This is a genomic window from Dyadobacter sp. CECT 9275 (genome assembly GCF_907164905.1).
GTDB lineage: Bacteria > Bacteroidota > Bacteroidia > Cytophagales > Spirosomataceae > Dyadobacter > Dyadobacter helix.
The window spans coordinates 3,850,687-3,966,029 of the sequence record NZ_CAJRAF010000002.1; the positions used below are offsets into that span (position 1 = coordinate 3,850,687).

Sequence of the window (115,343 nt, forward strand, 5' to 3'; positions counted from 1 at the left end):
ATCAGCTTTGTGACCAGGTTAGTGGTATTGCTACCCTGAACGAGCGGATACTCGCTGAGGGGCCATCTGCAATTTTTAAGAGTGAAAGTGAGGAGGAAAAAGAAGCAGACAATACGATTGTTTCGGGCTTGGTAGACCTGGTTAAAAGAACCATTTATGTCATGGTCGGTTTACCAGTTGTTGGCAGGCCATAAGGATAAACTTGTTTAGATAAAAAACCCAGGATGGCTGCCACCCTGGGTTTTTTATGTTTATGCTACCACATTGGTTAATGTCCCGATGGGCTCAATCGTGATATGGACAATATCTCCGGTCTGAAGAGTAAAATCCGATGGAGGAATAATTCCTGTTCCTGTCATCAGGTAACATCCGGTAGGGAAAGCCATTTCTCTGAATAAGAACTTCAGCAGCTCATCCGGGGTACGTTTCATCTGAGACAAGGTAATTTCCCCGTTGAAAACCTCTTCCCCATCCCTGATGATCGACAGGTCGATGATGGTTTCAGGAGATAGCGGAACCTCCGGTACATACAGGCACGGGCCAAGAGCCGCACTGCCAGTGTAAGATTTGGCCTGAGGAAGATATAAAGGATTTTCTCCTTCAATACTCCTGGAACTCATATCATTGCCAATGGTATACCCCACCAGCGTGCCGGATTCTGTAGCAAAGAGGGTCAGCTCCGGTTCAGGAACATCCCAGGTAGAATCCTTGCGGATCCGTACCGTACCCTGATGTCCCACGACCCTCCAGGCAGTTGACTTAAAGAAAAGTTCGGGTCTTTCAGCCTCGTACACCCGGTCGTAAAAACTTCCGCCGCCAGCTTTTTCAGACTCTTCCATACGGGCCGTACGGCTGCGGAAATAGGTAACACCCGAAGCCCACACCTCCTGTGTACCAATAGGAGCAAGAATCTCCGGCATTGGTAAATCATCAGAAAAGGTAACAGGTATAAGACTTTCAATCTGCAGGCCAAGCCACTCATACAGATCATTACGATTGACCACTACGTCCCATTCCGTTTCATGCAAGCGATAAAACTGATCGTCATTTTCAAGTAGAATGCCGTGTTCGGTTCTGTATAATTTCATGGATTGTTTGAATTAAGTTTCATGATTATAAGCATACAGTAAAATTTCTATACTGTTATATCAATTACTATTCCCAGGCGCCTTCGGGCTATTGTACGTTTATCCGTTGTGCCAAAGCCGGCTGTCGATAGGAATTCTCCGTTGTTGAACGAGTTTGACTTCCGAAAATCTTTTATGATCGGGATGAATTAAAATATTCTGCGAAAAAGGTACAATCACAGAGGGGACGCCTATGGCCAGAACATCCGGCTTTTTAAGCCAGTCCATTAGCCAAAGCTGGGTTAAATCATAAGTTTTATGATTCCAGTAACCGGGCATCTGAGATTCGCTATAATGCCTGATATCGTCAGGGATCAGAATAGAAGAAAGCCAGTAGGTGGGAAGATCTTCGTAACGCACACCGGGAGCGTGTACCAGCGTTTCCACGAGCCCAAGTTCAGGAGAAGAGGTGGTATATAAAATACCGATTCCCTTTGGATTCCATCTGGCTCCGTACAAACGGCTACCTTCGGCCGAAAGGCTCTGGTCCCTGAATTTTTCTCTGACAATCTGGTAAACTACAGGCATAAACTCAGGCGGGAAGGCCATAGTCAAGACGGCCCAGCACATCGTCTGCCAGGCCAAAGCCCGTTACAGTATCCATCATCTGAATGGGAGACTGCCCGTTAAGCTCACTTAAAGGAGTGCGCAGCCATTGCTTCACAATATTCTCTTTGCCGTCAAAGGTATCCATTGCATGAAGCATAATATTTTTGAGCAACAAAAGCCTTTCGGAAGCATCGATGCTCAGCCGAGTTTCGGGCTGGATACGGTGAAGGTTCCTGGGAGTCATTCCCAGAATTCCCGCCATCTCGTTGTCAGTCAGCCCCACCATTTTTGAAACAGCGTCAGCCTGGGAACGTAACATTCCTAATCTTGATCTTCTGATTACTTCAAGATCACTTGCAGGCTCCTGCCCATAGGGTACATGCCTTTCGGAAACAATTGGTAAAGCCATAATGAAAACAATGACATATGTCCCAAATGTAGGTGACTTTTTTCGCTATAAAAAGTCTTTTACAACTTTTCTTTTAAAAATTCGGCTGTATGATTTCCTTTTAGCTTGGCCATTTCTTCAGGTGTTCCCGCAAAGGTCAGATATCCTCCGCCTTCTCCGCCATCCGGGCCCAGGTCCAGAATCCAGTCGGCACATTTGATAACCTCCATATTATGCTCAATAATCAGAACACTGTCTCCCTGTTCGACTAACGCATTGATCGCTTTCAGCAGTTTTTTAATATCGTGAAAATGAAGGCCTGTGGTTGGTTCGTCAAAGATAAACATCGTTTTACCCTTGTTTGACGACCCCTTCCCCAGGAAGGAAGCAAGTTTCACACGCTGAGCCTCACCCCCTGATAACGTATTGGAAGATTGTCCCAAACCTACGTATCCCAAACCTACCTCCTGCAAGGGCATTAATTTGTCCGCCAGTTTTGGCTCCGGTGCACTGAAAAAATCAATAGCCTCATCAACCGTCATATCCAGGATTTCCGCAACATCCTTTCCTTCATATTTCACTTCCTGAATCTCCTGTTTAAAACGCTTGCCGTTACAGCCCTCACACGTCAGATAAATATCGGCCATAAACTGCATTTCTATTTTTACCTGTCCTTCTCCCTGGCAAATTTCACATCGGCCGCCATCCACATTAAAAGAAAAATGGGAAGGTTTGTAACCACGCGCTTTGGAAAGCGGTAAATCCGACATCATCTGCCGTATGTAATCATAGGCCTTGATATAAGTAACAGGATTAGACCTGGATGATTTTCCAATCGGGTTCTGGTCAATCATTTCAATAGCCTCAATCCTGTCCAGGCTACCGGTAATCTCGTCAAAACGGCCCACCTCCTCACTGAATTCCCCTTTCAGGCGCATCAGAGCAGGATATAATACTTTCCTGATCAGCGTTGATTTACCAGAACCGCTTACGCCTGTCACTACGGTCAGGTTGTTCAAAGGAATTTTTACGTTCAGATCTTTAAGGTTATTTTCTCGGGCTCCCTTTACTTCCACGAAGTGTAAGGCCTTTCTGCGGATCTTTGGGACAGGAATGGAATCCATTTCCAAAAGAAAATCGAGGGTATGACTTTTACGATTTTGGTTTAAAAACGATGCTTTTTTATCATCATCCAGCAGCTCGCGCCAGTTTCCCTGGAAAACCACGTGGCCCCCGCCTGTGCCCGCCTCCGGCCCGATGTCAATAATCTGATCGGCCGCATGCATAACCTCCTCCTCATGTTCCACCACAATTACCGTATTACCCAAATCCCTCAGGGATTCCAGTACGCCCACAAGCCTTTTGGTATCCCTCGGGTGAAGCCCGATACTGGGTTCATCCAGAATATACATAGATCCCACCAAAGCGCTGCCCAGGGAGGTAGCAAGTTTAATCCGTTGAAACTCCCCTCCGGACAGGGTATTTGTGAGCCGGTTTAAAGTAAGGTATCCCAGCCCGACCCGGCACATATATTCCAGCCTGGATTCTATTTCAGTGAGCACGCGTCGGGCAACCTGTCGGTCGTGCTCGCTGATATCTAGCTGTTTAAAAAATGAAAGAACATCCTGAATCGGCATTAAAACGATATCGGTGATTGATTTCCCCGACACTTTAACGTACGATGCGTCTTTGCGAAGCCTGGAGCCTCGGCAATCCGGGCAGGTAGTACGGCCGCGGAAGCGCGACAGCATCACGCGATACTGGATCTTGTAAGTCTGAGATTCAAGCTCTGCAATGAAATCATTGATACCCTGAAAATACTGGTTACCTGTCCAGAGCAGATTTTGCTGTGCGGGGGTAAGATCCCGGTATGGCCGATGGATCGGAAAGTCAAACTTCACGCCGTTACGAATCAACGGCGTGAGCCAGTCATTCATTTTTTCGGTGCGCCATGGAGCAATTGCACCCTCATAAACCGACAGATTTTTATCCGGAATAATAAGGTCCGGATCGATACCTAATATTTTACCAAAGCCTTCACAGCGCTTGCACGCACCAAATGGATTATTGAAACTGAAAAGATTAACAGAAGGTTCTTCAAAAATGATACCGTCGAGTTCAAATTTATCCGAAAATGCTTTTCGCTCTCCACCCATTACCTCAACAATACAAACGCCCTCTCCTTCGAAAAACGCCGTTTGTACTGAGTCGGACAGCCGGTACTGTGTATCCTCGTCATCTTTTCTGATACCCGCGCGATCAATAAGTATAAAAATGGGTTGGCCGGCCTGTGTATAATTTTCCGGATTTTCGAGTACATCTTCAATCTGAACAACCTGCCCACCCAGTATAATCCTGTTGTAACCTTTTGACAGCAATATTCCCAGCTCCTCCTCTTGCGTTCGCCCTTCCCGGATCAGCAGCGGCGCCAGAATAAGTACCCTGGTTCCGTCCTCATGGCTGAGCATGAAATTGACCACGTCCGTCACGGAATCCTTCCTGACCAGTTCACCCGAAACAGGTGAATAGGTATGGCCAGCCCTGGCAAAAAGTAATTTCAGATAATCATAAATTTCAGTAGAGGTCCCTACGGTTGATCTTGGATTTCGGGTATTTACCTTTTGCTCAATGGCGATAGCCGGAGAAATACCTTTGATATATTCCACCTCCGGTTTTTCCATTCGTCCTAAAAACTGGCGGGCATAGCTGCTCAGACTCTCCACATACATCCGTTGTCCTTCTGCGAAAAGGGTATCAAAAGCCAGGGAAGACTTCCCGGAGCCGGACAAACCCGTAATCACCACAAGTTTGTTACGAGGAATGGCTACATCAATATTTTTAAGATTATTTACCTTGGCACCCTTTATCAGGATATATTGTCTCGGATCAAGGTTGTCAAACTTGGATGCTTCAATCCGTGGCACGGTCAATTGCGTCATAAGGAATTACAGATGGGTCTATCAGAGGAAATGGGAAATCCCTATCCAGTAGTTAACCCAAAATTCGCCTTTTTAGTTTGAGTTTCCTAGCTGGTTTTCACAATCGGGATGGTTTTAATGACCGGTCTCTTCTTGCTTTTTCTTACGGATCTTTACAAGAACTATGCCATGTTTCTCGAAAATTATTTCCTGAAAATCGTAGTGGGAAAGACCAGCCTTTCTGCCAAAAACAATATCACCTGCTTTCGGCTTACGTTCCTGGGCATAAAGTCCTGAATAAAAGTGAAAGCTCGGGTTGTAGTGATCAAGGACTACCAAATTTTTGTCTCCTCTTTTTTTAACAATTAAGGCGGCTTCCTTCACCGGTAACTGTAACAGAGTTCCCAGCCGCGGCATCCACAAGATATTAACGGTTATCAGTAGAACAATGCCCGTGAGCCCCATCCGGATTTCTGCCTGCCAATCTTTTTTAATCCAAATAATCAGAAGCAAACCCACTAACAGGCACATGATGACGGCATATTGGGCATCAAAAATCTCAGGCACAACCCTGATCACGTCAACAGCGTAGGCGTTTGTGATCTCGGGTATAGCCAAGCCAACCATGAAAGGGATAAGAGCCAGCCAACCAAGCAGTATAAAAGACGGCCATGCAACAGGTAACTTGTGGGTTTTGGTAGCGTACCAGCCCCCGATCATGCACAACGGGCTGTATCCGTAAATGATGTAATGATGAAGTTTTGTGCCTGACAATGAGAAGAGTACAAACACGAGACCGAACCAGATGAACAGGAAGGAGAGCAACTTATCTGACCAGATGAAGCGGATTTTGCCAAAAGACTTTAATATAATGGCCGTAAACGGAAGTAATCCGAGGACCAGGATAGGCACGAAGTACAAGATCCCTCCGTAGTGCCCTTCAAAGGCGGTTTGAAAACGGTTCACATTATGCCTGAAAAAAAAACCGTTGATAAAATCCATCCCTGCGCGCTGGTATTCCAGGATGTACCATGGTACCGCAATCACTAAAAATATCCCAAGCCCAACAGGGTCGAAAATTTTAAGCAGCGGTTTCCAGGTTTTCCATCGGATCAGATATATAAGAAAGACTGCCCCTGGTATCAGTATGGCTATGGGCCCTTTTGCCATAAAGCCAATGGCTGTGAAGGTATAAAAGACCCAGAGAAATTTCCTGTTGTGGTTCCAGAACGCCTCATAAAGGCAAAACATGGCGCCAGTTACAGAGGCGTTCAGCAGAGAATCCGCCAGAGCCGCTTTTCCGACAATGGTGATCTGAAGACTGGAAGCTGCTATCAGTGTAGCGAAGAAAGCAACGCGTTCGCCAAGCCGGTGTTTTGTAAAAAGATAGATAATAAGCATCCATAAAATGGCAGCCAGAGCGGAAGGAAGACGTATGGCAAACTCGTTCCAGCCAAAAACCTGCGCACTGGCATATTGCAGCCAGTTAGTAAGAGGCGGTTTGTCAAACCGTTGTTCCTGATTGACAAACGAGGAAACAAAATCATTCCTGGCCACCATTTCTCTTGTTCCTTCGGCAAAGAATCCCTCATCCTCATCAAACAGGGGTGTATTTTCAAGTCCCCAGAGAAACCCGGCCAATACATATATAATTAAAAATAATCTGCGTGTTTTTTCAGTAAGGATCATTCCGGGTCTTTTGGTAAGCTACGATCTAAATCATGGAGTTTGGAGGTCTAACCGCGACGACCGTTACCTAATACCAGGTATTACTTTTTCTTGAAAATTAAACACCACGTTAAAACAGAGAAAACAACCCCGATCATGGCGCCGGCAAGTACATCTTCCGGAAAATGTGCCAGCAGATACATCCGGGAATAGGCAACAAGGATGGGCGGCAAAAGTAAAAACGGCTTGACAAGGTTGCTTTTTGAACTAAATGCGAGGGTTGCAAACAGTGCAAATGCGGAGGTAGTGTGGCCCGATGGAAAACTTCCGAACTCATGAAGCGCTACACCAGATACCTGGTGCAAGGAGGGTAAAACGGACGCCAGTACTTTAGGGGGTCTGTAAAAATCCGTAAAAATGAATTTTTTTAAAAGTTGTGCAAAGATACCTGAAGAAGCATAACTCAAGATGACGCAAAGACCAGGACGTACCGAGAATAACAACATCAAGAGGCCAATACCCATTGAAAACCAGCCGTCCCCCCAATAGGTAATGAACGGGAATACGGCATCTCCCAGAGGACTCCAGTGCGCATTGATATGTATGAGCATGTCGGTCTGGCTGTGAAAAAGCTGGTAACTGGCATACATCACCCAAATACATAAGAAAGGGATAAGAAAGCTTCGCTGTTCGGTCCAAAAACTCTTCATATTTCAGAAAACGATAGCTCTGGAAGTAGAAAAAGTCACGCCTTTTGACTTCGCCTGGTCGAAAATAGGATCAGCAAGATGTCCCCAGTTGGGAACGTCCGACATGCAGTCTGTCAGAACCTCAATCTTTGAAATGAGTTCCGGGGCATATTTCAAGATCTGGCTGACACTGGTGGCTACACAATGGGAACGAGCCTCTCCTGTAATGAGTATCCGGTCAAAACTTTCCAGTTTTTTAAGAAATAGTTCATTTAAGGCTGTTTCAGGATCATTCCGGACAGGCACCTGCGCCCTGAAAACACCGAAATGCTCCGAAAGCGGGTTAATTCCCTTTTGAACGGAGGTATAATCGCGGCTTGTGCGGTGTGTCCATGCCAGTATGGCATCTGATATCGTATCGTCCAGAGCTGCCCCCCGCGTCCCGATCAGACAATGTTCGGGCCAGATAAAATGCTGAAATTCTCCTTCTCCTTCCAGCTGCACAAGGTACTCAGCTACATATTCTTTATGATAGCGCGGGATCCATCTGCCAGCCTTCACGGCTGCTGCGGTGATCAAAGTGAAAGGCGCAACTGAGTTTCCGTTGGGATCTTCCCAAAAGAGAGGGTGTGCAATATCCATCACATGATGTGTATCCAGTGTGAGAAATATTTCGTCGATTTTGTCCCCATGCAGAGCAATCAGCCCGGCAATGCGATTTACGTCTTCCTGGGCTCCCGGTACAAAAAGAGAACCGGCAGGATTACAAAAATCATATTGTGCGTCAATCAGCAAAAGCGCTGTTTTCATTATTCCAAATGAATAGGATGATTCGGATAAATACCGGATGCGGCAAAGATCATTAAAAGAAAGAAATAAAAGTAAATGCCACCATAAAGAAAATATTAAAATTCCAGCTCGGAAGGTAATTCCAGCTGACGTGCATACATTCTGGAACACAGTGTGTGTACCAGCATCAGCATCCGGTTCGTATCTTTCAGATAGTCAGTGCGGTAGTCTGCATCCAACTTAGCCAGTCCGTTAATAATTGTCTGTGCTTTTTTGGCAATGTACAGCGCACATGTATCGGACCGGGAAGAATAATTGTGGAGAATTTCCTGATGCCGTTCCATAAAACTGAGAAGTAAATGTAAATTCAGTTCAATGGCACCGATTTTATCCTTGGTTACTTTTACGTGATAACTGATATCCCCGCTCAGGCTGCGCATGTCCATCAGTATCCAGCCGGGTGTATCCTGGTTATAGCCGGCAACCCTTTCAATTCGGGTAATAATTTCTTCGCGCCGTTCAGGTATGGTAGCAGAATCCTCGATCAGCTCGAAGTATAATTTATCAACAAGCACTGCGTCCTTGCCGACCAGCCTGATCAAAAGTTTATCCTTTTCCTTCACGGGCATCTGAATAATTGCCTTTTTAAGAGATTCGGGGAGAGCCATGGTACGCAGTTTTTATTAACTTAGTTTTTACTTGGCATTACAACCCAAGTTTAAGAGGAAATTAAAACGTTTGACAAAAATAGGAGCAATGAGTAAATACGCCTCAATTATTGCCGGTATTGCCCTTATTTTAATTTTTATATTCACGTTATTTACACAAACTCTGAATGCCCCTTCCTTCGATGACTTTGAAGCAACCTTAGCCATTATCAAAAGGTTTTATTTTGAAAATCGGACCTGGAAGGACAGGCTGGCAGTGTTGTTCCTGCGGCACAACGAACACCGGATTGTAATATCCCGGTCAGTCGCGGTGCTGTATTATCATTTGTTCGGGAACATCAGCTTTTCGAATCTTGTCTGGTTTCAAAATGTATTCCTCCTTGGCTTTTTTGGGTTAATACTGAAAATTTTTGCGGATGAAAACAAACTTTCAGCCTCTGCTTTTTTGATTATTACGAGCTTTTTATTCAGCTTTTCCTTTTGGCAGGTTTCATTTTATTACTGGGCAGGCATACAGCATTTTACTGTTTTTTTCTTTTCATTTCTGTCTCTTATACTACTTAACGAAGCCGTTAAATTATCCAGCTGGCGGTTCATTTTATCGGTGATTTCGGCTACCCTGGCTGCTTTTTCCTTTGGTAACGGTTTCCTGGTCTTGCTGCTGGGAGGATTTATTTTATTGGTGCAACGGAAATATGCTCTGCTGGCCGTATGGGCAGTTCTGTCCGGGATAATGTTATATATTACCTTCCTTGTAGATCCCAATGAACCAAATGAGAAGGAGACTTTTAGCTTAGTATCCATGGCAAAACTTCTCTTTACTTTTATGGGAAGTTATTTGTTCATAAACCCTCCCTCCGATTTTTTGGTGTACCTCAACATCATATTTTGTATGATTGCAGGACTAGCCATTCTTATCTTCTGGGTCTGGTTATTCATCAGCGGGTATGCATGTAAGAAACCGCTGTTATATAGCCTCTTTTCTTTACCTGTCCTTACAGGAATTCTCATTTCCATTTCAAGATTCAGTACTAAGGCTGCCGGGGGTATTGCTCCGAGATATATGTTTTTTACCAGCCTTATCCCTGTTTTGCTGTTACTTATTTTGCTGGATATCAAGGTAATTAAGCGGGAATGGCTGGGGTGGTTTTCGGTTTTGGTAGTGGTGTTATGGAGTGCCGGTTTCTATTTTCAGAGGAAAGAGCTGATCCTCATGAATACCGAGATTACAACTAATCTAAATGCCTGGAAACAGGATCATTCTCACAAGATGATTTTTTACCGCGATGCGGAGCCTTATTCCAGTATATTGCAATGGTCTATTGAAAACAAAGTTTTTCAGTTACAGGATCAGCCCGGGCCTTCCCCGGTACCGGTTAAAAATTAGTAAGGGCCCTTATTTCGAAAAAAGAATAAATGCCTCTAACTTGCGCTTTTTAACACACTCCTAAATCTAAAGGGAAGTTATGATTTCAGTAGCTATGTGCACCTACAATGGGGCAAAATACTTGCCTCAACAGCTGGAAAGCATTGCTAATCAAATAGTTGGGGTTGACGAATTGGTGGTCTGCGACGACGGATCCAAGGATAATACAATTGAGGTACTCACTGCATTTTCGGAATCATCTCCTTTTAAGATTCGCATATACCGCAATGAGGTTAATCTGGGTTCTACAAAAAATTTCGAAAAATGCCTTAGCCTTTGCGAGGGTGAGATAATTTTCCTGGCCGATCAGGATGATATCTGGCGCAGCGATAAAGTCGAAAAACAATCCGGATTTCTGGAAAAACATCCGGATAAGGATGCCGTTTTCTCAAATGCGACGATGATAAACGGAAATTCGGAGGAAATCGGCAAAACCATCTGGCAGGAAATAGAATTCAGCAAGGACCTTCAGGATAAATGGGAACGAGGGAAAGCACACGAAATATTGTTTAATGGTTTCGTGGTTACGGGCGCTACCCTGGCCATCCGCAGGAGCTGCCTGGATCGGCTCACTCCCTTCCCGACCCATGTGCCCGACCTCATTCATGATGCCTGGATCGCCATGGTTTTAAGTCTTGAAGACAAAATATCTTTAATCCCTGAAAACCTGATAAGTTACCGTATTCACTCCAGCCAGCAGGTTGGCTTCGGGGGAAAAGTAGAGTACGTTAAACTTACCGACCGGATTGTCCGGGGCAGAAAGGAGAAACTTTTACCGCTGGAAGAAAAAGCGCATAAACTGCACGCACTTTATCTGCTGCTCAGGTCCATCACGTTTGTTCCCAGAGAGAAACTGATAAAACTCTATCTGTCGCAGCAGCATTTTACCCGCAGGGCAACACTTCCAGAAAACCGACTGCTACGTGTGGCGCCTATCCTGAGCCATCTGCTGCGCGGTTATTATAAATTTAGCAGCAAGGACTGGTGGCTGCCGGCGATTGGTGACTTGCTGGAATAACAACTAATTTTGAAATTGTGAAACAGGCAAATCCTTCAGTTGCGGTTGTGATCCCGGTGTACCAGGCAACGCTCAACGACAATGAGAAACGATCGTTGCAACAATGTGTCCGTGTTTTGGGCAAGTACCCGATCTGGCTCGTAAAACCTGAAAGCCTGAGCGGAGATTTTATTCTGAACGAATATCCGGCTATCAAAGCAATCTCTTTTGAAGACAGGTTTTTCAAAAGCACCCAGAGTTACAATGAGTTACTGATATCCATTGATTTTTACCGACGCTTTCAGAATTACGATTATATCCTGATTTATCAGCCGGATGCCTACGTTTTCAGAGATGAACTGACCGAATGGTGTAAAAAGGGGTATGATTACATAGGTGCTCCTTCGCTTCATCAGGAAGAATTTGATTCACTCGTTTCCGGCAGCATTTTTTCAGAAGCACTGTCTTCCAGCCGGATTGTGTACAACGGGGGGCTGTCGCTACGTAAAGTTTCGGCGGTGATCCGGTATCTTAAAATTTACAATTTCTTCTATTCCGGATGGAAAGGTAATGAAGACATGCTCTTTTCGCAGGAGGCAACCCGGCTCCTGCCTATGAAATTATTCCTGAAAGTGCCGCCCTGGCAGGAAGCCCTCACATTCTCCTTTGAAAAAAGTCCTGCTGCTTCCTACGAACTGACGGCTGGCCAGCTCCCTTTTGCCTGCCATGCCTGGGAACGTTACGACCCCGCATTCTGGGCCAAGTATATTCCTCAGGCAGGGGAGATACTTTAACAATTTTTAACAAACTATGAGCGGCCTTCCGTCGTTTCTGGTATTATTGATTAAAAATTTAAGAGAAGATCCGCATGAAATTTAAGTTGTTAGTGGTATTGTTCTGTGCCATCGGACTATCCTCCCACAGCAGTTTTGCACAGATAACAGAATCACCACGAGTGGAGGAGCAGTCTGCAAAATATGTAAAAATCAAGCGTGTAGAGCTTACGGATAATTACACGATCATTCACCTTCAGTTTTCGGAACGGAGCGGTTTAGGCCAGCAAGGCCCTCTGCGCCTACCCGACTTCAAAGGTCAGCAGCAGCAGGGAGCCGGTAGTATATGGCTGGATCCGGAGACAAGACTCTACAAACCGGGTGATATTAACACAAAGTTCAGGTTCATTAAAGCTGAAAACATACCCACCGACCAGCAGCGGAAAAGTGTTGCAGCTGGGGAAACTGTAGATTTTGTAGCTTATTTTGAAAGGCTGACGCCAGGTATCGAAATATTTGACTTCTACGAAGGCAGGGCGCAAAGTAAAACTGAGCAGACCTGGAATTTTTACGGTGTGCATATTACCAATCCGTTGAAAAAAACGTCATCAAAAAAGTCGTCTGCACCCCAAAAAAACCCAGCCGTTCAGAAAGAGGAAATAGAAGAAGCGCCATTGATAAAAGAGAAAGAGCCCGTTAGAGCAGTGGAAGAAGAGGCCTACGGCGTTATAAAGGGTACGGTATACGATGGAAAAACAAAACAGCCCATACCCGCTGAAATTTCTTACGTTGAGAAAGGAGATTCCTTGCAGATTAAATCCTCGTCGGGGAAGTTCCGTATTGGGCTGGACCCGAAGGAATCTTATACTTTAAAAGTTCTTTCAAAAGGGTATTACGGAGAATCAAAAGAACTCTCCCTGGCTGATTCGGCTGGTAAAACGTCATTCAACCATGATTTTTATCTGTCGCCATTAAAAGTCGGAGAGACGATCGCGATGCCGAACCTGTATTTTGAAACCTCGAAATTCACACTGTTACGCGAATCGTTTGCCGAGCTGGACAAGCTTGCCAGTATGATGAGGGATAACCCGCAGATACGGATCCGGGTGGAGGGCCACACGGATAATGTGGGAGATTTTGATAAAAATATTGAGTTATCGACCAAAAGGGCGGAGTCGGTAAAACAGTACCTGGTCGAAAAAGGAATTGAAAGCAGCAGAATAGAGGCCCGGGGTTATGGCGCAACCAGGCCTTTGACCAAAAGCGGTTCAGAAGAGCAGCGCCGGAAAAACCGAAGGGTGGAATTTGTAATCACAAACACTTAGTGTTGCTACAATAAAAGAAAGTGGAAGCCCTCGCCGACCGGGATCAGCGAGGGCTTCTACTTTACCGTCAGGACCGGATTACCGGGCCTTGATGATGTTGGTGAATTCTCTTGATTTCAGGGATGCTCCGCCAACAAGGCCACCGTCAATATCTGGCGCAGAAAACAGCTCGGGAGCGCTTGCTGCCGTCACACTACCACCATAGAGTATGGAGATTTCGTTGGCAACCTCTTCGCCGTATTTACCTGCCAGATGACCGCGCAGCGCAGCGTGCATTTCCTGAGCTTGCTCCGACGTGGCAGTAAGCCCTGTCCCGATCGCCCATATCGGTTCATACGCTATGATTACCGAGAGAATCTGCTCTGCTGAAAGGTGGAACAGGCTTTCGGATATCTGGTTTTTTACAAATCCTATGTAATCCTCATTTTGTCTCTGGTCCAGTGACTCTCCGCAGCAGAAGATCGGAGAGATACCATGTGCCAGCGAAACATTTACTTTCTCGGCCAGCAAAGCATTTGTTTCTCCAAAATACTGGCGGCGCTCGCTATGGCCCACCAGTACATACTTCACTCCGATGGACTGCAGCATAGGCGCAGCAATTTCTCCGGTGAAGGCTCCTGATAACTTGTCCGAAACGTTTTGTGCAGCAACTGAGAAATGAGGAGCATTTTCAATATATTTCTGGATCGTGCTGAGGTATATAGCCGGGGGACAAAGAATAATTTCGGCATCATTTGTCACTTCATCATGGGCCATATTGACAAGTTCCGAGGTAAGCGCTATGGCCTCATCCAGAACCTTATTCATTTTCCAGTTTCCGGCAACTATTTTTTTTCGCATGAGTTAATTTTTATTGTGATATGCATCATTTGACGCAACAAAATTATCATATTTTCATCATTAACCGTATTCTATATCAATACTTAAAAAAAACGCAAAAAATTAGCACATATAAAGATTTGTTTGTGTTTAATGAAGGATTAATATATTAAATTTGAAGTAAGAAACTGTTTTGGTCCGATGCGCTACTTTGAGTGAATAGTTGTACTGATGATGGTCAAAACTATTCATTATCAGGATTTTCTGGGAGAGTCTAACAAAATTTAAAAATTTCAGGAAAGGAGGCCACGATGAAAGCGTCTAAGTGGTTATTAATAACACTTCTACTATCCATATGCGGAAATACCTTTGCAGAAAATAACGATGCCGCGCTGGTGTCGGAAGAAAGGTACGGTTACTATTTAGAGAAAAACCGGAAAATGGCCCGCATACCTTTCGAACTACATTCGAATCTTATTCTCATTTTTGTAAAAATCAATGAAACGGACTCGCTCAGGTTCATACTTGATACCGGCGTTAGCTCTATTATCATAACCGATCCGACGGCATTAAAGCCTGATAAGCTCCGGCTAACGCGTACAGTAAACCTTTCGGGAGCAGGAGAGGGTAAGTCGGTGCTGGCACATGTAGCAATAGACAACCGGTTTTCCATGGGCAGGCTCAAGGCCAGTCACCAGAACCTGGTGGTGCTGGAAGAGGATTTTCTGCACCTCTCCGAATACGTGGGCGTACCGGTTCATGGCATTTTCGGGTACGAGATCTTCAACAATTTTGTGGTAACCATTGATTTTGCAAGGAAAGAGTTAATGCTGGAGCGTCCCGATCATTACCGGTACAAAAAGTCGAAGGGAGAAAAATTTCCGCTCGTCATTCAGGATACCAAGCCGTTTACCGATGCCGTAACGCTTTTTGCTGACGGGCGCGAACGTCCGATCCGTGTGCTGATTGATACCGGCGCAGGGCATGCCTTGCTGGTGAACAATTCTCCCAAGGAAACGCTGAGGTTACCCGAAAAGGTGATTCGTGCGCAGCTGGGCAGAGGCCTGAACGGCGTGATCAACGGAAATCTGGGCCGTGTAGAAAGAATCCGGCTCGGCAAATACGAACTGGACAATATCGTTGCTTCCTTTCCCGACAGTATCGCGTTTGCGTCCAAGTTGCGTAATGGCATGGAGCGGCAGGGGAATATCGGCTGTGAACTGCTCAGGAGGTTTAAAGTGACCATGAATTACCATGAGGGGTATATGGCGCTTAAACCGATCAAAAGCAAAATGAAAGAAAAATTTGAACATGATATGAGTGGAATGGAAGTAAGGGCAGGCGGGACAGATCTCCGTACCTTTTATGTCAGTCATGTCAATGCCAATTCTCCGGCCCTTAAGGCAGGCCTTCTGGAAGGAGACCAGTTGCTTTTTATTGACAACCGGGCAGCTAATGATATCAATATCAGTGATATATATAAACTTTTACAGCGAGGTGACGGACGTAACATTGATCTGCTCGTAAAACGCAACGGAGATATTTTCTTTACCAGACTTACGCTGAAAAGAATGATTTAATTACTTTTAGGCAAACCAACCCGGATCGTTTTGGAGCGCCTTATCATAACAGAAGACGGATCTCATTCACTTTTCAGTCCGCTGTTTAATCAGCAGTATCATTCTTTGCAGGGAGCACTGACGGAGTCTTTGCATATATATATTCAGCTGGGCCTGCTGCCACTGATAGAAGACCAAAACGAAATTTCAATTTTTGAAATGGGTTTCGGATCTGGTCTTAATGCATTACTCGCCTGGAAAACAGCGGATGAAAGGGGCTGCCGCATTTCCTACACTTCTGTGGAAGCATACCCGGTATCTGCGGATGAAGCGGCGCTGCTCAACTATGATGCCCTGGTTGGAAAGCCGGGGCTTTTACTTTTGCATCAGTGTCCCTGGAATGTCAGGAATGAATTATCCGCGCAATTTAATTTCAGTAAGGTACTGGCCAGGCTACAGGATCTGGAAATAACAGATTCCTATGATCTGATTTTTTATGATGCGTTTGATCCCAGAGCGCAGCCGGAACTTTGGACAGAAGAAATTTTTGCCAAAATTGCAGCCCATACAAAGCCAGGTGGCGTATTAGTTACATATTCTTCCAAGGGGATCGTTAAAAGAGCACTCGCGGCGGCGGGTTTCAGAGTAGAAAGGCACCGCGGGCCGGGAAGGAAAGTACATGTACTCAAAGCCATCAAACTTTAATCATTTATCAAAAACAAGTATGAGTTTTCAAAATATTATCAGCCAGGAATTACGCGAAGCACAAAAGGTACTGGATGCATTTTTGAATGATCCCGCGCAGCTGGAAAAGATAGAAACAGCGGCCGGGTTAATGGCAGATGCCATCCGGAATAACGGAAAGATCATTTCCGCCGGGAACGGAGGGTCACACTGCGACGCCATGCACTTTGCAGAAGAGCTCACAGGCAGATACCGGAATAACCGCCGTGCGTTGCCTGCTATTGCGATATCGGACGTCAGCCATATCAGCTGTGTGGGAAACGACTATGGTTATGAGTTTATTTTCTCGAGGTATCTGGAGGCGCTGGGACAGCCAGGAGATGTTTTTTTAGGATTGAGCACAAGTGGAAATTCAGGCAATATCCTCAACGCAGTGGAAGCGGCAAGGGCAAAAGGAATGAAGGTGGTGATCATGTCTGGTAAAGACGGCGGAAAACTTGCGGGAAAGGCTGATGTAGAAATCCGGGTACCTCATTTTGGCTATGCCGACCGGGTTCAGGAGATACATATCAAGGTAATCCATATATTTATGCTGTTGATTGAAAAAATGATTATTGGTGAAGAATAAGCGGCTTTAAAAATAAGTCCTGACCGGCATAAAGATAACGAAGCATGAAAGTACGGCCATCTGCAATTATTGTGAAAGATCAGGCGATTCTCACGCTTCGTTACCGTTATCAGTCTACGGATGTTTTTGCGCTTCCCGGCGGCAACCCTGATCCGGGAGAAACCCTTCAAGAAGCCCTATCCCGCGAGCTTACCGAAGAACTAAATATTAAAGCAATCGCTGGTACAATGGTAGTTTGCGGAGAGGTAATCTGGAGGGAGGTTTCCCGGGAAACTTTACATATGGTTTTCGCAACCCATATTACCGAAGGTATCCCCCAGATTAACCCTGAACAAACCACAGCTCTGGAAATTGTCTGGCTGCCTGTTTCAGAACTTCATTCCCGTTTGTTATACCCCAATTTCGGAAAGCACATCCAGCAGTACCTCTCCAATGCGGTGCTGCCAGGTTATGTGGGTGTAGCGGACCAGCCCTATATCTGCTAAATCTTCTTTTTGTCGGTTATAATTCCCTCTCATATTTCTGAAAAACAGAAACATGCCGTACTTTTGCATTTTTTAAAGGGAACTGTGTAAATGGAAAACGAAAAGAAGGAAAAACTATCAAACTTCCTGATACGGCGAACGGAAAAGGATGTGTTGTCAAGAGGTCGTTCTATTTACAGCAGTGGAGGCCTGAAGGTTGCCAAACTGGAGTATCACGGGACCGGAAGTGCAGAGTTCAAAGTCAAAAGCGACTATTCCATTCAGTATTACCAGATACACATCCGGGATTTTCTTACTCCACAGATCACCACTTCCTGTACCTGCCCTTATAATGCCGGAGGCCTCTGCAAGCACCGGGTAGCCGCAATTTTGTATATTCTTGATAAAATGCCTACCATTAAACAGGTGGTTTATGAGATGCACAAAACCATCGTGGAGCTGCCTGAGTTAAAGGAATATCTTCTTAAAAACCTTGTTCTGGACGATACCTGGCGAAACCGGGAAAACATAACAGATATTGAAGTGCGCTCTGCCAAAGAAGGCCAGGCTGAGTGTGTGGTGACGGTGAATCAGGTGAATTATACCGTAAACTTCAACCGCCTGAATGGTACAAGGCAGTTGCAGACGGCCTGTTCCTGCGACCAGCGCCTTTGGGTACCTTTGTGCGAACACAAGCTTGCCGCACTTCTGAAACTCAGGAGTGAGCTGGGGGAGCGCGCTTTTGAGGTTATGCGCGACTTTACTGCAGAAAAAGCAGGCTTACTGGCCGAGTTCGGTTATTCCCCGGAAGATGATATCAAGGAGAAATTTGATTTTCGTATAGACGAGGACGGTGAACTTCAGCTCCTGCGGCTGGACCCTACCATACAAAAAATCGGGCAGTTTCAGGACTGGCAAACCTTGCGCGAAAAAATTCTGCCAGCACAATCAGTTGCTTTTCAGGTTACCGGCACGGAGGCGGTTCAGGATGAGGACGACCGGGTTACTTTATTTTCGTTCTGGCCAAAGGGCGTTGAGAAATTAATGGACTTCGGATTTGGGGCATTTTCAGCAAAGTATAGTAACAAAACAGACAAGCTCACCAACATCCGTACCATCGCTGGTGGCTCAGGGCAATATTATTCATCGGACGACGTGCCGGTACTTTCCGAGGCGGAGGCACGGCTGGTTCGTATTGCCAAGGGTCTGGAAGACGGCTTGCAAAAGTATATCAGGAAAAGGGGCTGGTCGTATAATGCCTACCTTAATTTTAATGATGTCACTCAGGACCAGAAACTGGAAGCCCGTACATACGTAGGAAGACAGGTGAATAAAATATTTCAGGACCTGGGCGATGAAAGAATTTTTATAACCGAAAACGATTTCGTAACCAGCAACAACCAGCTGGAGGCAGTTAAGCTGCATCGGAGTCCTGTTAAACTGTTTTTCTCTTTAACAGAGGACAAGGAGTTTGTAACACTTAATTCCTACGTTGAGCTAAAGCCGGGATCTCCCATGGACCTTCAGTCTGTAGCGGACTTTGATAGTTTTTGGCTTGGGCTTTACAACAAGCAGGTACTTTTCCGGTGGGCAGGTATCAATGACGCCGAGATGGTGCATTTCCTGCGTCAGAATGGATTTAAAATCCGTGTCAAAAAGGAGTTTGCCGATGATTTCCTCGCCGAATGGGTAATACCTGTTACAGAGCAGTTTGACGTGCTTTTTCAGACACGCCATGCCATTCAGACCAAGGCGCTGGAATTTGAAAAAGTAAGAATATATCTCAGGGAAGACGAAGCAAATTTACTGATTGTCCCTACTTATATCTACAAAGGCGACGCAGAAGGAACAGAGATAGAGCTCAGCCATAATCTACGCAAAACGCAGGCAGGTTTTGAAGATGGCAAGATAACGGTACTGGAACGAGATCATCGCCAGGAAAACGACTTTTGGGAATGGCTGAAAGCCTTAAACCCAGATTTTCAAAGTCAGACAAGCAATCCGTTTTTTCATATACCTTTTGACCAGGTGATGAAAGAGGGCTGGCTTTATCGGTTTGTTGAAGCAGTGCAGGAAAAGGGTTATGACCTGCTGGGCTTCAAGGACCTGAAAAAGATGCGGTTCAATCCCAACAGGGGGAAAGTCCAGGTGAGGGCTTCTTCCGGGATCGACTGGTTTGACATGCTGGTGGAAATCAGTTTTGGTGATCAGCGGGTATCCATTGCTGAGGCAAAAAAGGCCCTCCTTAAAAAGCAGAACTATGTTCAGCTGAAAGACGGAACACTGGGGGTATTGCCGGAGGAATGGATCAAAAAGCTGGAACCCATGATGAAGTTCGGGCGGATCAACGGAGACGAAATTCATCTTTCCAAAATTCATTTTTCTTTGATTGATGAGCTTGTTGCTGAAATAGATGATGAAGATATTGCCAGGGAACTCTGGGAGAAAAAGCAAAAGCTGTTAAACTTTAAGGAAATTCCCAACGTGCCCCTGCCGCAAAATATCAGTGCGACACTCCGCAATTATCAGGAAGAGGGATATAAATGGATAAATTTCCTGGATGAGTTCAGGTGGGGCGGCTGCCTTGCCGATGACATGGGTTTGGGGAAAACACTGCAGATGCTCACTTTTCTTCAGTACCAGAAAAATATAAAAGGAACAGTAGCCAATCTTGTTGTGGTACCTACCACGCTGATATTCAACTGGCAGGCCGAAGCAGAAAAGTTTACACCCGATCTGAAACTTTATGTTCACAGGGGAATGACAAGGCGGAAGGATATCGATTTTTTTGCGGAATATGATATCATCCTCACTACCTATGGTACCATGCGCAGTGATGTGGAACTGTTGCGCCGGTTTGAATTCAATTACATTATCCTGGATGAGGCTCAGGCTATTAAGAACCCTGAGTCGCTGACATCAAAAGCTTCCAGGTTGCTGATTGCCGGAAACCGGCTTACCATGACGGGTACACCGGTTGAAAATAATACCTTCGATCTGTATTCACAGTTTGAATTTCTTAACCCGGGAATGCTGGGTAATGCCGATTTTTTCAGGACCGAGTATGCCACACCCATAGATAAATACCAGGATAAGGAAAAAGCAGAGGAGTTGCGCAAGCTGGTGTATCCCTTCATGCTGAAACGAACAAAGGAAGAGGTAGCAACGGACCTCCCCGACAAGACCGAAACGGTGCTGTTCTGCGAAATGGGCAAGAAGCAGCGCAAGGTATATGATGCTTTCAGAGAGAAATACCGGAACGAAATAGCCGAGAAGCTTGCTACCGAAGGACTTAACAAAAGCAGTTTCCTGATTCTGGAAGCATTGCTGAAATTACGTCAGATATGTGATTCACCGGCGATTTTGTCCGGCGATGAGGATTATGGAGATGAGTCGGCTAAGCTGGAAGAAATCGTAAGGGAAATAGAAGAGAATGCGTCCAACCATAAAATATTGATTTTTAGTCAGTTCCTGGGGATGCTGGACCTGATCCGCCAGCATCTTGAAAAAGTGCATATACCGTATGAGTATCTGGACGGTCAGACGGTAGACAGAGCGAGCCGCGTGAATCGTTTTCAGAGCGACCAGACCTGCCGGGTATTTCTGATGAGCCTTAAAGCGGGAGGGGTGGGGTTAAATCTTACGGAAGCGGATTATGTCTATCTGGTAGATCCCTGGTGGAACCCTGCCGTGGAGCGCCAGGCCATTGACCGTACGCACAGGATCGGGCAGGAGAAAAAAGTGTTTGCCTACAAAATGATATGCAAGGATACCATTGAGGAGAAGATACTTTTGCTGCAGCAACGTAAGCAGGATCTGGCAGAGGACCTGGTGGGAGGAGAGTCCGGATTTATCAAAAAACTGAGCTCAGACGATATCATGGCCTTATTCAGTTAGCAGCTGAAATTCCCTTTGCTGATAAAGCAATAAACCTGCCGTGTTGCCGCGGCAGGTTTATTTATGTTCCAAAACAGAATGAAACCAACGGATTACATCCAGCGATTAATTTTCTTTGACAGCAAGGCCGGAAGTAAAATTAAATAATGATTTTTCAGCTTTCACATTGGTGAGAATCGTGGCTGAATCAGCCGTTGAAAAATCCTGCAAGGGGAATCTGCCCGCTATTTCCCGGTCCGACGAAACCTGTAATCCAATTTGTCCTTTCTGTTGCTCAATTGCATTCTTCTTAGACTCTTTTTCTATCAGACACAGTCCAAAAAGGACCAGGGCGATGACGAGTATAGTAAAAGGCTTCATAGCTAATTTTTGATTTACAGACGCAAACTTAGTCAAATCTTTATCAAAGAGTCATAGCTTGTGCAAAAGGTTGGAACAGATGTAGAAAAAAGTTGATATAGTGATAGAAAATCAGCCGGATTGTCAATTATTTGAAAATTGGATTTTAAATCAGCCGGATCTTTGCCCGGTTCCGAATAAAGATCTTGCCGCTACCGGCCGTGATAGTTGGGCGGAATTATTTTTTCACAAAAACCAAACGTATGGTAACGTCGTTGTCGGAAAAGGAAATAGTCATATTACTTCCGCTGATCTCCAGATCAAAAGTTTCTCTGTCAATTGTGATACTGTTTCCGTTCACTTCATAACTGACATCACCAGTGAAAATGCCATCTCCGTCGTCGCAGCCGGAAGAAGGCCTGAAACTAATGTATCCGTCTTCGTCGAAAATATAAGTGGAAGATTTGGTACAGGAGCTGAGTTCTTCTTCCTGTTCCCGTTCACCATCTTCTTTGTAATAAAGACCTTTGAGTTTCCAGTTCCCCACGATCGCTTCTTCGGGGGTGAGATCTTTGTCTTTTTTACAATGAATGAGGCTGAAACTCATCAGCAGGATAAGTAGTAAGGAGATGTTTCTGCGGATAGTAATTTGAGGTTTCATAAATAAAACGGTTGATAATGAATGGTTTAAATAAATTGAATTGTTTGAAAGAAAATATTGAAAAGTAACTTCTGATGCGGTTTGGAAGCAGGGGATTATACTGTTTTAGGTATACGTTACCAACTTGTGATCGCATGCAGCATTTGTTTTTTGGAAATGAATGAAGGTTTTATATTGTATTTGTAAACCTTAGTCGGCGAAGGAATTGCGAAGGGAAACAAAATTTATCCGGAATCGAAAACTTTTTAGAATATCGGCTGGCCAGAGTAGTGGAGGGTATGGCCAGCCGGGTTAGGACCAGCTATGAAAGGCAGGGTTGCTCCCCGTGAGCGGGATGATCAAAAGGGAAAAATAAGCAGAGAGCTGGAAGTACTTTACAAGTAGTACAGCCAAGGCAGCTAAATAAATCTGTGAATACCCAAAGGCGTTATACAATAATCCAGGGGGATATCAAATGGGTCAGTATCTGAAATGTCGTCGGTAGGCTCAAAGAAGGAAAGGCCAAGCTTTAGGGTATCTGTACGGCATAGCGCAAGGAACCGGTCGTAATACCCGCCGCCATACCCCACCCGATAGCCGGACCGGTCGAAGGCGAGTAATGGTACCAGAACAACATCAACAATTTCAGCCGAAACTTCTTGTGAGGTACTGGGAACAGGCTCCGGAATGCCCCATTTGTTTTCTGTAAGCGTAGTATCTGGCAGCAGAATGAAATGATGTAATTGCCGCGTTCCGGGTATAATCCGGGGAACGACAATCGTTAGAGGATCAACGTGAACGCGCAGCGCAGAGATGATCCGGAAGGTATCGATTTCCTTTTTATGCTGCTGAGGCAAAAAGGTATGAAGAGTCAGGGATTTCCATGTTTTTAGAAATTCCACGGTGTTCCGGGTGATGAGCGCATTTTTGTCAGCCACCTCACCTTGCGTCATCGTCATTCTTTTTTCAAGAAATATTGTCCGCAGGGAGGTTTTGTCCATGTTATTTTTTCGTCTGATACCAGTTGGCAATATCAAAAATTAACCCAACGCTACCAACACTTTCGTCCCGGTTAATATTGTTTTTTGACAGCTTAACCGACTGTCCGTATTGCACCTGCACTTTTACAAAACGATATCCACCTCTCAGAATGAGCGTAGGTTCAAGAAAGGAGTATGCTTTTTGATCAACAATATTAAAATAATTCGAAGCCTGCTCATCCGCATTATACCCGGTAATATCCGGCCTGGCATACTTTACAATGGATAACCTGGGGCTGAAAGCAATTTCAAAAAACGGCCCGGCCCAGCCAACCGCCGGCTGCACGAAATATTTGACGGCATCAACGTCAAACACTTTGGTGTTATTGGATTCTTTCATTTTAACATGATAAAGCCCGGCGCCGCCGTAGGCTTCATAAATAATGCGATGATCCGTCTGTCCAAAGTAACCAAGTCCGAGTTCTGCTCCTTTGCCATTGTTTTTGAAATTCTTATCGTCACTGGTAAAAGTATTCAGATACCCATTCACCATCACGCCAAAATGCTGTGTGATCGCCGTGGATACCTGAACGTTGTTGGTAAGTATGGCGGCTTTGAATTCACCCTTTTCCTGCAGAAGCGGAACGTTAACGGCATTAGGGGCATACACAGTGCGGCAGGATGTCAGCAGCGTAAATCCTGAAAGGAAAATGCCAAGATACTGGATAGTGGTTTTCATGTTGATGTCGGATTAGGATAGTATAACGGAATTTTATCATTCTTGTTTTTGGATCATTGTATTATTCGTCGAAAAAACTGTGCGAGTCAAAGATTGTGTGAACGAGATTTTGATTTCCCTACAAAGCGACGGGCATCTGAGTCTGAACATTGTCTGGCCTTTTTTCGCCTTTTAAGCTATTGTTTGTACTTTCACGGTCTGATTTCAAAATCTTTAACTATTGTATAGAAATAAACATGAGCAAGATTAAAGTTGCAAACCCGGTTGTAGAACTTGACGGGGACGAAATGACTCGTATCATCTGGAAGTTTATCAAGGAAAAGCTGATTTTACCTTATCTGGATGTGGATATTAAATACTACGATCTGGGTGTGGAATACCGCGACGAAACCAACGACCAGGTTACCATTGATGCTGCTAATGCAATAAAAGAATATGGTGTAGGTATCAAATGTGCGACCATCACGCCGGATGAGGACCGTGTTAAGGAATTCAACCTGAAACAAATGTGGAAGTCGCCAAATGGTACTATCCGTAACATCCTGGATGGTACTGTTTTCCGTGAGCCAATCGTGATGAGCAATGTGCCACGTCTGGTAACCAACTGGAGCGCGCCTATTATTGTAGGACGTCATGCATTTGGTGATCAGTATAAGGCAACCGATTTTGTTGTTCCCGGAAAAGGAAAACTCACGATCAAATTTGAAGGAGAAGACGGGCAGGTGATTGAGCATGAGGTATATCAATTCAAAGGAGCAGGTGTGGCCATGGGTATGTACAACATCGATGAGTCGATCCGCGGTTTTGCACGTTCATGTTTCAATGTGGCTTTGGGCAAAGGATGGCCGTTGTATCTTTCCACAAAGAATACGATCCTTAAAAAATACGATGGCCGTTTCAAAGATATATTCCAGGAAGTATATGACACTGAATATGCAGGAAAGGTACACTACGAGCACCGTCTGATTGACGACATGGTTGCTTCTGCTCTGAAATGGGAAGGTAACTTTGTGTGGGCTTGTAAAAACTACGACGGAGACGTGCAGTCGGATACTGTTGCACAGGGTTTTGGTTCACTCGGACTGATGACGTCTGTATTGGTTACACCGGATGGCAAAACCATGGAAGCGGAAGCTGCGCACGGAACAGTAACACGTCACTACCGTGAGCACCAGAAGGGAAAACCAACTTCTACCAATCCGATAGCATCGATCTTTGCATGGACGCGTGGTCTGGAATTCCGCGGAAAACTGGATGAAAACCAGCCATTAATCGATTTCTGCCAGACATTGGAAAAAGTTTGTATTGAAACCGTTGAAAGCGGCAAAATGACAAAAGACTTGGCAGTGTGTATCCATGGTAACAAGGTGAACCACGGAGAGCACTATTTGTATACCGAGGAATTCCTCGAAGCCATCAACACCAACTTACAGGCTGCATTGGCTTAAAGTTTTAAGGTTATATCATGATTTCTGCCGGCACTTCTTAATGAGGTGCCGGTTTTTTTATAACTATATAATAATCAGTACTTGTCTTAGAAAATTGTTAGATTTAGCTGAAGGCCGATGATCCTGTTCAATTTGCATTAATTTTGAACCATTTAGAAGACCGATTTTTCAATTTTAAGGAACCACAATTGTCCGGCAAAACATTCTGCATATTATTCCTGTTATTTTATCAGGTAACTGTTTTTCGGGCAAACGCAGTGCCTGAGCTAACCGGTATCCATGAAACGGCTATGAACGGCAAATCGGATACGGTCCGGACTTCGGAACCGGTTCTGCAGAAGGATATTATGGACGTTATCCGTAATGTGCGTAAAAGAAAGAACGCTGACAGTACTAAAGTGAGTGAAGAGCCAATGCCGGGAAAAGTGCTTTATTCGGTTGTTCCGGCGGTGGGGTATACCTTGTCAACAGGCTTTACGGGAATAATCAGCGCCAATGCCGCTTTATACCTGAGCAATCCCGCTTCCACCAATATTTCCAGTATCAGTTCCAGTTTTAACTACACCCAGTATAACCAGATCATGGTGCCAGTACTGGCCAATATCTGGACAAAAAATAACGGTTATAATATCGTAATCGACTGGAGGTTTTTCAAATATCCTCAAAATACCTATGGCCTGGGTGGTCATAGCGTGGAAATCAATGCAGATAATATAGATTACCAGCACCTGAGGCTGCATCAATCCGTATTAAAAAGGGTTGGAAATGCATTCTATGCCGGTCTTGGGTATTTTATGGATTACCGCTGGCGGATCAGTGAATACGACAGCAACAGCGACGTTACGCAATACGGTCTTACCAGAACTTCTATGTCGTCGGGAATGATAGCCACTTTATCCTACGACAGCCGGAAAAATTCTATTAACCCGGAGAAAGGATTATTTGCCAACATCCAGTACCGGCCCAACATGACTTTGCTTGGAAGTAATACCAACTGGCAGTCGCTCACGGTTGACATCCGTAAGTATATACATTTTCCGGCGGGCAGCAGGAATGTACTGGCTCTTTGGAATTACAACTGGCTTACTTTATCGGGCAAACCACCTTACCTGGATTTACCGAGCACAGGCTGGGATCCTTTTAATAATACAGGCAGGGGATATATTCAAGGGCGTTTCCGCAGCCCGAATATGCTGTATCTTGAAAGCGAGTATCGTTTTGAGCTAACCAGAAACGGCCTGCTAGGCGGTGTGGTTTTTGCCAACGCCCAAAGTTTTTCCAACTGGCCTGCTCTGAAATATGACCGGATCGCGCCGGCTACGGGGCTGGGGCTCCGGATTAAGGTTAATAAAACCTCCAGAACCAACATCGCGGTGGACTATGGTTTTGGGCTGAATGGATCCAGGGGGCTGTTTGTGAATCTGGGGGAGGTGTTTTAGGAGGGTAGAAGATGTCTTTTGCTTTGAATAAAATAGGTTTCTTTATCGTATTAGTAACATTCTTGAAAGAAATTTTAACTTTCTGTTAAGATTTACTCCGCTGCTCTTCCAAATTTCCCGTACCTTTGCGGGCAATTTGTTGATATAGATCGCAATATCTTTCTTAAACTTAATTTTTTGTTGCAATGTCCGCAGTAGCAGAGCAAACCCAGGTTGTAACACGGTTGGCCGACCGCATCAACGCCCTCGAAGAATCTTCGACGCTGGCGATGACTAAAATGGCGCGTGAATTGGCCGCCCAAGGCCACAAAGTAATTAGTCTGAGCGTGGGAGAGCCAGACTTCAAGACGCCTGCACATATTTGTGAGGCTGCCAAAAAGGCTATAGATGACGGATTTCATGGTTATTCCCCGGTTGCCGGTTATCCGGACCTGCGTAAGGCCATTGCTGATAAATTAAAGCGTGATAATAATATAGATTGGAAACCAGAGAATATCGTGGTTTCTACCGGAGCTAAACATTCCCTAGCCAATGTGATCCAGGTTTTGATCAACCCTGGTGATGAAGTGGTCATTTTCGCTCCGTACTGGGTGAGTTATTCTGAAATGGTGAAATTGGCGGAAGGTAAGTCGGTGATCGTTGACGGTGCTTTTGACAATGGATTTAAAGTAACTGCTGAGCAGCTGGAAGCAGCAATTACACCTAAAACCAGGATTGTAATGTACGCTTCACCCAACAATCCGACAGGGGCGGTTTACTCAGAAAAGGAACTGCGTGAAATAGCTGCCGTGCTTGAAAAACACGAAGGAGTGTATGTCCTGGCTGATGAAATTTATGAATATATCAATTTCACTGAAGAAGGACATTTCAGTATCGGATCTATTCCGTCGCTTAAAGACCGGGTGATTACGGTGAATGGCGTTGCAAAAGGCTTTGCGATGACGGGCTGGAGAATCGGATTTATTGCCGCGGCCAAATGGATAGCAGATGGTGTTGAAAAATTGCAGGGACAGGTAACTTCTGGTACCAATTCTATTGCTCAGAAAGCGGCAACAGCTGCTTTTAATGGCTCTTTGGAAACTACGCATGAAATGACCAAGGCTTATGCACGCCGCAGAGACCTTGTGATTGGTTTACTGAAAGAGATTCCCGGGTTCAAAGTAAATGTTCCTGACGGGGCATTTTATGCATTCCCGGATGTTAGCTATTACTTCGGAAAATCCGACGGTACTACGCTGATCAAAGATTCAGACGATTTCTCAAACTGGTTGCTGAATAAATCATTTGTTTCAACCGTGGCTGGTTCAGGCTTCGGAGCACCCAATTGCATCCGTATTTCAACCGCTGCTGCGGATGAAGCGCTTGCAGAAGCTGTACAAAGAATCAAGGATGCTGTTGCAACCCTGAAATAGTTTTGGTTTAAAATTGTTGAAAAGCCTCATGGATTAAAGAACCATGAGGCTTTTGTTACTTTCTGCGAATTACCATGACAGGTTTCTTGTTCTTTGGGCAGACATTGTTGATCAGGATTACATAACAGAATAGCTTGAGACTGACGGCCAATTATGAGTAAATATTATTTTCTTAAAGTGAAAGAAATAGAGCGGGAAACGGATGAGGCTACCACGATACATTTCTGGCATCCATTGAACGAAGTGGTTGCATATCGGCCGGGACAGTTTCTGACCATTTTACTTCCACAGGATGATAAAAAGATAAGGCGCTCCTATTCCATGTCCAGCTCTCCTTACACAGATGTATCCCTTGCCATTACGATCAAGCGTGTTCCAGGTGGCTTTGCCTCCAATCATTTGCTTGATTCCCTTAAAGAAGGAGACTTTCTGGAGGTAATGGAACCGGCTGGGAATTTTTTTCCGAAACAGGCGGATAATCAGACGCGGCAAGTCGTTTTTATAGGTGCGGGTAGTGGCATTACTCCTCTCTTTTCTATTTTAAAGTCTATATTAATTGTTGAACCCGAAAGCGAGGTTTTTCTTATTTATGGAAGCAGAAATGAGGAGAGCATCATTTTTAAAGATAAGATCCAGAACCTGAAAAATAAGTACCGGGAGCGCCTCCAGGTCATACACAGCCTGAGCCAGCCTTCAGAAAACTGGGAGGGAGAAGTGGGCAGGCTTAATAAAAGTCACATTCTCAAGATGATGGAAAAACTACCCACCCTGAATAAAACAGAGGCGGAATATTTCATTTGCGGGCCGGAAGATATGATGGAAGAAGCACACCGTGCACTGGCTATCCTGGCCGTTCCTGAAAAAAAGATAAGAAGCGAGAGCTTCCTTACTGCAACTACTGCACAGCCTGGAGAAGTTACAATGACGGAGGAAGAAAATGATGATACATTAAAAACAAGGGAAATTACGCTGATCTACGAAGGTGCCGAGTACAAGCTTCCCGTAAAACCCCATGAAACGGTACTGGAAGCGGCATTTAATATGGATATTGATTTGCCCTATTCCTGTCAGGCGGGTATGTGCACTGCCTGTCTGGGAAGATGTGTTTCGGGCAAAGTGCAGATGGACGAGGAAGACGCGCTTTCCGAAGCAGAATTAAAAGAAGGATTTATATTGACGTGCGTCACGCATCCGATGAGCGATGACGTAATTATTGAGGTGGAATAGAGGGAGTCTCCAGTTTGAAGTAAGCAGTATACACATCGGGCAACGGCATACTGCTTACTTTTTTTAACTATTTTCCTGGCGGAGTTGGTGGCGTTGGTGCTGCTTTTGGGTTCGGAACTGCCTTAGGCGCTGGTGGAGCGGGCTTTGTACTGATTTTGTCAGCCCGCGGTGCTTTCGGTGGACGCGGAACTTTTGCAGGACGAGGCGGAGGGCCCGGGTATAGTTTTTCAATCCCAAGGCTTGCCACTCCCATTTCGGCTCCTATTTTCTCCATTTTTATTCGAATTTCGTCTATTTCGCTTTTGATGCTTTTCACAGCCTCACTTTCCTCATAGACCTCAGCCTGTTTCCGCGCACTAACGATCTTGGAATTGAATTCCGTAATCTGTTGTTCCTGCGCTTTTATTTGCTGCTCGAACGCTTCCACTTGCTTTTCCAGCTCACCCTCCGGAAATTTGGACTTACCGTTTTTCGAGTCTGCATCAAACAACGCAGACCGTTTTTCCATGATTTCCTCACGCGACTCCATTAGCCGTTCCTTCTTCCATTCCAGTTTTTCTATTTCTCGCTGGTAACGCTCCATTTCGAAATTCTCTTTTTCCATTCTTAGATTTAAATCCTCCATGCGCCGCTGAAGAGGTTCCATTTCGTTCTGAAGCGCTTGCATCCGCTGATGGAACTCATTCCTTTTTTGTTGCGTACTGTCATCGCCCCAAGAGCTGGTGCTTGCGAAATCCCATAAATTCAAGTCAGACAGATTGGTGGACAGGCTGATGTTTCCTAGAGCAGGTATTGCCAGGTCGGGATTGGTTACTGCCAGGTCCAGAAGAGGTACTGCCGCATCAGGAGAAGGGGCTGTCAGGTCCATGGCAAGGCTAACCGGGTCTCCGTCCAGCTGGATCTGCTGCAAGGGCACCAGGTCCGCGTTTGCATTTCGGCGCTTGTTTGTTTTTTTCTCAATACGCTTATCTGCTTTTTTTCTTTTTGAAGGAGTTTTATCCTGGCCAATGGCATAAAGAGACAGACCTATCAACATGGCAAGAAACAGAAATGAAGTCGGTTGTATGCCAAAAATTCCGGTGGATTTTGAGGAAACGCCCAAAACTCTGCGAATCCGTTGTAAAAGCAAAGGTTTCCTTGAGGCAAAGGCCATGGCCAGGGTGCCTGAGGTCTGCCATTCCGCAACTTTTACCAGTGCGTTCACCAAAGACATCTTATCGCCACAAACGGATAACGCAATATCATCACAGCAGTTTTCACGTTCGGTTCTTATCTTTTCTGATAACCACCAAATGGCGGGATGGAAGAAGAAAATAACCTCGGCAACGGATTGCAGCAGATTAACGAGATAGTCGTTGCGGCGGATATGTGCCAGCTCGTGGGTGAGTATCGCTTCAATCTGCGAAACAGAAAAGCCGGTGAGTAAGCCCAGCGGAATAAGTACAGCAGGTTGCAAAACACCAATCACGATGGGTGAAGCTATCCTGGCAGACTCACGGAATTCAATTGACTTGGTAATGTTTAGTTTTGCTGTTAATACTCCAAAACGAGCCCGCCATTGCTGATCCATGACAATCCTCGAAGTATATTTCAACCTTTCTGTATAAATCCATCCACCAGCGAACCGAAGCATCAGCAAGGCGGCCCCAATCAGCCAGCATATTACCAGTTCTTGAATGTGGTTGTTGAGCCAGAATAATATCCTGGTGGCCATCGGTATTTGCTGGTTAGTGGGTTGCCAGTAGGCGTTTGCCGTAACATTACTTGCAGCTGGGACGTAATAATGCTGAACGGCCGATTGGGATACCAGATTGAGATAATAACAGAATGTTGCGATTGAAGTGACTATCTGCACAGCTAACAGTGTAATGCCGGTATTATATCGCTGAGCGGCTGAACGGTTTCTTAAAATATGAAATAAGGCAAAAGCAATGACAGAAAGCAGACTGGCCTGCCATAATGAATGAACGAGCATCCAGCCAAAGGCTGTTGCCGCAGGGCTGGAAAGGAATTCGAAAATAAATTTCATGACTAATGATTATTTTCAAGTGATTTGATAAGTTCACGAATTTCATCCAGTTCTTCTTTGGATGTTGTATGGTTGCCAAGCGCCTGCATGACCATTTGTGCGGCAGAACCCTGAAATGCCGTTTCAACCAGACGGCCCAACAAATTTTGCTGTGTCTCTTCTTTTCCAAGCAATGCAACGTATACATGTGATCTGCCCGCCTCGGTCCGGTACAACAGACCTTTGTCATGCATTATCTGCATGAGCTTTAGCGTAGTGGTGTATCCCACCTCCTTGGTAGCAGCAAGGGCGTCATGAACCTGGCGTACGGTCCCCGGACCGTGTTCCCATAAGAAGTTCAGGATTTCTAGTTCAGAATCTGTTGGCTTGATGTACATGTTAATTTAATTTTTTAATTGTACGACAATCTTCGTAGCAAAGAAATACGAAAAGAATCGTAGATGCAAGAGTTTAATACGAAATTTTTCGTAATTAATGTTAAACTGTTAATTACCACATGAGTAATCAAGTATTTGGAATGGTTGAGTAGCAGATCGAGAGATAAAATTCCTGAACCAGCTTGCGGTTAACGGACTTTTAGCCAAGGATGAAATTTTGCAAAGAAAAGTTGCTTGAGTTGGGAAGGAAGAATCACAAATAATGCAAACAGGCAAGCCCATTGCTGAGCCTGCCTGTTGTTTGAATGCTTTGAAATAAGGATTGCCTACACGTAAGTATTCAGCATGACGGGCATGACGAGCATTAATATATCTTCATTTGCTTCCTGGTCAACCGGGATAATTAAGCCAGCGCGATTTGGAGCGGACAGTTCAAAAGTAATGGTCTTGCTGGTAAGATTTCCCAATACCTCTATGAGGAATTTGGCATTGAAGCCGATCTCCATATCATCTCCGTTGTACTCGCACATCAGCCTTTCATTGGCTTCATTGGAGTAGTCGAGATCTTCTGCAGAAACTACCAGATTGTTCAGTGACATTTTCAGACGAACCTGGTGAGTAGTTCGGTTCGAATAGATGGATATCCTTCTGAGAGAGCTCAGGATTTCCATCCTGTTGATCGTTAGTGTGTTAGGGTTGTTGGCCGGGATAGCGTTTTCATAATCAGGAAAGCGCTCGTCAATCAGGCGGCATATCATTTTGATATTTCCAAAACTGAAAAATGCATTGGAGGCCGTGAACTCTGCTTTAACCGGAACGTCATCAGAAGGCAGACATGATTTTAACAAATTCAACGCTTTACGCTGGATAATCATCGAAGTATCCATGTCCGACTTGATATCTACCCGTCGGTAACGAACCAGCCGGTGGCCATCGGTTGCTACAAAAGTGGCATTTTCAGTACCCATCTGCACGAAAACACCTGTCATTGCCGGGCGGAGATCATCCGTACTGGTCGCAAAAAGGGTGTTCGCTATTGCGGCTGATAGTGCAGAAGACGAAAGGTCTACCGACTGGCCACGGTTTACGGATGGTGTTTTGGGGAAATCGATCGGATTTTCTCCTGATAATTTATAGCGTCCGTTGTCCGAAATGATTTCGGTGCCAAAGGTTTCGCTGTTTACCTGAACGGTGATGGGCTGCTCGGGAAGGCCGCGCAGAGTATCTAGTAAAAGCTTGGCGGGAATAGCGATAGCTCCTTTTTCAACAGATTCTACTTCGATTTCCGTAATCATAACCGTCTGCAGATCAGACGCAGTAACGGTCAGCTGATTATTTTCCAGCGACAAAAGAAAATTCTCCAGGATAGGCACGATCGGGTTCGTAGAAACGACACCATTTATAGCGGATAGCTGCTTGAGTAGTACTGATGACGAAACGACAAACTTCATAATTCGTGACGTAAGTGTTTAGATATAAAAATATTAGGTAGTAACAGATACCTTAAAATCTGTTTTGTAGGGAACAAAAGTATAAAAAATATGCGATAAGCACCCAGTTCAGGCGAATTTTCGGAGTCTAAAAAAATATCGTAACGCTCCAAAAATTCCGATCAGGGCAAGAGGTAGTGCAAGGTTCAGAAACTGCCAGAATTTCCGGTTTTCCTGCAGCGCTATTTTATCCAGAGACCTGATAGCGACTTGTTTGTTACGCGCGGTAATCAGCCCGTTGGCATCTGTAAGATAATCCAGTGCATGCAGGATAAAATCTTTATTGCCATAGGTACTGTTACTGATCCGGTCGTAGCCCAGTGGAAGCGGGGTGTTACGTTTGTAGTCGAAATCATTGACCGCAATGTCTCCGTCAGCGCAAATGATAATTTTTCCTTCGGCACCCTGGCTTTTAAAAGTTTTGGACCTTGGATCTGACGGAAGTATCCGGTTTTCAAACAGGGATTTAAATGACCCTTCCAGCAGAACAGCGGCAAGTTTTGTTCCGCCGCGGTATTCACCAGGCCCAGGTTGCTTCCTGGCCTCATTGTAACCGACAAGCGCTGGAGTGTTCAAGATCTGGGTGTACTCCGAGGTCAGGAGCAAAGGGGTTTTTACAATGCCCGGGGTGCCACCTACGGTATCAACAGAACTTAAAAAACGTGTATAAACGGCATTGATGTTGCGGGTGACCGGATGCCGTCCGAAATGGTTCAGCAGAGGAAAAAATCGCCATGGCAGCGGTTCCAGCTGTGGTTTGTCCCCCATATTGCCCACATTCAGCAGAATCTGAGCACAATTGATATCCTTGACAAGATTATTATTTACCCTGACACCCCATTTAAAAAACAGATCGTCGAGGTTGAGGTTCAGAGGCTGGGCAAAGGTACCCTCCAGGCTTACACTGTCTACCCGGGCGCCGTCTGTAAAGAATATGGCCTTTCCCCCGTTAACGATATATTGGTCAAACTTATATTTTTCTATTTCCGAAAAAGCACTGTCGGGTTTTAAAATCAGCAGGGCGTCAAGGCCATCATACGATTCCGGATTATTCATATCCAGAAACACGTCATAACTTTGCTGAATGGTTGCGATGATGTCACTGAGCCGCGCCGGTGGAATTTTGGTATGGCTTACAATCAGGCCCACTTTCTTTCTGTCCGGATTACTCAGTAGCCGGATAGCCGAGGCCAGCTCAAACTCCACGCCCTCATAGGATTGATTAAGCCGTTCATCAGGACCAGCGGCGGCTTTGTTGAATTTCAGAAGCTGAACCGGGACCGACAGGGTATCCGACTGAACAATTGCTCCGGGAAAAATTAATTTTTCTGTTCGTTTTCCGTCTTCATTGTCATACAAATTAGTTGGAGTAAGGCCTCTTTCTATCAGGTTGTTATATTGCTCCTGGCGCTGTTTTTCACTGGGTGCGGCGGAAGGGTCTGAAAACTGAAAGGATACCCTGCCGCCCGAGTAGGTTTTGAATTCCTCCAGGGTTTCTCTGGTTGCACTTTCCAGCCTTTCAAAAGCGGGGGGGAAATCTCCCGACAGATATACGTTCACCTGAACGTCCTGGTCCAGGTTTTCAAGCATTTGTTTTGTAGCGGCCGAAATCGAATAACGCTTATCTGCTGTGAGGTCCCACCGAAAAAAAAACAGGGAAGCCAGCCAGTTCAGGCATACCAGTGCGATTAACAGTATTACGAAGCGAGGTCCGGTTTTTTTCATAAAGCTTAAACGCCTGTTTTCTCACAAAAATATAAAAGAAAAAGGAGTTAAGGGTTCATCAGTCTATTTTCGGTACTTACAGGCTGCTTTGTCGTTTGCGACGTAGTACGATTTGTAGTTAACAGCCTTGGGATCCATGCAGCCTTTGAGGTTAAGTACTTCAATGTTTCTGAAATCTATCGGATGACTTTCGGCCTGCAATGCAATGTAACCGCTGCCGAGCAGGGTATTGTCTTTGGCCAGCCAGCCCGTTTCGTCACCTACTTTGCCATCTTTGAAAGTATGGTTCTTGCCCACATATCCCCCGCCTATTTTAGGGTTTGTGAAAGTAAGTACGGTATCTCCTTCAATTAAATGATGTACAATGGAGTCACCCAGGACAACCGCTTCGGCCATTACCCATTGATCTCTGTTATAGGTTTTAGAAGTGGAATTAATGCAATGCGCTTCCGCCACTTTCCCGTCAATTTCCACAATCGTGCCGGGCGTGCACAGGTTTCCGGTGGTTCTTTCTCCCGCGTTAAGCCCTCCCAAAAACTGCATTTCCAACGAAATAGGGAAGTCCTGATCAATCCCCATACTTGAGGCAGACTGTGAATGGAGCATGATACCACTGTTCCTGACATTCCATGAGGCTCCTCCCGGTACCTGGCTGCCGGTGAAGCGGTATTGCAGCCTGATTTTATAATAGGAATAAGGCTTTTTGTAATACATATGCCCGTACTCTGTGGTGAACCTGTCGTATTCTTTGTAGTTCACCCGAATCATGCCATCTTCAACAATGAAGGTGTTTTTATAATTGTCATTTAATTTTCGCTCCGCGATTTTTATATCCCAGCCTTGAAGGTCTTTACCATTAAAGAGGGGCTGCCATTCCTCTTTTGCCGTGTTTTTTTGGGCCAAAAGAGAATGAGACAAAAGAACTGACAGGATGAAAAATCTGAGGGTACTGCGCATAATGTTTTATTGTTTTTCCTATAAGGAGCCTTAGGACAAAATCCTACTTTACTTTCATGGCAGACGCGGTATTACCGGCTTACCTTCTTCTCCTCCTGCCCTTTGGTTCAGGGCTTGACGATCTTCTGGGTTTAGAGGAGCGGCTTCCTTCCCGGTTTCGGGTACTTTCCTGCAAACCGCTTCCATTTCTGGAACGTGCTGAAAGAGTGGTTCCTGCCAGATACAGATCCATACTTCGGCGTGCCAGGTTTGTTTCTTTGATCTTTACTTTTACCTGATCACCGAAAGCATATATTTTCCTGGTGCGCTGCCCCACAATACGGTAATTATCCTTTTCAAGTTCGTAATAGTCGTCGCCCAGGTCCGTCATCCTGATGAGGCCTTCGGATGCAGTTTCGGTGATTTCCACAAAAATCCCAAATTCTGTAACGCCCGTGATAATCCCGTCCCATTCTTTATCCTTGTCCATCATACTCATGAACTCCACTTGTTTGTATTTGATGGATGCGCGTTCGGCTTCGGATGCCAGTCGTTCCCGGTCCGAGGAATGTTTGGATGCAGCTTCATAAGCTTCCGCATCAACAGAACCGCCACCGTCCAGATAGTGCTGAAGCAGGCGATGTGCCATCACATCCGGATAACGCCTGATCGGCGAAGTAAAGTGAGAGTATCTTTTGAAAGCCAGCCCAAAATGGCCGAGGTCTGCCACGCTGTACCTTGCCTTGGCCATGGTGCGCACGGCAAGTTGTTCAATGAGGTTTTGCTCGGGTTTTCCTTCCACTTCTTTGAGCATGCTGTTCATGGATTTGGCAATTTTATTTTCCTCTTCCACTTCCAGTTTATGGCCAAGTTTGGCAACAAATGTGGCAAAAGTTTTAAGCCTGTCAGGGTCCGGCGCTTCGTGAATACGGTATACCATGGTATTTTTCTTTTCCCCTTTTGATAAACCATATACAAACTCAGCGACTCTTTTATTAGCCAGCAGCATAAATTCTTCTATCAGCTTATGGGAGTCATGCCGCTCTTTCTGATAAATACCCAGCGGTTTTCCCTGCTCATCAAGTTTAAACCTGACTTCGGGCGTTTCGAAATTGATGGCGCCGTTTTTGAACCTTTCCTTTCTGAAAACCTTGGCCAGTTTATTCAGGGCAGCAAGTTCGTTGGGATAATCGCCTTCTCCGGAATCCAGCACCTGCTGTGCTTCTTCGTATGAAAACCGGCGGTCCGAATGGATTACCGTCCTGCCAAACCATTCCTTGAGTATTTTTCCTTTCGGGCTTAATTCGAAAATTGCGGAAAATGCAAGGCGATCTTCATTTGGTCGCAGCGAGCACAGGTTATTGGAGAGTTTTTCGGGAAGCATGGGTACCGTTCTGTCCACCAGATAAACCGAAGTAGCACGGCGGTATGCCTCTTTTTCGAGTTCGGTGTCGGGCAATACATAATGCGAAACATCGGCAATGTGAACACCTACTTCGATATTGCCTTCGTCCAGGTATTGTATGGACAGTGCGTCGTCAAAGTCCTTGGCGTCAACGGGGTCAATGGTGAAAGTAAGTACTTTACGGATATCCTTTCTTTTGGCGATTTCCTTCTTGGCAATCTTGTTGGGGATCTTTTGCGCCTCCGCCTCAACCATCTCGGGGAACTGATAGGGAAGTCCAAACTCGGCGAGGATCGCATGCATTTCGACGTCATTGGTTCCTGCTTTCCCCAGTACCTGTATCAGTTCACCTTCTGCCTGGCTGCGGCGCGTGGGCCAGGCCGTCACTTTTACGATTACCTTGTCGCCGGTTTGCGCGTTCTGAACGGCTTCCGGTTCCAGGTATATGGGGTCAAACAGTTTTTTGTTATCTGGCTGGACAACCGCAAACCTGGGATTGACTTCAATAATGCCTACAATTTCCCCACTTTTCCTTTCCACGATCTCTGTGACACGCCCCTCGGTACGTTTTTTGCCGGAATCACCCTTGACAGACCGGTTTCCGAGGTTTTTGGTAAGCGGCTGGATCTGTACAATATCTCCGTCCCATGCCCCATTTAAAAGATCTGCATCCACATAGATATCATCCTCCCGTCCTTCGATTATTACAAAGGCAAAGGACTTATTAATTCTATCCACACGCCCTGTGGTGGCCGTTTCGACAGTTTTTGCCAAACCCGCCGAGTATGTACCATCCTTGTTAAATATAATACGACCGGTTTCTTCCAGCTCTTGGAGTATTTCATTGAAGAGCTGCTTGATTTTTCTGTCCTCCACACCAAACTGGTCGTGCACCTCGTATGGTCTGAACGAATGCTCGCTGTTAAGGTCAAAAAAGGCGGCTATGTCGGCTTTCAGTTCATCAACGGAAGACAAAATATGATGCGGTTTTCTGGCCACAGTGGTATTTCGATTTTCCTTATTTATTTTTTTCTTTTTCATTTTTATAATCTTTTGCCGAAGAACAGCGTCGTCAGCTAAATATGGCATTTTAATGTGAGCCTGACAGCCAGGCTCCGCAAATTAATTTTTCGCAAGGAGTTTCTGTAACGGTAATTTCCCGGAAGTGTAAGACTTAAGTTGTTTTAAATACTCAAATTCTATTCCACACGGGTAACATTTTCTGGCAGGACGGTCTGCATACAGTTAAGTTTCAGGTATAGCTGCCCCAGCACAACCACATCTTCCCGGCAGTAACGGCATATTTTTTCCAGGTCGTTCTCCTCATAGTATACCTTGGTAACCTGGTCTCCACTCATTTCGTTCTTGCTTCCGGGGATATCAAACACGGCGGCCAGCAGATCCAGCGAAGTATAACTTTTATAATCACCAAATTTCCAGAGATCCATCGTATCCTGATGCAGTATCTCCCAGGGTTTCTTACCGGTTACTTGCAAAGCTTTGGGGATTTCGATCCCGTGGATCAGCATGCGGCGGCACAAAAACGGGAAATCAAATTCTTTGCCGTTATGGGCGCAGAGGGTCAGTTCGCCGGGAGCATATCTTTCCAGAAGCGCTTTGAAATCCTGTAGCAATTTCGGTTCGTCGTTTCCCGAAAACGATCTTACCTTGAAGGATATCTCCTCTTTTTCATTCCAGTAATAGGCTCCGAAGGCAATGCAGACGATCTTCCCGAATTCAGAATAAATGGCGCCTCTCTGATAGAAAAAATCGGCGTTGGAAGTGGTATCGTCGGTTTTTCTTAAAGTGGCGGCTTTTTTGTCCCAGAGTTTCTGCATGCGCTCAGGCAGCTGCTCATAGGAAGCAAAGGACGAAACGGTTTCAATATCGAGTAGTAGGAAATTTTTGGCTTTCCTTCGGAATTCATCGGTCATAGCGTGTTTTAGAGATATTTATTTGGGCTGTTAAATCCTTTTCAGGGATGCAAAACGCCTTCAAGACCTAGGGAGGAAATTTCTATCAGGTTGGCCTCCACAATACTGTCGGGTACAAAAATGAATTTCTTATCATAGATCTGGTTCCCCACAAAATAGCTGATCCAGTATTCATTGGTCAGGTGAAACACTTCAGGCATGATCGGTTCCACAACCACATGTTTTCCCGGATCAATTTCAGGAAAAAAATGCCTTAATGTTGAGGTCTTCTGGTCGGAAGGCGTCCCAGATTCCGAATTGCCATAACCTTTTGAAGTAACAAAAACACTTGTGATTTTTTCTTTTTTCCGGTTAAGCAACATGACCCGCCATTCGGCCACCTGGGATTCATTGATTTTCCTGACGATGGCTACCTGTACGCCTTCAACGGGATGAAATATAATGTCTTTCTTCATTATTCTAATTTTGCCATTCCATCAGGAACAGATCTGTCAGATGATTTTTTAATTTCAGGGATATTTCTTCCATTGGTATTTCCCGCCCCAATTCCGCTGCGAGGGAGGTTACAGCCTTATCCTGAATACCACAAGGTACAATATTCCCGAAATAACTCAAATCTGTATTCACATTCAGGGCAAATCCATGCATGGTAACCCAGCGGCTCGATTTGACACCCATGGCACATATTTTTCTTGGATTTTGCTGTTCTTCATAATCCAGCCAAACGCCCGTCAGCCCGCTGATCCTGCCTGCTTTTACGCCATACTCCGCCAGGGAAAGGATCACTGCTTCCTCCAGCAGACGCATGTACTTATGGATATCGGTAAAAAAATTATCCAGATCCAGGATCGGATAACCCACTAGCTGCCCAGGCCCGTGGTAAGTGATATCTCCTCCCCGGTTGATCTTGTAAAAAGTGGCCTGTTTTGCACTCAGGTCCTCTTCCTGTAAAAGCAGGTGATCGGCCTTTCCGCTTTTTCCCAGGGTGTAAACATGCGGATGTTCACAGAAAATGAGGTGGTTGGGTGTTGGCTGCTGTTCCTCTTCTGACAGACTACGGTTTGTGGTTTTGACCAGAATGGTATCTGCAAAAAGTTTCTCCTGATAATCCCAGGCTTCCTGATAATCGATCAGGCCAAGGTTATGAAAACTTACCTGTTTATTGATGAGGGTATTCATAATAATTGAAAAATAAAACGGGCACCAAAGAAAGATCAAATATAGCAAGTAACATTTTCACAGGCATATAGTCTTAATCCAGGACGTGGTTCAAAGACAGCTTGATCCGAAATTTAAAATCGGCCCTGTACCTCTTTGACTTATGTAACAACATTTCTTATAAAAATTGTTCGTAAAATGGCCGCACACAATGAAACCGGAACCTGGGGCGAAGACAAAGCCTCGGCTTTTTTAACCGATCATGGATTTGAGATCGTCGAGAAAAACTACAGATACAAACATGCGGAGATCGACCTGATCGCGAAGAAAAATAAAACGCTGGTGTTTATTGAGGTAAAGACGCGTAGTGGTACTGGGTTTGGTATGCCGGAAGAATTTGTGAATTATACCAAAGCAAAGCTTATCATGAAGGCCGCTGAAAATTATATTTATAGCGTCGACTGGCATTTTGATGTTCGTTTTGATATTGTTTCCATACTTATTCTTCCCAACGGAAGCCTCAATATCAGGCACATAGAAGATGCATTTAGCTGAATTGCAGGGCAGGCATAAGTAGAATTATTTATAATGGGAATTATACCATGATAAAGGCTCTAAATTCCAAACCTGCTTCCATGAATCTTGAATTACTCAGTCGCCGGGAGGCCATTCAGAGGAGCGCCATATTGATTGGTGCATTTGCTGCGGAAAAACTCACAGGGAAGAAATCTCCCCGGTTCAGGCTTGGGGCATGTGACTGGTCCGTCGGTAACAGCATGAACCCCAAAGCATTTGACATCGCCAGTCAAATAGGGCTGCAGGGAATTCAGGTGAGTTACAATACATCAAAAGATGAAAAGGGCCTTACGGTACCCGAAACACTTTTGGCCATTAAGGAAGCTTCCAAACGTACAGGAGTTAAAATTTCAAGTCTGGCCATAGGAGAATTAAACAGGACGCCTTACAAGTCCGAAGCCAAAACCGAAGAATGGGTCTGGAACAGCGTTGATGCAGCGAAGGAGCTGAAAGCGCCGGTTATTTTGCTCGCTTTTTTTGGGCAGGGCGATCTGCGGAATGATGAACCAGGCAAGAAAGCCGTGATTCAGCGGTTGAAGAGCGTAGCCCCGCACGCGGAAAAACTGGGAATTACGCTGGGTATCGAATCCTATCTTACAGCGCAGGAGCACATGGATATAATTGATGCGGTGGGTTCCAAGGCAGTGAAGGTATATTACGATTTTAGAAATGCCGTGGATGCCGGGAACGATATATTCAAGGAAATTCCAATGCTTGGCAAGGAGCTGATCTGTGAAATCCACATGAAAGAAAACGGCCAGCGCCTGGGCGAGGGAACGCTCGACTGGCCGCGGATAGCCAACGCATTAAAAGAAATTGATTACAGGGGGTGGATGCAGATAGAGTGGGCAAGCCCCAAGGGTGCGGATATTGTAGAATGCTACCGACACAACCGTAAATACCTTGAGGGATTATTTTCTTTCGGGTAACATCCGGCAATTTGGTTTCGGGCTTATATTATTTGTATACAAAATTCTTTCGATCAATACCTTATGTCAGTTGGTGTCAAATTACAGTCGGTCAGTTTTTCGCCGGTCTATCAAATCTCTTCCCGCAAATTTCTCTGGAGCTGTTTGGGTGCAGCTTTATCCTGTTTTCTGATGTCGGGCAACGGACAGCAGGGCGGCAATGCGCGGCAATCGGGTATGCCTGTTATCACTGCTGACGACTCCTCCCGCTTGTATGTTCCGGATGACCTGGAGGTAACCCTGTGGGCAGAAGCACCTATGTTTTACAACCCAACGAACATGGATATTGATAAGAAAGGAAGGGTGTGGGTAACAGAGGCAGTTAATTACAGGGATTTTAACACTAAACCTGCGGAACGGCTTAGCCACAAGCAAAAAGGTGACCGGGTGATGATCCTCGAAGACAAAGACGGCGACGGCAAAGCGGAAAGTTCAAAAGTATTTGTGGAAGACAGCCTGCTCACCGCCCCGCTGGGAATTGCTGTCATTGGCAACAAGGTCATCGTTTCCTGTGCACCAAACCTTATTGTTTATACTGATACGGACGGGGACGATAAACCGGACAAACGCGAGGTACTGCTCACCGGCTTCGGCGGGTTTGATCATGACCATTCGCTTCATTCTCTGGTTGCAGGGCCCGACGGCCGTTATTATTTCAATACCGGGAATGCAGGACCACATCATGTGACGGACAAAGGGGGCTGGAAACTGAACAGCGGCAGCCTGTATACCGGCGGAACACCGTACAATAAATCCAATGAGGGAAATCAGAGATCGGATGACGGCCGGGTTTGGGTTGGTGGAATGGCTTTGAGGATTAATCCTGACGGAACGGGTTTAAAAGTATTGGGGCATAATTTCCGTAACAGTTATGAGGTTTGTCTGGATAGCTATGGCAACATGTGGCAGAATGATAATGACGACCAGGTGATTACCTGCCGGGTTTCATTTTTGCAGGAAAACGGAAATGCGGGATATTTTTCGGCAGATGGTACCAGGTTCTGGCAGGCCGACCGTCGTCCGGGACAGGATATCTTTACCACGCACTGGCACCAGGAGGATCCGGGGGTGATGCCAGCCGGAGATAACTCAGGGGCAGGGTCTCCCACGGGTATTGTGTTTTACGAAGGCGATCAGCTCGGGAAAAAATACAGAGGTACCTTGTTGAGCTGTGAAGCAGGGCGTAATGTTATTTTTGCTTACCAGCCAGAGATACAGGGTGCAGGATTTCTACTCAAACGGAAAGATCTGATCAGTTCGTTTCCACAAACTTCGGAAAGATATGAATGGTACGAAACAGATGGGGATACCCGCAAATGGTTTCGCCCGTCTGACATTTCGGTCGGGCCTGATGGCGCACTTTATATTGCCGATTGGTATGATCCGATCGTGGGCGGACACGGAATGAAAGACAAGGCGGGTTATGGAAGGATTTACAGAATTACACCGAAAGGAAAAAAATTAACAGTCCCGGAAACAGACCTTAGCAGTACTACGGGATTGGTGGAAGCATTGAAAAATCCGGCGGTAAATGTCAGAGCCCTCGCTTTTGAAGGACTGAGAAGCAAAGGAGATGCCGTAGTTAACGATGTTAAAACCTTGTTGTCTGCTGAAAACCCATATCATCAGGCAAGGGCAATATGGCTTTTGGGACAGCTTGGTGAGAAGGGCAAAGCGGAGGTAGTGAAATTACTTCAGTCTGGCAATGCGGCGCAACGTCTTGCTGCTTTCCGTTCGCTCAGGGCGGTGTCGGCAGAAAAGCCCTATTTATTACAAATGTCCAAAGACACGGATGCGGCCGTTCGAAGGGAAGTAGGGATAGCATTACGGGATGTTCCTTATGAAGAAGCCAAAGGCCCTGTACTTGAGTTGATTAAAAGGTACGACGGTAAAGATCCCTGGATGCTGGAAGCTATTGGAACGGCGTCGGACGGCAAGGAGGAAAAGGTATATGGTGATGTGAAGGAAACATTCAAGGCAGACCCTGCAAACTGGAATGCACAACGCGCAGGGTTGGCATGGAGGCTACATCCGGTTGCCGCCATCGGTGATCTGAAGATAAGGGCGGGCTCTGCAAAAGTACTTGATACGGAACGCAGAAAGGCATTAACAGCGATTGCTTTCATCAAAAATAAACAAGCGGCGGAAGCAATGATCGCGCTTTCCAAATCGAACCTGCCTGACGTTGCCTCCACGGCTTCCTGGTGGGTGAATTTCAGGAAAACCAATGATTGGGCAGATCTTATGAATTGGGAAGAAGCCGTTGCCAAGGCCATGACACCTGCTTACAATAAAATGCTCGGTCTCAAAAAAACGGTTGCGGATAAAAACACGGCCATACCGGTAAGAATTGAAGCTGCCAGGAAAATGGCTGCCGATAAAGACGGCGGTAATATCCTGGTTGACATGCGGGTACAGGGCCAGCTGGCGGACACCATTGCCAGGGCAGTAAGTGGAATTATTTTCAAAAATCCTGACCAGAATGTCAGAGTGGTAGCCAGCCAGTTTTTCCCAAGAAACGGTAAGGTTTTAAAAACCGATTTTATTGCCCGCATGCAGGGGAATCCGCAAAAGGGGAAAATGGTATTTTTAAACAATTGCACTTCCTGCCATAAACTGGGCACCCAGGGGGCAGACATAGGGCCCGACCTGACCCTCATCCATACCAAGTTTGACAAGCCTGGATTACTGGACGCCATTGTGAATCCCTCTGCGAGTATGGTATTTGGTTATGAGGCCTACACCATCACTACCAAAAAGGGCCAAACCTATTTCGGCTTCCTGCTGAGTGATGGTGGGACTGTTGTTTTGAAAGACGTATCGGGGCAAAAGTACACGATCAAAAAGGACGACATCCGCAGCAGGGAGAAAATGGGACAGTCGCTTATGCCGGAGCCAACCACCCTGGGGTTAAATGAACAGGACCTGGCCGACCTGACCACCTATTTATTGGGCATAAAATGATAGGGTACCCGTTCACAGCGCCTGTGAGAATATTATAGTAATTCGTATAACTTTGTTGGGATTGAATTCCATGATATGTCCTTAAAATTAAAGATATACTCTCTATAACCATGGCAGAGAACGAGAAGATTTCGGACCAGGAGCTCATAGAGGCTTTGAAAGCGGGCAGTGACGCCGCATTTACGACGATATACAAGAAATATTGGTATAAAATGTTTCTGGTGGCAAACCGTAAGCTGCAGAACCGCGAAATGGCCGAAGAAGTGATTCAGGATATTTTTACCCGCCTTTGGAAGGAAAGGGGAAACCTCCGTATCCTCAATCTGGATTATTACCTTTTTTCGGCGGTAAGGTACGAAGTGGTGGATTTAATCAGAATTCACGGATCAAGAAACGAATACCTTTGTTATTATAAATCTTTCGCCACGTTTGAAGATCATACTACCGAAAATACGGTTGCTTTTAATGATCTTACCAGAACTATTGATGAAGGCTTAAACGAACTTCCGGAAAAGTCCAGAGAAATATTCAGGCTCAACAGACTTGAACACTGGCCTGTTTCCAAAATCGCGGAGCATTTTCATTTATCTGAAAAAGCCGTAGAATACCATCTCACCAAGGTTACAAAATCGATGCGCCACTTTTTGAAGCAAGCCACCATATCCCTGGCGTTGTTTTACGAACAGATTTTTTGATACCCCCTTCACTTTGTCCGTCAATTTGACCACCCGTTCTCTCGGGCACAGGGAGAGCTATGCCCTCTGCGGTTGTACCCGCAATCAATAGAATATAAACATTAGAAGAAAGATAGCTTGCTTTTGATTATTTCATATAAATTTTTTGTGATTATTTAAAATAATTTAGGGCTTTTCCCGCTTTTAACGGCTTATTAGAAACGATCGTACTGAAAATGTCCGGCCATAATGAAAAGAACAATGGATAAAAAAGAAATTCAGGAACTCCTGTACAGGTATCGTTACGGAGAATGCTCCCAGGACGAAGTGGACCGGATAAAATTGTGGTACGACAGTTTAAACGAGGATGTTTCAGCAGAACTTGATGAGCAGGATAAACAACTGCTTGAAAACAGGCTTTTGCTCCGGATCCGTGAAAATATAACCGAAACAGAAAGTATTCATGCGGCTATAGAACGTAGGATTTGGTGGAAATCCCCGCTCTGGTATGCAGGAATTGCGGCCATGTTAATCATCTCTGTCACTTATTTTCTCTTTTTTGATAAAGGGACGAGGTATAGTTTATTAGAAAATGAACAAGTATTTATCAACACGCCTGCGGATAAACTGATCATCAAAGAAAACAAAACGGACCAGGCCATAAGCTTGGTGCTGGACGACAAGAGTGTTGTTACACTTTCACCAGGAAGCCGCATAGTATACCCTGCGAAGTTCAACAGCAGTGTAAGGGATGTCCAGTTGACCGGTGACGCGTTTTTTGAAATTGCCAGAAATCCCCAGGTACCCTTTTATGTTTACAGCGGCAGGCTGATCACCAGAGTGTTAGGAACAAGCTTCAGAATAAAAACCAATACTCAGAACAAGGCGCTCGAAGTGGAAGTGGTTACCGGAAAAGTCTCTGTTTTTGAAAACAAAAGAGCGTTTAATAAAATGGATTCGGCGGCAATTGACCATGGTGTGGTACTGACGCCTAATCAAAGGGCGATTTATTTTTCGGAAAGCCGCCATTTAACCACAGGACTTGTTGCAACACCTGTCAAACTCCAGGTAAAGCAGGCTCAGCCCGTTCAGGTATTTAATAACATTTCACTGCTGGAAATTGCAGCTGCTCTGCAGGCTGAGTATGGTATTGAAATCGTTTTTGCCAATGAAGGAATGGAGAAATGCACGTTTACCGGAGATTTATCGGATATGCCCTTATATGAAAAAATGGATTTGATATGTAAGTCAAATCTTGCGGAATATGAAGTGAAGGGAACAAGAATCTTAATTAACGGACATGGCTGCGACTAAACGTCCCTGCCTTAACATCTAAAACAGCGCCTATGATCAAAACCACGACCTGAACTTAAATTTTTCTTGAAAGCCGATAGTGCGCTAACACCATCGGCTCAAATTGCCTCCCATTCCCCAAATTATCCGGCCAGATAATAGGTGAGAGGTCATGTCCAGTTTTCACAAAAGAACATTCAAAACTATGCAAAAAGTCCGACAGTTAAAATGGTGTGCAACACTCTGCATGATCATGAGAATTACACTTGCACAAATCAGCTTTGCTATTATCTGTACCAGCCTTGCCTCCGCTGCCCATGACGGCAGGGCGCAGGAAATTCTGGAACGGAGGGTAACGATCCATGCGCAGAATGCAGAACTCAGGAATGTCCTGAAGGACCTGGAAAAACAGGCAGATGTAAAGTTTGCGTATAGCCTTAAAACGATCAAAGCTGAAAGGGCTGTTGATATACATCTTTCGAGGCAAAAATTATCAGATGCGCTCAATCTGATCCTGACTCCGATGAGTATTTCCTACCAGCTGGCCTCGGGAAGAATTCTGCTAACGATGAATCCCGAAGTTAAGTACAATCACATTGTGTCGCCCCTTCAGTCTGTTGAAGAGGAAATCAGTAGCTTGGTGGGCGTGAACGGGCGGGTTACCGATGAGGCCGGGGAAGGCTTGCCGGGAGTGAGTGTTGTTTTAAAGGGTACCCAGCAGGGAACCATCACGGATACCAAAGGCAACTATTCCATCGAAGTGCCCAATCCGGAAGCTGTACTCATCTTTTCCTTTGTGGGTTATATGCCTCAGGAAGTGGTGATTGGCAGCAGAACTTCGGTGGACGTCCGCCTCAAAACAGACACGAAAGCGTTGGAGGAGGTAGTGGTTGTGGGTTATGGTACGCAGAAAAAAGCGAATCTTACAGGTTCGGTTTCCACTGTAGTCATTGAGGACATTCAAAACAGGCAGGTAAGCAATAGTCTTTCGGCGCTTCAGGGAAAAGTTACCGGCTTGCGTATATCGCAGGGAACCGGTATGCCTGGAAGAGAAAGTCTTTCGGTGCAGCTGAGGGGAGCGAGTTCATGGGGAACCAACACAACGCCCCTTATACTGGTAGATGGCGTAGTGGGCTCGCTGGACGGGCTCCCGGTGACCGACATAGAGAGTATTTCGGTATTAAAAGATGCCGCTTCGGCTTCTATTTATGGAGCAAGGGCGGCCAATGGCGTCATACTGGTTACAACAAAACAAGGCAAAACCGGAAAGCCGGTGCTGTCCTACAACATGTCACTGCGGTCGCAGTCTCCAACTGGCGTGCCTAACCAGATCTGGAACTCAAGGCAATACATGGAGCTTTTTAATAAGGCCGTGAGCCGCAATGCAGTAAGCGCGGTACCTTTTCCGCAGGCCATTATTGACAAATACAGCGATCCAAACCGCAACAAGGAGCAGTATCCCGACTTCAACTGGGCGGATGCTGTCTGGAGAAGTGCACCGATGAAAGAACATAACGTCGGGATTTCAGGCGGCACGCCCAATATCAAATACAATATGTCGGCAGGAATGATTGATCAGGACGGGGTGCTGATGGGCCATGGTTACAAACGGTTCAACGGGCTCGTCAATTTATCGGCTGTGGTTAACAAGTTTATTTCCGCCGGTACCACCATCTCCTACCTGAAAGGCAAGTCCTCCTCCCCATATTACGAAAACCAGAGCTTTGTTTTGATGACTATGACACAGGCTCCCATGGTGAAACCGTTCCTGCCTGATGGAAGCGGCCGTTACACCGACAAGGTGATTCCAACGGGCGTCGGAGGAGCACAGAACAACCGTAATCCCTACTGGATCGCCAATGAAACCTACCGGAATTATGAAGACTGGCAAGCCAACATCCAGGGCTGGGTGGATATCAATTTTATAAAAAAGGAAAATATGGGACTTAAGTGGAGTTCCAAATATGCCACAAGGTTTGTAGAGCAACTTCAGAGAATTTACCATTATGGGGCGGATGCCTATTATTATCTTCCCGAAAGTGATTACCTGGCGGGAGGAAGCCAGGTATATACCAAAGGAACCCCGTTTGGCCCAGAGGCGGTAGGTGTTTTTGACAGGAATTACAGAACCCTTTTGAACACGTTTTATTCTTCGCTGAACTGGAATTTCACAACCGGGAACCACGATATTACTGCAATGGCGGGGTACAGCCAGGAGGCACAAAATTATCGCTGGCTAAAGGGCAGCCGTAACGTTTTTCCTGTCAAGAATATGTATGAGATTGATGGCCTTGGAACTTTAAATCAGGCGGTGGAAGGAGGGTTGACGGAATGGGCCTTCAGGTCCTGGTTCGGAAGAGCAACTTATGCCTTCAGGAGTAAGTATCTTCTTGAAGCCAATTTCAGGTATGACGGTACATCAAGGATTTATAAAGACAGCCGCTGGGGGATCTTCCCCTCTGCCTCTGCGGCCTGGCGTATTAGTGAGGAAGGATTTATCAGAAACAGTGCGGTATGGCTTGATAATCTTAAATTAAGGGCTTCGTATGGTCTGTTGGGGAATGCAAACATAGGGGATTATCCCTGGCAGGAAACCTACTCTACTACGTCGTACGCATTCAATGAGGCGCTTCAGCAAGGTGTTGTACAGCAGGCTTTTGCCAATAAAAGTATTGAATGGGAAAAAACAGCTATTACGGATATTGGTATAGATTTCAACCTGAAGAACGATATTATTTATGGTACAATCGACTGGTACAATAAGTTTACCACAGGTATCCTGGCCGGAGCGAGTATCCCTGCCAGTTCGGGACTCAACCCGCCTACGGTGAATTATGGGGAATTCAAAAACTATGGCGTTGAAGTGGAGCTGGGACATCGCAAAAAAATAGGCGACCTGACATACACCCTCAGCGCACAGGCTTCCGTAAACCGAAACGAAGTAGTGAAATTTCCCGCACCGGTATACGGGAACCGTATTATCGAAGAGGGAAGACCATATAATGACTATTATCTGTATGAATACACGGGTATTTTTAAATCCCAGGAAGAGCTGGACGCAGTGGTTACTCCGGGGAATCCGCAATTGGGAGACATTAAATTTAAGGACCAGAACAATGATGGCAAAATCGATGGGAAAGACCGTATTCCTGTAAAAGGAGCTTATCCCGGATTTATCTATTCCTTTGGAGGCAGTGTATCCTGGAAAAACTTTGATATCTCTCTTTTTATGCAGGGTGTTGAAGGCCAGAAAGTGCTGACTTATTTCTTTGGGGAAGATCCCTTTTCCCAGGGCTCTTCGCCGCATCCCAAATTCCTGAACGCCTACGACCCGGTCACCAACCCGAACTCGGATGTACCCTCGATATATGGCTGGGGATATGCACCTATGACAGGTGGAACAGCACAAAATTCTACTTATTTTCTTAAAAACGCTTCTTATTTAAGACTCAAAAATCTGAACATCGCCTACAATGTTCCGTCTAAGCTGACAGGGAAAGTGGGTATCAGCCATCTCAGGATTTTTATTGCAGGGGACAACCTGATCACTTTCACAAAATATCCAGACCTGGACCCTGAGCGGGCCGGAGATGGCTGGCACGCACAGTATCCTCAGCTGAAAGTGTATTCCGTTGGTCTGAATGTAAAGTTTTAAGTCTTAAACAAATCTGACATGAAAACGAAAATAATATTAATCATACTATTGACGGTCTCCGTAGCATTCTTTTCTGCCTGCAATGAAGACTTTTTAGAAAAGAACCCTCCTCAGCAAATTGCTGCCGGAACATTCTGGACTTCGGAGGGGGATGTGGAGATGGGACTTGCTGGCTGTTACACCAAGCTTAAGGGGAGTTATCTTCAATGGCAAAGGAGTTATTTTGATGCAGCAGTTGACAACGGTTGGGCGCAGCATTACAGTGATATAAGGAACATTCAGTCCGGAACACTGGATGCCGCTAATGCGGGTGCTCCCAATGGGCTTTATAAAGCTTGTTATGAAGGAATTGCCACAACCAATATTTTTCTTGCTAATTTTAAAAGAGCGAACCTTTCTGATGCTTCTAATAAAGTTTACGAAGCCGAAGCCCGGTTTCTGAGGGCCTATTTTTATTTTGAACTGGTACAGCGCTGGGGAGGGGTTGTCATTTACAAGGAAGTCCCCGCTGATGTAGAGGCACTAAAAATACCCAAATCTACAACCGAGGAGGTGTATAAATTTATACAGGAGGATCTGGATTTCGCGGCATCTAATTTGCCGGATATAGCCTATAAGTCGGGACATGCAGTAAAAACTACAGTACAAGCTTTACAAGCCCGGATCGCTTTGTTCCAGAACAGGTGGGATGACGTTGTTACACTTACCAATTCTATTATTTCGTCAACCCGGTACAGTTTGGCACCAGATCTGGAATCGCAGTTTATCAAAGGGAAAGGGCAGGCAAATTGTCCGGAAATTATTTTCTCGGTTAAGTTCATTGAAACCCGTGACGGTCGCCAATCGGCGGACGGTGGCCAGGAGGTCGAGTTTTTCCGATGGGGAGGCCTTGCTCCGACCAAGGACCTGATCGATGAATATGATCCCAAAGATTTGCGGCTTGAAACCTGGTATTATGCTGCGCCTAATAAAACAAGCTATATTCGGAAGGATGGATTTACTTTTCAAACCGAATTTGTGGCTACGGGATACGGGCTTACCAAATTTGCAGCGGTATGGGACCCAACAAGGTTTATGCCGAGTGAAAGGGATATAATAACCGGTCATGATGTGGTACTGTTCCGCTTGGCAGAGGTTTATCTGATGTATGCAGAAGCGCAGGTGGAAAAATCGGGAGGAAATACGACCGATGCCAACGCACTTAAATTTGTAAATGAGATACGAAAAAGAGCAGGAATCGAAGCCATTACTACCCTTAGCCGGGACATATTAAGAAAGGAACGCAGGAAGGAGCTCGCCTTTGAAGGTTTGCGCTATTTTGACGTAGTCAGATGGAAAATAGGAAAAGATATCAACGGTAAGCTGATTCACAGTAATATTAATCTGAAGTGGGACGACAAGTTTTATCTTTGGCCTTTCTCTCAGAGCGAGTTAGACATTAACAATAAACTATTGCAAAATCAAGGATATCAGTAAACATAGCTCCCAACCTTCAGTGAAATGATAAGAAGATTTTTGATGATTACCATGGTGCTGGCTTCGGTCAGCACCATTCATGCGCAGCCTTCACGTAAGCACGACTTGGAGTTCCCTGCCCTTTCAAGTGTTTGGGATGAGGCCATTCCGCTGGGTAACGGGATGGTGGGAGCACTGGTCTGGCAAAAGGAGAGCAAGCTCCGTTTTTCCCTTGACCGGGCTGATATCTGGGATATGCGCCCAATGGCTGGCCTGCACCGGGAGGAGTTCAGTTACAAATGGGTGCAGGGACAGGTTGAAAAGAAGGACTATAAGCCAGTTCAGCAGTATCTGGATGGCCCCTATGACAAGGAACCGGCCCCATCCAAAATTCCTGCCGGAGCATTGGAATTTGACGTTCCGGCGTCTTTAAAAGTCAGGTCGGTACACCTCTCCCTGGAAAGTGCCCTGTCATCCGTAGTTTGGGATAATGGCATGGTACTCAAAACCTTCGTCCATGCCACAGAACCCGTTGGCTGGTTCAGGTTTGAGAATGTGGCGGACAACTTTGTTCCGGATCTGATCGCTCCCAAATACCAGGGCGTTGTCAAAGAAGGAGAAAGGGCGAGCTCAGTAGTAGGCAATGACCTGGCCCGGCTGGGGTATAAGCAGGGAACCATTAACCGGGGAGATAATACGATCACCTATCTGCAAGAGGGTTGGGGAGGTTTTAAATACGAGATCACCGTGCAGTGGAAAACGGGTAAGAAGGGAACCCTCGAAGGAGTCTGGAGTATCTCATCACAGTATCCGGACAAAGCCGCTTCGGTACCTTCGGCTACGCTGGTAAAAAATGCAGTTTCCAGAGGATATGATAAGGATTTTGCAAGCCATGTGACCTGGTGGAAGAATTTCTGGAGTAAGTCTGCCCTGCATGTTCCGGATGAGCGGCTGGAAAAGCAATGGTATCTTGAGCAGTATAAGTTTGGTGCAGCGGCCCGCAGGGGAGCTCCACCGATATCCCTTCAGGCCGTTTGGACCGCAGATCATGGCAGAATTCCGCCGTGGAAGGGAGATTTTCACCATGATTTGAATACCCAGCTGAGTTACTGGCCTGCTTACAGCGGGAACCATCTGGAAGAGGCCCTCGGATACCTTGATCATCTTGACGAGAATCTGGAGAATTATAAAAGGTATACCAAAATGTATTTTGGAACCGAAGGCCTGGCTGTGCCCGGGGTAACCACTCTGGACGGTACCGAAATGGGTGGCTGGATTCAGTATTCACTTTCTCCAACGGTTTCTTCCTGGCTTGCGCATCATTATTATCTTCAGTGGAGGTATAGCATGGACAGAGACTTGCTGAAAAAACGGTCCTATCCCTGGGTAAAGGAAGTATGTACTTTTCTGGAGAAAATAACAGCAATAGGAGCAGACGGGAAGCGGAAGTTGCCGATTAGTTCGAGCCCCGAAATAAACGATAACAGGCTGGAAGCATGGTTTCCGCAGAATACCAATTATGATCTTTCGCTTATGAAATTTGCTTTTGCAGCAGGAGCAGAATTGGCGATCGAACTAGGTGAAAAGGAGGAGGCAGCACATTGGAATGAGATACTCGGGCAGTTCGGAGATTACGCGGTCAGCGAAAACAATGAACTGATGTTCTCTCCATCGATGCCTTATAATCAATCACACAGGCATTTCTCTCACCTGATGGCCATTCATCCGTTGGGTCTTATCAAATGGGAAGATGGCCCAAAAGCGCAGACCCTCATTACGAATAGCCTGGCCCTGCTGGACAAAATCGGGCCGGATTGGTGGTGCGGATATTCATATTCATGGCTTGGAAATATGAAAGCGCGTGCAAAGGACGGAAAAGGGGCGGCCGAAGCGCTGACAACATTTGCGAGAGCTTTTTGTCTGCCCAACAGTTTTCATGTAAACGGAGACCAGACGAAATCAGGGCTTTCCAAATTCACTTATCGTCCATTCACCCTGGAGGGGAATTTCGCATTTGCTGCCGGATTACAGGAAATGCTCATCCAGAGTTATGCAGGTTTTATAGAAATTATGCCGGCCATTCCGGAGAACTGGCAAAATGTTTCGTTTGACCAGCTGCGCACCGAAGGGGCGTTTCTTGTCAGTGCAAAAAGAACGGGTGGCAAAATTACAGAAGTGAAAATCAAGGCCGATAAGGACGGAGTAACGACCATTAAATTGCCTTTTAAGAAATGGGAGGCGAAGGCTGCAAAAAACATCACTACGCGTGTTTCCGAACAAGGATTTTTAGAATTAAAATGTAAACAGGGAGGTACCATCACACTTTTGGGTATTTAAAGTTGCTAAAGAAGGATGATAACTATAACTTACAGGTACTGAGCTTACAGTATTTTTCATAACTGGTTGGCTTTAGTTATCATCGGGTTCTTTAAAAGCTGAAAAAACAGATTACATTTTAATGGGATGAAAAAGTCCGTTTTCATAGGTATCGGGATAGGCGTTTTAATGTTGTCGGCATGGTCGTGGCGGGGCTGGTTAGGACATAAGGTAGATTACAATACCGAAGTCAAGCCCATCCTGAACAAACATTGTATGGGTTGCCATGGTGGTGTCAAGAAAGCTGGGGATGTCAGTTTCCTTTTTGAACACGAAATGCTGGAGCCTGGGAAATCCGGTAAGATTCCGGTGGTGAGAGGAAATGCGGAAGCCAGTGAAATGATCCGTCGCATAGAAAGCAAGGATCCTGATGAAAGAATGCCAAAAAATGGCGTACCACTGACTGACGAAGAAGTATCCATACTGAAAAAGTGGATCAATGAAGGTGCAGAATGGAAGCAGCACTGGTCATACACGCGTATTGAAAAGCCAGAAGTACCTTCGGCGGGGAATATCTGGAACCTGTATGGTTTGCTGGATGCGGGCAATAGCAAATGGGCAAAAAACGAGATCGATCATTTTGTCCTAGACAGATTAAAAAAGGAAGATCTTTCGCCATCACCCGAAGCGGACCGCGCAACCCTGATCCGAAGGGTTAGCCTTGATATCACAGGCTTGCCCCCAACGCAGAAGGAAGTTACCGATTTTGAAAAGGATAAGTCGGCCAATGCTTATGAAAAGGTAGTGGATCGGCTATTACAATCACCTGCTTATGGTGAAAGGTGGACATCTATGTGGATGGATCTTGCGCGTTATGCCGATACCAAAGGTTATGAGAGTGACGGCGGGCGGACCATGTGGCGATACCGCGACTATGTTGTCAAATCATTTAACGAAGATAAACCGTTTGACAAGTTTACCATTGAACAGCTTGCCGGTGACCTGATACCCGGTGATAAAGACGGATTCCCTACACGCGAAAACATCATTGCTACGGGTTTCCACCGTAATACCATGACCAACAATGAGGGAGGTACCGATGACGAGGAGTTCCGGACTGCCGCCTTGATTGACCGCGTTAATACTACCTGGGAAGTATGGCAGGGGACCACATTTGGCTGTGTGCAGTGCCATAGCCATCCTTATGATCCTATTCGTCACGAGGATTATTATAAATACATGGCCTTTTTCAACAACACCCGGGATGAGGATGTGTGGGACGAATGGCCTAAAATGCGTTTTTACAAAGGAGAGGATTCTGCCAAGGTAGAGAGAGTAAAACAATGGATCAGCGCACATGACAGTAAGCTAACCGGCGAGTTTGCCCAGTTTATGCATGTGATGGAGCCCAAAATCAATGCGCATAATTTCGAAAAAGGAGACCAGTCTACCGTTTTGCTCATATCCTATTATGGTGTGAAAGACAAAGGAAATGCAAGGATTCCAAAAGTGGATCTTTCGGGAGCAGGGCAGTTGGTAATGAATGTGTCTACGGGTGCAGAAAATGCGGTTCTTTCTTTCCATCTGGATAAAATTGATGGGCCGTTGCTGGCCAAAGTGGCCGTTCCTAAAAGAGATACCGTGGTGGTGGCCCCTATACCTGCAGTAAATGGGAGCCATGATGTTTTCCTGAAATTATCCAGCCCCACAAAACCTGAAGATTGGGTGAGGATCACATGGCTGGCTTTCCAGAAATTGTTACCTGGTGCGGGAGAAAAAGATTATGTCAAAATTGTGGAGGATTATGCCAGCGTGCTTTCAAAGTACCCGGAAAGCATGCCGGTATTATGGGAGGGAAAAAAGGATTTTGCGCGGAAAACGCAGGTATTTGTAAGAGGAAATTGGATGGTGAAAGGAGCTGAAGTAAAAGCAGACGTGCCCAAGCTTCTGGCTCCCATACCAAAGGAGTATTCAAGGGACCGGCTTGGTCTTGCCAAGTGGATGGTGAACAGAGATAATGCTCTTACTTCCCGGGTAATTGTCAACCGGTTCTGGGAGCAGTTGTTTGGAAGAGGTATCGTAGAGACGGTAGAGGATTTTGGCTCACAAGGCAGCGAACCTACGCATCGTGAACTGCTGGACTGGCTGGCAGTTTCTTTTATGGAGGACTATCAATGGAGCGTAAAAAAACTCCTGAAGGAAATAGTGATGTCGGCTACTTACCGGCAAAGCTCAAAAACAGATCAGGAACGTATTGAGAAAGATCCTTATAATATCTGGATATCCCGCGGGCCGCGGGTTCGTTTAAGTGCGGAGCAGGTTCGGGATCAGGCACTTGCGTGCAGCGGTCTTTTGTCCAAAAAAATGTATGGCCCCAGTGTCATGCCACCTCAGCCGGATAAGATCTGGCAGTCGCCGTACAGTGGTGAGAAATGGGTTTTAAGTGAAGGAGAAGACAGGTATCGTCGTGGAGTTTATACCTACTGGAAACGTACGGCTCCTTATCCCTCCATGACCACTTTTGACGCACCGAGCAGGGAATTTTGCCAGTCCAGACGTATTCTTACCAATACTCCCTTGCAGGCGCTTGTAACTTTGAATGACCCCGTTTACCTGGAAGCAGCCCAAAATCTGGCCACAAAAATGTTGAAAAGCGGAAAAACACCAGACCAGCAGCTGAAGGAAGGGTATCGTCTGCTGACCTACCAGCCAATAGAGGAGAAAAGCCTGAAAGTACTGGTAAAAGTTTATAACGAAGCCTTACAGGCCTATAAGCGAAAACCTGGAGAAGTGGATAGCATATTGGTTTACAGAAAAGAACGGTCGCCGGAACTTGCTGCATTGACGGTTTCGGCCAACGTCCTGCTGAACCTGGATAATGTCGTGACCAAGGAGTAGGGAATGGAGAAGTAGCTATCCTAAAATAGGTAACAGTTCCAAAGCGTTATGCAGTCGATGGATGTGGATAAAAACATATTAAAATGGAAAAATTATTAAAAGAATTACAACATGCAGAACTGCAGCGTCAGACGAGGCGGCATTTTTTGCAATCCTGTGGATTTGGACTAGGGGCGCTCGGGCTGGGAACGATGTTGAATTCCTGTGGTACCTCCAATGCGGAAGCGGCAGGGGCGGCGGCGCAGGCCAAAATACCACAATTTGCACCAAAGGCTAAAAGAGTAATATACATTCACATGGCCGGAGCGCCGTCCCAGCTGGAGTTGTTCGACTACAAGCCGGAGCTTCTCAAATACCATGGTAAAGACTGTCCTGCGGAATTTTTGGAAGGTAAAAAATTTGCCTTCATACAAGGTGTACCTAAAATGCTTGGTCCGCAGGGGAAATTTAAACAATATGGGCAATCCGGGGCCTGGATGTCCGACTATGTGCCCTACCTGCAGACCGTTGCTGACGAAATTACTTTTTTCAAAGCCATGCATACGGACCAGTTCAACCACGCCCCTGCACAGCTGCTGATGCATACCGGCAGTGCGCGACTGGGGCGGCCAAGTCTGGGTGCATGGACGGTATACGGATTAGGTTCCGAGAATCATAATTTGCCGGGGTTCATTGTACTTGCCTCTGGTGGACAGCAGCCTGATGCTGGAAAAAGTGTATTTGGAAGCGGCTTTTTACCCTCTGTTTATCAGGGCGTTCAATGCCGGACTGGCGGAGATCCGGTACTTTATGTTTCGGACCCCAACGGGATGAACAGGAATATGCGCAAGCAAACGATTGAAGCCATCAATGAAATTAACAGGCAGACTTACGAGGATGTCCGTGATCCCGAAATCCTGACGCGTATAAGCCAGTATGAAATGGCCTTTCGTATGCAGATGTCGGTACCGGAGGTAATGGATGTTTCCAAAGAACCACCTTTCATACTGGATATGTATGGCGTAAAACCCGGAGACGGGACTTTCGCCATGAATTGTCTGCTGGCTCGCAAGCTGGTTGAGAATGATGTAAGGTTCGTGCAGCTTTTCGACTGGGGCTGGGATGGACACGGTACTTCTGCAAACCATAACGTGGAGGGAGGTCTACGGCAAAAATGCCGGGAATCGGATCAGGCAATTACCGCTCTTCTTCAGGATCTTAAAATGAGGGGTTTACTGGAAGAAACACTGGTGATTTGGGGAGCGGAATTTGGCCGTACGCCCATGCAGGAAAACCGTAACGGGCTGGTGATGCCCTATATGGGCCGTGATCACCACCTGGAAGCATTCACGATGTGGATGGCCGGTGGCGGCGTAAAGAAAGGATATTCACACGGTGAAACGGACGAGCTGGGGTATTATGGAGTAAAAGACAGGACACATGTACATGATCTGCAGGCAACCATTCTTCACCTGATGGGCTTCGACCATGAGAAATTTACGTATCCGTTTCAGGGAAGAAATTTCCGGTTGACAGATACGGAGGGAAAAGTAGTAAACCAGGTTTTGGCTTAAATTTAAAATATTGCAATTTTCATGCAGGGAAATCAGGTACTCGCATTCCGGATGCAGCTTAAACCGGGCTTTGAAGCAGAATATAGAAAACGGCATGATGAGATATGGCCAGAACTCGCCAGTCTGCTGAGAGACGCAGGTATTCTGGAATACTATATTTTTTTGGACGAAGTAACCCTTGCACTTTTTGCATTTCAAAAATTAGGAGAAAACCCTCAAACAGGACAGCTTTCTTCCCTCCCGATCATGAAAAAATGGTGGGACCACATGGCTGATATCATGGAAGTAAATGAAGATAATTCTCCAAAAGTAATATCTTGTCCTGAGGTATTCCGGCTATGAGTTCTTCTCTCACAATTTTATACCTGACCCTTTAAAAATAAAAAATGGATTACCCGCTTCTTCAAGCTTCCGGCTGGGCTCTTTTCATCGGAAGATTTCACCCTGTACTGGTACATTTGCCTATAGGTTTTTTGCTGATAGCTGCCCTTCTGGAAATCGGCAGACGCACCGGACGTATCGGTGTAAGCGAATCTGCAATGTCTTTTATTCTGTTTTGGTCGGCCGTTGGTGCCACGCTGGCTTGTGTGGCGGGCTATTTGCTTTCGTTGGGAGGAGGATATGAAGCCGAATTGCTGGACGACCACATGTGGCAGGGAATTGGCGTAGCTGCTTTTGCCTGGATTGCCTGGCTCGTCAAGTCGGATGCTTTCGGGGATAAAATTCCTTTTGGACCGGCGTTTTATTTACCCGCTTTTTGCCTGGCAACAATTCTGACCTTCACTGCGGGCCATGAAGGAGGTTCACTTACCCACGGAGAGGAATATCTGACCCAGTACACCCCTGAACCTTTCAGGAGTATAGCTGGAATGCCGCCGTTGCAGGAGAAAGCCATAGAGGCCAAGCCGATTACAAATGTCCAGGAGGCGGTAGTGTATAAGGATATTGTCCAGCCGATACTCGAAACCCGGTGCACGCAGTGCCACAATGCTTCCAAGAAAAAGGGTGACTTGCGGATGGATGAGCTGGCTTTATTATTAAAAGGAGGCAAAGGCGGGCCCGCTTTTGTGTCTGGCAAAAGTGCGGAAAGTGATATGATCCGCCGTTGCCTGTTACCGGAGGGAGACGACGATCACATGCCGCCAAAAGGCAAACCGCAGCTGAGTACCCAGCAGATTGCGCTGTTGTCGTGGTGGATAGACCAGGGAGCGCCTGCTGACAAAAAGGTCTCCGAGTTAACTGTTTCCGAACAAATGAAACCCGTTCTGGCAAGTCTGGGATCTGGTTTGGCTGGTTCGGTATCGCAAATGCAGGTATCAGCTATTGAAGGGCTGAAAGTTGCAAAGGCAGACCCGAAAGCAATTGAAAACCTGGAAAAAGCCGGGCTCATTGTACATCCCCTGGCAAATGATCAAAACCTTATTGAGGTGAGTGCCGTGAATGCGGCTGATTTCGGGGATGAACAACTTGGATTGCTGATACCTTTGGCAGATCAGATCGCCTGGCTGAAATTGGGCAGAACCAAAATTTCTGACAATGGCCTGAAAGAGCTATCTAAACTGAAAAACCTGAACAAACTTCATTTGGAACATACCGCTGTCACGGACGCGGGCCTCGTACATCTGAAGGATCTGTCAAAGCTGGAATATATCAACCTGGTGGATACGAAAGTGACCGACTCAGGCCTTAAAAGTGTGATGCAGGTCAAAAATCTGAAATCGGTATATGTATGGCGTTCTGCGGTGACAGATAGCGGGGTGGTACAAATTGCAAGATCATACCCCAAAATCCAGATCGTAAATGGGTTTAACGAAGCCACTGTTGCGCAGTTTGTAAAGACGGGAGATACCACCAGGGCAGAAACGAAAGTAAAATAACCATTAAACAACAGATCGGGATTTTATACCCGTAATACATAAATGGATCGTAGAAATTTCATGAGTTCGGCCATAGGCGGTACAGGACTACTTGCCGGATTAGATAGTATAATGTCACAGACAGGTGCGCCGGCTCAATTTGCCGATAAGTTTGCGCTCAAGATACTGGGGACCAACTGGGGGTTTTCGGGTACTACGGATCAGTTTTGCGCCGCAGTAAAAAAAGAGGGTTACGACGGGATTGAAATATGGTGGCAGGGTAATAAGGAAAAGAGGGAAGAACTCTTCGCGGCACTGAAAAAGTATGACCTGGAAGTAGGATTTTTATGCGGAGCGGGTGATACTGAATATAATGCACACCTGGCATCTTTTAAGAATTCGATCAACGCCGCTACTTCTCAGTTTGATCGCAAACCATTGTATATCAATTGTCATAGTGGAAGGGATTTTTTTACCTATGATCAAAACAGGGCCATCATTGATCATACCACCGAAGCAACTGCCAAAACCGGCATTCCTATTTATCATGAAACGCACAGGGGCCGCATGCTTTTTGCGGCGCACATAACGCGAAATTTCATTGAAAAAAATCCGGCACTGCGCCTTACCCTGGATATCTCGCACTGGTGTAATGTTCATGAAAGCCTATTGGAGAACCAGCAGGAAACGGTCAAACTCGCTCTTTCCCGCGTGGGACATATTCACTCCCGCATTGGGCATGCAGAAGGCCCGCAGGTTAGTGACCCGCGTGCTCCGGAATGGGAAGCGGAGGTGAAAGCACATTTCACCTGGTGGGATACTGTGGTAGAACAAAAGGTGAAAAATGGAGAAACGCTGACATTCTTAACGGAATTCGGTCCGCCCAATTATTTACCTACACTGCCTTATACCGCGCAACCAGTAGCTGACCAGTGGGCTATTAATGTGCACATGATGAAATTACTGAGGAAGCGCTATCTAAAATAGGCGATGTTCAGATAAGAACTCATAACTTTTTTTCCACCAGTTTCACAATCCGTTTTAATCCTTCGGTATCGGTTTCGTCAAAGTCATCCAGCTGGTCGCTATCCACATCCAGGACCATCGCTACGGTACCATTACGGTGCAGAACCGGTAAAACAATCTCAGATCTGGAAGCCGAGCTGCATGCTATGTGACCGGGAAATTTGTCAACGTCGGGAACGACAATGGTTTCTTTCCTGGTATAGGAGGCACCACATACGCCCTTATTAAAAGGGATGCGGGTGCAGGCCAGAGGGCCCTGAAATGGACCCAGAACAAGCTGGCCTTCTTTAACCACATAAAATCCTACCCAAAAAAAGCCAAAAGCCTCTTTAAGAACCGCTGTAATATTTGCCAGATTGGCCGTCAGATCACTCTCCGAACCAATAACTGACTCGATCTGGGGGAGAAGAGTGGCATATATTTCGCTCCGGTCCGTTGTTTTTGGAATGATAAGTTCTTCCGCCATAATTTTAAATATTTAATACTATCCCCAACAGGAACAAAGGCTGAAAAGTTACTTTGAAATATAGAATTCTTATTTTTCCTCTTCCCGGTCGCTCCAGGAAGGAATGTAGCAAGACATAGCAGAATTGGGTTGAAAATATGTTTATTTAGTACTCTGGTATTTTACAGGAAATTACAAGGTTAAAATGATGCAACGCCACATATTATTAATGGACGGCCCGGATCACAAAGGGCTGATCTACCAGGTAACACGCATACTTTTTGAACACAATCAGAATATTATCCGGAATGATGAATATGTAAGCCCTTCGGGATATTTTTTCATGCGGACGGAGTTTGATGGCGAGGCCGATGTTTCTGAATTGCTTTATGCGCTGCAAAAGGAGCTACCGATCGGACTTAACCTGAGGATTAATCCCAGGAAGAAAAAGGATGTAGTACTTTTTGTTACCAAAGAACATCATTGTCTGGGTGAGTTGCTGATCCGTTATGCGTTTGACGAGCTGGATGCTACCATACTGGCGGTGATAAGCAATTACAATACACTCCAGCCGCTGGTGGGAAAATTTGGCATTCCGTTCCACTTTATTTCGCACGAAAATAAAAGCCGGGAGGAACATGAAGAAGCTATTTTAAGAACGCTGGATGTATATCGTCCTGAATTCCTGGTACTGGCAAAATATATGCGCATTATCACTCCGGAGTTTGTGAGTCATTTCCCCAATCGGATCATTAACATTCATCACTCGTTTTTGCCTGCATTCATAGGTGCTAATCCTTACAGGCAGGCTTACGAAAGAGGGGTTAAAATCATTGGAGCTACGGCGCATTTCGTCAATAACGATCTGGATGAAGGGCCGATCATTGCACAGGATGTGAAGGCGGTAAATCACAGTCAGACGGCATCAGATATGGCCACTTTGGGAAGAGATACCGAGAAAGCAGTACTGTCGAAAGCGTTAAAACTGGTTTTCAATGACCGCGTTTTTATTCACCATAACAGAACAATTATTTTGTAGTAAAACAAGAAAAAGCCCTTAGTCAGAATCACCGAGGGCTTTTTATAATCTGATGGATGTTATTGAATATGTAATGTTACAAAAAATTCTTTAAAACATCAAATTCATTTTCAGATGGTTAACCAATTCTAATGGGATTCTAATCAGACCGTCGCGAAAGCACGGGTGAGCTCCACCAAATCAGCATCGTTCACTTCTTTTTTCAGGTCGGCAACTTCCAAAAACCGGGTGTACAATTCATCTACGGCCGGTTTATCGTAAGAAAAGCCCAAAAGCTCCAGCCTGTGTTTAAGGGCATGGCGTCCGCTTCTGGCCGTAAGTACGATGTCCGACTTATCGACACCTACATCATGCGGGTTCATGATCTCGTAATTGAGATTATTTTTCAGGAAACCATCCTGATGTATACCCGATGAATGTGCAAAAGCATTACGGCCGACAATGGCCTTGTTGGCTTGTACCTGCATCCGCATCATTTTGGACACCAGCTGGCTGGTTGGATAAATATACTGCGTGTTCACACCGGTTTCCAGGCCAAGTTCCTTGTGCACGTTTAGCGCCATCACAACCTCTTCCAAAGAGGTGTTTCCGGCTCTTTCGCCTATTCCGTTAATGGTTACCTCCACTTGCCGGGCTCCCTGCGTAATCCCCGCGATGGAGTTTGCCGTAGCCAGCCCCAGGTCATTATGGCAATGTATGGAGATCGTAGCTTTGTGAACATTTTTCACATTTTCGAAGATGTACCGGATTTTTCCGCCGTATTCGTCGGGGAGGCAGTAGCCTGTGGTGTCCGGGATATTTACAACCGTGGCACCGGCGCCAATGACTGCCTCTACCAATTGAGCAAGAAAAACCAGGTCTGCACGACCTGCATCTTCGCAGTAAAACTCCACGTCTTCTACTTTGGTGCGGGCGTATTTGGTTGCAGAAACAGCACGCTCGATAATTTTTTCGCGGGTGGTATTGAATTTATGCTGAATATGAATATCCGACGAGCCGATTCCGGTATGAATGCGTCCTCTTTGCGCATATTGCAGGGCTTCGGCAGCCGCATCAATATCTCCCACAACAGCACGGGAAAGGGCACATATTATAGGTTCACGAACGGCTTTGGATATTTCAACAACGGACCGGAAATCGCCGGGGCTAGAAACCGGGAAACCTGCTTCTATCACATCTACCCCCAACTTTTCGAGTTGCCTGGCAACAATAATCTTTTCCTCAGTGGTTAATTGGCTGCCTGGAACTTGCTCGCCATCTCGTAAAGTGGTATCGAAGATCTGAACTCTTTGACTCATCGGTGGGTATGGTGAAATTGTAATTGGGTCACTAATTTACAAATATTCAAGAAATATAAAACCCTTTCTTTGTCAGGAGAAAGGGTTTTTTTGATCGTTTCAAAACTTTACCTTTCCCGTTTCAGGACAACTTCGTGAGCAGGAGAATAAAGGTATGATTGTGGTATTTCATGTCAAAACTTATTTGCGAAATTTCGCTGATTGCGATTTTCTTCTGCAAAGAAAATATAAGTTTTGCTTGAAACAAATATTATTTGGTAAAACTTGCTAAAAATCAGATTCTTTTCAGCAATTCCTCACCCGCGGCTTCCGTATTCAGGATTTTTTCTGAAGGTGTGGAAGCATCTGCAATGTCCCGCGTTCTGAAACCATCTTTAAGCAGTTTGTCCACTGCGGCAATGACGGTATCGGCTTCTTCTTTTAATCCAAAAGATATATCGAGCAGCAGGGCCACTGAAAGTACCGATGCAAGCGGATTAGCAACACCCTTTCCGGTAATGTCGTGAGCAGAGCCGTGGATCGGTTCATAAACTCCTGTGCTGTCTCCCACCGAGGCAGATGCGAGCATACCCATGGATCCTGCTATCTGGCTGGCTTCGTCGGTAAGGATATCTCCAAAAAGGTTAGCAGTTACCACTACATCAAAACGTTTGGGATCTTTGATCAGCATCATCGCAGCCGAATCAACAAACTGGTGTTCCACTTCGATATCCGGATATTCAGGGGCAATAGCCTGTACCACTTCTCTCCATAAACGGCTTGTTTCCAAAACATTGGCTTTGTCTACAGAGCATAATTTTTTACGGCGGGTTCCCGCGGCTTCAAAGGCTTTACGCGCAATGCGTTCCACTTCGTAGCGGCTGTATTCTGCAATATCGTAGGCGGTATCTCCCTCATTTTTCCGGCCTTTTTCTCCGAAGTAAATATCTCCGGTAAGTTCGCGGAAGAAAAGGATATCCGAGCCCTTCAGTATCTCAGGCTTGATAGAGGAAGCACCCAGAAGCTCATCAAATAATTTAATAGGTCTTAAGTTGGCATACAGGCCCAGTTCTTTACGCATTTTCAGCAATCCTTGTTCAGGACGTACCTGTGCGGAAGGGTCATTGTCGTATTTCGGATGACCCACAGCACCAAAAAGGACTGCATCCGATGCCTTCATTTTTTCCAGCGTTTCCTCAGGAAGGGGATTTCCGGTCGCTTCAATAGCCACGTGCCCTATGAGCGCCTCGTCATAAGTGAATTCGTGTCCGAATTTTTCTGCAATTTTTTCCAGGACTTTTTTTCCGACAGCCGTTACTTCCTGTCCGATCCCGTCACCCGGTACTACTAAAATGTGTTTTTTCATTATTGAATCTATTAATTTAAAGCGTTCGTTCAGACAGGAATCCAAGCAATCCGGGAGTACTTAACAGATATCCGGATTCCTATTTATTCTATTCAACCTATCAAATTTAACATCTTCTGAGTTGCTTTGATGGCAGACACAGCCTGGTCGGAATCAAGCCCGCGGGTTTTAATTTCCTTGCTGTTGATATTCCAGGTAATAATTGTTTCGCAAAGCGCATCGGTATTTCCACCCGGCGGAATACGTACGGCGTAATCAGTCAGCATCGGAAGAATAATGCCTTTTTTTACATATATCTTTTTGAGCGCATTCATGAAGGCGTCGTACTGGCCATCTCCCTGAGCGCTTTCTTCAAAAACCTCTTCCCCAAACCGGATCTGTAAAGTCGCCGACGGTTTCAGGTTTTTGGAATGCGTCAGTACATAGTTGACCATCTCAACTTTTTCTTCAATGGCGCTGCTATCCAGTACATCAGAAATAATATATGGCAAATCTTCCGGGGTTACCATCTCTTTGCGGTCACCGAGCTCAATGATCCGCTGGGTAACTTTCTTCAGATCGGTATCCGAAAGCGTAATGCCCAGATCTTTGAGGTTGTTTTCAATATTGGCCTTGCCGGAAGTCTTCCCAAGCGCATACAATCTCTGGCGTCCGAAGCGCTGAGGCATTAACTTGCTGAAATAGAGATTGTTTTTTTTATCTCCATCGGCATGGATTCCTGCGGTTTGGGTAAAAACACTTTCCCCGGTGATCGGCTTATTGGAGGGGATCCTGATACCCGAGAAGGTTTCAATCAGCTTGCTGATCGAATACAGGGATTTTTCAACAACGGAAGTTTCAATTTCCGGCATGAAGTCTTTAATCACCGCAATGGTACTGGCAAGCGGGGCGTTCCCGGCTCTCTCTCCCATACCATTTACGGTAAGGTGCAGGCCATGCGCACCGGCGCGGATGGCCTCCATTACATTAGCAATGCTCAGGTCGTAGTCGTTGTGGGCATGAAACTCAAAATGCTGCCCGGGATAACGGTCTACGATTAACTTGGTAAAAGTATAAGACTCCGCCGGGGTCAGGATTCCCAGGGTATCCGGCAGGAGGATACGCCTGACGGGCAGAGTGGTCAGGAAGTCCAGTGAGGCAAACACATAATCCGGAGAAGAACGCATGCCGTTGCTCCAGTCTTCAAGGTAAACGTTACAGTCAATGTCATGAGACTGTGCGAGCTCAATTACGTTTTTGATATCGGCAAAATGCTCTTCAGGCGTTTTTTTGAGCTGGTGCGTGAGGTGATTCATAGAACCCTTCGTGAGCAGGTTCATCACTCTGGCACCAGACTGGAGCATCCAGTTGATAGACTGATCTCCGTCAACAAAGGTGAGTACCTCAATTTTATCCAGAAAACCGTTGGTCCTGGCCCAGTCGGTTATTTTCTTAACCGCCTGAAACTCACCTTCGGATACCCGTGCGGAGGCAACCTCGATACGGTCGACCTTTACTTCCTGTAACAGAAGCTGAGCGATTGTTAATTTTTCGGAAGAGGAAAACGACACTCCGCTGGTTTGCTCACCATCGCGCAGTGTCGTGTCCATTATTTCAATATAGCGGCTGTTCATAGATAGGGCAGTCGGCCTTGGCTGTGGGCCATCGGCCCGGCAGGAGGCCGGTAACCAAAAGCAGTGGCCAGGCGCCTGTTAGTAAATTCTTTCGGCTTCGAATTTTTTGATATCCTCCTTCATCGCCTGAAGATAGTCGATATCATCAAAGCCATTTGTAAGGTTATGTTTTTTATAACCGTTGATATCAAACGATTCTTTTTCACCTGTTGCAAGAATGGTGATCGTTTGCTCCGGAAGATTAACTTCCAGTTCTGTCTTTGGGTCGGCTTCTATTGCCAGGAAAATCTTATCCAGGAACTCAGGGCTGACCTGTACGGGCAAGATACCAATGTTGAGGGAGTTACCTTTGAAGATATCCGCAAAAAAGCTGGACACCACACAGCGGAAGCCATAGTCGTAAATGGCCCATGCAGCATGCTCACGGCTGGATCCGCTTCCAAAATTATGCCCCCCTACCAGGATTTTTCCTGAATAAATGGGATTGTTAAGGACGAAATCTTCTTTGGGCGTATCGTCGCCGTTGTAACGCCAGTCTCTGAAAAGATTGTCCCCGAATCCTTCGCGTTTGGTCGCTTTCAAAAAGCGCGCTGGGATAATCTGATCTGTATCCACATTCTCAATCGGAAGGGGAACAGCAGTGCTTTTTAATATGGTGAATTTGTCGTAAGCCATTTCTAGGTAGCTGTCGGCTTTTAGCTATTAGCTCTTGGCGTAATAGTAATTGCTTTCAGGGTTAATTGTAAAAATAATATTAGAAAAGAGTGCGTTACAAAAGATCTCTGGGATCCGTCACTACGCCGGTTACCGCAGCCGCAGCCGCCACAAGCGGGCTGGCCAGAAGCGTTCTTGCACCAGGGCCCTGTCTTCCTTCAAAGTTCCGGTTGGAAGTACTTACGGCATATTTGCCAGCGGGTATCTTATCATCGTTCATTGCCAGACAAGCTGAACAACCCGGCTGGCGGAGTTCGAAACCGGCTTCTGTCAGGATATCGAGTATCCCTTCTTCTCTGATCTGCGCTTCAACGATATGTGAGCCAGGAACCACCCATGCTGTAACATTAGGCGCCTTTTTACGGCCTTTGATGATGGAGGCAAAAGCTCGAAAATCTTCAATGCGGCCATTGGTGCAGCTTCCTATGAAAACGTAGTCGATTTTCTTTCCGAGCATTGATTCATTTTCATGAAAACCCATATAGTTCAGCGACTTGTCGTAAGTAGCCTTGCCGCCTTCCACTTCTTCCGCAGTGGGGATGTTCAGAGAAATTCCCTGGCCCATTCCCGGATTGGTACCGTAAGTGATCATCGGTTCAATATCGGTGGCGTCAAAGGTATATTCTTTGTCAAAAACAGCACCTTCGTCCGTTTTTAAGGTTTTCCAATAAGCCAGAGCCTTATCCCATTTTTCTCCTTTTGGAGCTTGCTCGCGGCCATAGATGTAATCAAAAGTAGTTTGGTCCGGCGCGATCATTCCACCGCGGGCTCCCATTTCGATACTCATGTTACAGACCGTCATACGACCTTCCATGGTCATATTTTCAAAAACATCTCCTGCATATTCTACGAAATAACCCGTAGCACCTGCCGTTGTCAGTTTTGAAATGATATACAACGTTACGTCTTTTGGTGTAACTGCTTTGCCTAACGTACCATTTACGTTCACACGCATTTTCTTTGGTTTTGGCTGCATGATACATTGAGAGGACAAAACCATCTCAACCTCGGAAGTTCCGATACCAAATGCAATAGCACCAAATGCACCATGTGTGGATGTATGCGAGTCACCACAAACGATGGTCATACCGGGTAATGTAATTCCGTTTTCGGGACCTACAACGTGCACGATACCGTTCCGGGCATTGCCTAAACCCCAGTGAGAAATGCCATATTTAGCAGAGTTTTCCTCCAGTGCTTTGAGCTGGTTAGCCGAAAGCGGATCCTGTACCGGAAGATGCTGGTTAATAGTGGGAGTGTTGTGGTCGGCGGTGGCAAAGGTACGCTCAGGATAGATAACACCTATATTTCTGGTTTCAAGACCAAGAAAGGCAACCGGGCTGGTTACTTCATGTATGAAATGACGGTCGATGAAAAAGACATCCGGGCCATCTTCAATTTTGCGTACAACGTGTGCATCCCACACTTTGTCGAACAGGGTACTCGCTTGATTACTCATAATTAACAAGATAAATTTTCGCCATTTTTCATTTCCGGTCATCAGGAACAAGCCCCAAACGCGGTACTACCTCTGAGGCGGGAAATGAGGATACAAATTACCATATAATAAAGGGAAGTTGTATAACGTAAAACGTTCAAAAAATAGCGATTTTGGTTTTGAGGGTGGGTTTGGGCGGGAATTGGCATTTGCTGGCATTCTTTGTGAAATTTATTGCCGCTCTTATCCCTGCCTTTTCGGTGTTACTCCAAATCTCTCCTTATAACTTTTAATAAAATGTGAAACACTTTCATAACCAATTTCGGTACTGATTTCAGATACATTCCTGGTGCTGTTCCGGAGCAAAAAATCGGCATAATCCAGCCTTTTGTTTTTGAGCCAGTAGGCAGGTGAAGTCTTGAATTCATCCTGGAAATCACGTTTGAAAACAGATAGGCTCCTGCCCGAAAGCCGGGCCAATTCGTTTAATGTCAATGGTTTAAGATAGTAGCTGTTCATGAGAAAGGGAAGGTCTACCTTTTCTCCTTTATAAAGGCTGTATAAGATAGCCCTGAGTTGTTTGGATCCGTCCAATTCCAGCAGGTGCAAAAGCAGTTCCTGAAACTTGAGCCTTAAAAAGTGATTTTTCAGTTCTGCCCGTGAACGGAAATAGGGAAAAACGGACTGGATGAACTTTTCAAAATTCTCGTCTGATTTTAACAGCAGTATCGGATACTGCGCCTGGATACCATTTTCTTCGCTGTTGAATAGTTCGGGATGCAGACTTACGAACTCTTTCAGAAGCTTTTCGTCAAAAAAGAAAACCAGGCTTTTATAGGATTCATTGATTGATTCGGACATTAAATAAAAACCTCGCTGAATGAAGAGAATATCGCCCTTTTCCACATGGACCTCCTGTGTGGGGCTTGTAAATTTTTTCTCTCCTTCCAGCACTACGATGACGGCGTGTTCTTCAAAAAAAACGTCGTATTTGGAAGGGTATACCTCGTTACGATAAGCAACAAAAGTCATATCCTGAATCTTGAGAGATTCAAATTCCTGAGAGCTGATATCTGATGGAACGCGTAGCATTACTCCTATACTAAAAACTGAAACAGATCGGGCTGATCGTTCAGGTATTCATACGTGATCCGGCCTTCATCCATGCGCTGGATGAGGGGTTCGAAATCTTCGCGGTTTTTCAGCTCAATACCTACCAGTGCGGGGCCTTGCTCACGGCTGGTTTTTTTTACATATTCGAATCTTGCGATATCGTCATTGGGACCCAGTACGTTCAAAAATTCTCTGAAAGCACCAGACCGTTGTGGAAAACGAATGATGAAGTAGTGTTTCAAGCCTTCATAAAGCAGCGAACGCTCTTTGATTTCTTCGGTGCGGGTGATGTCGTTGTTCCCTCCGCTGATGAGCAGTACCACATTTTTGCCTTTTATCTCTTCTCTGATCTCGTCCAGTGCTGCAACGGTGAGGGCACCCGCTGGCTCAGCCACGATGGCTTCTTCATTGTAGAGCTGAAGAATGGATGAACAAACCTTCCCTTCCGGAATGAGTAAAATTTTGTCCAGACTTTTGCTGCAGATTTCGTAGGTAATATCCCCGGCCCGCCTGACGGCCGCTCCATCCACAAATTTGTCGATGTGATCAAGCGTTACTACATGCCCCTGCCGGATGGCCTCATGCATGGTCGGGGAACCCTGAGGCTCAACTCCTATGAGTTTCGTTTTGGGAGAAAGCTGCTGGAAAACGGTAGATATACCCGAAGCCAACCCGCCGCCGCCAATGGCCATTAACAAATAATCGATCTTGAAATGGGCATCTTTGAAAATCTCTAGGCCCACGGTTCCCTGGCCTTCAATAACCTGCAGATCGTCAAACGGGTGAACAAAAATGGCGTTTGTGATATCCCGGTATTGTATTGAGGCGTGATAGGCATCGTCGTAGGTATCTCCAACCAAGTGAATTTCAATCCATTCTTTACCGAATAAGCGGACCTGTTTAACCTTCTGGGCCGGTGTGGTGGTTGGCATAAAGATAGCACCTTTCACCTCCATTTTGCGGCAGGCATAGGCAACACCCTGTGCATGATTGCCTGCACTGGCGCAAACCACACCGCCAGCTAGCTCGGCAGCACTCAGGCTTGCCATTTTATTATAAGCTCCTCTGATTTTGTACGACCGGACGGTTTGCAGATCTTCCCTTTTCAGATAAATATTGGCCTCATACTGTTCCGACAAATGCAGGTTGTGCATCAGAGGGGTATGGTTAATCACGCCGCGGAGCCTTTCAGCTGCCAGGAATATGTTGTCTAATGAGAGCTGCGAATCCAAGAGGTAACTTATTTATGATCATGCTGCAATCTGAATTTTTGCATTGATCGCGTTTGAAAGTAATTCGGCTAATTGTTGAGACAATTCTGTTTTCAAAGCCTGATACTGATTGATAATAATTTCTTCTGTTCCGGCATTGACATGTGCCCGGATCATTTCTTCTGTCCGTCGAATTTTCTCAAGTGTATGGAAAATTTCAATTTCAAGCTCATCGTGTATTTCCATGATATCAGAAGTTTAATTCCAGAAATCCTTTCTTTTTGTTTTTTCTATTACTTGAAAAGAAATGAAGCCAATACAACTGGTCGAACCAGGTAAGCTGATGGCTGGTATGTTCTTCTGGAAACTTTTTTATGTAATACAAATCTACAAATTCCGTCTTGCGTTTTAGCTTAGAAAGCTGATTCTCTTTTAACCTGAAAATTTCGAAAGGAATAAATGCTACTACGTCAATATCTCTGGGATCAATTTTTTTTGTGGCGAAACTTCCATCTATCCAAAGAGTAACTGGGCTACCGACGATATCTCTTAATTCGTTTAAGACAGAATAAAAGTGAACCAGCAAAGATTTTCTGTGGTCGTTATTGCAAAAGACCTCTTCAAATTCACTTAAAGAGATAGGGATAGTGGTGTATGGGAATATATTCCCTTGACTGTCAAATTGCATAGTTAAAAAATTACCCCTGGATATCATTCCAGGGGTAAGCTCATTAAAGGATTCAATTCTGATAATCCAAATTAATTACGTTCCGGACGTAAGCTACGTACGGTAGCGCCTGCGCGCCACATTTCCGACTCACGAAGTTCAGCAAGCTCTTCTTCCAGTTTCACACGGTAGTCGGGCTGTGAATTGCGGGTGATGGAAATGGATGCTTGCTCGCCACTTTTTACAGAGTTGTAAAGTTGTTCGAAAACAGGCTTGGTGGCATCACGGAAAGGTTTCCACCAGTCAAGTGCACCGCGTTGTGCCGTTGTTGAACAGTTGGCATACATCCAGTCCATTCCGTTTTCGGCAACAAGCGGCATCAATGATTGTGTCAGCTCTTCTACTGTTTCATTGAATGCTTCTGAAGGAGAGTGTCCGTTTGAACGCAGTACTTCATACTGAGCAGCGAATATTCCCTGAATAGCACCCATTAAAGTTCCGCGCTCACCGGTAAGGTCAGACGTTACTTCACGGTAGAAATCAGTTTCAAACAAATATCCTGATCCAACACCGATACCCATTGCAATACATTTCTCACGTGCTTTTCCGGTTGCATCCTGGAAAACAGCGAAAGAAGAATTTAACCCTTTTCCTTCAACGAACATACGGCGAAGTGAAGTACCTGATCCTTTAGGAGCTACCAGATATACATCCACATCAGCAGGAGGAACGATTCCGGTCTGATCTTTATATGTTACACCGAAACCATGGGAGAAATACAGGGATTTTCCGGCCGTAAGATTTGCTTTAACCGTAGGCCACAGCTCAATTTGAGCGGCGTCAGAAAGCAGGTAACAGATGATCGTTCCTTTTGCAAGTGCTTCTTCAATTTCGAAAAGCGTTTCGCCAGGTACCCATCCGTCTGCGATTGCCTTATCCCAGGATTTACCACCTTTACGTTGCCCAACAATTACATTAAATCCATTGTCGCGCATATTCAAACTTTGGCCAGGGCCTTGTACGCCGTATCCGATTACAGCAATAGTCTCAGTAGAAAGTACTTCACGCGCTTTTTCAAGTGGAAACTCTTCACGGGTTACTACTTCTTCTTCGAGCCCGCCGAAATTTAATTTTGCCATTGATTATTGATTGGATGATTGATTACTGATAAATAAAAAGCAATACTACTAAAAATTGAATTACTGATAATACTCCCATTCTGCTTCCGGCAGATAATCTACCAGAGTCTGAGGCGATTTGCTCACCGCAACCCGTCCCGAACGAACAAATTCCAGTATGCCATGTGGCTTGATATAGTCAAAGAATTCAAAGATTTCTTCTTCCGTACCCGTCTTCTGGATGATCACATAGGTGAGATGCCAGTAAACTACCCAGGCTTTATGTACCTTGTTAATGGTTTCAATGTCAAGCGGTTTCGCACCAATTGGGGTTGAAATCTTAAACATGGCAATTTCATTGAAAGCAATGTCATCATTCAGATATCCGAATACTGCCAATACTTCTATCACCTTGCGAATCTGGCGCACCAGCTTTTCAACTGCCTCCCGGGAATCATGACGAATGACGATCGTGAAGCGGGATATACCCTTACGTTCCGTTTCCGAAACCGTCAGACTTTCAATATTGATGCGCCGGCGGGTCAGGATCGTAGTTATTTTGTTGAGTATCCCAATCGTATTTTCCGTGAAGACACAAATGGTGTATGTGGTCATGGTTATAATTTTTTAGTTTAATCTGTAAAATGGTACAATCAGCAGGAGAAACTCATTTTACATTATTCCAGTCTGATATCTGCCACACAAGCGCCTGTTGGCACCATCGGGAATACGTTTTCTTCTTTTTCAACCAGCACTTCCAGCAGATAAGGTTTGTCAGAAGCGAGCATTTTGTCCAGCGAGTCGTTCAGATTTTCCCGGGCCGCGCAGGTATGGCCTTGAATGCCGAAACCCTTGGCAATGGTTATAAAATCAGGGTTCTGGAGTTCCACAAACGAATAGCGTTTTTGATGAAACAGCTGTTGCCACTGGCGTACCATACCCAGGAAGTTGTTATTGAGGATAATGATTTTAACAGGCAGACCGCTTTGCGCAATGGTACCTAATTCCTGAATCGTCATTTGAAAACAGCCGTCACCAATAATTGCTACTACTTCCCGGTCAGGCGCGCCAACCTTGGCGCCAAAGGATGCGGGAAGTGCAAACCCCATGGTACCCAGGCCGCCCGAAGTAATGAAGGAGTTGGATTTTTTGAACTGATAGTAACGTGCCGTCATCATCTGGTGCTGGCCTACATCTGCTACCACGACCGCTTCTCCCTTTGTTTTATCGGAAAGCGTGCGGATCACCTCCGCCATTTTTATTTTTTCCGTAGTGGGGGCCAGTTCCGGCTGGGTGATTTTCTGATCTTCTATTTCGTCGTATTTTTTAAATTCGTTCCTCCATGTTTCATGATTATTTTCATTTACAAGAGGCAACAACATCTCCAGAACCTTTTTTGCATCACCTACTACCGGAGCTTCTGCCTTGACGATCTTGTCAATTTCGGCGGGGTCAATCTCAATATGTACTACCTTGGCCTGTTTTGCATATCTGCTCAGGTCGCCGGTTACGCGGTCATCAAACCGCATACCCACTGCAATGATCACATCGCATTGGTTCGTCAGTACGTTGGTGCCATAATTGCCGTGCATCCCCAGCCATCCTACGTAATTGGGGTGGTCAACGGATACGGAAGAAAGGCCCAGCAAGGTAGATGCCGCAGGGATATCCGTTTTTTCAATAAATTTCAATAGCTCCTGCTCGGCACCCGCAATCTGCACGCCGTGCCCAAAAAACAGAAATGGGCGTTTGGCTTCATTGATCAGCTTGGCCGCTGCCGCAACCTGCTCTTCCTTGGGAGACAGGCGTGGATGGTAGCTGATCAGTTTTTCACATTTTTTATACGAAAAGGATTTCGTCATCAATTTTTGCTGCGCATCCTTTGTGATATCGATCAAGACAGGGCCGGGGCGGCCAGACTTCGCGATGTAAAAGGCTTTGGCAATGATCTCCGGAATCTCGTCCGCATTGGTGATCTGGTAATTCCATTTGGTAATGGGGATAGTAACTCCCATCACATCCGTTTCCTGGAAGGCATCGGTACCCAGTAAATGAGAGGCTACCTGCCCTATGATACAAACCATCGGTGTTGAGTCAATTATAGCATCCGCGATACCTGTAACAAGGTTGGTAGCACCGGGGCCGGAAGTAACCAGACAAACACCAACATCCCCTGTTATCCTCGCAAAACCCTCTGCCGCGTGTGCTGCGCCCTGCTCGTGACGGACCAGTATATGATTGACTTTGTCTTGATAGTCATATATGGCATCATAAACGGGCATAATTGCTCCTCCCGGATAACCAAAGATCGTTTCCACACCTTCTTCAATCAATGACTGGATCACGGCATGTGAGCCATTGATTAATTGAGGTTCCGCTGCAACGGCTGCTTGTTGCTCCAATTCGGCGGTTGCTGTTTGTTTTTCGTTAAATTCCATGACTCTTTTTTTATTTATTAGTCGGATGAATTCTCAAGATTTTCAATATCATTAATATCTCTGGGTCTTCCGGCGGCTTTTTTTGCTGCAATCAGGTCGTTATAATTTATTAGTCTAATCCCATTAGAACTTGTGTTTTCCCATTGAAAAAGCACTTCTATCCATTTTTGGGGGATTGTTTAAATCAAATTGGAATGCAACACTATTTAGATAATTAGCCGCTTTCAACCTCTCGTAGGATGATCTAGGCTGATTTTTTGAATAATACTTTTCAGTTTCTTCATGCGTCCCTGCATGGAAAGCTGTTCTGTCCAATTTGAATTCCCCTTTCTCCATATTCTTCTTATATTACGGCTCGTCAGTCACACAACCTTCACTGGCTGACTTTACGGTGCGGATATATCTGCCGAGCATGCCTTTTGTAAAACGCGGTGCTGGTTGTACCCATGCTGCCTTGCGTGCTGCCATTTCTTCGTCGGAGATATGTAAAATGAGCTGACGGGTATTGGCGTCAATCGTTATTCTGTCCCCATCTTTAACAAGGGCAATGGGCCCGCCGTCGAAAGCTTCTGGGGTGATGTGGCCTACTACAAAGCCATGCGTTCCGCCAGAGAAACGACCGTCGGTAATCAAAGCGATTTTGTCGCCCAATCCTGCGCCCATGACCGCAGAAGTTGGTTTTAACATTTCTGACATACCCGGACCGCCTTTTGGTCCCGAATTACGGATCACAACTACATGGCCGGCTTTAATTTCGCCTTTAGCGAGCATCGTGATAATTTCCGTTTCGTGCTCACAGATTTTTGCTTCGCCGTCGAACGTCAGGCCTTCTTTCCCTGTGATTTTGGCAACCGAACCGGTTGGAGCTAAATTCCCATACAATACCTGAATATGCCCGGATGATTTAATAGGGTTTTCCAGAGGGAAGATAATTTTTTGTGTTTCAAAGTTAAGGTCCGCAGCTTCTGCCAGATCTTCTGCCAGCGTTCTTCCGGTTACGGTGGGGCAATCTCCGTGGATCAATCCTTTTGAATACAAATATTTCATTACCGCCGGAACGCCACCAATTTCCAGGATGTCTTCCATGAAGTATTTGCCGCTTGGTTTGAGGTCCGCAATAAAAGGAACTTTGTTAGAAATTTCCTGAATATCATCCAGTGTCAAAGGAACGTTTGCCGAACGGGCTATGGCCAGGAAGTGTAACGCAGCGTTGGTGGAACCTCCCAAGGCCATCACCAGGGTCAAGGCGTTTTCCAGCGATTTTTTGGTAATAATATCTTTTGGTGTGATGTTCAGTTCCAGCAATTTTTTCATTGCCGCACCTATCTTTTTACACTCCTCTTGTTTCCCTTCGTGCGTGGCAGGATAGGAACTGCTGAAAGGCAGGCTCAGCCCCATTGCTTCTATGGATGCAGCCATGGTATTGGCTGTATACATTCCGCCGCAGGCGCCCTGGCCAGGGATGGAGTTCTGAATAACACCCTTATAATCTTCGTCAGAAATATTATTCGCGAATTTTTTACCCAGTGCTTCAAAAGCGGAAACAATATCCAGCTTTTGTCCCTTATAATGTCCGGAACGGATGGTTCCGCCATAAACCATGATAGCCGGACGATCCAGGCGCGCCATGGCCATTACTGCTCCGGGCATATTTTTGTCACAACCCACAACGGCAATCACGCCGTCATACCATTGCGCCGAAACCACGGTTTCAATCGAATCGGCGATAATATCCCGGCTTGGAAGTGAATAACGCATCCCATCGTTACCGTTGGTCATGCCGTCCGACACGCCTATCGTATTGAAAATCAGGCCTACCATGTCATTTGCGGTCACGCCCTGTTTTACATAAACCGATAATCCGTTCAGGTGCATGTTACAGGGGTTTCCCTCGTATCCTGTGCTTGCAATCCCGATTTGCGGCTTAGCCATGTCTTCTTCTTTCAGACCGATGCCATACAACATAGCCTGTGCCGCAGGATTGGTAATTTCCTGGGTAAGGGTTTTGGAAAATTTGTTCAGTTCTGTCGCCATTGGTGAATTATTGTAAAATAAAACACCTCACTCAGTGCGGTGAGTGAGGTGCAAGTATATTGACTATATCATCCCACTCACGCTTCACGCGTGACTACAAGCAGCACAGGAATGACAATTGTCGTTTTCATGATTAAAAGCGGAAACTAATTTGGCAGCGAAATTTCGCTAATTATTAATTGATGTTACAAATTAGAAGGGTATCTTTTTATTTTCCAAATATTACAGCAACTATTTGCAAATAATCTTCGATTAATACCAAATCTTTAGGAATAGAATGAAGGTTAAGGGAAAAGAATTAATTTTGGAATCGAAAAATGACCATATCTATGCTTACAACAGAGTCCGCATCCAATTATAATGATCTTGAGAAAATGAGTGTCGCCGACATTCTGTTTTCTATCAATCAGGAAGATCAGACAGTCCCATTGGCGGTTCGCAAGTCTCTGCCACAGGTTGAGGCCCTGGTAGAACAAATAGTACCGCGTATGCAGAAAGGCGGTCGGCTCTTTTATATAGGAGCGGGTACCAGCGGCCGCCTCGGCGTTGTGGATGCTTCCGAATGCCCGCCGACTTTTGGCGTACCGTTTGATCTGGTGGTGGGTATTATAGCGGGAGGTGATACCGCCATTCGCAAGGCTGTTGAAAATGCGGAGGACGACTGGAACCAGGCTTGGATCGACTTGATGCCTTTTGAACCCAATGCCAATGATATCCTGGTGGGTATAGCTGCTTCCGGCAGGACGCCCTACGTGATCGGGGGGCTGAATGAAGCAAAAAAGGCCGGTCTGCTGACTGGCTGTGTGGTTTGCAATGATGGTTCTGCGGTGGCGGCAGCGGCAGAATTTCCCGTCGAAGTGGTAGTGGGTCCGGAATTCCTGACCGGAAGTACCAGAATGAAATCAGGAACGGCCCAGAAACTGGTGCTCAATATGATCTCAACAGCAGTAATGATCCGGCTGGGGAAAGTAAAGGGAAACAAGATGGTGGATATGCAAATGACCAATGAAAAACTGGTTGGTCGTGCCATTAGGATGATTATTGAAGAACTGGGAGTTTCTCCTGACGAAGCAGAGTCACTTCTGGAGGAACATGGCAGTGTCCGCGGAGCGATTGAAGCGATAAAAAAATCATAGGTTCGGCTGACAGTCTGATATCCGGGGTATGTCCCCGTACGGTTCATCAAATACTTAAAACGACTTTCCCAAACTGCTGGCCGGAATCCAGGTACCTCAATGCTTCTTCGGCGCTGGCAAGCGGATAAATCTTATCGATTACAGGTACGATCTGTTTTTCTTTTACAAAATCTGTCATCGCTCTGAATTCTTCTTCGGTTCCCATGGTAGTTCCGAGGATGTTCAGTTGCTTAAAAAATACCTTGGCCGGAACAATACCGCTGATGTTGCCGGCTCCGCCGCCATAAAAGCAAAGCCGTGCACCCGGGGCCGCAATGTCAATCAGCCGGGGGAAACCTGGTCCGCCGGCGCTGTCGATGATTACATTAAAAAAGCCTGTTTTGGGGCCCTTGGCCTTCACCAGCAGATCCCGGAACCAGGTGGGATTGTTGTAGTTAATTCCTCCCTGTGCGCCCAGCCCGATGGCCTTGCTGATTTTCTCGTCCGACCCCGAAGTAACCCATACCTGTGCACCTGCGGCAACCGTAAGCTGCAAGGCCAAAAGTGCAACGCCTCCTCCAACGCCGGTTATTAGTACTTTGTCACTTTTTGATAACCCGCATCTGGTAAACAACGCCCGCCAGGCCGTTATTCCACCCATAGGCAGGGCAGCAGCTTGCTCTGCGGCCAGGTGCGCAGGTTTTTCGGCAAGGTATCGGGCATCCACTTTAACATATTCTGCAAAAGTACCCTGGTCTGGCATTCCCAGAATTTTATAGTTTCCGCCATAAAAAGCCGGGTTATCCCCCCAGTTATGCGAGGGGTTGATGATTACTTCCCGGCCAGCCCATTGCGGGGAAACCCCTTCTCCCAGTTCTGAAACAGTTCCGCAGCCGTCGGAGCCCACAATCAGCGGCGTGATAATTCCCGGGTAAAGTCCCTGCTGAATCCATACGTCCCTGTGGTTGAGTGCGGCAGCTTTCAGCCGAACCACCACCTCACCGGTGCCTGGTGTAGGTTGCTCCGTCTCCCGAATTTCCAGTGCCTGATGCAAGGCTTGTAATACTGCCGCTTTCATATATCTGAGTATTCAGTCGGAAAAAGAAAATAAGCTGTGTTTTTGGACACATTGTTCTGGTATTCAGGCATCACTTTAACTTTATTCCATTCCGCATCGTCCGTAAAGGATTTCCAGTGTGCATCGCGTGAAGCTTTATTGGCAAAAGTGGTAAGGTACATCAGGTTAGGCATTGACTTACCTGCAATTACTTCACCATAAAATACGGGGTTGAAACCAAGCCGGTCAAAGATTCCCACTTCATTTCCGTCATTAAACATTCTGACCTTGTTGACATGTATCTTCTCCGTGTGTCCTTCATAACTTCTCAGCTCATAGATACGCTCACTTTTAGGAGAACTTAGGGATGTATTTTTGATAAAAGGACGGTCCTCGAATGCTCTCAGTACAGTGGATTCAATTCGTGAATAAGGAGGATTACTGTAAACTGCATCCAGATAATCCTTTCCATCTGTCTGATATTGCTGATCCTTCCCTAAAGTCTTGGGCAGGGATACCAGCATATCCAGGGATTTAAGAGGAATGAGTACATAAATGAGTTTTCCGGCCGAGGTGTCTGTCAGTATCGGTTTGAAAACCCCCACCATTTTAATGCCTGCACGGTGCAGGGCAGGAAGATAAGCGTCTTTAAGGAATTTATCCATACGGGCTTCCTGTTCGCTGTTCTTCAGACGGTACATTTTAATTTCGTAGTATTCTCTCTTCGGAGCGGCAGAAACATGCAGGGTAATCAGGATCAGCAGTATACTGATAAAAGGTTTTGTAAGGGAAGATGCCATGGGTTAAACAGTTGCAGTTAATTTGGGATCGGGAACGTTGCAATGATGAAAGACGACAAGTCATGTACTTTACCCTTTTGCGATTACAGCAAAATTTCCCGGCAACAGGGGGTTGCTCTTAAAACTTCGGACAGGAGAGTTGCCTCTTGCTGCTTTTGGCTCGTTTTGGTTTTGGAGAAAGCGGTTCAAACACATAGGAAAGAGATATCTCATGCGCTCCGCCGCTGCTTGCACCAAGTGTGGAAATGGTGAGGTCGTAGCTGTAACCGATCGAAAATTTATCCTGCCGAAATCCCGCCAGAAAGATCAGGGATTCGTGGTTATTTATATTTTGTTCATATTTTTTGAACGGAATCCCCCGGTACCAGGCCCCCAGTACAAGCGGCTCTATGGTAACGTACAAGCCGGCATCCAGCTGGTCATATTTGCCTTGCTTTTTATAGAGAATAGCCGGCGATATGGTTTTCTCTTTGTTTATTTCGTCTCCCAAGAACGTATATCCGGCGAAGGGAATCCTTAAACCGGCCTGCAAACTGGCTTTCACCGGAAGGCGGGCTTCGGTATTTGAAAACGCCTGATTGGGGCGGTTGAGGTGATGTGCGGACACACCCGCCCAGTACCAGTCGGAATAAAGCATGGCGCCGGCAGAGAAGTCAGCATACATGACGTTAGGTCCTCCTTTGGCAAAAGGGTCGGAAGAAGGCTGGCCTGTAAGCCCGCCATTGTCGTACTGGTCTCCGAAAGTGAGCCCGAAATAGTCGAGTGTCCGGGAAGCAAAGCCACCCTGTATACCCAGCCTCAGTGAGGTAACCTCATTAATTCCAACCTGATAGGAATATTGCAAAGCAGCTTCTGTCGACTTCAGATTCCCCAGGCCTTGGCTGTCCATCGTTACCAGTACACCCAGGCCGCTGTTATAGTTTGGTAAGAAAACGTCAGCGCCAAAGGTAGTTGTAACAAAGTTTGCCGAGAGCGATGGCCATTGATTCCGGTAATTGATCGTTGCCCGCGGAGCCAGTGCGCCACCGGCCAGAGCGGGATTCAGATAAAGCGGATTGGCATAAAACTGAGAAAATTGAGGGTCCTGGCTCCAACCTTTCAGGGAGATGAGTGTCAATAACAAAAGAGGAAGTACACGCTTGATCATAAATATTATACATTATCGCTCGTTCACAAAAGCGTTACAGGAACCGGGCACAAAAATTAGGAATTTAATTTCACAAAATATCGTCAAATTGCGTACTATTATTCAAATTACGGCGGCTTTTTTGATTAATACCACACAAAATTTAAATGTTTAATTTTCGTTTAAATCTTGGTGTAATCCGAATACCGAAAATGACTGGTCAGGGGCGTTTGATTTAGTAACGAAACATGGGTCGATTTTATAATACATACCGGCAACAATTTTATTTCATATTCTTTCTCATACTGCTCTCGACGGGTTATGTGAAAGCGCAGTTTATTGTGGAAGGCCAGTGTATGCAGAATCCGGATTGCGAAGCAGACTCCACTTCATTTAAAGATACGCTGAGTACCGCCGTTGCGTGGCGATGGAGTTTTGGTGAGGGCGGAGCAACAGACGCAAGACGAAATCCGCAGTATTCCTATAGGGCTCCCGGTATGTATACCGTTACACTCACCCGGACGCTGAGGGGAGGAACGCAGGAGACGGAGTCCCAAACGATACAAATCGGAGAATTACCACCTGTCTTCCAGCAATGGCGGCAGGATACAACCATTTGTCCGGGAGAAAAAATCACGCTTGATCCATATCCCAATGGAGCGCCTGACGGGGCGAAATATGTTTGGTATCCTAAGGGAGACACCACTCAGACACTGGAGGTAGATAGTTCCGGCTGTTATTCAGTGGAGGTAATTATGCCCAACGGCTGTAAAATACAGGACAGGATCAATGTAAAGATCTGTATGGAGCCGGCCAACCAGGAGGGGGCCAAATGGTATTTTGGTGGAAATGCGGGGTTGGATTTTTCCAATACCCCGCCGTCACCGCTTACAGATGGCAAGGTCAATACCCCGGAAGGAGTTTCCTCCATATCCAACTCCAAAGGGCAATTGCTCTTTTACTCCGATGGTATCAAAGTGTACAACAAGGACGGGGACGAGATGACTTGCTTCGGGCTCACGAAGTGTGAGCCGTTGAAAGGAAGCCCGAATTCCACACAGTCGGTGCTCATTGTACCTCAGCCCACCTGTAAGGGTTGCGAATATCTTTTCAATGTGTTTACCACCAGTGAAATCAACGGAGAAAAACTGTTGACCGTCAGCGTTGTAGATATGAGAAGGAATAATGGCAAAGGTGCTATCATTGAACAGAATACAACCCTGCAGAGTCCTACTACGGAAAGGATCACGTCGGTCAGGAATGATGCCGACAGTACTTACTGGGTGGTTTCTCATGATTACGGAAGTAATGTTTTCAGGGTATATCATGCTACAACCGGTGGATTGGTTGAGTCGGGAACATTCCCTTTGGGGATGGCACATGATACCATCACGGAGGCACAGGGATATATGAAATTCTCAGCGGCTGATACCGCTACCAGGGAACGGACGCTGGCTGTGGTTGTGGGAGGGCCTCCCACAAACTATGTGGAGTTATTCAGCTTTAACGATGAGACGGGTGTTTTAACCTATAAAAAAACATTGAACCTGGGAGATTCCCCTCCAACCGCATACGGGGTGGAGTTCTCTCCCAGTGGCGAGAAAATGTATGTCACATTTCAGGGGGATAGTGACACAAGCAGTTATTTGAAGCAATATGATCTGACGCTGCCGGACAGTCTCATTGTGGAAACGGCTATTACCATTGACAGCTCCGCTACGCGGAAATTCGGGGCGGTGCAGATTGCGCCGGACGGGAAGATTTACATGGCCATCGAAGGAAGCGAATACCTGGCTGTGATTGGCGAGCCCGAGGGGAACTCTCTGAATGCAATTGAATACGAAAGAGACGGAGTAAGTCTGGGAGGAAAAAACAGCCAGCTAGGTCTGCCGAATATGGTACAGGATTTTACGCAGGAAAGCTCGGGTCCGGGGTTTGAGGCTGATGGGTTTTGTACCAATGAACCTACCACTTTCACAGCAAGTCCTATTTGTGACCCTATTGAGGATACTTACTCCTGGAATTTCAAATATCCCGACGGAGGGTTCACCGCACCCTCTAAAGAACAAAAGGCTACTTTTACCTATACCGAGGCCGGGACGTATCAGGTGGCATTAAGAGCATCCAACAAGTGTAAGGATACCTTGATTATTCAGGAGGTTGTGATTTACGATACGCCTGCTGCCATTGACCTTGGCCCTGATAAGGATACCTGCGGACAGTATGTTCCCCTGGATATGAAAGTTGCAGCACAGGAATATGCCTGGATTTACCGCGGCAGAATTGTGGGCCGCCAGCGTGAATACAGGGCTTTGGCAACCGGAAGGTATATCGGCTTTGCCTTCAACGGACCCGATGGAGACTGTTTCGTATCGGATACCATTGAAATAACACTACGCCGCCCGCCAGCCTTTACCATTGGACCTGATACTACACTTTGCCGCGACAGCTCCATAGTACTAACTGTAGCCAGTGAAAGATGGATAGAATTTCAGTGGAGTACCGGTGAGAGTACCCGTGACATTACCGTGGGGCAGCCGGGTACTTATTTTGTGGTGGTGAAGGACCGTAACGACTGTTATAATTCGGACACGCTCCGGGTAGGAGAGCTTCCTTCTCCCATACTGAACCTGGCACCTGAGTTTATCATTTGTATTCCTGACGGAAATTCGGTGATTCTGGATGCAAACGGAGTAGGAGTCACCCACTATGAATGGCCGCATTCGGGGGATACAACCCGAACGGTTACCGTAAATGTGGAAGGTGTTTATACGGTGGTGGCAACCAACGAATTCGGATGTATTACCGAGCAGTCAACCAACGTAGTGGATAAGTGCGAACCCAGATTTTTTATTCCTGATGCATTCACTCCGGACGGAGAGGGGCACAACGAACTACTTGAAATTTTTGGCGCTTATTATACCAATTTCTCCATACGGATCTACAACCGATGGGGGGAGGTGATCTATGCCACGGAAAACCTGGAAGATCGCTGGGATGGTACCTATAAAGGATTAAAAGTGCAGCCGGGCGCTTACCCGTACGTCCTGTCCTACGAGAGTCTGTATTTCCCGGAGCGCGCGCCCATCGTGAAACGAGGATCGGTCATGGTGATTCGATAGACTTTCGGTTATCAGAGAAAAAACGGTTATTTTTGAGGTAAGGCTGGTATAGTCTGTCTGCCTTTAACTGCTCAATACGCCTATGCGCCAGGATTATCTGTCCGGAGATAAAGAGAATTTATCCAATACCGAAAAGGAAGTTGAAAGGGCCTTGCGCCCGCTTTCTTTCGATGATTTTACAGGACAGGATAAAATACTTGAAAATCTTAAAATCTTTGTTCAGGCAGCGCGCCAGCGCGGCGATGCCCTGGACCATGTATTACTTCACGGCCCTCCGGGTTTAGGGAAAACAACGCTTTCCAATATCGTGGCCAATGAGCTGGGTTCAGGGATAAAAATTACCTCTGGCCCTGTGCTGGACAAGCCCAGTGACCTGGCAGGTTTGCTGACCAATCTTCAGGAGTTTGATGTATTATTTATTGACGAGATACATCGTTTGAACCCCATCGTGGAAGAATATCTTTATTCTGCCATGGAGGATTATAAGATTGATATTATGCTGGACAGCGGGCCCAATGCAAGGAGCATTCAGATTGGGCTGAATCCGTTTACACTTATTGGGGCCACCACCCGGGCAGGTATGCTCACTTCCCCGTTACGGGCCAGATTTGGGATTAATGCAAGGCTGGAATATTATGACGCAACGCTTTTGACGAAAATTCTGAAACGCTCCGCAGCCATTCTTGGAACCCCGATTGAAGATGATGCGGCATACGAGATAGCCCGCAGAAGCCGCGGTACTCCCCGGATAGCCAATAATCTTTTGAGGCGTACCAGAGATTTCGCTCAGGTGAAAGGAAACGGGCGTATCACGGTTGTCATTGCGGAAATAGCCCTGAAAGCCCTGGATGTGGACCAGAACGGGCTGGATGAAATGGATAACAGGATACTCACGACTATCGTTGAAAAATTCAAAGGGGGCCCGGTGGGATTATCTACCATTGCCACGGCCTGCGGTGAAGAGGCCGAGACAATTGAAGAAGTATACGAACCTTTTTTAATTCAGGAAGGGTACATGAAAAGAACCTCCCGGGGAAGGGAAGTAACCGAAAAAGCGTTCAGGCACCTGGGTATTCTCCCACGCCACCGGTCGGGAGAATTATTCTGAAATCCTTACTTTCGCGCGATAGTATTTTATTTGAAATAGAAATCGTACTTTTGCGGTAAATTTTTGAGTAACCGCCTGTATGATAGAGACGTTATTTCCGGTTAAGTTAGTTGTGAGGGTGCCCTGTGCTGTGATTGAACATAATGGGAAAGTACTGGCTGCACAACGTAGCAAAGCTTTATCTTTTCCACTCAAATGGGAATTTCCGGGCGGTAAACAAGAAGAAAATGAAACAGATGAAGAAACGCTGTTTCGGGAGATCAGGGAAGAGCTTGACGTAGAAATTGAGATATTACATAAGCTCCCCGTAACACCAAAAGATCAGGGCTGGCGTGAAATCATATTGGTTCCGTTTGTATGTAATCTTAAAACATACAAAATTACGCTCACTGAGCATGAACAGATTCTCTGGCTCGAACCCGATACACTTTCAGATCTGGACTGGACGGAGGCGGATCTGGGTGTAATCCAGAATTATTATGCCTACCGGGAAGCGCAAAAATGAAGAAGGTAAAGACCAAGTCGATCCCGAGACCGACTTTTTTCATATTTATCCCATTAACGGTTAAATAATAATCTTTTGCCCTTGACGGTTTCGTTAAAAACCCCGTCTTCATAAGCCAGATGCCCAGATACCCATGTGTGGGTTACCTTTGAGTGAAAATCAGTACCTTCAAACGGAGACCAGCCGCATTTTGAATAAATATTTTCAGGGGCTACTTTGGTGCTGCCGTTCAGGTCAACGAGTGCCAGATCGGCCCAATATCCTTCCCGGATATATCCTCTGTCGGCGATCTGGAAACAATCAGCCACGGCATGACTCGTTTTTTCCACCACTTTTTCCAGGGAAATCTTACCTTGTTTGCTAAGTTCCAGCATCACATTTAACGAATGCTGAACGAGTGGCAAACCGGACGGGGCCTGCCAGTAATGCTGGGCTTTTTCAGCTGCAGTGTGCGGGGCGTGATCGGTTGCGATGACATCGATACGGTTATCGAGTACGGCTTGTAAGATAACCTCTTTATGATGAGGCGCTTTGATGGCCGGATTACATTTGATTTTATTTCCCAGCGTATGGTAATCTTCTGCGTCAAACCAGAGGTGATGTACACAGGCCTCGGCAGTCACTAGTTTTTTAGTACCATCCAAGCATAAAATCTGTCCGTCGCTACGGATTCCGGGTTCGAACAGCACAATTTCATCGCCAGTGGAAATGTGCAGAATATGAAGGCGTGTTTTATGTTTATGGGCCAGTGCCATTGCAAATGAAGAGGAAGTGAGGCACGCCTCTTCGTTACGGATCAGTGCATGGATATTGTAGGGAACATTTTCGCCATACAACGCCCTAAAATGGTCCATTCGCTGGCGCACGGTAGGCTCGTCTTCACAGTGCGTTGCAATGATACAAGGTGCGTTGGCAAATATTTTTTCCAGTACTTCGGGGGCATCCACCAGCATATTTCCTGTGGACGAACCCATGAAGATTTTTATACCGCATACCTTCGATTTGTCCGTCAGCATCACCTCTTCGTAATTGTCATTGGAGGCCCCCATAAAAAATGAGTAATTAGCCAGCGAGGTTTCTGAGGCAATTTGGTATTTGTCTTCCAGCAGTGTTTGAGTCAGTGTATTGGGTACGGTATTTGGCATTTCCATAAAGGAGGTAACCCCCCCGGCAACGGCTGAACGTGCTTCTGTATGAATGGTTGCCTTGTGCGTAAGTCCGGGCTCTCGAAAATGAACCTGATCATCAATAAGACCCGGCAGCAGATGCTTTCCGTTTGCGTTCACGGTATGATCGGCCGGAATATGCTGTAAATCAAGGCCAATTCTTTCGATGTGACCATTGCTGATAAGTACGTCACATTCCTGAATCACATTTTCATTGACTACCTGGGCATTAAGAATAAGCGTTTTCATGATGAACCGGATTGTTTTTTCCGGTGCAAAGGTATTGAGCGTTTCTTATTTTCATCTATCCGGCCTTTAAAATTATGGACTTGATTTCGGTATGGACTGATTTTGTCGATCTTATCTTCCCCAGATGCTGTGAGGCTTGTAACCGGTCATTGATAGGAAATGAAGAAACGATATGTACTTCCTGCCGCATTTCCCTGCACCGAGTTGGCTCGGATAGTATTCACGCTGAAAGCGTGCGGCTGAAATTCGTGCATTTACCCGAAGTGATTTCAACGGCGTCATTTCTGGTTTTTACCAAGAGAGGTAAGGTACAACGTCTTTTGCACGCGCTTAAATACGGGAAAGAGCAAAAGGTGGGAGTACTCCTGGGAAAAATGTTGGGGGAAGAAATGAAAATTAACGGAACCATTCCAGATGCAAACCTGATCCTAAGCGTTCCGTTACACCGCAACCGGTTTAATAAGCGGGGGTATAACCAAAGTGATTTAATAGCAGAAGGATTATCCGCTTCCATAGGGATACCGTGGTCGGGGAAGATACTCGAGAGGATAAAGGATACCGAAACCCAAACCGGAAAGGATAAGGCAGAGAGAAGGGAAAATGTGAAAGGAGTATTTAAAGTTAAGGAAAACGGGGAAGGGAAAAGTGTCATTCTTGTTGACGATGTACTGACAACCGGGGCTACACTTGAAGCATGTATCCTGGCCCTGCAGGAGACCGGCTACGCCAGATTCCATGTTCGTACCATTGCCGTTGCAGAACATTAGCAGACCTGCATAAAACAAAAGAGGTTGCCATCCGACAACCTCTTTTTATCAAATTGATATTTTAATTATTTCTTGCGACCTGTTGAACCCGTTGCGATCATCGCACAGCGGAAACCAACCATTGCCGTAGCAGAATCCTGATCCATGTAGCGGCGAGTTCCGGGAGACAACCAGTAGGCAACATCTGCCCAGGAGCCGCCTTTATAAACCCGCAGTTTGTCGTCAACCATTGAGTTGTTGTTTTTGGTATCGTAATTTTTGGCTTCATCCTGATACCCGTCACGGCGGAAAGAGTTGAGGTCGTTCACATCCGTATTGGATAGTGGGCGGTAAACGTCATACACCCATTCGCTTACGTTTCCGGCCATATCGTAAAGCCCGTTGTCGTTTGCCGGGTACGAACGTATTTCCTGGGTTATAATAGCACCGTCATTGGATTTTCCTGCAATACCCGCATAGTCACCAGGGCCACGTTTGAAGTTGGCAAGCATTGTTCCCTGCTTGCGGCCGCGTGGCTGACGCATGGTGGAACCATCCCAGGGATAAATTCTTGAATTGGCCTGATTCTCATCTGAATATTGCGTTCCGATCATTGCCATAGCTGCATACTCAAACTCAGCTTCTGTCGGCAGACGGTATGGAGGCATGACATAACCGCTTTCCACGGTCAAACGAGGAGAAGACTCCGCAGAAGCGGTTTCCGCAGCTGCCGCTTTTTTCTTCTTGCCAAAAGACAAACCCTTTTTCTTGCCTGCTTTCATTCCGGCCGTATTATTAGCCAGCTGCACTGCCGCAGTACGCCAGTTACAGTAATCATTAGCCTGCACCCACGAAACTCCTACAACGGGATACAAGCGGAAACCGGGGTGACGCAGATACATGGTTACGTAGGAATCATTAAACGACAATTCGTTGAACCAAACGTTGGTATCGGGCAGCGCTTTGCTATAAAACTCTTCTGATGAATCTTTCTGTACTGCGTTCAGATATTCAAGATAGTGAACGTTGGCGACCTCCGTCTGGTCCATGTAAAAAGACTGGATACTTACCGTACGCTTTGGATTGTCACGTCTGATCATCACATCCTCCTCCAGAGAACCCATGGTAAAACGGCCTCCTTCTATATATACAAGGTCGGGGCCTGCAGGTAAAGCTTTGTATTGTTTTACCTGAAATCCATCCTTGCCGTTGTATGCCAACCCTGTTTTAGAGCTGGTTTTGCCAGGCTTTAAACTGGTAGGTTTTTTCTTCTTGCTACATGAAGTAGCAACTAATAACACAATCAGAATCAGCGCGATCGACCGGGTACCCATCTTTTGCATGCAAATCATTGCTTTGAAGTGACTTAAGTGTTTGGTATTTATAGTATGCGAAACCGCAAATGTATGAAATCAATTGTATTTTTTTCTAAAAATCATTTACTGCGTCATTTCCATGAGGATTCTCCGGGCCTGGTCGATATTTTTCACGTTTTCACAAATCAATATCAACTTCCCTTTCTGATCTTTAAGCGCACTCTCTTTCGGGTATTTCTTAATGTAATCGATTACTTTTCCGAACCTGGACGACTGGAAGAACTCATCGTTCTGCGAAGTAACGAAGTACCCTTTTAATGTATTGCTTTTTAAAGTAAGTTTTTCCATATGAAGGCTTTCCGCTTCCCATCTGAGTCTTACGGTTTTCAGAAGATCTTCTACTTCGGGAGGTATGGGGCCAAAACGATCTTGAACCTCTTTTTCAAATTTAGTCAATTCTTCCTCTGTTCCAATATTGTCGAGCCGGGTATATAACGAAAGGCGTTCGGAAATATTTTTAACGTAATTATCTGGTATCAAGGTAGCAAAATCCGTTTCGATCTGGCAGTCTGGAATCAGTTTTTGGGGTAGCCCCAGTGCAGATTCGAAGAGATCTTTAAACTCGTTATTTTTTAATTCCTGAACGGCCTCATCCAGCATTTTATGATAAAGTTCATAACCCAGGTCGTTTACGAAACCGCTTTGCTCAGCACCCAGCAAATTTCCGGCACCCCGGATATCAAGGTCGCGCATGGCCACTTTGAAACCGTCCCCGAGTTCTGAGAATTCTTCAAGGGTCTGAAGCCTTTTTCTGGAATCACTGGCAAGGGTAGCTACTGAAGGTGTGAGCAAATAGCAGAACGCTTTGCGGTTGGATCGCCCCACACGTCCCCGCATCTGGTGCAGGTCCGACATCCCGAACATGTGTGCCGAGTTAATGATAATGGTATTGGCATTGGGAATATCAATACCCGATTCAATAATATTCGTGGAAACGAGTATGTCATAATCTCCCTCAATAAAAGATACCATTACTTTTTCAAGTTTATCGCCATCCATCTGTCCGTGTGCTACACCTATTCTTACATCAGGCACAAGCCTCATGATGATGTTGGCTATGGATTCGATATCGTTGACACGGTTGTGTACAAAAAATACCTGCCCGCCGCGCCTTACTTCAAAACTAATGGCATCCCGGATAAATTCTTCACTGAATGCATGCACCTCCGTGGTAACCGGCTGGCGGTTGGGTGGTGGTGTGGCTATCACAGAAAGGTCACGAGCACCCATGAGAGAAAAGTGAAGGGTACGCGGAATCGGAGTTGCCGTTAAGGTAAGTACGTCAACGTTTACACGCATTTCTTTCAACCTGTCCTTCGCTTTCACACCGAATTTCTGTTCTTCGTCCACAATCAAAAGCCCAAGATCTTTGAACTTCACATCTTTATTGAGGATTCTGTGCGTACCAATCAGAATGTCTATTTTCCCTTCTTCGGCTTGCTTGAGGGTATCTTTTATTTCCTTAGGAGATTTGAACCGGTTGATATAGCCCACTTTGGCCGGGAAATCGGCCAGGCGTTCGCTGAAAGTTTTATAATGCTGCATGGCCAGGATCGTTGTCGGTACCAGCACGGCTACCTGCTTGCTGTCGCAAACGGCTTTGAAAGCAGCTCGTATAGCAATCTCTGTTTTTCCAAAACCAACGTCCCCGCAAACCAGCCTGTCCATCGGATGTGCTTTTTCCATATCCTCTTTCACATTGGAAGTTGCAGTGGCCTGGTCGGGGGTATCTTCATAAAGAAAGGAAGATTCCAGTTCTGCCTGCATATAGTTGTCCGGTGAAAATGGAAAACCGGGTGCCTGCCGCCGTTTGGCGTAGAGTGCAATCAGCTCGTGCGCAATGTCTTTAAGCTGCTTTTTAACCTTGGATTTTTTGGCTTCCCATTCCCCTGATCCCAGCTTGCTCATGGCAGGCGGTGCCCCTTCCTTGCCGGTATATTTGGCAATTTTATGCAAGTTATGTACACTTACATAGAGGAGGTCATTGTCGCGGTAAATCAGCCGGATTGCTTCCTGTTCTTTTCCGTTTACATCTTTTCTTTCCAGGCCGGCAAACCGCCCGATGCCGTAATCCACGTGGGTTACAAAGTCACCCGGGTGCAGGGATTTAAGCTCCTTCAGGGTGATTGCCTTTGACTTGCTGAATTTTTCCTTTAAACGATACTTGTGAAAACGGGCGAAAATCTGGTGATCGGTATAACAGGCAACTTTAAGATTGTCGTCAACAAAGCCTTCCCGCAAAGAGATATGCATCGGCCTGAATTTGACAAAAGGATCCAGATCTTCAAAGATCCTTTCCAGGCGGTCAAGCTGCTTGGGTTGTTCGGAAGCGATGATATTCACAAATCCTTTCGACTGATTCTCTGAAAGGTCGTCCAGCAGCCTTTTGAAATCTTTATTAAAGGAAGGCTGGGGTTTAGCGGTATAGGGGAGTTTGCTTTCGGTTTTAAAATAAAACCTTTTTCCGAACTCAACGGTTTTGAAGCGTTTGACCTGATTCAGAAAGCCACGCCGGGTCTCAAATAGTTCTGGTGGGCTGGAAACGATCTGAACGCCACCGCCGGTAACTTCTTCCAGGGCTTTTTCTGCTTTTTCGAAACACTTTTCAATTACCTCGAGGGTAAGTTCGGTATCCTTGAACCACAGGACGGTGTCATCCGCAAAGAAATTCAGAAAGGACTCGCGCGTTTCGTGAATGAGCTTTTGCTGTATATCCGGGACAATATTAATCTGCCCAACACTTTCTATGGATAGCTGGGTATCCGGGTCGAACGAGCGGATACTTTCTACTTCGTCCCCGAAGAGCTCAATACGGAACGGATGTTCGCTGGCAAAAGAAAATACATCCAGGATACCTCCGCGGACAGAGAACTGGCCGGCTTCAAAAACGAAGTCGGTAATCTCAAACCCATAACTGTTCAGGAATTCTGTGAGAAACGACGGATCCAGTTTTTCTCCTACTTTCACCTGAAAGGTATTGGCCTGAAGCGACCGTTTGTTGATCACTTTCTCAAAAAGTGCCTCAGGGTAGGTCACAATTTGCACAGGGCCTGCTTTGGTTACATTCAGCTTATTCAGTATTTCACCCCTCATCAGCACGTTGGCGTTGTCAACTTCCTCGTAATGGTAGGGTCTTTTGTAGGAAGTAGGGTAAAAAAGTACTTCGGTTTGGCCCAGAAGGTTCTGAAGGTCATTCTGAAAATAGGCGGCCTCTTCTCTGTCGGTCAATATATACAGGGAAGGTTTTCTTTTTTTTTGCTGAACTGCCGCGCATACCACGGCATCCAGGCTGCCAACGAGCCCTTTGATCTGAAGATGTGCCGCTTCCGGATTTTTTGATTCGATCTGGGACACGAAACTGTCCAGATAACTATCGCCGCCGTATAAGGTTAATAAGTCTTTAACTTCCAATGAATTTGCTGCTTTGATGATTGGTGATGCGCCTGATGCAGATGTCGGGCAAATTTTCATGCCCTGATTCCCCCCTGCAATCAAAACGCAAAAAGCCGCGACAGGAAATTTCCCGTCCGGCAAATAGGGTAACAACAGTTTTTTTGCTTTTGTTTACCGTTATTTATGATTTACAAAAGTAAGCTGATCAGAACGGATTTTTCTGACATACTATATTATTCTTTTTTTATTAATGATTGACTGGTTAAATCATTCCATTTCCCTTGCAGGGCTCGCTACTACCCCACTTGAGATACTGGGTTTTATAACCGGTGCGATCTGTGTGTACCTTAATACCCGGCAAAATGTACTGGGCTGGTTTTTCGGTATTATTAATGCCGTACTATACGCTGTAGTTTTCTGGCAGGTACACCTGTATGCGGATATGGGGCTACAGGGATACTATTTTTTGACAAGTATTTATGGATGGTGGATATGGCTATTTGGCGGAACCAGCCATGACGGGATCCGGGTCACCCGGACACCAGCAAGGCTCTATGGGGTTTTTGCGGCTATTTTCATCGGGACTACTTTGCTCTGGGGATATCTGCTGGGTACTTATACCAACGCCAGCCTCACTTATGCGGATTCCGCGCTCACCGTCGCCAGTCTGATCGGTCAATGGATGATGGCGCGGAAGTATCTGGAAAACTGGCTGATATGGATCGCGGCTGATGCCTGTTACGTTGGTATGTATTTTTATAAGGGCCTGCACCTTACAGCCGTATTATATTTTGTATTCCTCATCCTGGCCTGGATGGGATATGTCGGTTGGAAAAAGGACTTGAGCCAAACGATCCTGGAATAAGGTACCGGTTTTATATTATTTTAAACCGAATTTCCTGTTCTTCCAGCAAGGTCCGGATGCGGGCAGAATCGTCGAAAATAATTTTGAGTTCTTTTTTGTGCACCTCTTCATCCTCGTCCATCCATTTCCAGTCCTCAGCCGTTGCATCCAGGATATCAATAATGGTCAGGATTTTATCGGTAGAGCGTTCCTTCTGAAGCCAGTCAGCGGAGTTGGTGATAAGGATAATGACCTTTTCCTGTTCTATCCAGTCCAGGTCGTTCAGGAGTTCATCCAGGGCATCCAGGTTGTTGCCGGCATCTTCCGGAAAATTCATGGTTACAGCTATTTCCTCATAAAAGTCTTTTAGTGAAGTTGTTTTTTTCCCATCCAGTATACCGATAAATGCTTCTGGAAATGTTTTGGAAACCGTTTCGGGGTTTGTGGTGAGAAAAAAATGTGTATTTTTCATGATGGTTTTTTAATGGTGATCAGAACCTGGAATGAACTTGTAAAGATAATTTTATTTGATCTCTGTAAAAGAACTGTAATGGTCACTTGTATACCAGGCTCTTTGGTCCGCGCTGGTGACGAGGCGTTCCGGGCCTCTGTTTTTTTCAGGTTTTTTGGGGTTTACATCCCATTCCCGGTATTTCATCGGGCGCCCGTCAGGGCCGTTAATCGGAAGCAGCTTTTCATAGTTTCCGAATTTTCTGCCGCCAATATGCCCTTCAGGGGCTTTTCCATGGGCCCTGATGTAATTTAAAACCTTATAGGCCTTTAGAGGTACCTTTTGATTTTTCCGCTGAGTCTGCTGATTTTGCGCTGTTCCGTTATTTTGAAGAGAATTGTTCCCGGGCAAGCTCAGAGCCGGGAGTGATATCAGGAGCAGTAAAATAAAGGTTTTGTACAAACCGGCAGCTATCCGTTCTTTCATTTTGTAAAGGTAAGATACATAAAAAACCCCGCTGCCGGGAAGGAAGCGAGGTTTCTGAAATGGTACGTATTAATTTAAAGAGAACATCGGCAGCCTGAGTGCAACCACGTTGTTGAACATCAGTTTGCTGATTTTAGGATCCATGAAATCTATCAGCGGAAACTCTGAAATGAGAGTCATCACCTCAAATTCACTTTCAGCCCTAACCACACACCAGAGTTTGGAATAATCGTCGGACAATGCGTAAGACATCAGCCGCCCCTGTTCCATCATCTCATTGATTTTCTTTCTCTGAGCTGGTATCCTCGCTGTAAATTCTTCCGACATCACGGCCGGAAGCATAATTTCAACCATATATTGGCTCATAACACGATAGAAGTTTAGGTGAATAATAATTAACCCGGGCTTTATCCTTATTGATTATAAAAGCATCTGTACTGCGTATTAGTTCCGTTATGGTTTAAAGGTTTACAGATGATGCGAATATGATTTTATTTTCAAACGTTTCCAACTATTCCTTTGTTTAGTTTGTCAATAACTGTTGAGAAGAGCAGCGATTGTCAGGATATCAGGATTGGCTTAAAAAACAGATATGGATATCTTTGGAAGAACTTTGTAACATAACCGAACGAAGCACCCCTAAACTTCGGATGATATTTAACGAACAGGATTTGGTGATAGGCTGCAAACAGCGTAACCGCGTCGCCCAGAAACAGCTTTATGATGTTTATGGGGGAAAGTTGTTTGCTATATGCCTGAGATATACCAAAAACCGTACGGATGCAGAGGATGTCCTGCAGGAAGCGTTTATCAAAATATATGAGAATATAGATTCCTTCAGAAACGATTCCCCGCTGGAATACTGGTTAAGATCAGTAGCAGTGAATACCGCCCTGAACCACCTGAGACAGCAGAAGTACTGGAAAGAATTTGACGACATAGACGTGCACCAGAACGGCATTGCAGATACAGAAATCACACTGGGCGATTTTCACATGCAGCAGCTGATGGTCTTTATTAAAGAGTTACCGGCCGGGTGCCAGACCATTTTTAATCTCTATGCCATTGAGGGATATCAGCATAATGAAATTGCCCAGAAATTAGGAATATCAGAAGGAACCTCCAAGTCGCAATATGCACGGGCAAGAGGCTTACTTCAGCAGAAATTGAATAAAGAAAAAAGATTTGATGATGGATCCGTCCGAAAAACACAGTTTTGAAGAACAGTGGAAGAGGGTCTTTGAAGAAGCCTCCGAAATACCTCCTAAATCTGTTTGGGAAGGAATAGAGGCGCATCTGGACCGTGATGAAGATAAAATTGTTCCGTTACCGTGGTGGAATTCTTCCAAGGTATGGTACGTGGCTGCGTCATTGGCTGCGCTGCTACTGGTTGGCGCGGGTATCTGGTATAACAACGCTTCGACCATCATTCGGCACCATAGCCCGGTAGCTGTAAGGGAATCTGGTAAAACTACTGCCTCCACGGAAAAGGAAGCAGAAATTACTGCGCACGCAAAAGAACAGGCAAACTCCGGAATTGAAGAAACAGCTGAAAAGCCTGGGGAACCGGTGGCTGCTGCAACCAGTGCGTCTGTAGCAACTGCCGGGGCTGAAAGAGGTTCAAACGAAAGCAGTAGCAGGATATCGGATGATGTTGCTGCAAAAGAAGGCAGTCAGCTTGCCCAGGCTAATGAAAAGGTATCTCCAGACGAAATGGCAGATCGGAACGGTTTTGCCGCGATTAGGAGCAGCGGATTACCTGACAGAAATGAAACCTCCGGGTTGGAAAAACACGCAGCTCCGGCCGAAAGCGCGGTGATTGCATTGCTCGAACAAAGTACTGAAACAGTATCTCCGGGAATACTGTCACCGGTGGGGATGAAAGAACTGGATGTGCATGTGCAGAAGCGGTATGTTTTTTTCCGCCCGGCTATGCAAGAGGAGCTACCCGCCTTACCAAAAGCTAAAAAGGAATATTGGGCGGGCGTAAGTTTTATGCCAGCCACTTTCAGCCCGGATATAAAGGTTAAATCCGCTCCTCAAAACTTTTCGAGCGTAGCAATCGCCAGCCAGAAGGCTACCTCAGGCTCGAGTAAAGAAGGGTTTTCATATGCCTATCAGACTTCGGGAGGTGTAAAACTATCAAAACATTGGTCCATGGAACTGGGAGTGAGTTACCTGACCGGAAATTCCAGTTACGAAGGGGGGGGGTATCTTTTAAATCTGTCGTCCGACGGGCAGCCTACCAATGTTCTGGAGTCTGCCTATGCGGGAATCAACTCCAGTAAAACCCAAAACAGTCCATCTTTTGGAGACAATAAGAGTAATAACTTGTATATCAATGTAACCAAGGATATACGGAACGATTACCGATACCTGCAGATGCCTGTGCAGGCAGGCTTTACGCTTAATCCAAACGGAAAATGGAGTTACTCGCTTTTGGGCGGATTGATGGCCAATTTCTTTCTGAGAAATGACCTGGAATCGGCAAGCGGTGCTATCATCACCACCACAGCTGCGGATGATGTATACAAAGCCGTGAATCTGGCAGCTACCACAGGCCTCCGGCTGAACTACAAACTTAGTACCAGATGGCGGGCAAATCTTACCGGCTCTTACCAAAAAGCGATTGACTCGGGCATACGTTCCAATCAAAGTCTGGACTCAAAACCTTATCTGTACGGGGTTTCCTGGGGAGTCAGGTATTCTTTTTGAAAAAAACGAGATCGGATTCCAACCATTCGGCACAGATAGCGATCTTATGATTAAAGCGCTTTTACCGAGTACTTAGAAAGCCTTTTCAGAATCCTAAATCTATTAGCTATGATAAACATTGTAAGAAAAGGAATTATTGTGTCAATATTCCTGTCCGGCCTGATGATCGGATGTACATCAGATGAGGGAGTCAATCCGCCGAACCAGGTGAATAACGTGGAGATTCCGGCGGTGGTTTCCAATGGTACCACTGACTTCGCTGTTGATCTTTTCAAAAATCTTCAGCAGGCCGAACCGGCGGAGGAGAACTTATTTGTATCGCCCCTCAGCCTTCATATTGCACTGGGTATGTTGCTCAATGGTGCTGAAAATGAAACGGCAGCTGAAATTCTTAAAACACTGAAAATGGAAGGAATTTCCATCCAGGATTTGAATAAAGCGTATAACACTTTGCTGAATGATCTGCCCGTTGCAGATTCACGTGTTGCCCTGGGGCTTGCCAATTCGGTCTGGTATAAAAGTGGATTTACGGTCGAAACGGATTTCCAGAATATACTTAAGCAAACTTTCAATGCTGACATCACAGGTTTGCCTTTCGATGACGCGGCCAAGGATAAGATCAATAAGTGGGCGAGTGACCATACCAACGGAAAGATCAAAAGTGTGATCGAACAGATCAATCCCCAGCATGTCATGTTCTTATTAAATGCCTTGTATTTCAAAGGCGACTGGAAATACCAGTTTGACACAAAAAATACACTTGATACTCCCTTTACCCTGCAAAATGGTACAGCAAAACAGGTTAAAATGATGTATACAAAAGCGGACCTGAAAGCAGCGGCGGGAACAGATTATAACGCCGTTCAGCTTCCTTACGGCAACGGGCAGTTTAATATGACTCTGATCATACCAAAAGGAGATAAGAAAATAGGTGATATCATTTCAGGTTTAACAGCCGGTGACTGGCAGGATCTCCAGGCTAACCGTCTTTCTGAACAAAATGTTGAAGTAGGCCTTCCAAAGTTCTCACTTGAATATTCCGCAAATCTGAATGCGGTACTGGAGCAGATGGGGATCAAAAAGGTGTTTACCGATGCCGCTGAACTTGGCAAAATCAATAGGTCGGCGGATTTGTTCGTGGACTTTGTGAAGCAGGATACTTATCTGGCCATTGATGAAAAGGGAACGGAGGCGGCAGCGGTTACTTCAATAGGAATAGGCTTAACGTCAGCAGGTCCGGAAAAGCCACGCTATGTCTGCGATCGCCCTTTTGGGCTGATAATAAGCGAGAAAACATCCAATACCATCCTTTTCATGGGAAGAATCATGAACCCGGAGAGCAAGTAGAGGAACTACCACTACCCGTGGCATGGCTGCCATGCCACGGCTCAGCTATTAAAGATAAAAACGTCGGATACCGGCGTTTTCGGGGTGCGTTATCGTCCGGGGGCTTTGCCTTCGGACGATTTTGTTTCTGGCCCTTCCAACTATTTTGAGCAGACGGGTGTCATGGATTTAAATAAGGAACAATGTAAGATTTTTCAGTAAGCTTAACCCTAACTGTATGAAAGCAAGAATTTTACAATTATTGATTATGGTATTAACCATAATCTTCTGGTCCTGCAACGATCAATGCAAGGAAACACGCATTACCCGCCGCCTGACGCGTGTGACACGCTCGATGGCTGAGATACGGCAATCACTTAAAGCAGAAACGCCCCGCGCCATGAAAAGACCGGGAAAGTTGTATGTCAAAGGGAGTTATCTTTTTATTAACGAGGTCAAGGAGGGGATTCACATTATAGACAACAGTGATACCTCGAACCCGAGGTTTATATCCTTTATCGCCATTCCAGGAAACGGAGATATAGCCATTCGTAACAACATTTTGTTTGCTGACAGCTTCGCGGATCTGGTTTCCATTGACATCACTGACCCGGTCAGCCCGAAAGAAGTGGGACGTTTTGAAAATGTATTTCAAAACGGGCAGTTTGACGGAGTCTGGTGGGGATTCAGTGCGGTCAACGGAGTGATTCAGGACAATGCGATTGAAGATTATAACATTGATTTTGTCACAGAAACCGTCACAACCAACTGTGAGGAAAATACGGTCTATCCTTATTTGGAGCGGTATTTTGACTCATTTTCGGGCGTTGCGTCTTTTAATAAAGCAGGATCTTCCGCCGGGGCGGCTTCCGCAGGGAACTCCTCGGGAAAGGCCGGTTCCATGGCACGTTTTGCTTTGGAAAATGACTACTTATATACAGTCAGCCAGAGCAATCTTCACGTTTTCAACATCAGTAAACCTGAAACACCGTCCAATTTTTCATCAACGAATATTGGCTGGAACATAGAAACGATATTTCCTCATGAGGACAAGCTTTTCATCGGATCCTCTACCGGAATGTTCATTTTTGATAACAGCAATCCCGCCCAGCCGAAACAACTGTCGGTTTTTCGGCACGGAAATGCGTGCGATCCTGTGGTGGTTCAGGATAACATTGCTTATGTCACCCTGCGTACCGGGACGTCTTGCGCAGGGACGCAAAATCAGATGGACCTTGTGGATGTAAGTGACGGGGCCTCTCCCAAACTGATCACAACTTATCAGATGCAAAATCCGCATGGATTAAGTATCGACTTCCCGACCTTGTACCTTTGTGAGGGTGAATTTGGGTTAAAAGTTTTTGATGCCACGGATAAAATGGCAATTGACAAAAATCTCATTTCGCATTTCCAGAATATGGACGCCTATGATGTTATTTCGTTGGGAAAAACATTGCTGATGATTGGAAAGGACGGTTTTTACCAGTATGACGCCAGCGACAGGAAAAACTTACGGTTGCTCAGTAAAATCCCGGTAGCACTATGAAATGGCTTATTTTGTTTGTTTTATCGGTTGCAGGACTCGAAACCATGGCACAAACGGAACCTTTCCGCCCAAGTTACGTCAACCATACCGAAGCAGGGTTGCTGCTGGGCCGTGTCAGATATTCCAACGGCTCCATACAGAACAAGGTGGAAAGCAAAACAAACGTTACCATGCAGACTTTCAATGGTTTACAGATAAAGCGGCGACTCGCCATCGGGGTAACAGCAGGCCTTGACTGGTATAAAACAGCGCTCATCAATCCGTTATCAGCAGGCGTCAGGTACGATTTTGCCGGGAAGCGTCAGGTACGATTATTTGCAACGGGCGACGCAGGCTATGGTTTTGCATGGTTTCACCAGGATTCGGATGGTTATAAAACACGGGGAGGGCTTATAATCAATCCGGGAGCGGGGATCAGGTATGGCAGGGCTGGGGGTACAGCTTTCACAATAGTATTATCCTATAAAAGACAAGAGGTACATGTTAATAAACCGTTGCTTTGGGAACAAACCGTCAGATACGAGGACAGGGTCTACAATCGGCTGGCGGTGAGAATGGGGATCAGTTTCTAGGAAAAGTTAATTTTATAAAATCCAACATGTTAGCTATGAAAAATCTGGTTTCAGTATTGAGTATGTTTTTAGTTTTTGGCCTCACCGCTTTTCAGTGCGAAAGAGAGAAAAACTGCTGCGTTCCGCCGATATGCAGCGAAAAGAATACTTTAACAGGTACCTGGCAGCTGGAATATTACGAAAACAGGTCCAACGGAGAAAAGGAATATAATCCCGAGTCAGACAGGCAGGGTGTGGTTTATACCTTTACGGATAACAACAAGGAAGGCAAAATTGAAGGCCATACCGCTGTAAATACGATTTCCGGTAGTTACAAGCTGTCGGACGGATGTACACTAGAAATTACCGCGTTTGGCGGGACAAAAGTGGGAGAGCCCGGGTGGAGTAACAAGGCGTGGCTGTCGGCTTCTGAAAAATACTTTTACCAGATTACAGGTACCAGGTTGCGCATTGGTACTTTCAGCGGAAGTACTCAAATGGTTTTTCAGCTGGTCAAATAGCCCTCTTGCAGGGTATATCTTCTACCGGACGGATATAAATATCTCCGTCCAGGGATAGGATCAGGATTTTATCTCAATCAGAACTCCTGAGCCAGCAGGGTTTCGGAAGATGATTTTTGAGGAGCGTGCAGGTCATTCCTGCAGGCTTCAATTTCGCTGATGAACATGGCTTCTCCCTGATGGTACCAGCTCCGGAAGCGGGCCGACTGGTCAGTATGCCTGGGCAGGTATTCCATGATCACGGAGAGGTCAAAAGTTTGCGAAGAGACTCCGGCTCCGGAAATTACCCCGTCAATGGCGTTGCATTGCTGCTCAAAATGGTGAGGAACAGGTACCATCATCACCGGCTTCCCCAGGTACATAGCCTCACAAACGGATTCAAAACCAGCCGTCGTGACTAATGCTTTACAGGTCGTCAGAAGGTTCAGGTATTTTTCACTGTTGATCTGATGAAAAATAAGGGTGTCGTCCAGGCGCAGCTCTTCTGGTTCATCCGCATTATCCCAAAAGCACTGAAGCTGCACTTTCGGGTGTGCCTTGTGCCAGGAGATGATCTGGTTACTCAGGCTGTGGTGGGTCATGTACACTAGAAAAAAATCGCCTTCGACAGGCTGCAGGTATTGAATTTCTTTTCGCAGCAGCGGTGGAACGACCGTTATTTTAAGATCTTCCCGTGAAGGCAGAGGCCTGAAAGATAGGGCAAGACGCTTGGCAGCAAGCCAGGAAGTAGCTTTGGAATTAAAATTGATAACATTTTTGTCGAACCGGCTATCCACAGGGAAGGTAAATGCGGGATGCAGCAACAGGTACTGATGCGCAATACAGACCATAGGTACCCGGGTGCCATAAACAAGATTGTAGAGGCCGCTATAAATTTCGTAGAAACTGATGATCAGATCGGGCTGTAAATCTTTCACCTTACGATGTATACACCGTAAACTCCGAAGATATTTGGGGAGGTATCCCAGGTGAGTGAGAACGGTTTTTTTTAGATTGATGCCGTTTCCATTGGCATTATAAATAATATTGGGAGCGTCAAAGTCGTAGACTGGTGCCAGGATCTGATCGTAAAAAAAAGATGGAATGACCCGGCCCGGTGATTTCCCGACCATCACACCTGCCACCACATGACCTGCTGACCGTAGCATTTGTCCCAGCGCAATGGCCTGCGTCAAATGTCCTCGCCCTTCACCCTGTACCAGAAATACAATACGCATCATTATCCCAGCCTTTTTTTGTGATCGGTTGAAATACCGGTGAAAGCAACCTGCTTTTCCACGACTCTGAAACTGGTTTCCCGGAAAGGCGGAGCATCTACATCCATTTTTTCCGTTTTGGACATGCTCTGGTTGTAGTATAGCAGATTCCAGTTTCCGTCAAAGTCTTCCACCAGCGCACTTAACGTCTCCACCCAGTCTCCTGAATTCATATACATAATCCCGTCAATTTCTCTCAAAGCCGGCTGGTGTATGTGTCCGCAGATCACCCCGTCACAGCCGCGTGAACGGGCGAGTTCGGTCAGTTTTTCTTCAAAATCGGACATGTAGTTCACCGCCAGTTTTACGGATTGTTTAATCCGCTGCGACAGCGAATAGTAGGGCAGGCCCCGCCATTCGCGGTATTTGTTATAGAATTTGTTTACCCATAGCAAAAAGGTATATCCGATATCTCCCAGGTAGGCAAGCCATTTCAGATGGGTAGTAATGGAGTCAAAAACATCTCCATGTGTTACATAAAACCGCTGGTTACCCGAATTAAGGATATAATCCTTTCTGATCTGAAAATGTTTGCCAAGTCGTAGCGGGATGATCTGATCAAGAAAATCGTCATGGTTTCCACGGATGTAGATCACCTTCGTGTTGTTTTCTTCAATCATTTTCAGTACCCTTTTGAAAAACAGGGTATGTTTCCGTTTCCAGACACCATATTTTTTCAGTTGCCAGGCATCAATGATATCCCCGTTAAGTATCAGTTTTTTGCAGGTATAGCTTTTAAGAAAAGCAGTTACTTCATCTGCCTTGGAACCACCTGCTCCCAGGTGCAGATCCGAAATGATTATCGTTTTGAAATGAGTTTTATCTCCCATGTTACAAATTTTCTCATTTCATATTAACTGGTTATTATCTGCACGTTATCAGTAAGTTAAGTTTGGGTAAGTAAGAAAGGTAAAGGCGCTGGCCGTTCCGCAGAATATTTTGATATAAGAAGGATGCATTTTTATATTTGTAAAAACCAAAGAGGGGAAATGAAGAAGCTAGTTTTACTACTCACACTCATCAGCAGTATTTGCCAGGGCCAAAAGATATATCAGCCGGGCGAGGTTGAAAGCATGGCCGAACCGGCCGGTAGCGGAGCACTGTTGAACGAATTTATTTCGTCGAACGTACAGGTACCTTTCCGGTCCTCCTATCAAGGGATGAATGCGCGGGTTTTTATAAGGGGTGTAGTTGAAACGGATGGTTCCATGTCGGCCATCGAAATTATTAAGGGACAGGATTCCCTGTGCAACCTGGAGGCAATCCGTGTGATGGGACTATATAAAGCCTGGAAGCCGGGCAGGGTGAAAAATGAGCCGGTCCGGCAGTATGTGAATTACAGCATACCTTTCAAAGCCGCTACAGTTGCTGATTTTGATAGTACGGCCTGGGCAATAATCATGTATTACGACAGTAAGTTCAGGAAGCTGGACCAGCCTGCGGGTGCCGAATACCGGAGTGTTCTTCCACTGGATGAGGACGGAAACGTAAAGGCAGACATTGTGTATCACCAGCAGATGGGCAGAGGCAAATGGAAGGAAGTTTCGCGTATACCTTTCAAGAAAGAAGAGTTCTGGTATAGTCACACAGAGACCCCGGCTAAGGATTCCATTGCTGCCTTTAGGCTCTCAGTCGAAGATAATTCGCAGTTGAATTATGTACCTGTTAAGGTGTTTCAAAAGAACGGGAAGCTGCTGGAATACCGCCGGTTTACGGAGAACAGGAAACCGGATCTTATTAAATCGTACTATTTAAGTGGCTTGCTCAGGGAAAGGGATATCTTCTCGGACTCTACGTGCATGAATACCAAATGGTTTCCAAATGGCCAACTGGCGAGTCTGGTGCAGAAATCGGCAGGGAGTGGAGAGTTTTCAGAAGAGCTACAGATTATCCAGGCATTTAAGCCCAACGGAGAGGTACAGGTAAAAGAAGGAAACGGGTGGTGGAGGATTGTGGGTAACCATGGAAAATATGTGGAGCAGGGTGAAGTACAGATGGGCAAACGACACGGAAAATGGATAGGCAAGCTGGCAGACAGTACCGTATTCTATAAAGAGCTTTATGACAAAGGAAAGCTGCTGGAAGGTGTGAGTTATAAGGACGGTAAGGAAAGGACTTATCAGGAGAAAATGATACAGCCCGTTTTTCAGGGAGGGATGCCCGCCTTTTACCAGTTCTTAGGGCAAAATATCGTGTATCCTGCTGATGCGGCCAGGAAAGGGGTGTCCGGAAGGGTTATGATTTCGTTCGTGGTTTGTGAAGATGGCAGCCTGTGTGATTATAAACTGGAAAAAGGAGTAAAATCTGACATAGATCAGGAGGCACTCCGGGTGGTACAGAAAATGGATGGAAAATGGAACCCCGGCGTGTTGCGGGGAGAGAAAGTACGAGTGAAATATAACCTTCCTGTTAATTTTCAATTGCAGTAGCCAAAACCATTCATCATATCCCAAAGCCATTCAGCCGCTTTGGGATTTTTTTATCCTGTTTTATACTGAAGTATGATTCATATTTGATAACATTGTGATATCATTTTACTATCAATTATGAAACTATGAATGAAAGAGAATTACGTTCGATATCAGGCTACTTGCTGTTTGTAGTCGGCCTGCTCCTTCTGTTTGGAGGTGTAGCTTTTAACCTCTCGCATGGAGATCCAGGCATTGCACTTTTAATACCAGTTGTCGGGCTGTTTGTACTGAAAGGACTGACCGTTATTAACCCGAACGAGGCGGTGGTTACAACCTTTTTTGGAGATTATATGGGCACCATGAAGCAAAACGGCCTCCGCTGGGTAAACCCGTTTTTCCGCAGAAAAAAGATCAGCCTGCGGGCACGGAACCTGAACGGGCAGAAGCTCAAGGTGAATGATAAATTAGGTAATCCGATTGAAATTGCCGCGGTAGTGGTGTGGCGTATAGGGGATACTGCCAAAGCATCGTTTGAGGTAGATGATTATGTAAAATATGTTGAAATCCAGTCGGAGGCAGCCGTCCGGCATCTGGCAGGGGTGTATGCCTACGATACCATGGAAGCCGAAGAACTTGAAATACAGGAAGTGACATTACGTGATGGCAGCGGGAAAATTAACGAGATGCTGGAAGCAGAACTAACAGAACGTTTGAGTCGCGCGGGAATTGATGTACTGGAGGCACGGATCAGCCACCTGGCCTATGCGCCGGAAATTGCGGGTGCCATGTTACAGCGTCAGCAGGCCTCTGCAGTGGTGGCCGCACGGAGGCAAATCGTGAACGGAGCCGTTGGAATGGTGGATATGGCGCTGGCAATGTTGTCGGAAAAGGGGGTTGTAGACCTTGATGAGGAACGAAAAGCGGCTATGGTTTGTAATCTGCTGGTGGTATTGTGTGGCGAGAAATCCGTTGCTCCTGTACTAAATGCCGGAACACTTTATCCCTGATATGGCTGAGAAAAAACCATTTGTTTTACGCGTGAATCCTGAAATGCTCAAGGAACTGGAAGTCTGGGCACAGCAGGATTTTCGCAGTTTGAACGGTCAGATAGAGTATCTGCTCAGTGAGGCAATCAGGAAGAAAAAAAATGGACGAAAAAAGATTACGCCAGGGGAGGATCAATAATATTACTGTCCAGCGCATTTCAATTTTGTAAAACTAAGTATTAACATTGTGATATAGTTGTCATACTACTTAATTCTAAGCCAGCTTACATGCAGTTAATCCTAAAAACATTATTTCTCTTTCTGATCTCTGTCCGGCTTTTGGCCCAGGTTCCAGCTACTTTTCAGTGGTTAGCTGATGGCTCGGGGTATCGTGATGTGGAGGACGGCGAGATTATCCAGGTATCCATGCCTTCCCGGCAAGCAAAGGTGATTGCTTCCAAAGCCGACCTCACCCCTGGTGCGATGGGGGCTTCTCTGCCTGTCAGAAGTTATTCCATGAGCAATGCCGGCGACAAGGTGCTGATTTATACCAATTCAAAAAAAGTGTGGCGGTATGACACCCGGGGAGATTATTGGGTATTGGATATCACGTCTAAATCTTTAAAACAACTTGGTAAGAGCTTGCCACCGTCATCGCTGATGTTTGCCAAGTTTTCTCCTGATGGCAAAAAAGTGGCCTATGTCAGCAAGCATAATGTTTATGCAGAAGACCTGGCCAGCGGAACCATTACTCCGCTCACAAAAGATGGAACGGACCGGGTCATTAACGGAACATTTGACTGGGCCTATGAGGAAGAATTCGATTGCCGCGATGGCTTCCGATGGAGTGACGATAGCAAATCAATTGCCTACTGGCAGCTGGATGCGCGCAAGGTCCGCAGCTTTCTGATGATCAACAATACGGATTCAATTTATTCATTTACGGTGCCGGTTGAATATCCCAAGGTAGGCGAAGCACCTTCACCGTACAGAATCGGAGTGGTTGGAGCAACGGGAGGAGCTACAAAATGGATGAATATCCCCGGGGACCCTGGAAACACCTATCTGCCCAGAATGGAGTGGTCGGGGCAGCCCGGAGAGCTGGTCGTTCAGCAGTTAAACCGTAAACAAAACCATAGCACTCTTTTTTACATCAATACCGCAACGGGTTCGGCGAAACCGTTTTATACGGAATCAGACGATGCATGGATAGATATTAAGAGCCGCTGGGAGGACGATCCCGTTGGCTGGGATTGGATCAGTAATGGAAAAGAATTTCTATGGGTGAGTGAAAAAGACGGCTGGCGGCATACCTATCGCATAAGCCGTGACGGCAAAAAGGAAACACTGATTACTGCCGGAGATTATGATGTGATCAGTCCGGTACGGATTGACGAAAAAAACAATACCTATTATTTTATGGCCTCACCCGATAATGCTACCCAAAGTTATCTGTATAAGGTTTCGTTGGACGGAAAAGGAAAAGCGGTGAGGGTTTCGCCTGCTGACCAGCCCGGAACGCACGAATACGATATAGCTCCGGGAGGCAAATTTGCGCTGCATTCTTTTTCGAATGCCAAAACGGCACCAATGGGGGAGTGGATTGCGCTTCCCGGCCATACGGCCATCGACCCGGATAACTCAATAGCCAAAATGGCCGGACAGATCAATACCGGGAACAAGAACATTGAGTTTTTCAAACTGAAGACTGCCGAGGGCGTGGAAGTGGATGCATGGATGGTGAAGCCGAAAGCATTTGACCCTGCCCGGAAATATCCGATTGTTTTTTTCGTCTATGGAGAACCCGCCAGCAGTACTGTGAAAGATATGTATGGTACTGGAAATAACCGGATTTACGATGGGAACATGGCAGAAGATGGGTATATATATGCGTCCATAGATAACAGAGGTACTCCTTCCCCAAAGGGAAGCGCCTGGAGAAAAGCCATTTACAGAAATTTGGGGAGGGTTAACATCCGGGATTTTGCCGGAGGGGCAACGGCCATGTTGGAGAAATTTTCATTCATAGATACCAGCCGGGTAGCGGTGCATGGATGGAGCGGCGGCGGTTCGTCTACGCTTAGCCTGCTGTTTCAGTATCCCGAAATATTCAAAACGGGTATTGCGGTAGCGGCCATCAGCAACTTACGGACTTATGACAATATCTATGAAGAAAGATTCATGGGCCTGCCTCAGGAAAATAACGAAGATTTTGTAAAAGGCTCTCCCATTACCTATGCTAAGAACCTGAAAGGTAACCTGTTGTACATACATGGAACAGGAGATGACAATGTACATTACCAGAATGCCGAAATGCTTATTAATGAACTTGTGAAGTACAATAAAATTTTTCAGGTGATGCCGTATCCCAACCGCACGCACAGTATCTCCGAAGGGGAAGGAACCAGCAGGCATTTGCGGACGCTCTGTACGGATTACCTGAAAAGGTACTGTCCTCCCGGAGGCCGCTAGGTGGAAATATCCGGGGATTCTGATAATACCATAACCGGCATATCCCTGCCGGTTATGGTATTATCAGAATAAAGTAAATGGATCAAGTGTAAGGAATTCCTGCCAGGGTAGTCCTGTATCTCCTACAAGAAGTATCCTTTTAGGATTAAATTGTTTTTGAAAAGCGGCCATTCCCGATGAATCCTGTTTGCCTCCGCTTTTCACTTCAATCCCGATAAGTTGTCCTGAGGACTCCATCACAAAATCGATTTCCCAATCAATACCTGACTGAATCGACGAGGTTCATTCAGTCTTTCTGTAACTATTTGTAAATGAGATCTTTCAAACATATCTTTCATTTTACTCAATGTGCTGAGTAAATTTACTCAATATACTGAGTAAAATGAAAAAATCTGTTTAACTATTTATTATACAGTCTTTTAGAGGCTTCCTCGTACTTGTCCCCTTTGGTCCACTGTGGTGCTGTGGCACGGTTGGCAATGAGCCTGGCTGCGTAGGTAAAAGCCTGTGAAAATTTAAGCAGATAATCGAAATCAATGGTTTCGGGATGATCCGATACCTGATGGTAATGTTTCATAATGTCGCCGTTAAACTCCCTGAAACCCGGCGTAAAGGTAGGGGCAGGAATACCTTCCTTAGCAAAATTTACGTTATCGGAGCGGTCAAATAATCCTTGTTCAGGTGACGGGTCGGCAAAAACTCCCAAGCCAAAAGCCTGGCAGGCCTTCTCTATCTCGGCTCTGGCACCAGTACGTTCAAGGCCCATCACTGCCGCGATACTCGTATCATTGTAACCGGCACCGTCGGAGTTGATATTAAAAATGCAGTTTTTCAGAGGAAGCAACGGATGAGCCGTATAGTAACGACTTCCCAACAGGCCGACCTCCTCAGCCGTTAGCGCAATGATTAAAACCGATCGTTTAGGAGGTTTTCGGGCAAATGCCTCTGCGGCAGTCAGCAGGGCAACTGTCCCAAAAGCGTTGTCACGGGCGCCATTGAAAATACTATCCTCCGGGCTAAAAGGCTGCCCTCCCTGTTTTCCGGTACCCACGTGGTCATAATGTGCGGTCAGCAGAATATATTCATTCTTAAGTTTCGGATCAGATCCCGGGATATACCCCGCAACGTTGTAGCTACTCACGAGCTGCCTTGTTCTGCCGCTGGTTTTAAATCCCACTTGCTTTGCACTCCTTAAAGTTCGGGTCAAATTTGCTTCTTTGCCATTCACCCAGGCGTGCGGGAAAGCTTGGGCTGAGGTAATGCTTTCTTCGCCCAGAGAAATTTTTTCACCCGTAAAATATTTGTTGACCATGTTCCAGGGGACAGGCGCATTGAATAACTCGATCAGCCCGGCTGCTCCTTTCTGAATGGCTATGCTGCGTTTTTCTGAAGAAACCGCAATGATTTCTGACGGTGTCTGAACTTCCGGCGTTCCGCTCTGAACCAATACTATTTTTCCCTTCACATCCAGATCTTTGTAGTCATCCCACGCTTTCGCCTGATTTTCCAGACCATAGCCAGCATATACCAGTTCTGCATGCAGATCCGCCGCGCCTCCACTCATCAGTATCCAGTCCTGGCCACTTTTTAATATCTGAGCATCAATGGTAATTTCCCCTGTGCCGTTTGGCCCCATTTTTTCAAAAGGTACATTTTGAAAATAGGAGTCGGTGGGACTTGCGAAAACGCCCGGAACATTCCCAATGCCCAGTTTCCTGAACTGTTCTGCAATATACCTGGCCGCAACCATATTGCCCTGTTCACCCGTCCGGCGGCCCATGAGTTCGTCGGATGCCAGAAACCGCATATGTGCTTCTGTTTCGGTTTTTTTGATCGAAAACTCGGGAGGTAATGCATTTTTCTTTTGGGAAAAGCCGGGTATGGCTGCAATCAGGAAGCTGCAGGTAAATAATAATATATTTCTCGTCATGGCAAAAAGGTAGAATTTATGATTATCAGCCTGTAAATTTTTTATCAAAAACAGTGCTTTGGCGACAATTTGAATCATTTGGAGATGAGCGGCAGAGCTATTTTTGATAAAACATAATACCCGTTCGGTCTATGTGTTCCCTTAGATCTGAACTCTGAATTGTTTGATAATTCAATACATCAAAATGATAGGGCATTAAGGTTTCCTCGTTCAGATAAGCGGCAATGTTTAAAATAGTATCATAAGAAATGTCATCACCTTTAACGGCTATATCAACATCGCTTCCGCTTTTGTAATTTCCTTTAGCCCGGCTTCCAAAGATATAGGCTCTGCTAATTCCCGGGTAGCGGTTTAGTATTTGTGTGATATCGGATATGTCAGATTCCTTCAGACCAAACATTTACAATTCAGATTTCAATTGGTTTGCTACTTGCTTTAACAGAGGGTAATAAACCGATTCAATCTCACGGACAAGCTTTTCTGCCGTTTCTTCATCGTAGGTGTGAGAAGTCAGATCCCGGTTCTGCAGGGTTTGAAGCCAGGTATGGGCATCTGTTATCAGCCCTATTTCAAACGCTTTTTTAATGGTATCCCTGGGAGAGCGTAATTCAGTGAATCCCTGTTCTTCCATATATTCTTTGAGTACATTCCAGGAGAGTTCAAAGCTAATTTCAAAAAACTGGATTAATCCAGCCTTCTGGATAATATCCGGATTTTGGATTTCTATGGCCTGTTCAAGAAAATGCAGTGATTTCTCCAAATTTTGAAATCTTTGCTTCCATCTGATGTCCGGAGTACTCATGCGCTGGATACCCGGTTAAGTCTGCATTATTTCAGTTTTGGAAAACAAAAACGGGCGGTATTACTTCTCCGGTTGATGTTCCACACCAGTTCCAGACTGCCTGTCTGGAGCTGATACAAAGGTAGGATCATTTTCCCGATTTATCCGGAAACTTGGGAATTGCGGGCACCCCTTTCGCGCCGGGCTCAGCCAGCTTTTTGGTAAGCTCTTCAATGGCACGGCTAAGCTGTACGTCCTTGCCCATATACTCTTCATGAGGGTCATTAACTACTTCCATATCAGGAGATACACCTTCGCCCTCTATGATGAATCCGGAGCCATCCGCAGCAAAATGAGCGAACTCTGGTTTGCGAAGATCACTTCCGTCGATAAATGGCAGCGATCCGCGAATACCTACGACACCGCCCCATGTACGTTGTCCGATCAGCGGCCCGATGTTGTAAAACCGGAACTGATAGGGGAATAAATCTCCGTCCGATGCCGAATACTGGTCGATCAGACAAACCTTCGGGCCAATCTGTGCATCGGGTTTGACGGATGCTGTTTTGCTGTTGCGCATCATGGCACCCAAAGCAGGCCGGCGGAGCAGACGTTCTATGATCATCGGCGATACGTTTCCGCCGCCATTTCCGCGGTCATCAATGATAAGGGCTTCCTTGTCGAGCTGTGGGTAAAAATAACGGGCAAACTGGTTAAGTCCCGCAGGCCCCATATCCGGAATATGTACATACCCGATTTTACCGCCCGAAGCTTTGGTTACTTTTGCAATATTGTTCTGCACCCACTGATGATAATAGAGGTCTGCTTCGTCGGCAATGGGTTTCACAAAAACTTTACGGCTTCCATTTGCAGATGCGATGCTGTTCACCTCGAGCTCTACGATTTGCCCTGCTTTTCCGATAAGACCCTGATACAGGTTGGTGAAGGTTTTGACGTCATTCCCATTCAAACGGATAATAAAATCGCCGGGTTTAACGTCTACACCGGGAGCTCGTAACGGAGATACCAGTGTCTTATTCCAGCTTTCCCCGGATAGGATTGTTTCGATTTTATAATATCCGCTTTTATCACGGCTGAACGTTGCTCCTAGCAAGCCCATTTTAAGACGTTCAACTTCCGGGCGGTCGCCGGGGTTGGTATAGGCATGGCCGATGTTCAGTTCGCCGATCAGCTCTCCGATCAGATAAGTCAGGTCATTTCTGTGATTGACAAAAGGCAGCAGAGCAGCATATTTGTCGTGCATGGCTTTCCAGTTCACGCCGTGCATACCTGGATCATAAAAATAATCCCGCATCTGACGCCAGCTTTCATCGTAAACCTGTTTCCATTCGGCATGCAGGTCGGTACTGATTTTTAAACCACTCAGGTCAAGTTTGTTTTTCGGATCGAGTTTTGATGTTCCAAGGTCTTCGATAAACCATTCGTTCATCTTTTTGAGCAGGATCTTTTTGGTATCTCCACTCATTACATATCCGTCAAAATCCCCGATATCGCTTTCTTTTTTATCTTTCAGACTAAAATATTTAAAAGCACGCTGTTTGCCCGTGGCGGTTGTGGTGTAATAAATACCTTCTTCGGAAGGAACCAGCCGGAAATAGCTCCCGGCCGAAACCGGCAGGCTTTCGATACGATCTGCCAGCCCTGCCTCGTCTATTTTTACGATAGCGTCTCCGGAAGCAGGTTTAATACCTTCTTTGGCAGGTGGATTTTTCTTGTTTTTACTTTTAACGCTTTCATCGGTTTTAGAAGTGGAACTGCTATCCGGTTTGACGCCAGCTTCATCATTTTCAATTTGAAATGATGACTTTACATCCCGGGCCAGCCGCACTACATACAGCTTGTCCATATCCGTGTAGGCATGATTCCACTCCGTATTACTGTAAGTGGGATTAAAGTCGCGGGCCGAAACAAAGTACAGCAGCTTTCCGTTGGGGCTGAAGGCTGGTTGGCTGCTATTGTACCAGTTGTCGGTAACAGCTATAATTTTCTTTGTTTCGATGTTGTACAGACGGATTACATCAAATTCGCGGGCTTTTCCGGGGTCTGTAAATGCGACCCATTTGCTATCGGGGCCGAAAGTATAATCATCAATCTCCCGCGAATCATTATGGGTCACCAGGGTTTTGGCACCCGTTGCCACATGGATGTAATAGAGGTCCTGGTTTCTGTCCCCGAGCATCAGATACTTGCTGTCGGGACTCCATACCGGGTTGAACTTATAACTACCCCCACCTTTTGTTAGTTGCCTGGCAGGTTCAGTCCCATCCTGTTTCTGAATGAACAGCTCATCCTCGCCGGTGCGATCAGAAACATAACTGATCCATTTACCGTCAGGGCTCCATTCTACATTCCGGTCGTGGGCGCCGCTGCTCTGCGTGAGGTTACGGGTTACACCGCTTTTGGCTGGTACGGTAAAAATATCACCTCTTGCGCTAAAAGCAGCCCTTTTTCCGTCGGGAGCTATGGCATAGCTGGTATTAAAATTGGCAGCATTGATTTGCTTGTTGCGACCGGATGAAAAGTCTTCGGAAATGGTTACGGTAAGTTTATCCGTTTTGCCGGTTTCCAGGTTGTGCAGGTAGATATATCCCCCGTTTTCGAACGCAATGGCATCATTTCCAAGTGACGGGAACTTACAGTCAAATTCGGTGAAATTCGTGATTTTTTTGGTCTGTCTGCTTTGGGAGTCATATTCGAACAAGTTCATTGTCCGGTCGCGGTCGCTCAGGAAATAAACCTTGTTTTTATAATACATCGGGAAAATATCCTGTGCCGGATGATGAGTGATGTTTTCCGATTTTCCAGATTTAGTATCAAAAATCCAGACATCGTCCGCCATTCCTCCCTTGTAATATTTCCAGGTCCGGAATTCCCTGAAAACTCTGTTCATGGCCAGTCTGGAGCCATCCTCATTGTAACTGCACCAGCTG

General features: G+C 45.9%; 97 protein-coding genes (2 of these 97 only partly in view). 44 read left to right on the forward strand and 53 right to left on the reverse strand.

The window, feature by feature from the left end:
- A protein-coding gene (locus KOE27_RS23825) for a hypothetical protein (protein ID WP_215241217.1) crosses the window boundary here: on the forward strand, positions 1-194 show its end. The gene continues 217 nt to the left of window position 1, outside the view; 194 of the gene's 411 nt are visible here — the last part of the coding sequence; its start codon lies beyond the left edge, outside the window; the stop codon is at positions 192-194.
- A 57-nt stretch (positions 195-251) separates the two neighbouring features.
- Here the strand turns inward: KOE27_RS23825 and KOE27_RS23830 are convergent, their stop codons facing one another.
- The 8 genes from KOE27_RS23830 to KOE27_RS23865 form a co-directional block, all read right to left on the reverse strand.
- Positions 252-1,088, reverse strand: a complete 837-nt coding sequence (locus KOE27_RS23830; RefSeq protein WP_215241218.1) for a fumarylacetoacetate hydrolase family protein — start codon at positions 1,086-1,088, stop codon at positions 252-254.
- Between the two features lie 99 nt (positions 1,089-1,187).
- The gene (locus KOE27_RS23835) at positions 1,188-1,655 is read right to left on the reverse strand and encodes an RES family NAD+ phosphorylase (protein ID WP_215241219.1); all 468 of its coding nucleotides are present in this window, start codon (positions 1,653-1,655) and stop codon (positions 1,188-1,190) included.
- Positions 1,656-1,659: 4 nt separating this feature from the next.
- Complete coding sequence (locus tag KOE27_RS23840) at positions 1,660-2,085, reverse strand: antitoxin Xre/MbcA/ParS toxin-binding domain-containing protein (protein ID WP_215241220.1); 426 nt, start codon at positions 2,083-2,085, stop codon at positions 1,660-1,662.
- A gap of 59 nt (positions 2,086-2,144) precedes the next feature.
- Entirely contained in the window at positions 2,145-5,003 is a 2,859-nt protein-coding gene (uvrA, locus tag KOE27_RS23845) for an excinuclease ABC subunit UvrA (RefSeq protein WP_215241221.1), read from the reverse strand.
- Between the two features lie 114 nt (positions 5,004-5,117).
- Positions 5,118-6,671, reverse strand: coding sequence for an ArnT family glycosyltransferase (locus KOE27_RS23850; RefSeq protein ID WP_215241222.1), 1,554 nt, complete (start codon positions 6,669-6,671; stop codon positions 5,118-5,120).
- 80 nt (positions 6,672-6,751) lie between these two features.
- Positions 6,752-7,360 carry a phosphatase PAP2 family protein gene (locus tag KOE27_RS23855; RefSeq protein WP_215241223.1) on the reverse strand — a complete coding sequence of 203 codons (609 nt, stop codon included), beginning with the start codon at positions 7,358-7,360 and terminating at the stop codon, positions 6,752-6,754.
- Between the two features lie 3 nt (positions 7,361-7,363).
- Complete coding sequence (locus KOE27_RS23860; RefSeq protein ID WP_215241224.1) at positions 7,364-8,149, reverse strand: cysteine hydrolase family protein; 786 nt, start codon at positions 8,147-8,149, stop codon at positions 7,364-7,366.
- A gap of 95 nt (positions 8,150-8,244) precedes the next feature.
- On the reverse strand, positions 8,245-8,796 hold the full coding sequence (locus KOE27_RS23865; RefSeq protein ID WP_215241225.1) for a hypothetical protein: 552 nt from the start codon (positions 8,794-8,796) through the stop codon (positions 8,245-8,247).
- Between the two features lie 88 nt (positions 8,797-8,884).
- Here KOE27_RS23865 and KOE27_RS23870 point away from each other — a divergent pair, with 88 nt between their 5' ends.
- From KOE27_RS23870 to KOE27_RS23885, 4 genes are all read left to right on the forward strand, one after another.
- Positions 8,885-10,183, forward strand: a complete 1,299-nt coding sequence (locus KOE27_RS23870) for a hypothetical protein (RefSeq protein ID WP_215241226.1) — start codon at positions 8,885-8,887, stop codon at positions 10,181-10,183.
- 79 nt (positions 10,184-10,262) lie between these two features.
- Positions 10,263-11,240 carry a glycosyltransferase family 2 protein gene (locus KOE27_RS23875; protein WP_215241227.1) on the forward strand — a complete coding sequence of 326 codons (978 nt, stop codon included), beginning with the start codon at positions 10,263-10,265 and terminating at the stop codon, positions 11,238-11,240.
- 17 nt (positions 11,241-11,257) lie between these two features.
- On the forward strand, positions 11,258-12,013 hold the full coding sequence (locus KOE27_RS23880; protein WP_215241228.1) for a DUF5672 family protein: 756 nt from the start codon (positions 11,258-11,260) through the stop codon (positions 12,011-12,013).
- Positions 12,014-12,087: 74 nt separating this feature from the next.
- The gene (locus KOE27_RS23885; protein WP_215241229.1) at positions 12,088-13,317 is read left to right on the forward strand and encodes an OmpA family protein; all 1,230 of its coding nucleotides are present in this window, start codon (positions 12,088-12,090) and stop codon (positions 13,315-13,317) included.
- A 78-nt stretch (positions 13,318-13,395) separates the two neighbouring features.
- On the opposite strand, the gene tpiA is transcribed toward KOE27_RS23885, so the two are convergent.
- Positions 13,396-14,157 carry a triose-phosphate isomerase gene (tpiA, locus tag KOE27_RS23890; RefSeq protein WP_215241230.1) on the reverse strand — a complete coding sequence of 254 codons (762 nt, stop codon included), beginning with the start codon at positions 14,155-14,157 and terminating at the stop codon, positions 13,396-13,398.
- Between the two features lie 290 nt (positions 14,158-14,447).
- Between tpiA and KOE27_RS23895 the strand changes: the two genes are divergently transcribed.
- The 5 genes from KOE27_RS23895 to KOE27_RS23915 all read left to right on the forward strand — a co-directional run bounded on the left by KOE27_RS23895 (position 14,448) and on the right by KOE27_RS23915 (position 21,368).
- Entirely contained in the window at positions 14,448-15,716 is a 1,269-nt protein-coding gene (locus tag KOE27_RS23895) for an aspartyl protease family protein (protein WP_215241231.1), read from the forward strand.
- Positions 15,717-15,746: 30 nt separating this feature from the next.
- Entirely contained in the window at positions 15,747-16,400 is a 654-nt protein-coding gene (mnmD, locus tag KOE27_RS23900; RefSeq protein ID WP_215241232.1) for a tRNA (5-methylaminomethyl-2-thiouridine)(34)-methyltransferase MnmD, read from the forward strand.
- Between the two features lie 19 nt (positions 16,401-16,419).
- Complete coding sequence (gene lpcA, locus KOE27_RS23905; RefSeq protein ID WP_215241233.1) at positions 16,420-17,007, forward strand: D-sedoheptulose 7-phosphate isomerase; 588 nt, start codon at positions 16,420-16,422, stop codon at positions 17,005-17,007.
- A 44-nt stretch (positions 17,008-17,051) separates the two neighbouring features.
- Positions 17,052-17,492: an NUDIX domain-containing protein gene (locus KOE27_RS23910; protein ID WP_215241234.1), complete on the forward strand. Its 441-nt coding sequence runs from the start codon at positions 17,052-17,054 to the stop codon at positions 17,490-17,492.
- A gap of 90 nt (positions 17,493-17,582) precedes the next feature.
- Entirely contained in the window at positions 17,583-21,368 is a 3,786-nt protein-coding gene (locus KOE27_RS23915; protein WP_215241235.1) for a DEAD/DEAH box helicase, read from the forward strand.
- Between the two features lie 105 nt (positions 21,369-21,473).
- On the opposite strand, the gene KOE27_RS23920 is transcribed toward KOE27_RS23915, so the two are convergent.
- The 4 genes from KOE27_RS23920 to KOE27_RS23935 form a co-directional block, all read right to left on the reverse strand.
- Complete coding sequence (locus KOE27_RS23920; RefSeq protein WP_215241236.1) at positions 21,474-21,728, reverse strand: hypothetical protein; 255 nt, start codon at positions 21,726-21,728, stop codon at positions 21,474-21,476.
- Positions 21,729-21,945: 217 nt separating this feature from the next.
- Positions 21,946-22,368, reverse strand: a complete 423-nt coding sequence (locus KOE27_RS23925; protein WP_215241237.1) for a lipocalin family protein — start codon at positions 22,366-22,368, stop codon at positions 21,946-21,948.
- Between the two features lie 398 nt (positions 22,369-22,766).
- Positions 22,767-23,348 (reverse strand): 5-formyltetrahydrofolate cyclo-ligase, encoded by a 582-nt coding sequence (locus KOE27_RS23930; RefSeq protein ID WP_215241238.1) that lies wholly within the window; start codon positions 23,346-23,348, stop codon positions 22,767-22,769.
- 1 nt (position 23,349) lies between these two features.
- Positions 23,350-24,066, reverse strand: a complete 717-nt coding sequence (locus KOE27_RS23935; RefSeq protein WP_215241239.1) for a hypothetical protein — start codon at positions 24,064-24,066, stop codon at positions 23,350-23,352.
- A 236-nt stretch (positions 24,067-24,302) separates the two neighbouring features.
- On the opposite strand from KOE27_RS23935, the gene KOE27_RS23940 reads away from it, so the two are divergent.
- From KOE27_RS23940 to KOE27_RS23955, 4 genes are all read left to right on the forward strand, one after another.
- A complete protein-coding gene (locus KOE27_RS23940) occupies positions 24,303-25,514 on the forward strand; it encodes an NADP-dependent isocitrate dehydrogenase (RefSeq protein WP_215241240.1) in 1,212 nt (403 codons plus the stop codon).
- Positions 25,515-25,657: 143 nt separating this feature from the next.
- Positions 25,658-26,953 carry a BamA/TamA family outer membrane protein gene (locus KOE27_RS23945; protein ID WP_229252915.1) on the forward strand — a complete coding sequence of 432 codons (1,296 nt, stop codon included), beginning with the start codon at positions 25,658-25,660 and terminating at the stop codon, positions 26,951-26,953.
- A gap of 185 nt (positions 26,954-27,138) precedes the next feature.
- On the forward strand, positions 27,139-28,365 hold the full coding sequence (locus tag KOE27_RS23950; RefSeq protein ID WP_215241241.1) for a pyridoxal phosphate-dependent aminotransferase: 1,227 nt from the start codon (positions 27,139-27,141) through the stop codon (positions 28,363-28,365).
- 153 nt (positions 28,366-28,518) lie between these two features.
- On the forward strand, positions 28,519-29,592 hold the full coding sequence (locus KOE27_RS23955; protein ID WP_215241242.1) for a ferredoxin--NADP reductase: 1,074 nt from the start codon (positions 28,519-28,521) through the stop codon (positions 29,590-29,592).
- 67 nt (positions 29,593-29,659) lie between these two features.
- Here KOE27_RS23955 and KOE27_RS23960 read toward each other — a convergent pair whose 3' ends face one another.
- The 9 genes from KOE27_RS23960 to lipB form a co-directional block, all read right to left on the reverse strand.
- Positions 29,660-31,621 carry a M56 family metallopeptidase gene (locus KOE27_RS23960; protein WP_215241243.1) on the reverse strand — a complete coding sequence of 654 codons (1,962 nt, stop codon included), beginning with the start codon at positions 31,619-31,621 and terminating at the stop codon, positions 29,660-29,662.
- Positions 31,622-31,623: 2 nt separating this feature from the next.
- Positions 31,624-31,998: a BlaI/MecI/CopY family transcriptional regulator gene (locus KOE27_RS23965; RefSeq protein WP_215241244.1), complete on the reverse strand. Its 375-nt coding sequence runs from the start codon at positions 31,996-31,998 to the stop codon at positions 31,624-31,626.
- Positions 31,999-32,324: 326 nt separating this feature from the next.
- Positions 32,325-33,449 (reverse strand): DNA polymerase III subunit beta, encoded by a 1,125-nt coding sequence (dnaN, locus tag KOE27_RS23970; RefSeq protein WP_215241245.1) that lies wholly within the window; start codon positions 33,447-33,449, stop codon positions 32,325-32,327.
- Positions 33,450-33,557: 108 nt separating this feature from the next.
- Positions 33,558-35,213 (reverse strand): gliding motility-associated ABC transporter substrate-binding protein GldG, encoded by a 1,656-nt coding sequence (gene gldG / locus KOE27_RS23975; protein WP_215241246.1) that lies wholly within the window; start codon positions 35,211-35,213, stop codon positions 33,558-33,560.
- Between the two features lie 63 nt (positions 35,214-35,276).
- A complete protein-coding gene (locus KOE27_RS23980) occupies positions 35,277-36,170 on the reverse strand; it encodes a 3-keto-disaccharide hydrolase (RefSeq protein WP_215241247.1) in 894 nt (297 codons plus the stop codon).
- Between the two features lie 79 nt (positions 36,171-36,249).
- Entirely contained in the window at positions 36,250-38,595 is a 2,346-nt protein-coding gene (gene rnr, locus KOE27_RS23985) for a ribonuclease R (RefSeq protein ID WP_215241248.1), read from the reverse strand.
- Positions 38,596-38,753: 158 nt separating this feature from the next.
- Positions 38,754-39,488, reverse strand: a complete 735-nt coding sequence (locus KOE27_RS23990; protein ID WP_215241249.1) for a 3'-5' exonuclease — start codon at positions 39,486-39,488, stop codon at positions 38,754-38,756.
- 41 nt (positions 39,489-39,529) lie between these two features.
- Positions 39,530-39,943, reverse strand: coding sequence for a hypothetical protein (locus KOE27_RS23995; protein ID WP_215241250.1), 414 nt, complete (start codon positions 39,941-39,943; stop codon positions 39,530-39,532).
- A gap of 4 nt (positions 39,944-39,947) precedes the next feature.
- Complete coding sequence (lipB, locus tag KOE27_RS24000; RefSeq protein WP_215241251.1) at positions 39,948-40,667, reverse strand: lipoyl(octanoyl) transferase LipB; 720 nt, start codon at positions 40,665-40,667, stop codon at positions 39,948-39,950.
- Positions 40,668-40,844: 177 nt separating this feature from the next.
- Here lipB and KOE27_RS24005 point away from each other — a divergent pair, with 177 nt between their 5' ends.
- The 13 genes from KOE27_RS24005 to KOE27_RS24065 all read left to right on the forward strand — a co-directional run bounded on the left by KOE27_RS24005 (position 40,845) and on the right by KOE27_RS24065 (position 61,841).
- Positions 40,845-41,201: a YraN family protein gene (locus KOE27_RS24005; RefSeq protein ID WP_215241252.1), complete on the forward strand. Its 357-nt coding sequence runs from the start codon at positions 40,845-40,847 to the stop codon at positions 41,199-41,201.
- 47 nt (positions 41,202-41,248) lie between these two features.
- Positions 41,249-42,151 carry a sugar phosphate isomerase/epimerase family protein gene (locus KOE27_RS24010; protein ID WP_229252917.1) on the forward strand — a complete coding sequence of 301 codons (903 nt, stop codon included), beginning with the start codon at positions 41,249-41,251 and terminating at the stop codon, positions 42,149-42,151.
- Positions 42,152-42,322: 171 nt separating this feature from the next.
- Positions 42,323-45,154 (forward strand): PVC-type heme-binding CxxCH protein, encoded by a 2,832-nt coding sequence (locus KOE27_RS24015; protein WP_215241253.1) that lies wholly within the window; start codon positions 42,323-42,325, stop codon positions 45,152-45,154.
- A gap of 110 nt (positions 45,155-45,264) precedes the next feature.
- Entirely contained in the window at positions 45,265-45,849 is a 585-nt protein-coding gene (locus KOE27_RS24020) for an RNA polymerase sigma factor (RefSeq protein WP_215241254.1), read from the forward strand.
- Between the two features lie 228 nt (positions 45,850-46,077).
- Positions 46,078-47,142, forward strand: a complete 1,065-nt coding sequence (locus KOE27_RS24025; protein ID WP_229252918.1) for a FecR family protein — start codon at positions 46,078-46,080, stop codon at positions 47,140-47,142.
- 232 nt (positions 47,143-47,374) lie between these two features.
- Positions 47,375-50,776: a TonB-dependent receptor gene (locus KOE27_RS24030; protein WP_215241255.1), complete on the forward strand. Its 3,402-nt coding sequence runs from the start codon at positions 47,375-47,377 to the stop codon at positions 50,774-50,776.
- An 18-nt stretch (positions 50,777-50,794) separates the two neighbouring features.
- Complete coding sequence (locus tag KOE27_RS24035) at positions 50,795-52,252, forward strand: RagB/SusD family nutrient uptake outer membrane protein (RefSeq protein WP_215241256.1); 1,458 nt, start codon at positions 50,795-50,797, stop codon at positions 52,250-52,252.
- 24 nt (positions 52,253-52,276) lie between these two features.
- Entirely contained in the window at positions 52,277-54,568 is a 2,292-nt protein-coding gene (locus tag KOE27_RS24040; protein ID WP_215241257.1) for a glycosyl hydrolase family 95 catalytic domain-containing protein, read from the forward strand.
- 126 nt (positions 54,569-54,694) lie between these two features.
- On the forward strand, positions 54,695-57,445 hold the full coding sequence (locus tag KOE27_RS24045) for a DUF1553 domain-containing protein (protein WP_215241258.1): 2,751 nt from the start codon (positions 54,695-54,697) through the stop codon (positions 57,443-57,445).
- A gap of 83 nt (positions 57,446-57,528) precedes the next feature.
- Positions 57,529-58,998 carry a DUF1501 domain-containing protein gene (locus tag KOE27_RS24050; RefSeq protein WP_215241259.1) on the forward strand — a complete coding sequence of 490 codons (1,470 nt, stop codon included), beginning with the start codon at positions 57,529-57,531 and terminating at the stop codon, positions 58,996-58,998.
- Positions 58,999-59,019: 21 nt separating this feature from the next.
- Positions 59,020-59,340, forward strand: coding sequence for an L-rhamnose mutarotase (locus tag KOE27_RS24055; RefSeq protein WP_215241260.1), 321 nt, complete (start codon positions 59,020-59,022; stop codon positions 59,338-59,340).
- Between the two features lie 44 nt (positions 59,341-59,384).
- The gene (locus KOE27_RS24060) at positions 59,385-60,875 is read left to right on the forward strand and encodes a c-type cytochrome domain-containing protein (protein ID WP_215241261.1); all 1,491 of its coding nucleotides are present in this window, start codon (positions 59,385-59,387) and stop codon (positions 60,873-60,875) included.
- A gap of 42 nt (positions 60,876-60,917) precedes the next feature.
- The gene (locus tag KOE27_RS24065) at positions 60,918-61,841 is read left to right on the forward strand and encodes a sugar phosphate isomerase/epimerase family protein (protein ID WP_215241262.1); all 924 of its coding nucleotides are present in this window, start codon (positions 60,918-60,920) and stop codon (positions 61,839-61,841) included.
- Between the two features lie 19 nt (positions 61,842-61,860).
- Here the strand turns inward: KOE27_RS24065 and KOE27_RS24070 are convergent, their stop codons facing one another.
- Entirely contained in the window at positions 61,861-62,346 is a 486-nt protein-coding gene (locus tag KOE27_RS24070; protein WP_215241263.1) for a GAF domain-containing protein, read from the reverse strand.
- Positions 62,347-62,554: 208 nt separating this feature from the next.
- Here KOE27_RS24070 and purU point away from each other — a divergent pair, with 208 nt between their 5' ends.
- Positions 62,555-63,364, forward strand: a complete 810-nt coding sequence (gene purU, locus KOE27_RS24075) for a formyltetrahydrofolate deformylase (protein WP_229252987.1) — start codon at positions 62,555-62,557, stop codon at positions 63,362-63,364.
- 143 nt (positions 63,365-63,507) lie between these two features.
- On the opposite strand, the gene KOE27_RS24080 is transcribed toward purU, so the two are convergent.
- From KOE27_RS24080 to ilvD, 14 genes are all read right to left on the reverse strand, one after another.
- Positions 63,508-64,662, reverse strand: coding sequence for a 2-isopropylmalate synthase (locus KOE27_RS24080; protein WP_215241264.1), 1,155 nt, complete (start codon positions 64,660-64,662; stop codon positions 63,508-63,510).
- A gap of 274 nt (positions 64,663-64,936) precedes the next feature.
- Positions 64,937-66,007: a 3-isopropylmalate dehydrogenase gene (leuB, locus tag KOE27_RS24085; protein WP_215241265.1), complete on the reverse strand. Its 1,071-nt coding sequence runs from the start codon at positions 66,005-66,007 to the stop codon at positions 64,937-64,939.
- Between the two features lie 92 nt (positions 66,008-66,099).
- Positions 66,100-67,620 (reverse strand): alpha-isopropylmalate synthase regulatory domain-containing protein, encoded by a 1,521-nt coding sequence (locus tag KOE27_RS24090; protein WP_215241266.1) that lies wholly within the window; start codon positions 67,618-67,620, stop codon positions 66,100-66,102.
- A gap of 78 nt (positions 67,621-67,698) precedes the next feature.
- A complete protein-coding gene (gene leuD, locus KOE27_RS24095; RefSeq protein ID WP_215241267.1) occupies positions 67,699-68,295 on the reverse strand; it encodes a 3-isopropylmalate dehydratase small subunit in 597 nt (198 codons plus the stop codon).
- A gap of 94 nt (positions 68,296-68,389) precedes the next feature.
- A complete protein-coding gene (gene leuC / locus KOE27_RS24100) occupies positions 68,390-69,793 on the reverse strand; it encodes a 3-isopropylmalate dehydratase large subunit (RefSeq protein WP_215241268.1) in 1,404 nt (467 codons plus the stop codon).
- 222 nt (positions 69,794-70,015) lie between these two features.
- A complete protein-coding gene (locus KOE27_RS24105) occupies positions 70,016-70,864 on the reverse strand; it encodes an AraC family transcriptional regulator (protein ID WP_215241269.1) in 849 nt (282 codons plus the stop codon).
- Between the two features lie 5 nt (positions 70,865-70,869).
- A complete protein-coding gene (gene ilvA / locus KOE27_RS24110) occupies positions 70,870-72,117 on the reverse strand; it encodes a threonine ammonia-lyase (protein ID WP_229252919.1) in 1,248 nt (415 codons plus the stop codon).
- Positions 72,118-72,135: 18 nt separating this feature from the next.
- The gene (locus tag KOE27_RS24115) at positions 72,136-72,342 is read right to left on the reverse strand and encodes a hypothetical protein (RefSeq protein ID WP_215241270.1); all 207 of its coding nucleotides are present in this window, start codon (positions 72,340-72,342) and stop codon (positions 72,136-72,138) included.
- Positions 72,343-72,346: 4 nt separating this feature from the next.
- Entirely contained in the window at positions 72,347-72,784 is a 438-nt protein-coding gene (locus tag KOE27_RS24120; protein WP_215241271.1) for a DUF6932 family protein, read from the reverse strand.
- Between the two features lie 71 nt (positions 72,785-72,855).
- Positions 72,856-73,902 carry a ketol-acid reductoisomerase gene (ilvC, locus tag KOE27_RS24125; protein WP_215241272.1) on the reverse strand — a complete coding sequence of 349 codons (1,047 nt, stop codon included), beginning with the start codon at positions 73,900-73,902 and terminating at the stop codon, positions 72,856-72,858.
- 60 nt (positions 73,903-73,962) lie between these two features.
- Positions 73,963-74,496 (reverse strand): acetolactate synthase small subunit, encoded by a 534-nt coding sequence (gene ilvN, locus KOE27_RS24130; RefSeq protein WP_215241273.1) that lies wholly within the window; start codon positions 74,494-74,496, stop codon positions 73,963-73,965.
- A gap of 62 nt (positions 74,497-74,558) precedes the next feature.
- On the reverse strand, positions 74,559-76,319 hold the full coding sequence (gene ilvB, locus KOE27_RS24135) for a biosynthetic-type acetolactate synthase large subunit (protein ID WP_215241274.1): 1,761 nt from the start codon (positions 76,317-76,319) through the stop codon (positions 74,559-74,561).
- A gap of 123 nt (positions 76,320-76,442) precedes the next feature.
- Positions 76,443-76,655, reverse strand: coding sequence for a hypothetical protein (locus KOE27_RS24140; protein WP_215241275.1), 213 nt, complete (start codon positions 76,653-76,655; stop codon positions 76,443-76,445).
- A gap of 12 nt (positions 76,656-76,667) precedes the next feature.
- The gene (gene ilvD, locus KOE27_RS24145) at positions 76,668-78,353 is read right to left on the reverse strand and encodes a dihydroxy-acid dehydratase (protein WP_215241276.1); all 1,686 of its coding nucleotides are present in this window, start codon (positions 78,351-78,353) and stop codon (positions 76,668-76,670) included.
- A 317-nt stretch (positions 78,354-78,670) separates the two neighbouring features.
- Here ilvD and murQ point away from each other — a divergent pair, with 317 nt between their 5' ends.
- Positions 78,671-79,489, forward strand: coding sequence for an N-acetylmuramic acid 6-phosphate etherase (gene murQ / locus KOE27_RS24150; protein ID WP_255573938.1), 819 nt, complete (start codon positions 78,671-78,673; stop codon positions 79,487-79,489).
- Positions 79,490-79,535: 46 nt separating this feature from the next.
- On the opposite strand, the gene KOE27_RS24155 is transcribed toward murQ, so the two are convergent.
- The 3 genes from KOE27_RS24155 to KOE27_RS24165 all read right to left on the reverse strand — a co-directional run bounded on the left by KOE27_RS24155 (position 79,536) and on the right by KOE27_RS24165 (position 82,472).
- On the reverse strand, positions 79,536-80,546 hold the full coding sequence (locus KOE27_RS24155) for an alcohol dehydrogenase catalytic domain-containing protein (protein ID WP_215241278.1): 1,011 nt from the start codon (positions 80,544-80,546) through the stop codon (positions 79,536-79,538).
- Positions 80,543-81,325, reverse strand: coding sequence for an NIPSNAP family protein (locus KOE27_RS24160; protein ID WP_215241279.1), 783 nt, complete (start codon positions 81,323-81,325; stop codon positions 80,543-80,545). Before KOE27_RS24160 ends, KOE27_RS24155 begins: the two co-directional genes overlap by 4 nt.
- 118 nt (positions 81,326-81,443) lie before the next feature.
- Positions 81,444-82,472, reverse strand: coding sequence for a PorP/SprF family type IX secretion system membrane protein (locus tag KOE27_RS24165; RefSeq protein ID WP_215241280.1), 1,029 nt, complete (start codon positions 82,470-82,472; stop codon positions 81,444-81,446).
- A gap of 227 nt (positions 82,473-82,699) precedes the next feature.
- On the opposite strand from KOE27_RS24165, the gene KOE27_RS24170 reads away from it, so the two are divergent.
- The 3 genes from KOE27_RS24170 to KOE27_RS24180 all read left to right on the forward strand — a co-directional run bounded on the left by KOE27_RS24170 (position 82,700) and on the right by KOE27_RS24180 (position 87,186).
- Positions 82,700-85,573 (forward strand): PKD domain-containing protein, encoded by a 2,874-nt coding sequence (locus KOE27_RS24170; RefSeq protein WP_215241281.1) that lies wholly within the window; start codon positions 82,700-82,702, stop codon positions 85,571-85,573.
- Positions 85,574-85,655: 82 nt separating this feature from the next.
- Entirely contained in the window at positions 85,656-86,681 is a 1,026-nt protein-coding gene (ruvB, locus tag KOE27_RS24175; protein WP_215241282.1) for a Holliday junction branch migration DNA helicase RuvB, read from the forward strand.
- A 79-nt stretch (positions 86,682-86,760) separates the two neighbouring features.
- Positions 86,761-87,186, forward strand: a complete 426-nt coding sequence (locus KOE27_RS24180) for a (deoxy)nucleoside triphosphate pyrophosphohydrolase (RefSeq protein ID WP_215241283.1) — start codon at positions 86,761-86,763, stop codon at positions 87,184-87,186.
- Between the two features lie 53 nt (positions 87,187-87,239).
- Here KOE27_RS24180 and KOE27_RS24185 read toward each other — a convergent pair whose 3' ends face one another.
- Positions 87,240-88,601 carry a dihydroorotase gene (locus tag KOE27_RS24185; protein ID WP_215241284.1) on the reverse strand — a complete coding sequence of 454 codons (1,362 nt, stop codon included), beginning with the start codon at positions 88,599-88,601 and terminating at the stop codon, positions 87,240-87,242.
- Positions 88,602-88,675: 74 nt separating this feature from the next.
- Between KOE27_RS24185 and KOE27_RS24190 the strand changes: the two genes are divergently transcribed.
- Positions 88,676-89,368 (forward strand): ComF family protein, encoded by a 693-nt coding sequence (locus KOE27_RS24190; RefSeq protein ID WP_215241285.1) that lies wholly within the window; start codon positions 88,676-88,678, stop codon positions 89,366-89,368.
- A 65-nt stretch (positions 89,369-89,433) separates the two neighbouring features.
- Here the strand turns inward: KOE27_RS24190 and gldJ are convergent, their stop codons facing one another.
- Both gldJ and mfd read right to left on the reverse strand, forming a co-directional pair.
- Positions 89,434-90,690 carry a gliding motility lipoprotein GldJ gene (gene gldJ / locus KOE27_RS24195; protein WP_215241286.1) on the reverse strand — a complete coding sequence of 419 codons (1,257 nt, stop codon included), beginning with the start codon at positions 90,688-90,690 and terminating at the stop codon, positions 89,434-89,436.
- A 96-nt stretch (positions 90,691-90,786) separates the two neighbouring features.
- Positions 90,787-94,134 carry a transcription-repair coupling factor gene (gene mfd, locus KOE27_RS24200; protein WP_215241287.1) on the reverse strand — a complete coding sequence of 1,116 codons (3,348 nt, stop codon included), beginning with the start codon at positions 94,132-94,134 and terminating at the stop codon, positions 90,787-90,789.
- A 232-nt stretch (positions 94,135-94,366) separates the two neighbouring features.
- Here mfd and pnuC point away from each other — a divergent pair, with 232 nt between their 5' ends.
- Entirely contained in the window at positions 94,367-94,981 is a 615-nt protein-coding gene (gene pnuC, locus KOE27_RS24205) for a nicotinamide riboside transporter PnuC (RefSeq protein ID WP_215241288.1), read from the forward strand.
- A 10-nt stretch (positions 94,982-94,991) separates the two neighbouring features.
- On the opposite strand, the gene KOE27_RS24210 is transcribed toward pnuC, so the two are convergent.
- The 3 genes from KOE27_RS24210 to KOE27_RS24220 all read right to left on the reverse strand — a co-directional run bounded on the left by KOE27_RS24210 (position 94,992) and on the right by KOE27_RS24220 (position 96,263).
- The gene (locus KOE27_RS24210; RefSeq protein ID WP_215241289.1) at positions 94,992-95,432 is read right to left on the reverse strand and encodes a barstar family protein; all 441 of its coding nucleotides are present in this window, start codon (positions 95,430-95,432) and stop codon (positions 94,992-94,994) included.
- A gap of 51 nt (positions 95,433-95,483) precedes the next feature.
- A complete protein-coding gene (locus KOE27_RS24215) occupies positions 95,484-95,897 on the reverse strand; it encodes a ribonuclease domain-containing protein (protein ID WP_215241290.1) in 414 nt (137 codons plus the stop codon).
- 69 nt (positions 95,898-95,966) lie between these two features.
- Positions 95,967-96,263 carry a muconolactone Delta-isomerase family protein gene (locus KOE27_RS24220; protein ID WP_215241291.1) on the reverse strand — a complete coding sequence of 99 codons (297 nt, stop codon included), beginning with the start codon at positions 96,261-96,263 and terminating at the stop codon, positions 95,967-95,969.
- 284 nt (positions 96,264-96,547) lie between these two features.
- On the opposite strand from KOE27_RS24220, the gene KOE27_RS24225 reads away from it, so the two are divergent.
- The 6 genes from KOE27_RS24225 (at position 96,548) to KOE27_RS24250 (ending at position 102,556) form a co-directional block, all read left to right on the forward strand.
- The gene (locus tag KOE27_RS24225; protein WP_215241292.1) at positions 96,548-97,117 is read left to right on the forward strand and encodes an RNA polymerase sigma factor; all 570 of its coding nucleotides are present in this window, start codon (positions 96,548-96,550) and stop codon (positions 97,115-97,117) included.
- Entirely contained in the window at positions 97,086-98,612 is a 1,527-nt protein-coding gene (locus KOE27_RS24230; protein WP_215241293.1) for an autotransporter outer membrane beta-barrel domain-containing protein, read from the forward strand. Before KOE27_RS24225 ends, KOE27_RS24230 begins: the two co-directional genes overlap by 32 nt.
- A 108-nt stretch (positions 98,613-98,720) precedes the next feature.
- A complete protein-coding gene (locus KOE27_RS24235) occupies positions 98,721-99,959 on the forward strand; it encodes a serpin family protein (protein WP_229252920.1) in 1,239 nt (412 codons plus the stop codon).
- 217 nt (positions 99,960-100,176) lie between these two features.
- Complete coding sequence (locus tag KOE27_RS24240) at positions 100,177-101,484, forward strand: LVIVD repeat-containing protein (protein WP_215241294.1); 1,308 nt, start codon at positions 100,177-100,179, stop codon at positions 101,482-101,484.
- Positions 101,481-102,056 carry a hypothetical protein gene (locus KOE27_RS24245; protein ID WP_215241295.1) on the forward strand — a complete coding sequence of 192 codons (576 nt, stop codon included), beginning with the start codon at positions 101,481-101,483 and terminating at the stop codon, positions 102,054-102,056. Before KOE27_RS24240 ends, KOE27_RS24245 begins: the two co-directional genes overlap by 4 nt.
- Positions 102,057-102,091: 35 nt before the next feature.
- Complete coding sequence (locus KOE27_RS24250; RefSeq protein WP_215241296.1) at positions 102,092-102,556, forward strand: META domain-containing protein; 465 nt, start codon at positions 102,092-102,094, stop codon at positions 102,554-102,556.
- Between the two features lie 77 nt (positions 102,557-102,633).
- Here the strand turns inward: KOE27_RS24250 and KOE27_RS24255 are convergent, their stop codons facing one another.
- Together KOE27_RS24255 and KOE27_RS24260 are read right to left on the reverse strand one after the other, a co-directional pair.
- Positions 102,634-103,776 carry a glycosyltransferase family protein gene (locus tag KOE27_RS24255; RefSeq protein ID WP_229252921.1) on the reverse strand — a complete coding sequence of 381 codons (1,143 nt, stop codon included), beginning with the start codon at positions 103,774-103,776 and terminating at the stop codon, positions 102,634-102,636.
- Positions 103,776-104,642, reverse strand: a complete 867-nt coding sequence (locus tag KOE27_RS24260; RefSeq protein WP_229252922.1) for a UDP-2,3-diacylglucosamine diphosphatase — start codon at positions 104,640-104,642, stop codon at positions 103,776-103,778. Before KOE27_RS24260 ends, KOE27_RS24255 begins: the two co-directional genes overlap by 1 nt.
- Before the next feature lie 159 nt (positions 104,643-104,801).
- On the opposite strand from KOE27_RS24260, the gene KOE27_RS24265 reads away from it, so the two are divergent.
- The 4 genes from KOE27_RS24265 to KOE27_RS24280 all read left to right on the forward strand — a co-directional run bounded on the left by KOE27_RS24265 (position 104,802) and on the right by KOE27_RS24280 (position 109,681).
- Positions 104,802-106,241, forward strand: a complete 1,440-nt coding sequence (locus KOE27_RS24265; RefSeq protein ID WP_215241297.1) for an energy transducer TonB — start codon at positions 104,802-104,804, stop codon at positions 106,239-106,241.
- A gap of 125 nt (positions 106,242-106,366) precedes the next feature.
- Positions 106,367-107,230, forward strand: coding sequence for an SPFH domain-containing protein (locus KOE27_RS24270; protein ID WP_215241298.1), 864 nt, complete (start codon positions 106,367-106,369; stop codon positions 107,228-107,230).
- Position 107,231: 1 nt separating this feature from the next.
- On the forward strand, positions 107,232-107,408 hold the full coding sequence (locus KOE27_RS24275; protein ID WP_215241299.1) for an Arc family DNA-binding protein: 177 nt from the start codon (positions 107,232-107,234) through the stop codon (positions 107,406-107,408).
- Positions 107,409-107,497: 89 nt separating this feature from the next.
- Positions 107,498-109,681, forward strand: a complete 2,184-nt coding sequence (locus tag KOE27_RS24280) for a S9 family peptidase (protein WP_215241300.1) — start codon at positions 107,498-107,500, stop codon at positions 109,679-109,681.
- 63 nt (positions 109,682-109,744) lie between these two features.
- Here KOE27_RS24280 and KOE27_RS24285 read toward each other — a convergent pair whose 3' ends face one another.
- The 5 genes from KOE27_RS24285 to KOE27_RS24305 form a co-directional block, all read right to left on the reverse strand.
- Complete coding sequence (locus tag KOE27_RS24285; RefSeq protein WP_215241301.1) at positions 109,745-109,918, reverse strand: hypothetical protein; 174 nt, start codon at positions 109,916-109,918, stop codon at positions 109,745-109,747.
- Between the two features lie 163 nt (positions 109,919-110,081).
- Complete coding sequence (locus KOE27_RS24290; RefSeq protein WP_215241302.1) at positions 110,082-111,611, reverse strand: M20/M25/M40 family metallo-hydrolase; 1,530 nt, start codon at positions 111,609-111,611, stop codon at positions 110,082-110,084.
- Between the two features lie 97 nt (positions 111,612-111,708).
- Complete coding sequence (locus KOE27_RS24295) at positions 111,709-112,011, reverse strand: nucleotidyltransferase family protein (protein WP_215241303.1); 303 nt, start codon at positions 112,009-112,011, stop codon at positions 111,709-111,711.
- Entirely contained in the window at positions 112,012-112,413 is a 402-nt protein-coding gene (locus KOE27_RS24300) for a nucleotidyltransferase substrate binding protein (RefSeq protein WP_215241304.1), read from the reverse strand. It abuts the gene before it with no gap.
- Positions 112,414-112,540: 127 nt separating this feature from the next.
- Positions 112,541-115,343: the 3' portion of a S41 family peptidase gene (locus KOE27_RS24305; protein ID WP_215241305.1), read on the reverse strand. The gene runs 497 nt beyond the window's last position; the window shows 2,803 of its 3,300 coding nt (coding positions 498-3,300); its start codon lies off the right edge, out of view — the gene reads right to left on this strand; the stop codon is at positions 112,541-112,543.

Excerpts from the sequence above, each read along its gene's own strand:
- KOE27_RS23910 (WP_215241234.1), top strand. The coding sequence starts at position 17,052 with ATGAAAGTACGGCCATCTGCAATTATTGTGAAAGATCAGGCGATTCTC.
- KOE27_RS24265 (WP_215241297.1), top strand. The coding sequence starts at position 104,802 with ATGAAGAAGCTAGTTTTACTACTCACACTCATCAGCAGTATTTGCCAG.
- KOE27_RS24245 (WP_215241295.1), top strand. The coding sequence starts at position 101,481 with ATGAAATGGCTTATTTTGTTTGTTTTATCGGTTGCAGGACTCGAAACC.
- KOE27_RS23865 (WP_215241225.1), bottom strand. The coding sequence starts at position 8,796 with ATGGCTCTCCCCGAATCTCTTAAAAAGGCAATTATTCAGATGCCCGTG.
- KOE27_RS24040 (WP_215241257.1), top strand. The coding sequence starts at position 52,277 with ATGATAAGAAGATTTTTGATGATTACCATGGTGCTGGCTTCGGTCAGC.
- KOE27_RS23870 (WP_215241226.1), top strand. The coding sequence starts at position 8,885 with ATGAGTAAATACGCCTCAATTATTGCCGGTATTGCCCTTATTTTAATT.
- KOE27_RS23995 (WP_215241250.1), bottom strand. The coding sequence starts at position 39,943 with ATGAAGAAAGACATTATATTTCATCCCGTTGAAGGCGTACAGGTAGCC.
- KOE27_RS24105 (WP_215241269.1), bottom strand. The coding sequence starts at position 70,864 with ATGCTACGCGTTCCATCAGATATCAGCTCTCAGGAATTTGAATCTCTC.
- KOE27_RS23930 (WP_215241238.1), bottom strand. The coding sequence starts at position 23,348 with ATGGACAAAACCTCCCTGCGGACAATATTTCTTGAAAAAAGAATGACG.
- KOE27_RS24090 (WP_215241266.1), bottom strand. The coding sequence starts at position 67,620 with ATGAACAGCCGCTATATTGAAATAATGGACACGACACTGCGCGATGGT.
- purU (WP_229252987.1), top strand. The coding sequence starts at position 62,555 with ATGGACGGCCCGGATCACAAAGGGCTGATCTACCAGGTAACACGCATA.
- KOE27_RS24220 (WP_215241291.1), bottom strand. The coding sequence starts at position 96,263 with ATGAGCCAATATATGGTTGAAATTATGCTTCCGGCCGTGATGTCGGAA.
- KOE27_RS24055 (WP_215241260.1), top strand. The coding sequence starts at position 59,020 with ATGCAGGGAAATCAGGTACTCGCATTCCGGATGCAGCTTAAACCGGGC.
- KOE27_RS23840 (WP_215241220.1), bottom strand. The coding sequence starts at position 2,085 with ATGGCTTTACCAATTGTTTCCGAAAGGCATGTACCCTATGGGCAGGAG.
- KOE27_RS23955 (WP_215241242.1), top strand. The coding sequence starts at position 28,519 with ATGAGTAAATATTATTTTCTTAAAGTGAAAGAAATAGAGCGGGAAACG.
- KOE27_RS23965 (WP_215241244.1), bottom strand. The coding sequence starts at position 31,998 with ATGTACATCAAGCCAACAGATTCTGAACTAGAAATCCTGAACTTCTTA.
- KOE27_RS24225 (WP_215241292.1), top strand. The coding sequence starts at position 96,548 with ATGATATTTAACGAACAGGATTTGGTGATAGGCTGCAAACAGCGTAAC.
- KOE27_RS23915 (WP_215241235.1), top strand. The coding sequence starts at position 17,583 with ATGGAAAACGAAAAGAAGGAAAAACTATCAAACTTCCTGATACGGCGA.
- dnaN (WP_215241245.1), bottom strand. The coding sequence starts at position 33,449 with ATGAAGTTTGTCGTTTCGTCATCAGTACTACTCAAGCAGCTATCCGCT.
- KOE27_RS24215 (WP_215241290.1), bottom strand. The coding sequence starts at position 95,897 with ATGAAAGAACGGATAGCTGCCGGTTTGTACAAAACCTTTATTTTACTG.
- KOE27_RS24065 (WP_215241262.1), top strand. The coding sequence starts at position 60,918 with ATGGATCGTAGAAATTTCATGAGTTCGGCCATAGGCGGTACAGGACTA.
- KOE27_RS24115 (WP_215241270.1), bottom strand. The coding sequence starts at position 72,342 with ATGGAAATACACGATGAGCTTGAAATTGAAATTTTCCATACACTTGAG.
- KOE27_RS24010 (WP_229252917.1), top strand. The coding sequence starts at position 41,249 with ATGATAAAGGCTCTAAATTCCAAACCTGCTTCCATGAATCTTGAATTA.
- lipB (WP_215241251.1), bottom strand. The coding sequence starts at position 40,667 with ATGAATACCCTCATCAATAAACAGGTAAGTTTTCATAACCTTGGCCTG.
- KOE27_RS24080 (WP_215241264.1), bottom strand. The coding sequence starts at position 64,662 with ATGAGTCAAAGAGTTCAGATCTTCGATACCACTTTACGAGATGGCGAG.
- leuB (WP_215241265.1), bottom strand. The coding sequence starts at position 66,007 with ATGAAAAAACACATTTTAGTAGTACCGGGTGACGGGATCGGACAGGAA.
- KOE27_RS23960 (WP_215241243.1), bottom strand. The coding sequence starts at position 31,621 with ATGAAATTTATTTTCGAATTCCTTTCCAGCCCTGCGGCAACAGCCTTT.
- KOE27_RS24295 (WP_215241303.1), bottom strand. The coding sequence starts at position 112,011 with ATGTTTGGTCTGAAGGAATCTGACATATCCGATATCACACAAATACTA.
- KOE27_RS24300 (WP_215241304.1), bottom strand. The coding sequence starts at position 112,413 with ATGAGTACTCCGGACATCAGATGGAAGCAAAGATTTCAAAATTTGGAG.
- KOE27_RS24035 (WP_215241256.1), top strand. The coding sequence starts at position 50,795 with ATGAAAACGAAAATAATATTAATCATACTATTGACGGTCTCCGTAGCA.
- KOE27_RS24170 (WP_215241281.1), top strand. The coding sequence starts at position 82,700 with ATGGGTCGATTTTATAATACATACCGGCAACAATTTTATTTCATATTC.
- KOE27_RS23925 (WP_215241237.1), bottom strand. The coding sequence starts at position 22,368 with ATGAAACCTCAAATTACTATCCGCAGAAACATCTCCTTACTACTTATC.
- KOE27_RS24250 (WP_215241296.1), top strand. The coding sequence starts at position 102,092 with ATGAAAAATCTGGTTTCAGTATTGAGTATGTTTTTAGTTTTTGGCCTC.
- KOE27_RS23895 (WP_215241231.1), top strand. The coding sequence starts at position 14,448 with ATGAAAGCGTCTAAGTGGTTATTAATAACACTTCTACTATCCATATGC.
- ilvC (WP_215241272.1), bottom strand. The coding sequence starts at position 73,902 with ATGGCAAAATTAAATTTCGGCGGGCTCGAAGAAGAAGTAGTAACCCGT.
- ilvD (WP_215241276.1), bottom strand. The coding sequence starts at position 78,353 with ATGGCGACAGAACTGAACAAATTTTCCAAAACCCTTACCCAGGAAATT.
- KOE27_RS23875 (WP_215241227.1), top strand. The coding sequence starts at position 10,263 with ATGATTTCAGTAGCTATGTGCACCTACAATGGGGCAAAATACTTGCCT.
- KOE27_RS23885 (WP_215241229.1), top strand. The coding sequence starts at position 12,088 with ATGAAATTTAAGTTGTTAGTGGTATTGTTCTGTGCCATCGGACTATCC.
- KOE27_RS24060 (WP_215241261.1), top strand. The coding sequence starts at position 59,385 with ATGGATTACCCGCTTCTTCAAGCTTCCGGCTGGGCTCTTTTCATCGGA.
- KOE27_RS24155 (WP_215241278.1), bottom strand. The coding sequence starts at position 80,546 with ATGAAAGCGGCAGTATTACAAGCCTTGCATCAGGCACTGGAAATTCGG.
- gldG (WP_215241246.1), bottom strand. The coding sequence starts at position 35,213 with ATGAAAAAAACCGGACCTCGCTTCGTAATACTGTTAATCGCACTGGTA.
- KOE27_RS24030 (WP_215241255.1), top strand. The coding sequence starts at position 47,375 with ATGAGAATTACACTTGCACAAATCAGCTTTGCTATTATCTGTACCAGC.
- KOE27_RS23860 (WP_215241224.1), bottom strand. The coding sequence starts at position 8,149 with ATGAAAACAGCGCTTTTGCTGATTGACGCACAATATGATTTTTGTAAT.
- pnuC (WP_215241288.1), top strand. The coding sequence starts at position 94,367 with ATGATTGACTGGTTAAATCATTCCATTTCCCTTGCAGGGCTCGCTACT.
- KOE27_RS23830 (WP_215241218.1), bottom strand. The coding sequence starts at position 1,088 with ATGAAATTATACAGAACCGAACACGGCATTCTACTTGAAAATGACGAT.
- KOE27_RS23850 (WP_215241222.1), bottom strand. The coding sequence starts at position 6,671 with ATGATCCTTACTGAAAAAACACGCAGATTATTTTTAATTATATATGTA.
- KOE27_RS24275 (WP_215241299.1), top strand. The coding sequence starts at position 107,232 with ATGGCTGAGAAAAAACCATTTGTTTTACGCGTGAATCCTGAAATGCTC.
- KOE27_RS24180 (WP_215241283.1), top strand. The coding sequence starts at position 86,761 with ATGATAGAGACGTTATTTCCGGTTAAGTTAGTTGTGAGGGTGCCCTGT.
- KOE27_RS24025 (WP_229252918.1), top strand. The coding sequence starts at position 46,078 with ATGAAAAGAACAATGGATAAAAAAGAAATTCAGGAACTCCTGTACAGG.
- KOE27_RS24020 (WP_215241254.1), top strand. The coding sequence starts at position 45,265 with ATGGCAGAGAACGAGAAGATTTCGGACCAGGAGCTCATAGAGGCTTTG.
- gldJ (WP_215241286.1), bottom strand. The coding sequence starts at position 90,690 with ATGCAAAAGATGGGTACCCGGTCGATCGCGCTGATTCTGATTGTGTTA.
- ilvB (WP_215241274.1), bottom strand. The coding sequence starts at position 76,319 with ATGGAATTTAACGAAAAACAAACAGCAACCGCCGAATTGGAGCAACAA.
- KOE27_RS23950 (WP_215241241.1), top strand. The coding sequence starts at position 27,139 with ATGTCCGCAGTAGCAGAGCAAACCCAGGTTGTAACACGGTTGGCCGAC.
- KOE27_RS23940 (WP_215241240.1), top strand. The coding sequence starts at position 24,303 with ATGAGCAAGATTAAAGTTGCAAACCCGGTTGTAGAACTTGACGGGGAC.
- KOE27_RS24165 (WP_215241280.1), bottom strand. The coding sequence starts at position 82,472 with ATGATCAAGCGTGTACTTCCTCTTTTGTTATTGACACTCATCTCCCTG.
- ruvB (WP_215241282.1), top strand. The coding sequence starts at position 85,656 with ATGCGCCAGGATTATCTGTCCGGAGATAAAGAGAATTTATCCAATACC.
- KOE27_RS24210 (WP_215241289.1), bottom strand. The coding sequence starts at position 95,432 with ATGAAAAATACACATTTTTTTCTCACCACAAACCCCGAAACGGTTTCC.
- KOE27_RS24015 (WP_215241253.1), top strand. The coding sequence starts at position 42,323 with ATGTCGGGCAACGGACAGCAGGGCGGCAATGCGCGGCAATCGGGTATG.
- KOE27_RS24240 (WP_215241294.1), top strand. The coding sequence starts at position 100,177 with ATGAAAGCAAGAATTTTACAATTATTGATTATGGTATTAACCATAATC.
- KOE27_RS24270 (WP_215241298.1), top strand. The coding sequence starts at position 106,367 with ATGAATGAAAGAGAATTACGTTCGATATCAGGCTACTTGCTGTTTGTA.
- KOE27_RS24260 (WP_229252922.1), bottom strand. The coding sequence starts at position 104,642 with ATGGGAGATAAAACTCATTTCAAAACGATAATCATTTCGGATCTGCAC.
- ilvN (WP_215241273.1), bottom strand. The coding sequence starts at position 74,496 with ATGACCACATACACCATTTGTGTCTTCACGGAAAATACGATTGGGATA.
- KOE27_RS24255 (WP_229252921.1), bottom strand. The coding sequence starts at position 103,776 with ATGATGCGTATTGTATTTCTGGTACAGGGTGAAGGGCGAGGACATTTG.
- KOE27_RS23835 (WP_215241219.1), bottom strand. The coding sequence starts at position 1,655 with ATGCCTGTAGTTTACCAGATTGTCAGAGAAAAATTCAGGGACCAGAGC.
- KOE27_RS23935 (WP_215241239.1), bottom strand. The coding sequence starts at position 24,066 with ATGAAAACCACTATCCAGTATCTTGGCATTTTCCTTTCAGGATTTACG.
- lpcA (WP_215241233.1), top strand. The coding sequence starts at position 16,420 with ATGAGTTTTCAAAATATTATCAGCCAGGAATTACGCGAAGCACAAAAG.
- KOE27_RS24160 (WP_215241279.1), bottom strand. The coding sequence starts at position 81,325 with ATGGCATCTTCCCTTACAAAACCTTTTATCAGTATACTGCTGATCCTG.
- KOE27_RS24120 (WP_215241271.1), bottom strand. The coding sequence starts at position 72,784 with ATGCAATTTGACAGTCAAGGGAATATATTCCCATACACCACTATCCCT.
- KOE27_RS24185 (WP_215241284.1), bottom strand. The coding sequence starts at position 88,601 with ATGAAAACGCTTATTCTTAATGCCCAGGTAGTCAATGAAAATGTGATT.
- KOE27_RS24045 (WP_215241258.1), top strand. The coding sequence starts at position 54,695 with ATGAAAAAGTCCGTTTTCATAGGTATCGGGATAGGCGTTTTAATGTTG.
- leuC (WP_215241268.1), bottom strand. The coding sequence starts at position 69,793 with ATGAGTAATCAAGCGAGTACCCTGTTCGACAAAGTGTGGGATGCACAC.
- KOE27_RS23980 (WP_215241247.1), bottom strand. The coding sequence starts at position 36,170 with ATGCGCAGTACCCTCAGATTTTTCATCCTGTCAGTTCTTTTGTCTCAT.
- KOE27_RS23855 (WP_215241223.1), bottom strand. The coding sequence starts at position 7,360 with ATGAAGAGTTTTTGGACCGAACAGCGAAGCTTTCTTATCCCTTTCTTA.
- KOE27_RS24290 (WP_215241302.1), bottom strand. The coding sequence starts at position 111,611 with ATGACGAGAAATATATTATTATTTACCTGCAGCTTCCTGATTGCAGCC.
- uvrA (WP_215241221.1), bottom strand. The coding sequence starts at position 5,003 with ATGACGCAATTGACCGTGCCACGGATTGAAGCATCCAAGTTTGACAAC.
- leuD (WP_215241267.1), bottom strand. The coding sequence starts at position 68,295 with ATGGCTTACGACAAATTCACCATATTAAAAAGCACTGCTGTTCCCCTT.
- KOE27_RS24050 (WP_215241259.1), top strand. The coding sequence starts at position 57,529 with ATGGAAAAATTATTAAAAGAATTACAACATGCAGAACTGCAGCGTCAG.
- rnr (WP_215241248.1), bottom strand. The coding sequence starts at position 38,595 with ATGAAAAAGAAAAAAATAAATAAGGAAAATCGAAATACCACTGTGGCC.
- KOE27_RS24140 (WP_215241275.1), bottom strand. The coding sequence starts at position 76,655 with ATGGAGAAAGGGGAATTCAAATTGGACAGAACAGCTTTCCATGCAGGG.
- KOE27_RS24280 (WP_215241300.1), top strand. The coding sequence starts at position 107,498 with ATGCAGTTAATCCTAAAAACATTATTTCTCTTTCTGATCTCTGTCCGG.
- KOE27_RS24235 (WP_229252920.1), top strand. The coding sequence starts at position 98,721 with ATGATAAACATTGTAAGAAAAGGAATTATTGTGTCAATATTCCTGTCC.
- KOE27_RS24285 (WP_215241301.1), bottom strand. The coding sequence starts at position 109,918 with ATGGAGTCCTCAGGACAACTTATCGGGATTGAAGTGAAAAGCGGAGGC.
- KOE27_RS24005 (WP_215241252.1), top strand. The coding sequence starts at position 40,845 with ATGGCCGCACACAATGAAACCGGAACCTGGGGCGAAGACAAAGCCTCG.
- tpiA (WP_215241230.1), bottom strand. The coding sequence starts at position 14,157 with ATGCGAAAAAAAATAGTTGCCGGAAACTGGAAAATGAATAAGGTTCTG.
- KOE27_RS23990 (WP_215241249.1), bottom strand. The coding sequence starts at position 39,488 with ATGACCGATGAATTCCGAAGGAAAGCCAAAAATTTCCTACTACTCGAT.
- murQ (WP_255573938.1), top strand. The coding sequence starts at position 78,671 with ATGACCATATCTATGCTTACAACAGAGTCCGCATCCAATTATAATGAT.
- KOE27_RS24190 (WP_215241285.1), top strand. The coding sequence starts at position 88,676 with ATGGACTTGATTTCGGTATGGACTGATTTTGTCGATCTTATCTTCCCC.
- KOE27_RS24070 (WP_215241263.1), bottom strand. The coding sequence starts at position 62,346 with ATGGCGGAAGAACTTATCATTCCAAAAACAACGGACCGGAGCGAAATA.
- KOE27_RS24230 (WP_215241293.1), top strand. The coding sequence starts at position 97,086 with ATGATGGATCCGTCCGAAAAACACAGTTTTGAAGAACAGTGGAAGAGG.
- KOE27_RS23920 (WP_215241236.1), bottom strand. The coding sequence starts at position 21,728 with ATGAAGCCTTTTACTATACTCGTCATCGCCCTGGTCCTTTTTGGACTG.